This is a genomic window from Methylobacterium currus, assembly GCF_003058325.1.
Lineage (GTDB): Bacteria > Pseudomonadota > Alphaproteobacteria > Rhizobiales > Beijerinckiaceae > Methylobacterium > Methylobacterium currus.
Genome location: NZ_CP028843.1, coordinates 2,604,894 through 2,715,386, shown reverse-complemented (window position 1 = coordinate 2,715,386; position 110,493 = coordinate 2,604,894). Strand labels below are relative to the sequence as shown.

Annotated in this window: 108 protein-coding genes and 1 pseudogene (2 of these 109 running past the window's edge); 47 read left to right on the top strand and 62 right to left on the bottom strand. The window is 71.1% G+C overall.

Annotated features, from left to right (window positions below):
* The 3 genes from DA075_RS12895 to DA075_RS12885 form a co-directional block, all read right to left on the bottom strand.
* Positions 1 to 1,405 carry the 5' portion of a cation:proton antiporter gene (locus tag DA075_RS12895; RefSeq protein ID WP_099953577.1) on the bottom strand. 146 nt of this gene lie to the left of the window's left edge, so the window shows 1,405 of its 1,551 coding nt (coding positions 1–1,405); the start codon lies at positions 1,403 to 1,405; its stop codon lies off the left edge, out of view.
* 92 nt (positions 1,406 to 1,497) lie between these two features.
* Complete coding sequence (locus DA075_RS12890; protein WP_099953576.1) at positions 1,498 to 1,737, bottom strand: hypothetical protein; 240 nt, start codon at positions 1,735 to 1,737, stop codon at positions 1,498 to 1,500.
* Between the two features lie 84 nt (positions 1,738 to 1,821).
* Positions 1,822 to 2,226: a flagellar biosynthesis repressor FlbT gene (locus tag DA075_RS12885; RefSeq protein ID WP_099953575.1), complete on the bottom strand. Its 405-nt coding sequence runs from the start codon at positions 2,224 to 2,226 to the stop codon at positions 1,822 to 1,824.
* 464 nt (positions 2,227 to 2,690) lie between these two features.
* On the opposite strand from DA075_RS12885, the gene DA075_RS12880 reads away from it, so the two are divergent.
* Both DA075_RS12880 and DA075_RS12875 read left to right on the top strand, forming a co-directional pair.
* Positions 2,691 to 4,937 carry a flagellin N-terminal helical domain-containing protein gene (locus tag DA075_RS12880; protein WP_099953574.1) on the top strand — a complete coding sequence of 749 codons (2,247 nt, stop codon included), beginning with the start codon at positions 2,691 to 2,693 and terminating at the stop codon, positions 4,935 to 4,937.
* 1,180 nt (positions 4,938 to 6,117) lie between these two features.
* A complete protein-coding gene (locus tag DA075_RS12875) occupies positions 6,118 to 8,328 on the top strand; it encodes a flagellin N-terminal helical domain-containing protein (RefSeq protein WP_099953573.1) in 2,211 nt (736 codons plus the stop codon).
* A gap of 158 nt (positions 8,329 to 8,486) precedes the next feature.
* On the opposite strand, the gene DA075_RS12870 is transcribed toward DA075_RS12875, so the two are convergent.
* Genes DA075_RS12870 through DA075_RS12860 form a run of 3 tightly spaced genes read right to left on the bottom strand, consistent with a single transcriptional unit; the run spans position 8,487 to position 10,538 of the window.
* Positions 8,487 to 8,807 carry a cupin domain-containing protein gene (locus DA075_RS12870; RefSeq protein WP_099953572.1) on the bottom strand — a complete coding sequence of 107 codons (321 nt, stop codon included), beginning with the start codon at positions 8,805 to 8,807 and terminating at the stop codon, positions 8,487 to 8,489.
* A 10-nt stretch (positions 8,808 to 8,817) separates the two neighbouring features.
* Positions 8,818 to 9,846, bottom strand: coding sequence for a histone deacetylase family protein (locus tag DA075_RS12865; RefSeq protein WP_099953571.1), 1,029 nt, complete (start codon positions 9,844 to 9,846; stop codon positions 8,818 to 8,820).
* Positions 9,843 to 10,538: a GntR family transcriptional regulator gene (locus DA075_RS12860; protein ID WP_232388415.1), complete on the bottom strand. Its 696-nt coding sequence runs from the start codon at positions 10,536 to 10,538 to the stop codon at positions 9,843 to 9,845. The genes DA075_RS12865 and DA075_RS12860 overlap by 4 nt, the downstream gene beginning before the upstream one ends.
* A gap of 234 nt (positions 10,539 to 10,772) precedes the next feature.
* On the opposite strand from DA075_RS12860, the gene DA075_RS12855 reads away from it, so the two are divergent.
* The 10 genes from DA075_RS12855 to DA075_RS12810 all read left to right on the top strand — a co-directional run bounded on the left by DA075_RS12855 (position 10,773) and on the right by DA075_RS12810 (position 20,788).
* Positions 10,773 to 11,543: a class II aldolase/adducin family protein gene (locus DA075_RS12855; protein WP_099953569.1), complete on the top strand. Its 771-nt coding sequence runs from the start codon at positions 10,773 to 10,775 to the stop codon at positions 11,541 to 11,543.
* Positions 11,544 to 11,656: 113 nt separating this feature from the next.
* On the top strand, positions 11,657 to 13,210 hold the full coding sequence (locus DA075_RS12850) for an ABC transporter substrate-binding protein (RefSeq protein WP_099953568.1): 1,554 nt from the start codon (positions 11,657 to 11,659) through the stop codon (positions 13,208 to 13,210).
* A 33-nt stretch (positions 13,211 to 13,243) separates the two neighbouring features.
* Positions 13,244 to 14,212: an ABC transporter permease gene (locus DA075_RS12845; RefSeq protein ID WP_099953567.1), complete on the top strand. Its 969-nt coding sequence runs from the start codon at positions 13,244 to 13,246 to the stop codon at positions 14,210 to 14,212.
* Entirely contained in the window at positions 14,212 to 15,090 is an 879-nt protein-coding gene (locus DA075_RS12840) for an ABC transporter permease (protein WP_232388418.1), read from the top strand. Before DA075_RS12845 ends, DA075_RS12840 begins: the two co-directional genes overlap by 1 nt.
* Before the next feature lie 2 nt (positions 15,091 to 15,092).
* Positions 15,093 to 16,712: an ABC transporter ATP-binding protein gene (locus DA075_RS12835; RefSeq protein ID WP_099953566.1), complete on the top strand. Its 1,620-nt coding sequence runs from the start codon at positions 15,093 to 15,095 to the stop codon at positions 16,710 to 16,712.
* Position 16,713: 1 nt separating this feature from the next.
* Positions 16,714 to 17,655, top strand: coding sequence for a 2-hydroxyacid dehydrogenase (locus tag DA075_RS12830; RefSeq protein WP_099953565.1), 942 nt, complete (start codon positions 16,714 to 16,716; stop codon positions 17,653 to 17,655).
* A gap of 364 nt (positions 17,656 to 18,019) precedes the next feature.
* Positions 18,020 to 19,237, top strand: coding sequence for an RNA ligase RtcB family protein (locus tag DA075_RS12825; protein ID WP_099953564.1), 1,218 nt, complete (start codon positions 18,020 to 18,022; stop codon positions 19,235 to 19,237).
* 2 nt (positions 19,238 to 19,239) lie between these two features.
* Positions 19,240 to 19,884 (top strand): peptide chain release factor H, encoded by a 645-nt coding sequence (gene prfH / locus DA075_RS12820; protein WP_164712314.1) that lies wholly within the window; start codon positions 19,240 to 19,242, stop codon positions 19,882 to 19,884.
* Positions 19,885 to 20,052: 168 nt separating this feature from the next.
* Positions 20,053 to 20,286 carry a hypothetical protein gene (locus tag DA075_RS12815; RefSeq protein WP_099956569.1) on the top strand — a complete coding sequence of 78 codons (234 nt, stop codon included), beginning with the start codon at positions 20,053 to 20,055 and terminating at the stop codon, positions 20,284 to 20,286.
* A gap of 268 nt (positions 20,287 to 20,554) precedes the next feature.
* Complete coding sequence (locus tag DA075_RS12810) at positions 20,555 to 20,788, top strand: hypothetical protein (protein ID WP_048451744.1); 234 nt, start codon at positions 20,555 to 20,557, stop codon at positions 20,786 to 20,788.
* A gap of 53 nt (positions 20,789 to 20,841) precedes the next feature.
* Here DA075_RS12810 and DA075_RS12805 read toward each other — a convergent pair whose 3' ends face one another.
* The 7 genes from DA075_RS12805 to DA075_RS12775 form a co-directional block, all read right to left on the bottom strand.
* The gene (locus tag DA075_RS12805) at positions 20,842 to 21,063 is read right to left on the bottom strand and encodes a hypothetical protein (protein WP_123834275.1); all 222 of its coding nucleotides are present in this window, start codon (positions 21,061 to 21,063) and stop codon (positions 20,842 to 20,844) included.
* Between the two features lie 81 nt (positions 21,064 to 21,144).
* Positions 21,145 to 21,924: an FkbM family methyltransferase gene (locus DA075_RS12800; RefSeq protein ID WP_244936569.1), complete on the bottom strand. Its 780-nt coding sequence runs from the start codon at positions 21,922 to 21,924 to the stop codon at positions 21,145 to 21,147.
* 33 nt (positions 21,925 to 21,957) lie between these two features.
* Positions 21,958 to 23,754: an L-arabinonate dehydratase gene (gene araD / locus DA075_RS12795; protein WP_099953561.1), complete on the bottom strand. Its 1,797-nt coding sequence runs from the start codon at positions 23,752 to 23,754 to the stop codon at positions 21,958 to 21,960.
* A gap of 40 nt (positions 23,755 to 23,794) precedes the next feature.
* Positions 23,795 to 24,817: an ABC transporter substrate-binding protein gene (locus DA075_RS12790; RefSeq protein WP_099953560.1), complete on the bottom strand. Its 1,023-nt coding sequence runs from the start codon at positions 24,815 to 24,817 to the stop codon at positions 23,795 to 23,797.
* Positions 24,818 to 24,839: 22 nt separating this feature from the next.
* Positions 24,840 to 25,691 (bottom strand): ABC transporter permease, encoded by an 852-nt coding sequence (locus DA075_RS12785; protein ID WP_099956567.1) that lies wholly within the window; start codon positions 25,689 to 25,691, stop codon positions 24,840 to 24,842.
* A 34-nt stretch (positions 25,692 to 25,725) separates the two neighbouring features.
* A complete protein-coding gene (locus DA075_RS12780) occupies positions 25,726 to 26,493 on the bottom strand; it encodes an ABC transporter ATP-binding protein (RefSeq protein ID WP_099953559.1) in 768 nt (255 codons plus the stop codon).
* A 30-nt stretch (positions 26,494 to 26,523) separates the two neighbouring features.
* Positions 26,524 to 27,549: an ABC transporter substrate-binding protein gene (locus DA075_RS12775; RefSeq protein WP_099953558.1), complete on the bottom strand. Its 1,026-nt coding sequence runs from the start codon at positions 27,547 to 27,549 to the stop codon at positions 26,524 to 26,526.
* Positions 27,550 to 27,735: 186 nt separating this feature from the next.
* Here DA075_RS12775 and DA075_RS12770 point away from each other — a divergent pair, with 186 nt between their 5' ends.
* Complete coding sequence (locus tag DA075_RS12770) at positions 27,736 to 28,431, top strand: GntR family transcriptional regulator (RefSeq protein ID WP_099953557.1); 696 nt, start codon at positions 27,736 to 27,738, stop codon at positions 28,429 to 28,431.
* 9 nt (positions 28,432 to 28,440) lie between these two features.
* Here DA075_RS12770 and DA075_RS12765 read toward each other — a convergent pair whose 3' ends face one another.
* The 3 genes from DA075_RS12765 to DA075_RS12755 form a co-directional block, all read right to left on the bottom strand.
* Positions 28,441 to 28,851 carry a helix-turn-helix domain-containing protein gene (locus DA075_RS12765; protein ID WP_210207035.1) on the bottom strand — a complete coding sequence of 137 codons (411 nt, stop codon included), beginning with the start codon at positions 28,849 to 28,851 and terminating at the stop codon, positions 28,441 to 28,443.
* Between the two features lie 2 nt (positions 28,852 to 28,853).
* On the bottom strand, positions 28,854 to 29,135 hold the full coding sequence (locus tag DA075_RS12760; RefSeq protein ID WP_099953555.1) for a type II toxin-antitoxin system HigB family toxin: 282 nt from the start codon (positions 29,133 to 29,135) through the stop codon (positions 28,854 to 28,856).
* A 128-nt stretch (positions 29,136 to 29,263) separates the two neighbouring features.
* Positions 29,264 to 29,713, bottom strand: a complete 450-nt coding sequence (locus DA075_RS12755) for an Lrp/AsnC family transcriptional regulator (protein WP_232388426.1) — start codon at positions 29,711 to 29,713, stop codon at positions 29,264 to 29,266.
* A gap of 170 nt (positions 29,714 to 29,883) precedes the next feature.
* Between DA075_RS12755 and DA075_RS12750 the strand changes: the two genes are divergently transcribed.
* From DA075_RS12750 to DA075_RS12735, 4 genes are all read left to right on the top strand, one after another.
* Entirely contained in the window at positions 29,884 to 31,149 is a 1,266-nt protein-coding gene (locus tag DA075_RS12750; protein WP_099953553.1) for a D-amino acid dehydrogenase, read from the top strand.
* A 166-nt stretch (positions 31,150 to 31,315) separates the two neighbouring features.
* A complete protein-coding gene (locus DA075_RS12745) occupies positions 31,316 to 32,047 on the top strand; it encodes a DUF429 domain-containing protein (RefSeq protein WP_099953552.1) in 732 nt (243 codons plus the stop codon).
* On the top strand, positions 32,044 to 32,568 hold the full coding sequence (locus tag DA075_RS12740; protein WP_099953551.1) for an NUDIX hydrolase: 525 nt from the start codon (positions 32,044 to 32,046) through the stop codon (positions 32,566 to 32,568). The genes DA075_RS12745 and DA075_RS12740 overlap by 4 nt, the downstream gene beginning before the upstream one ends.
* Positions 32,569 to 32,606: 38 nt before the next feature.
* Positions 32,607 to 33,305, top strand: a complete 699-nt coding sequence (locus DA075_RS12735) for a carbonic anhydrase (protein ID WP_099953550.1) — start codon at positions 32,607 to 32,609, stop codon at positions 33,303 to 33,305.
* Between the two features lie 253 nt (positions 33,306 to 33,558).
* Here DA075_RS12735 and DA075_RS12730 read toward each other — a convergent pair whose 3' ends face one another.
* Positions 33,559 to 34,302 (bottom strand): aspartate/glutamate racemase family protein, encoded by a 744-nt coding sequence (locus tag DA075_RS12730; protein WP_099956566.1) that lies wholly within the window; start codon positions 34,300 to 34,302, stop codon positions 33,559 to 33,561.
* Between the two features lie 31 nt (positions 34,303 to 34,333).
* Positions 34,334 to 35,053, bottom strand: coding sequence for a GntR family transcriptional regulator (locus DA075_RS12725; RefSeq protein WP_099956565.1), 720 nt, complete (start codon positions 35,051 to 35,053; stop codon positions 34,334 to 34,336).
* 278 nt (positions 35,054 to 35,331) lie between these two features.
* Here DA075_RS12725 and DA075_RS12720 point away from each other — a divergent pair, with 278 nt between their 5' ends.
* The 4 genes from DA075_RS12720 (at position 35,332) to DA075_RS12705 (ending at position 38,809) form a co-directional block, all read left to right on the top strand.
* Entirely contained in the window at positions 35,332 to 36,342 is a 1,011-nt protein-coding gene (locus tag DA075_RS12720; protein ID WP_099953549.1) for an ABC transporter substrate-binding protein, read from the top strand.
* On the top strand, positions 36,326 to 37,189 hold the full coding sequence (locus tag DA075_RS12715) for an ABC transporter permease (RefSeq protein ID WP_099953548.1): 864 nt from the start codon (positions 36,326 to 36,328) through the stop codon (positions 37,187 to 37,189). The genes DA075_RS12720 and DA075_RS12715 overlap by 17 nt, the downstream gene beginning before the upstream one ends.
* Before the next feature lie 136 nt (positions 37,190 to 37,325).
* Entirely contained in the window at positions 37,326 to 38,096 is a 771-nt protein-coding gene (locus DA075_RS12710) for an ABC transporter ATP-binding protein (RefSeq protein WP_099953547.1), read from the top strand.
* The gene (locus tag DA075_RS12705) at positions 38,096 to 38,809 is read left to right on the top strand and encodes a maleate cis-trans isomerase family protein (RefSeq protein ID WP_099953546.1); all 714 of its coding nucleotides are present in this window, start codon (positions 38,096 to 38,098) and stop codon (positions 38,807 to 38,809) included. The genes DA075_RS12710 and DA075_RS12705 overlap by 1 nt, the downstream gene beginning before the upstream one ends.
* Positions 38,810 to 38,812: 3 nt before the next feature.
* Here the strand turns inward: DA075_RS12705 and DA075_RS12700 are convergent, their stop codons facing one another.
* Positions 38,813 to 39,322, bottom strand: a complete 510-nt coding sequence (locus DA075_RS12700) for a ferritin-like domain-containing protein (RefSeq protein WP_099953545.1) — start codon at positions 39,320 to 39,322, stop codon at positions 38,813 to 38,815.
* A gap of 225 nt (positions 39,323 to 39,547) precedes the next feature.
* Between DA075_RS12700 and DA075_RS12695 the strand changes: the two are divergent.
* The 5 genes and pseudogenes from DA075_RS12695 (at position 39,548) to DA075_RS12670 (ending at position 42,751) form a co-directional block, all read left to right on the top strand.
* Positions 39,548 to 39,732, top strand: a pseudogene (locus DA075_RS12695) (hypothetical protein).
* A gap of 450 nt (positions 39,733 to 40,182) precedes the next feature.
* Positions 40,183 to 41,076 (top strand): class A beta-lactamase, encoded by an 894-nt coding sequence (bla, locus tag DA075_RS12685; RefSeq protein WP_099953544.1) that lies wholly within the window; start codon positions 40,183 to 40,185, stop codon positions 41,074 to 41,076.
* A 28-nt stretch (positions 41,077 to 41,104) separates the two neighbouring features.
* A complete protein-coding gene (ybaK, locus tag DA075_RS12680; RefSeq protein WP_099953543.1) occupies positions 41,105 to 41,575 on the top strand; it encodes a Cys-tRNA(Pro) deacylase in 471 nt (156 codons plus the stop codon).
* Positions 41,576 to 41,641: 66 nt separating this feature from the next.
* A complete protein-coding gene (locus tag DA075_RS12675) occupies positions 41,642 to 41,989 on the top strand; it encodes a hypothetical protein (RefSeq protein WP_099953542.1) in 348 nt (115 codons plus the stop codon).
* Between the two features lie 111 nt (positions 41,990 to 42,100).
* On the top strand, positions 42,101 to 42,751 hold the full coding sequence (locus DA075_RS12670) for an aspartate/glutamate racemase family protein (RefSeq protein WP_099953541.1): 651 nt from the start codon (positions 42,101 to 42,103) through the stop codon (positions 42,749 to 42,751).
* Between the two features lie 17 nt (positions 42,752 to 42,768).
* Here the strand turns inward: DA075_RS12670 and DA075_RS12665 are convergent, their stop codons facing one another.
* The 3 genes from DA075_RS12665 to DA075_RS12655 form a co-directional block, all read right to left on the bottom strand.
* Positions 42,769 to 43,341, bottom strand: a complete 573-nt coding sequence (locus tag DA075_RS12665) for an HD domain-containing protein (RefSeq protein ID WP_099953540.1) — start codon at positions 43,339 to 43,341, stop codon at positions 42,769 to 42,771.
* Complete coding sequence (locus DA075_RS12660) at positions 43,338 to 44,000, bottom strand: HepT-like ribonuclease domain-containing protein (RefSeq protein WP_099953539.1); 663 nt, start codon at positions 43,998 to 44,000, stop codon at positions 43,338 to 43,340. Before DA075_RS12660 ends, DA075_RS12665 begins: the two co-directional genes overlap by 4 nt.
* Positions 44,001 to 44,128: 128 nt before the next feature.
* Complete coding sequence (locus tag DA075_RS12655) at positions 44,129 to 44,431, bottom strand: RusA family crossover junction endodeoxyribonuclease (RefSeq protein ID WP_123834273.1); 303 nt, start codon at positions 44,429 to 44,431, stop codon at positions 44,129 to 44,131.
* Positions 44,432 to 44,637: 206 nt separating this feature from the next.
* Between DA075_RS12655 and panC the strand changes: the two genes are divergently transcribed.
* Complete coding sequence (gene panC, locus DA075_RS12650) at positions 44,638 to 45,501, top strand: pantoate--beta-alanine ligase (RefSeq protein WP_099953537.1); 864 nt, start codon at positions 44,638 to 44,640, stop codon at positions 45,499 to 45,501.
* Positions 45,502 to 45,561: 60 nt separating this feature from the next.
* Here the strand turns inward: panC and dapD are convergent, their stop codons facing one another.
* The 3 genes from dapD to DA075_RS12635 form a co-directional block, all read right to left on the bottom strand.
* Positions 45,562 to 46,407 (bottom strand): 2,3,4,5-tetrahydropyridine-2,6-dicarboxylate N-succinyltransferase, encoded by an 846-nt coding sequence (dapD, locus tag DA075_RS12645; RefSeq protein WP_099956564.1) that lies wholly within the window; start codon positions 46,405 to 46,407, stop codon positions 45,562 to 45,564.
* A gap of 77 nt (positions 46,408 to 46,484) precedes the next feature.
* Positions 46,485 to 46,937 carry a Crp/Fnr family transcriptional regulator gene (locus tag DA075_RS12640; RefSeq protein WP_099953536.1) on the bottom strand — a complete coding sequence of 151 codons (453 nt, stop codon included), beginning with the start codon at positions 46,935 to 46,937 and terminating at the stop codon, positions 46,485 to 46,487.
* A 146-nt stretch (positions 46,938 to 47,083) separates the two neighbouring features.
* Positions 47,084 to 48,604, bottom strand: coding sequence for a GGDEF domain-containing protein (locus tag DA075_RS12635; RefSeq protein ID WP_099953535.1), 1,521 nt, complete (start codon positions 48,602 to 48,604; stop codon positions 47,084 to 47,086).
* A 208-nt stretch (positions 48,605 to 48,812) separates the two neighbouring features.
* On the opposite strand from DA075_RS12635, the gene DA075_RS12630 reads away from it, so the two are divergent.
* On the top strand, positions 48,813 to 49,901 hold the full coding sequence (locus DA075_RS12630; RefSeq protein WP_414468167.1) for an alanine racemase: 1,089 nt from the start codon (positions 48,813 to 48,815) through the stop codon (positions 49,899 to 49,901).
* 33 nt (positions 49,902 to 49,934) lie between these two features.
* Here the strand turns inward: DA075_RS12630 and DA075_RS12625 are convergent, their stop codons facing one another.
* Positions 49,935 to 50,621, bottom strand: coding sequence for a response regulator transcription factor (locus tag DA075_RS12625; RefSeq protein WP_099953533.1), 687 nt, complete (start codon positions 50,619 to 50,621; stop codon positions 49,935 to 49,937).
* A 156-nt stretch (positions 50,622 to 50,777) separates the two neighbouring features.
* A complete protein-coding gene (locus DA075_RS12620) occupies positions 50,778 to 51,440 on the bottom strand; it encodes a 3'-5' exonuclease (RefSeq protein WP_099953532.1) in 663 nt (220 codons plus the stop codon).
* Positions 51,441 to 51,594: 154 nt separating this feature from the next.
* On the opposite strand from DA075_RS12620, the gene DA075_RS12615 reads away from it, so the two are divergent.
* Together DA075_RS12615 and DA075_RS12610 are read left to right on the top strand one after the other, a co-directional pair.
* Positions 51,595 to 52,128 (top strand): L,D-transpeptidase family protein, encoded by a 534-nt coding sequence (locus tag DA075_RS12615; protein ID WP_099953531.1) that lies wholly within the window; start codon positions 51,595 to 51,597, stop codon positions 52,126 to 52,128.
* Between the two features lie 175 nt (positions 52,129 to 52,303).
* Positions 52,304 to 52,504, top strand: coding sequence for a hypothetical protein (locus DA075_RS12610; RefSeq protein ID WP_048434578.1), 201 nt, complete (start codon positions 52,304 to 52,306; stop codon positions 52,502 to 52,504).
* Positions 52,505 to 52,519: 15 nt separating this feature from the next.
* On the opposite strand, the gene DA075_RS12605 is transcribed toward DA075_RS12610, so the two are convergent.
* Entirely contained in the window at positions 52,520 to 53,203 is a 684-nt protein-coding gene (locus DA075_RS12605; protein ID WP_099953530.1) for a YggS family pyridoxal phosphate-dependent enzyme, read from the bottom strand.
* Between the two features lie 166 nt (positions 53,204 to 53,369).
* Between DA075_RS12605 and leuS the strand changes: the two genes are divergently transcribed.
* The 3 genes from leuS (at position 53,370) to holA (ending at position 57,844) form a co-directional block, all read left to right on the top strand.
* Positions 53,370 to 55,961 (top strand): leucine--tRNA ligase, encoded by a 2,592-nt coding sequence (gene leuS / locus DA075_RS12600; RefSeq protein ID WP_099953529.1) that lies wholly within the window; start codon positions 53,370 to 53,372, stop codon positions 55,959 to 55,961.
* 290 nt (positions 55,962 to 56,251) lie between these two features.
* Complete coding sequence (locus DA075_RS12595; protein ID WP_099953528.1) at positions 56,252 to 56,788, top strand: LPS assembly lipoprotein LptE; 537 nt, start codon at positions 56,252 to 56,254, stop codon at positions 56,786 to 56,788.
* Between the two features lie 27 nt (positions 56,789 to 56,815).
* Positions 56,816 to 57,844, top strand: coding sequence for a DNA polymerase III subunit delta (gene holA, locus DA075_RS12590; protein ID WP_099953527.1), 1,029 nt, complete (start codon positions 56,816 to 56,818; stop codon positions 57,842 to 57,844).
* Positions 57,845 to 57,898: 54 nt separating this feature from the next.
* Here holA and DA075_RS12585 read toward each other — a convergent pair whose 3' ends face one another.
* The 9 genes from DA075_RS12585 to DA075_RS12545 all read right to left on the bottom strand — a co-directional run bounded on the left by DA075_RS12585 (position 57,899) and on the right by DA075_RS12545 (position 68,750).
* Positions 57,899 to 58,786 carry a ParB/RepB/Spo0J family partition protein gene (locus DA075_RS12585; protein WP_099953526.1) on the bottom strand — a complete coding sequence of 296 codons (888 nt, stop codon included), beginning with the start codon at positions 58,784 to 58,786 and terminating at the stop codon, positions 57,899 to 57,901.
* An 83-nt stretch (positions 58,787 to 58,869) separates the two neighbouring features.
* The gene (locus DA075_RS12580; protein ID WP_099953525.1) at positions 58,870 to 59,718 is read right to left on the bottom strand and encodes a ParA family protein; all 849 of its coding nucleotides are present in this window, start codon (positions 59,716 to 59,718) and stop codon (positions 58,870 to 58,872) included.
* Positions 59,715 to 60,356 carry a 16S rRNA (guanine(527)-N(7))-methyltransferase RsmG gene (rsmG, locus tag DA075_RS12575; protein WP_099953524.1) on the bottom strand — a complete coding sequence of 214 codons (642 nt, stop codon included), beginning with the start codon at positions 60,354 to 60,356 and terminating at the stop codon, positions 59,715 to 59,717. Before rsmG ends, DA075_RS12580 begins: the two co-directional genes overlap by 4 nt.
* A complete protein-coding gene (mnmG, locus tag DA075_RS12570; RefSeq protein ID WP_099953523.1) occupies positions 60,353 to 62,236 on the bottom strand; it encodes a tRNA uridine-5-carboxymethylaminomethyl(34) synthesis enzyme MnmG in 1,884 nt (627 codons plus the stop codon). The genes rsmG and mnmG overlap by 4 nt, the downstream gene beginning before the upstream one ends.
* 87 nt (positions 62,237 to 62,323) lie before the next feature.
* Positions 62,324 to 63,637 (bottom strand): tRNA uridine-5-carboxymethylaminomethyl(34) synthesis GTPase MnmE, encoded by a 1,314-nt coding sequence (gene mnmE, locus DA075_RS12565; protein ID WP_099953522.1) that lies wholly within the window; start codon positions 63,635 to 63,637, stop codon positions 62,324 to 62,326.
* Positions 63,638 to 64,222: 585 nt separating this feature from the next.
* A complete protein-coding gene (rho, locus tag DA075_RS12560; protein ID WP_099953521.1) occupies positions 64,223 to 65,536 on the bottom strand; it encodes a transcription termination factor Rho in 1,314 nt (437 codons plus the stop codon).
* Between the two features lie 522 nt (positions 65,537 to 66,058).
* Entirely contained in the window at positions 66,059 to 66,655 is a 597-nt protein-coding gene (locus DA075_RS12555; RefSeq protein ID WP_099953520.1) for a Smr/MutS family protein, read from the bottom strand.
* Positions 66,652 to 67,887 (bottom strand): murein transglycosylase A, encoded by a 1,236-nt coding sequence (gene mltA, locus DA075_RS12550; RefSeq protein ID WP_099953519.1) that lies wholly within the window; start codon positions 67,885 to 67,887, stop codon positions 66,652 to 66,654. Before mltA ends, DA075_RS12555 begins: the two co-directional genes overlap by 4 nt.
* Before the next feature lie 143 nt (positions 67,888 to 68,030).
* Complete coding sequence (locus tag DA075_RS12545; protein ID WP_174800165.1) at positions 68,031 to 68,750, bottom strand: Tim44/TimA family putative adaptor protein; 720 nt, start codon at positions 68,748 to 68,750, stop codon at positions 68,031 to 68,033.
* Positions 68,751 to 69,181: 431 nt separating this feature from the next.
* On the opposite strand from DA075_RS12545, the gene secB reads away from it, so the two are divergent.
* The gene (secB, locus tag DA075_RS12540; protein WP_099953518.1) at positions 69,182 to 69,679 is read left to right on the top strand and encodes a protein-export chaperone SecB; all 498 of its coding nucleotides are present in this window, start codon (positions 69,182 to 69,184) and stop codon (positions 69,677 to 69,679) included.
* 101 nt (positions 69,680 to 69,780) lie between these two features.
* Here secB and DA075_RS37125 read toward each other — a convergent pair whose 3' ends face one another.
* Positions 69,781 to 69,921, bottom strand: a complete 141-nt coding sequence (locus tag DA075_RS37125; RefSeq protein WP_210207033.1) for a hypothetical protein — start codon at positions 69,919 to 69,921, stop codon at positions 69,781 to 69,783.
* 72 nt (positions 69,922 to 69,993) lie between these two features.
* Entirely contained in the window at positions 69,994 to 70,359 is a 366-nt protein-coding gene (locus DA075_RS37120; RefSeq protein ID WP_210207032.1) for a LysE family translocator, read from the bottom strand.
* 366 nt (positions 70,360 to 70,725) lie between these two features.
* On the opposite strand from DA075_RS37120, the gene DA075_RS12530 reads away from it, so the two are divergent.
* Both DA075_RS12530 and DA075_RS12525 read left to right on the top strand, forming a co-directional pair.
* Positions 70,726 to 71,139: an EVE domain-containing protein gene (locus DA075_RS12530; protein WP_099953517.1), complete on the top strand. Its 414-nt coding sequence runs from the start codon at positions 70,726 to 70,728 to the stop codon at positions 71,137 to 71,139.
* A gap of 17 nt (positions 71,140 to 71,156) precedes the next feature.
* Positions 71,157 to 71,525 (top strand): hypothetical protein, encoded by a 369-nt coding sequence (locus DA075_RS12525; RefSeq protein WP_244936567.1) that lies wholly within the window; start codon positions 71,157 to 71,159, stop codon positions 71,523 to 71,525.
* A 226-nt stretch (positions 71,526 to 71,751) separates the two neighbouring features.
* On the opposite strand, the gene DA075_RS12520 is transcribed toward DA075_RS12525, so the two are convergent.
* Positions 71,752 to 72,126: a PRC-barrel domain-containing protein gene (locus DA075_RS12520; RefSeq protein ID WP_164712543.1), complete on the bottom strand. Its 375-nt coding sequence runs from the start codon at positions 72,124 to 72,126 to the stop codon at positions 71,752 to 71,754.
* 270 nt (positions 72,127 to 72,396) lie between these two features.
* Here DA075_RS12520 and mepA point away from each other — a divergent pair, with 270 nt between their 5' ends.
* The gene (mepA, locus tag DA075_RS12515; RefSeq protein ID WP_099953515.1) at positions 72,397 to 73,317 is read left to right on the top strand and encodes a penicillin-insensitive murein endopeptidase; all 921 of its coding nucleotides are present in this window, start codon (positions 72,397 to 72,399) and stop codon (positions 73,315 to 73,317) included.
* 57 nt (positions 73,318 to 73,374) lie between these two features.
* Here the strand turns inward: mepA and msrA are convergent, their stop codons facing one another.
* Positions 73,375 to 74,034 (bottom strand): peptide-methionine (S)-S-oxide reductase MsrA, encoded by a 660-nt coding sequence (gene msrA, locus DA075_RS12510; protein WP_099953514.1) that lies wholly within the window; start codon positions 74,032 to 74,034, stop codon positions 73,375 to 73,377.
* A gap of 105 nt (positions 74,035 to 74,139) precedes the next feature.
* Entirely contained in the window at positions 74,140 to 74,409 is a 270-nt protein-coding gene (locus tag DA075_RS12505) for a hypothetical protein (RefSeq protein ID WP_099953513.1), read from the bottom strand.
* A gap of 557 nt (positions 74,410 to 74,966) precedes the next feature.
* On the opposite strand from DA075_RS12505, the gene DA075_RS12500 reads away from it, so the two are divergent.
* Positions 74,967 to 76,043, top strand: coding sequence for a PAS domain-containing protein (locus tag DA075_RS12500; protein WP_099953512.1), 1,077 nt, complete (start codon positions 74,967 to 74,969; stop codon positions 76,041 to 76,043).
* A 108-nt stretch (positions 76,044 to 76,151) separates the two neighbouring features.
* Here DA075_RS12500 and DA075_RS12495 read toward each other — a convergent pair whose 3' ends face one another.
* Genes DA075_RS12495 through DA075_RS12480 form a run of 4 tightly spaced genes read right to left on the bottom strand, consistent with a single transcriptional unit; the run spans position 76,152 to position 79,742 of the window.
* Positions 76,152 to 76,613, bottom strand: a complete 462-nt coding sequence (locus DA075_RS12495) for a DUF3237 domain-containing protein (RefSeq protein WP_099953511.1) — start codon at positions 76,611 to 76,613, stop codon at positions 76,152 to 76,154.
* A complete protein-coding gene (locus tag DA075_RS12490) occupies positions 76,613 to 77,833 on the bottom strand; it encodes an ABC transporter substrate-binding protein (RefSeq protein ID WP_099953510.1) in 1,221 nt (406 codons plus the stop codon). The genes DA075_RS12495 and DA075_RS12490 overlap by 1 nt, the downstream gene beginning before the upstream one ends.
* 11 nt (positions 77,834 to 77,844) lie before the next feature.
* Entirely contained in the window at positions 77,845 to 78,726 is an 882-nt protein-coding gene (locus DA075_RS12485; protein ID WP_099953509.1) for a beta-keto acid cleavage family enzyme, read from the bottom strand.
* Positions 78,727 to 78,758: 32 nt separating this feature from the next.
* The gene (locus tag DA075_RS12480; protein ID WP_099953508.1) at positions 78,759 to 79,742 is read right to left on the bottom strand and encodes a 3-hydroxyacyl-CoA dehydrogenase NAD-binding domain-containing protein; all 984 of its coding nucleotides are present in this window, start codon (positions 79,740 to 79,742) and stop codon (positions 78,759 to 78,761) included.
* Between the two features lie 139 nt (positions 79,743 to 79,881).
* On the opposite strand from DA075_RS12480, the gene DA075_RS12475 reads away from it, so the two are divergent.
* From DA075_RS12475 to DA075_RS12460, 4 genes are all read left to right on the top strand, one after another.
* Complete coding sequence (locus DA075_RS12475; RefSeq protein ID WP_099953507.1) at positions 79,882 to 80,673, top strand: crotonase/enoyl-CoA hydratase family protein; 792 nt, start codon at positions 79,882 to 79,884, stop codon at positions 80,671 to 80,673.
* A 380-nt stretch (positions 80,674 to 81,053) separates the two neighbouring features.
* Complete coding sequence (locus DA075_RS12470; protein ID WP_099953506.1) at positions 81,054 to 82,268, top strand: ABC transporter substrate-binding protein; 1,215 nt, start codon at positions 81,054 to 81,056, stop codon at positions 82,266 to 82,268.
* A gap of 7 nt (positions 82,269 to 82,275) precedes the next feature.
* Positions 82,276 to 84,096, top strand: a complete 1,821-nt coding sequence (locus DA075_RS12465; protein ID WP_099953505.1) for a feruloyl-CoA synthase — start codon at positions 82,276 to 82,278, stop codon at positions 84,094 to 84,096.
* Positions 84,093 to 84,551, top strand: a complete 459-nt coding sequence (locus DA075_RS12460) for an acyl-CoA thioesterase (RefSeq protein WP_099953504.1) — start codon at positions 84,093 to 84,095, stop codon at positions 84,549 to 84,551. Before DA075_RS12465 ends, DA075_RS12460 begins: the two co-directional genes overlap by 4 nt.
* Before the next feature lie 3 nt (positions 84,552 to 84,554).
* Here DA075_RS12460 and DA075_RS36560 read toward each other — a convergent pair whose 3' ends face one another.
* From DA075_RS36560 to DA075_RS12435, 5 genes are all read right to left on the bottom strand, one after another.
* A complete protein-coding gene (locus DA075_RS36560; RefSeq protein WP_164712312.1) occupies positions 84,555 to 85,037 on the bottom strand; it encodes a MarR family winged helix-turn-helix transcriptional regulator in 483 nt (160 codons plus the stop codon).
* A gap of 107 nt (positions 85,038 to 85,144) precedes the next feature.
* A complete protein-coding gene (locus DA075_RS12450) occupies positions 85,145 to 86,728 on the bottom strand; it encodes an FAD-dependent oxidoreductase (protein WP_099953502.1) in 1,584 nt (527 codons plus the stop codon).
* Positions 86,729 to 86,791: 63 nt separating this feature from the next.
* On the bottom strand, positions 86,792 to 88,054 hold the full coding sequence (locus DA075_RS12445) for a cytochrome P450 (RefSeq protein ID WP_099953501.1): 1,263 nt from the start codon (positions 88,052 to 88,054) through the stop codon (positions 86,792 to 86,794).
* Between the two features lie 117 nt (positions 88,055 to 88,171).
* Positions 88,172 to 89,449, bottom strand: coding sequence for an NAD(P)/FAD-dependent oxidoreductase (locus tag DA075_RS12440; RefSeq protein ID WP_099953500.1), 1,278 nt, complete (start codon positions 89,447 to 89,449; stop codon positions 88,172 to 88,174).
* A complete protein-coding gene (locus DA075_RS12435; RefSeq protein ID WP_099953499.1) occupies positions 89,446 to 89,661 on the bottom strand; it encodes a ferredoxin in 216 nt (71 codons plus the stop codon). The genes DA075_RS12440 and DA075_RS12435 overlap by 4 nt, the downstream gene beginning before the upstream one ends.
* A gap of 240 nt (positions 89,662 to 89,901) precedes the next feature.
* Here DA075_RS12435 and DA075_RS12430 point away from each other — a divergent pair, with 240 nt between their 5' ends.
* The gene (locus DA075_RS12430) at positions 89,902 to 90,468 is read left to right on the top strand and encodes a Ros/MucR family transcriptional regulator (RefSeq protein ID WP_099953498.1); all 567 of its coding nucleotides are present in this window, start codon (positions 89,902 to 89,904) and stop codon (positions 90,466 to 90,468) included.
* Positions 90,469 to 90,889: 421 nt separating this feature from the next.
* Here the strand turns inward: DA075_RS12430 and DA075_RS12425 are convergent, their stop codons facing one another.
* Entirely contained in the window at positions 90,890 to 92,521 is a 1,632-nt protein-coding gene (locus DA075_RS12425) for a dihydroxyacetone kinase subunit DhaK (RefSeq protein WP_099953497.1), read from the bottom strand.
* Between the two features lie 330 nt (positions 92,522 to 92,851).
* Here DA075_RS12425 and DA075_RS12420 point away from each other — a divergent pair, with 330 nt between their 5' ends.
* From DA075_RS12420 to DA075_RS12405, 4 genes are all read left to right on the top strand, one after another.
* The gene (locus DA075_RS12420; RefSeq protein ID WP_099953496.1) at positions 92,852 to 94,993 is read left to right on the top strand and encodes a PAS domain-containing hybrid sensor histidine kinase/response regulator; all 2,142 of its coding nucleotides are present in this window, start codon (positions 92,852 to 92,854) and stop codon (positions 94,991 to 94,993) included.
* Positions 94,994 to 95,098: 105 nt separating this feature from the next.
* A complete protein-coding gene (locus DA075_RS12415) occupies positions 95,099 to 97,057 on the top strand; it encodes a methyl-accepting chemotaxis protein (protein ID WP_099953495.1) in 1,959 nt (652 codons plus the stop codon).
* A 153-nt stretch (positions 97,058 to 97,210) separates the two neighbouring features.
* The gene (locus DA075_RS12410; protein ID WP_099953494.1) at positions 97,211 to 98,509 is read left to right on the top strand and encodes an MFS transporter; all 1,299 of its coding nucleotides are present in this window, start codon (positions 97,211 to 97,213) and stop codon (positions 98,507 to 98,509) included.
* The gene (locus DA075_RS12405) at positions 98,502 to 99,368 is read left to right on the top strand and encodes an amidohydrolase family protein (protein ID WP_099953493.1); all 867 of its coding nucleotides are present in this window, start codon (positions 98,502 to 98,504) and stop codon (positions 99,366 to 99,368) included. Before DA075_RS12410 ends, DA075_RS12405 begins: the two co-directional genes overlap by 8 nt.
* 97 nt (positions 99,369 to 99,465) lie before the next feature.
* Here DA075_RS12405 and DA075_RS12400 read toward each other — a convergent pair whose 3' ends face one another.
* From DA075_RS12400 to mdeB, 10 genes are all read right to left on the bottom strand, one after another.
* Positions 99,466 to 100,743, bottom strand: coding sequence for an NAD(P)/FAD-dependent oxidoreductase (locus DA075_RS12400; RefSeq protein ID WP_099953492.1), 1,278 nt, complete (start codon positions 100,741 to 100,743; stop codon positions 99,466 to 99,468).
* Between the two features lie 139 nt (positions 100,744 to 100,882).
* Positions 100,883 to 102,127 carry an allantoate amidohydrolase gene (locus tag DA075_RS12395; RefSeq protein WP_099953491.1) on the bottom strand — a complete coding sequence of 415 codons (1,245 nt, stop codon included), beginning with the start codon at positions 102,125 to 102,127 and terminating at the stop codon, positions 100,883 to 100,885.
* Positions 102,128 to 102,318: 191 nt separating this feature from the next.
* Positions 102,319 to 103,566, bottom strand: a complete 1,248-nt coding sequence (locus DA075_RS12390) for a BatD family protein (RefSeq protein ID WP_099953490.1) — start codon at positions 103,564 to 103,566, stop codon at positions 102,319 to 102,321.
* An 8-nt stretch (positions 103,567 to 103,574) separates the two neighbouring features.
* Positions 103,575 to 104,399 carry a hypothetical protein gene (locus DA075_RS12385; RefSeq protein WP_099953489.1) on the bottom strand — a complete coding sequence of 275 codons (825 nt, stop codon included), beginning with the start codon at positions 104,397 to 104,399 and terminating at the stop codon, positions 103,575 to 103,577.
* Positions 104,399 to 105,334, bottom strand: coding sequence for a vWA domain-containing protein (locus tag DA075_RS12380; RefSeq protein WP_099953488.1), 936 nt, complete (start codon positions 105,332 to 105,334; stop codon positions 104,399 to 104,401). The genes DA075_RS12385 and DA075_RS12380 overlap by 1 nt, the downstream gene beginning before the upstream one ends.
* Positions 105,331 to 106,299, bottom strand: coding sequence for a VWA domain-containing protein (locus tag DA075_RS12375; protein WP_099956561.1), 969 nt, complete (start codon positions 106,297 to 106,299; stop codon positions 105,331 to 105,333). The genes DA075_RS12380 and DA075_RS12375 overlap by 4 nt, the downstream gene beginning before the upstream one ends.
* 5 nt (positions 106,300 to 106,304) lie before the next feature.
* Positions 106,305 to 106,769, bottom strand: coding sequence for a DUF4381 family protein (locus DA075_RS12370; protein WP_099953487.1), 465 nt, complete (start codon positions 106,767 to 106,769; stop codon positions 106,305 to 106,307).
* Positions 106,756 to 107,616, bottom strand: a complete 861-nt coding sequence (locus DA075_RS12365; RefSeq protein WP_099956560.1) for a DUF58 domain-containing protein — start codon at positions 107,614 to 107,616, stop codon at positions 106,756 to 106,758. Before DA075_RS12365 ends, DA075_RS12370 begins: the two co-directional genes overlap by 14 nt.
* Positions 107,617 to 107,699: 83 nt before the next feature.
* Positions 107,700 to 108,728 (bottom strand): AAA family ATPase, encoded by a 1,029-nt coding sequence (locus tag DA075_RS12360; protein ID WP_099953486.1) that lies wholly within the window; start codon positions 108,726 to 108,728, stop codon positions 107,700 to 107,702.
* A gap of 186 nt (positions 108,729 to 108,914) precedes the next feature.
* A protein-coding gene (gene mdeB, locus DA075_RS12355; protein ID WP_099953485.1) for an alpha-ketoglutarate dehydrogenase crosses the window boundary here: on the bottom strand, positions 108,915 to 110,493 show its 3' portion. The gene runs 1,154 nt beyond the window's last position; 1,579 of the gene's 2,733 nt are visible here — the last part of the coding sequence; its start codon lies beyond the right edge, outside the window — the gene reads right to left on this strand; the stop codon is at positions 108,915 to 108,917.

Genomic DNA, 110,493 nt, shown 5'->3' with positions numbered 1-110,493 from the left:
GCAAGGAATCGGCGGGCAGGCTCGCCGGGGCGAGGCCCTCGTCGTGGTCCTCCGCCTCGCGCAAGGCCACGTCGAATTCCCGCCGCAGGGCCTCGGCATGGGGCGAGCGATCGTCGGCCAGGCTGTTGCGGGCCGCCCGGTAGGCCGCGGCGCGTGCCCGGCCGATCTCGTGCCCGACCGGATCGTCGTCGCCGAGCGAGAACCAGGCGAGCAGCGGCCGCAGGGTCAGGCCCTGGATCACCAGCGTGCCGAGCACGACGCAGAACGCCGTCAGCACCACGAGGTCGCGATGCGGGAAATCGCCAGGCAAGGCCAGGGCGAGCGCGATGGTGACGACGCCGCGCATCCCGCACCACGCCACGATCGTGCCCGAGCGCAGGCCGATCGGGGCCGGCCCGATTGGTCCGGCGAGGCGGTGCACGAGCCGGGCGACCGCCCGGGCGCCGAGCACCCAGGCGAGCCGTACCACGACGGTGGTGCCGAACACGGCCGCGGCGACGAGCGCGTAGTGGCTGCGCTCGGCCGGGCTCAGGCCCTCGAGGATCGGCCCGATCTGCAGGCCGATCAGCACGAAGGCGAGCACGTTGAGCACGAACACCGCCGTCTCCCAGACGGTGTTGGAGGTGACCCGCAGGTGGGCCGGCATGGTCTGGGGCGAGAGCCGCGACACGGTGAGGCCGAAGCTCACCACCGTCAGCACGCCCGAGACCTCGACCCGCTCGGCGGCGAGCCAGAGGCCGAAGGTGGCGACGAATTGCAGCACGACGGCGCTCGGCGGATCGGACACCCGGCGCATCAGCCGGACGTAGAGCACGGCCAGGACCGGACCGGCGACGAGCCCGCCGACGACGCCGATCAGGAAGGTCGGGGCGACCTCGGAGACCGAGAACGACCCCGCCGCCACCGCGCCGAGGGCGAGGCGGTAGATCAGCAGCGACGAGGCGTCGTTGAACAGGCTCTCGCCCTTGAGGATGGTGACGAGGCGGTGGGGCAGCCGGACATGCGCCAGCACCGAGAGCGCCGCCACCGCGTCCGGCGGCGCCACGATGGCGCCGAGCACGATGCCGGCGGAAAGCGGCAGGTCGGGCACCAGCCAGCGCGCCACCAGCGCCACCGCCACCGTGGTGACGCCGACCGCCCCGACGACGAGGCCGGCGACCGGCATCCAGTTGCGCTTGAGGTCGCGCAGGCTGGTCTCGTAGGAGGCGTCGAGCAGGACGGGAGCGAGGAAGAGCGCCAGCGCCAGGTCGGGGTCGAGGCGCAGGTTCGGGACCTGCGGCACGAAGGCGAGCGCCGCCCCGCCGATGGCCAGGAAGGCCGGGAACGGCGCCCCGAGGCGCCGCGCCACCCCGGCGAGCAGGACCGCGGCGACGAGCACGCCCGCGATCCATTCGAAGATCAGCATCACCCCTCCGCATCTCAAGGAGGGGCAACGCGCGGAGGGCGCCCAGGGTTTGGTCCGGATGGGTTTGGCCGGGACGGGCGGAGAGCGCTGGCTCAGGAACCGCCGGCGCGAGGCTCGGCCACTTGAAGCTCGGCCACTTGAAGCTCGGCCACTTGGCCCGGGCGGAGGATGCGCCCGTCGGCGAGAATGATCCAGGCGCTCCCGGCCGCGACCGTGCGGGCCGCCGCCACCGCCTCGCGCAGGGTCGTGGTCACCGGCTCGTCGGGGCCGGGGGCCGGCCAGACGACGAGTTGCGCCGGAGTGGTCCAGTCGATCGAATCCGTGTCGCTCATGGGTCCGTACCGCTCATGGGGCGAGACCACCACCCCAATGCGGCCGGGCCGGGGCGGTTTCGTTGCCCCGTGATGTCGCCGCGCTCAGGCGGCGTCGGTCGCGGCGCTGAGGCGCTCCATCAGGCTGCGCTCATAGGCGACCAGCTCGCGGCCCACCTTCAGGGCGCGGTGGTACTGCTTGTTCGCGAGCTCGTCCTGGATCGCCACCAGGTAGGGCGCGCTCGTCGGGATGCTGCGCAGGATCTCGAGCGATTGCCGCACCAGGAGGTCGTCGGCCTCCATCGGATGGTCGGCGAGGTAGATCAGCTGGAGCGTGACGCAGAGGCGCTTGCAGGCGGTGTCGGCGCCGCTCTCCGGGATGATCTCGCTCTCGCGCAGGAACTTGCACGTGTTCTCGATCAGGAGGTTGGTCGAGCGCTCGCCGTTGCGGAGCGCCGCACCGTTGATGATCAGGCGCTCGAACGGCTTGAGGTGGATGCGCAGGGGCATGGGCGTCTGTCCGTATGGGCTCTGGCGAAGGGGGCGCCTTCCGGTTCTGGTTCCATCCTCGGCATCATCCCGACGGGTCGGCGGTGGAGCGTGACGCGAGCAGATTCCACCGTCGCTCACCCCGTTCGTCCCGGGACGCCGTTCCGCGCCGTAGCATCCGGCACGACGGCGCAACCGGAGCCCAAGCCTCCGGAAGGTGCCGTGGCCGGCGGGACGGCGCCCGGTGCGGCGCATCGTGTCGGAACAAGGTGAACATGCGCCCGACGCTAACGCGCGGACGATTAAGAATTCACTCTACCGAAGAGCGAAACAACCGCCCCTCCGTCGACTTTATTGGTCATTAACCATAACGGATCGGAACCTGTCCGCGCCGTCATTAGCCTTAAGGAAGACGAAAGATCCCCTGGGCCATGGTGACGGCGTCGTCAAAAAGACGCGTCCCGCCGATCAAAAAGGTCGTCTCCATGTCGTCCGGCATCACCCTCTCGGCCGCCACCCGCCAGAACCTCCTGTCGCTCCAGGATACGGCCGCGCTGCTCTCCACCACGCAGACGCGCCTCTCGACCGGCAAGAAGGTCAACACCGCCCTCGACGGCCCGGTGAACTACTTCACCGCCCAGGGCCTGACCTCGCGCTCCTCGGCCCTGAACAACCTGCTCGACGGCGTGTCGAACGGCATCCAGACGATCCAGGCCGCCAATACCGGCCTGACCAAGCTGCGCGGCCTGACCGACCAGCTCAAGTCGGTCGCCCAGCAGGCCCTGTCGGCCTCGAACGCCTTCACCGCCAAGGCGGCGATCCCCTCGACCGCCCTGCCCGGCGCCACCGCCAACAACCTCTTGTCGGTCGGCCCGACGACCGCCGTGGGTGAATTGGCGGTCGGTGACGATCTCGCCACCAAGCCCAAGACCGCGACCGGGCCCGCCCAGACGGACATAGCGTCCATGCGGAACACGATCTTTGGGTCGAGCACTCCTGCCGTGGGTGACACGGGCGATCTGGTCATCGACGGCAAGACCATCACTCTCACCGCGGGTACCGACGACACCGACGGGAACTCCCTCGCCACCGCCATCACCGCCAAGCTCGGCACCGCCGGCTCGGACGTGACGGTCGCCTACAACACTACCACCAAGACCTTCACCGCGACCGGCAAGAGCGACGGCACGGCCTTCATGATCGGCACCGACGCGAAAACCAAGGCGATCCTCGGAGACACCCAGCCGGCGGCCTACGGCAAGGCGCAGACTGCGAGCAGCGTGGACGTTACGGACGCCAACGCGATCAAGACGGCGCTCTTCCCGTCCGGCTCGACGGCGACGATTTCGATCGACGGTGTCACGATTAGCCTGACCAAGGAAATCGACGGCACGGACCCCGACACGCTGTCCAAGTCGATCAACAACCAGCTCAAGGCGGCCGGATCGGCCGTAACGACGAAGGTCATGTCGACCGGATCGCCCGCCGTGAAGACGCTCGTCGCCACCGGGACGAGCGACGGCGGCGTCTTCGCCATCGGCAGCGACGCGACCACCAAGGGCCTGTTCTCGGCCGCGCCCGTCGCCGGTACGTTCATCCCCACGGCGACGAGCCTGGCCACCGGCCTCGGCTACGTCGCCGGCGACACCTTCACGGTCAACGGCCAGGTCGTCACGGTCGGCCGCACCGATACGCTGTCGTCCCTCGCCCAGAAGGTCACGGCCGCCACCAACGGCACGGTGAGCGCCACCTACGACGTCACCAACAAGAAGTTCAGCTTCACGGCGGTGGATTCCGCGACCGCGATCGTGCTCGGCGACGGCAGCACTTCGACCGCCAAGGTGTCGAAGCTCGGCTTCGCGGCCATCACCAATTACAGCGCCGGACAGGGCACCACGGTGGCCGACACGTCCGGCCTCGTCCCGGTCCAGAAGTTCACCAAGAGCAAGCTCGACGGCCAGACGATCACCGTCCGGGTCGGCGACGGCAACTTCGTCAGCCTGACCTTCGGCACCGTCGCGGGCCAGATCTCGACCCTCAACCAGCTCAACGCCGCCCTGGCCCCGGCCAACGCAATGGCGACCATCGACAGCACCACCGGCGCGATCAAGGTCAGCACCACCAACGAGGCCGGCGGCGACAACCTGCTGCTGACGGCGAGCAACACCGGCACCGGCAACCCGTTCAGCTCCAGCACCTCGACCGCGATCATCGGCGGTGACGGCGCCAACGCCCGCAACGGGATGGTCAACACCTACAACAACCTGCTCAACCAGATCGACCAGATGGCGGCCGATGCCGGCTTCAACGGCACCAACCTGCTCGCCGGCGACACGATCAACGTCAGCTTCAACGAGCAGGCCACCTCCTCGCTGAAGGTCTCCGGCACCGCCGTGACGGCGGCGGGTCTCTACCTGACGCCCATCGAGTCGGTCGACTTCCAGGACAGCAACTCGATCAACGCCGTCATCAAGAAGATCAACAGCGCCAACAGCGCCCTGCAGAGCCAGGCCTCGACCCTGGGTGCCAACCTGGCGGTGGTGCAGAACCGCCAGGACTTCACCAAGCAGATGATCAACGTGCTCGATACCGGCGCGGCCAACCTGACAAATGCCGACCTGAACGAGGAGGCGGCCAACTCCCAGGCCCTCTCCACCCGCAACTCGCTCGGCATCTCGGCCCTGTCCCTCGCCAACCAGGCCCAGCAGGGCATCCTCCAGCTCCTGCGCTAATCGGCGCGCAGGATCTCGACGGCTGAGCGGCCGGGGCGCGAGCCCCGGCCGCTTCCGTTTGTGAGGCGGCCGGCGTCCCTCAGGCCCGCGACCCTGCTTGCACGCCCCGTCTCCCTCCTGGATGGACGAGGGACTTCCGGGCCCGCTCCGTCCAGGGCTGCCCGGGGAAAGACGGAGCGCTGGTTCTCCCCTCTCCCCGCGGGCGGGGAGAGGGCTGTGTTCCCGTTCAGGGAGCACAGCAAGCGGAGGCGCAGCCGGAGCGAGGGTGAGGGGGTCTCGACGGATGAGACTCCTGCGGCACCACCCCCTCACCCTCTCCCCGCCCGCGGGGAGAGGAGGAACCCGCGCTTGGGTCTTTCACCCGAACAGCATGCGTCCGGGCGGCCCGGGCTACACGGATCGGGCAATTCATCGTCACCCGGCAACGCAGCAATCACCGCCGTTGCCGCCACTCCCGGCAGATGCTCCCAGCCGGCGCAAGCCCCGTCGCAGGCTCCACCGGACCGAGCGGTCGAAACGATCGCTCGGCCGCGTGCGTACCGACCTTGGCGCCTCCGCCTCCTGCGCGATGATCGGCAATCGGGTCGCCCGATCCTCGACCCGGAAGCGCCATCGCGCCTGAGCGCAGCGCCTTCCGGTGCATCGCCACGTCAGCCGCAAAGCTCTCGGAACGTCGCTCCCCCCGCACCGCTCGCGTCATCCAGGCTGCCTGAAGCCGCACCCGGATCGTGCGGGGCCTGGGATGCTTCCATCCTGGCCGGACCGGCGCAGTCGCGCGCCCCTTCCCCATCTGGCCGGCAATGCCGGTGCAGGGCCACTTGGCGGCGAGAAGGCGGCCATGCCCATGGCGCCGGGACCCGGTCCGCCAAGCCAGCCGAAGGGCGGCGCGGGCGCTCACCGACTGCGTTTCCGGCCCCACGCGCTATTCCTGACGAAGCAAGCTGCCGCCCCGCTCCAGACCGTGGATAACTCCCACGCTCGCGCAAACGTGGTAACTTCCCCATTAAGGTAAATTGATCCGCACGTTGCCGCGACTGCATTAATCAATCGCAAGTCATGCCGTCCGGATCCCGGTGAAGCGATGCGTTTTCAGCTTCTCGGTAAGAACCGGGCAAGGGGTCGGGCGCATTCTGATCATGCCTTCAAAACACGAAGGTCTACCGATCAATAGGATCGCCCAATGTCTTCCGGCATCACCCTCTCGGCCGCTACTCGTCAGAACCTCCTGTCGCTCCAGGACACGGCGACCCTGTTGTCGACCACGCAGAGCCGTCTCTCGACGGGCAAGAAGGTCAACACCGCTCTCGATAGCCCGAGCAACTACTTCACCGCCCAGGGCCTGAGCTCGCGCTCCTCGGCTTTGAGCAACCTGCTCGACGGCGTCTCGAACAGCATCCAGACGATCCAGGCCGCCAATACCGGCATCACCAAGCTGCAGGGCCTAACCGACCAGCTCAAGTCGGTCGCCCAGCAGGCCCTGTCCTCCTCGAACGCCTTCACCGCCAAGGCCGGCGTCTCCTCGACGGCCCTGACTGGTGCCACCGCCAACAACCTCCTGTCGGTCGGAGCGACGACGGCGGTAGGCGAGAACAAGGTCGGCGACGTAATCGCCGAGACCGCGACCGGTCCGGCCCAAACCAGCTTGTCGTCGATCCAGGACGCTATCTTCGGCGCGGGTGCGGCTGCCGGTGCTACCGGCACCCTCTCGATCGACGGGCAGACCATCACCCTGACCAAGGGTACCGACGACGGCAGCGAGACCGCCCTCGCCACCGCGATCACCTCGAAGCTCGGCACTGCTGGCTCGGGCGTGACGGTGACGTACGACGCGACCGCCAAGACCTTTACCGCGACCGGCAAGAGCGACGGCACCGCCTTCGCGATCGGCACTGACGCCAAAACCCAGGCGATCCTCGGAACTGCCCAGCCGGCCGCCTATGGCACCGCCCAGACCGCGACTAGCGTCGACGTCTCGACCACTCAAAAGATCGACAATGCGATCTTCGCGAGCGGTTCGACGGCGACGGTTTCGATCGACGGGGTGAACGTCACTCTGACGAAGGGCATCGACGACTCGGACACCGCCACGTTGTCCAAGTCGATCAACAACCAGCTCAAGGCCGCCGGATCGGCCGTGACGACGAAGGTTGTGGGCAATAACCTCGTCGCGACCGGCACGAGCGACGGCGGTGCCTTCACGATCGGCAGTGATGCGACCACCAAGGCGCTGTTCTCGGCAAATCCCGTGGCTGGTAAGTTCAGCCCCACGGCGACGAGCCTGGCCACCGGCCTCGGCTTCGTTGCCGGCGACACCTTCACGGTCAACGGACAGGCCGTCACGGTCGGCCGCACCGACACCCTGTCCTCCCTCGCCCAGAAGGTCAGCACCGCCACCAACGGCACGGTGAGCGCCACCTACGACGCCACCGCCAAGAAGTTCAGCTTCACAGCGGCGGATTCCTCGACCGCGATCGTGCTCGGCGACGGCAGCACCTCGACTGCCAAGGTGTCGAAGCTCGGCTTCGCCGCCATCACCAACTACGGAGCCGGCCAGGGCAACACGGTGGCCGACACCTCCGGCCTCGTCCCGACCCAGAAGTTCACGGCCAGCAAGCTCGACGGTCAGACCATCAGCGTCCAGGTCGCCGGCGGCAACGCGGTCAGCCTGACCTTCGGCACCGCCGCGGGCCAGATCTCGACCCTGAACCAGCTCAACGCCGCCCTGGCCCCGGGCAACGCGATGGCGAGCATCGACAGCACCACCGGCGCGCTGAAGATCACCACCACCAACGAGGCCGGCGGCGACAGCCTGACCGTGTCGGCGAGCGGCACGAACAAGCCGTTCAGCTCCGCCACGTCGAGCGCGATCATCGGCGGCGACGGTGCGAACAGCCGTAACGCACTGGTCAACACCTTCAACAACCTGCTCGGCCAGATCGACCAGATGGCGGCCGATGCCGGCTTCAACGGCACCAACCTGCTCGCCGGCGACACGGTCAACGTGAACTTCAACGACAAGGGCACCTCCTCGCTGAAGATCACCGGCACCACGGTTACCGCCTCGCTGCTCGGCATGAATGCCATCAACCAGGTGGACTTCCAGGACAGCAACTCGATCAACGCCGTCATCAAGACGATCAACAGCGCGTCGAGCCAGCTGAAGAGCCAGGCCTCGACCCTCGGCGCCAACCTGGCGGTGGTGCAGAACCGCCAGGACTTCACCAAGCAGATGATCAACGTGCTCGATACCGGCGCGGCCAACCTGACAAATGCCGACCTGAACGAGGAGGCGGCCAACTCGCAGGCCCTCTCCACCCGCAACTCGCTCGGCATCTCGGCCCTGTCCCTCGCCAATCAGGCTCAGCAGGGCATCCTCCAGCTCCTGCGCTGATCGGGCGCCCGGGGCGCTTCCGCAAGGCCGGTCGCCGGTCTTGCGGCAAGCTCCCGGGACGCGGCGAAAGCTGCGGTGGCGACCCGCCACCGCGGGTCCGGCGCGGATCTGAGACCAAGCAACCGGCCGGGGCGCGAGCCCCGGCCGTTTCTCGTTCGTCAGAGGGAGGCGGCCAGCCCCTCGGGGCGCTTCACCTCGATCTCCACGAAGGCGATCGGGTGGTCGGAGCCGTTCTGGACGTCGTGGCGGATGCCGGCCGGGCGGCGGTAGGACTGGCCGTGGGCGAGGGGCACCTCGGTGACTTGGGCACCGTCGTGGATCCGGAGCGTGCCTTCGGTGATCATCACCACGAAATAGGGCCAGCCATGCTCGTGCCAGCCGGTGACGGCGCCGGGGAGAAAATCCCAGCGGGTGATGCGGACCGTGTCGTCGTCGTGCTGGACGGTCGGGACCGCGGGAATCGTGCAGGCGAAGGCCATCGGGGATCTCCTACCGGGCGGATTCGAAGCCGGCGAGGACCGCCGTAAGGTTCTCGCCCAGCAGGTCCGAGAGGTAGCCGCCCTCCTGCACCAGGACCGTCGGCAGATTCAGGCGTGCGAGCGCCGCGCCGATGCGGCGGAAGCCGTCGGTGGTGATGGCGAGCCCCGCGAGCGGGTCGTGCTCCGAGGCGTCGAGGCCGAGCGCCACCACGAGGGCCGTCGGGGCGAAGGCCTTCACCATGCGGCTCGCCACGCCCTCCAGCACCGCCAGGTAATCGTCGTCGCCGGTGCCGAGCGCCAGCGGCAGGTTGAGGTTGGCGCCGATCCCCTCCCCTTCCCCGCGCTCGTGGGCATAGCCCCAGACGAAGGGGTAGAAGCCGCGCGGATCGGCGTGAAGCGAGACCGTCAGCACGGAGGGATCGCGGTAGAAGATCCCTTGCGTGCCGTTGCCGTGATGCACGTCGACGTCGAGCACCGCGACCCGGGCGTGGCGCTGGCGCAGGTGCGCGGCGGCGACCGCGCTGTTGTTGAAGTAGCAATGGCCCCCGGCCCGGTCGCGATAGGCGTGGTGGCCGGGCGGGCGGCAGAGCGCGTAGGCCGCGTCCTCGCCGTCGAGGACGAGTTGCGCCGCGCTCGCCGCGACATCCGTCGCGGCGCAGGCCGCCGCGTAGGTGCCCGGGCCGATCGGGCAGGCGGTGTCGACACTGTGCCAGCCGAGCCGGCCGACGATATGGGTCGGGTAGGTCGCGGCCTCCCGCACCGGGTGGATGTTGGCGATCATCTCGGGCCCGTGGTCGGGCAGGGCCGCCCAGGCCTCCCAGGCCTCCGCCATGAAGGCGAGGTAATCGGGGCTGTGCACCCGGGCCCGGGCGCCGGCGCCGTGGCCCTGCGGCGCCACCACCGCATGGTTGCCGGCCTTGAGCCCCGCGAGCAGGCGGTCGGCGCGCTCGGGCTGGTCGGCGGCGGGCTTCACCTGGCCGCGGACCAGGAAGAATTTCGGGTCGTGGCTGCGGTTTTCCTCGGAATGGACGGCCTTCATGGGATCTCCGGCGTGGTGGGGGTGAGGCTCTGCACCAGTCGGACGACCTCGCGGCGGGCGACGCCGATATGGTGGTCGACATGGGCGACGATGCGCTCCGGGTGGCCGGCCTCGATGGCCTCCAGCACCGGCTCGTGCGTGCGGGCGATTTCTTCCGGATCGTCGTAGAGCCGGCCGATCAGCCCGATCACGATCCGCAATTCCGAGGCCAGCCCGTCGAACAGGCGCAGGAGCCGGCCGTTGCCGGCGGCCTCGAAGATGAGGCGGTGGAACTGGTAGTCGGCCTCGACGATGGTGGCGGGGTCGTCGCGCCGGGCCAGCTCCCGCATCAGGGCGAGCTGACGGCGAAGGGCGTCCCGGGCCGCAGGCGTCAGGCGGCGGGCCGCCTCGACCGCGGCATGGCGCTCGACGCAGAGACGCAGGTCGTAGAGCTCGTCGACGTCCTGGGCCGAGAGCTCGCGCACGAAGAAGCCGCGCCGCGGCGAGGCCTTGAGCAGCCCCTGGCTCTCGAGGAGGCGCGCCGCCTCCCGCACCGGCGCCCGGCTGATGCCGAGCTCGCGGGCGACCGCCGCCTCCGCCACCTTGGCGCCGGGGGACAGCCGCCCCTGCACGATCGCGTCGGTGAGCCGGCGCGCGACCTGGCGCACGAGATCGCTCTCGGCCAGCACCGGCAATCCGACGGGTTGGGACATCGCGCGCATCGCACCTCCGTGGACGCAGTGTGCAATGTGCAGGCGTCGATTGTCGACACTTTCAGCTTGATCGTCACGCAAGGCCGGGTCAGTCTAGGATCAAGCCGGGCGATGTCGAGCTCCGCCCGGGCCTGCGAATCCGGCCGCCGACGCGAGAGTCTCCGCGCGGCGCCACCCGTACACGCGAAGATGTGGTGGCCTGCCCGCCACCGAACACTTCCGCGAGGAGGTCCGATGTCGTCATCCGCTCATCCGCACGCCGACGAGGCGATGCATCGCATCCGCATCGACCTCGCGGCGGCCTACCGGCTGATCCACCGCCTCGGCCTCGATGACAGCATCTACACCCACATCTCGGCCCGGCTGCCGGGGCCGGAGCACCGTTTCCTGATCAATCCTTACGGGTTGCGGTTCGAGGAGGTGAAGGCCGGCAACCTCGTCACCGTCGACCTCGAAGGCCGGGTGGTGGACGACCCGTGTGGCCTCGGCATCAACCCGGCGGGCTTCACCATCCACAGCGCGGTCCACGCCGCCCGGGAGGATGCGTTGTGCGTGCTCCACACCCATACGGTGGCGGGCGTCGCCGTGTCGTGCCAGGAGGAAGGGCTGCTGCCGCTCAACCAATGGTCGATGCAGTTCCACGGCCGGCTGGCCTATCACGACTATGAGGGCATCGCCCTCGACCTCGACGAGCGCCAGCGCCTGGTGGCCGATCTCGGCGACAAGCCGGTGATGGTCCTGCGCAACCACGGCATGCTGACCTGCGGCCGCTCGGTCGCCGAGGCGTTCAAGCTGATGCACAACCTGGAGCGCTCCTGCCGCGCCCAGCTCGCTCTGCAGGCCACCGGCGCCCCGCTGATCCGCCCCTCGGCGGCGGTCGCGACGAAGACCGCGGGCCAGTACGCCTCGTTCTACGACAAGATGGAGACGGGCACGCTGCCCGACACCGAGTGGGACGCCTTCAAGCGCATGCTGGAGCACAGCGACCCGGATTACAAAGAGTAGTCAAAGCAACCCACGCCCGCTGCCGAGAGGAGCGCGGGATCCCCTCTCCCGCATGGGAGAGGGGAATGGTGCTTGCAGTTTCGACGCCGCGACAGGGACCAAGAGGACAACCGATGCTCAAGACGATTCTGGCCGGCACCGTGCTCTCCCTGGCGCTCGCCGGCACCGCCCTGGCTCAAGCCACGCCGAAGCCCGGCGGCATCGCCAACGCGGTGATCCAGCCCGAGCCGCCCGGCCTGATGCTGGGGATGGTGCAGAACGGCCCGAGCCAGATGGTGGCCGGCAACATCTACGAGGGCCTGCTGCGCTACGATTTCGACCTCAAGCCCCTGCCTGGCCTCGCCGAGAGCTGGAGCATGAGCGACGACGGCAAGACCTACACCTTCAAGCTCGTCAAGAACGCGACCTGGCACGACGGCAAGCCGTTCACCGCCGACGACGTGATCTTCTCGGTCGAACTTTTGCGCCAGACCCATGCCCGCGCCCGCGGCAACCTCGCCCGGGTGGCGAGCGTGACCGCGCCCGATCCCTACACCGTGGTGTTCACCCTCTCGGAGCCGTTCGGGCCGTTCCTCGGCATCTTCGAGGTCGGCTCGCTGCCGATGATCCCGAAGCACGTCTATGCCGGCACCGACTACAAGACCAACCCGGCCAACAACACGCCGATCGGCACCGGCCCCTACATGTTCAAGGAGTGGAAGAAGGGCTCCTATATCCGGCTGGTCAAGAACCCGAACTACCATGTCGCCGGCAAGCCCTATCTCGACGAGATCTACTGGCACGTGATCCCCGACGCCGCCGCCCGGGCGGTGGCGTTCGAGACCGGCAAGGTCGACATCCTGCCCGGCGGCTCGGTCGAGAACTTCGACGTGCCGCGCCTGTCGAAGATCAAGGGCGCCTGCTCGACGACCAAGGGCTGGGAGTTCTTCAGCCCGCATTCCTGGCTCTGGCTCAACAACCGCAAGGGCCCGACCGCCAACAAGGCCTTCCGCCAGGCCGTGTCCTACGCCCTCGACCGCGACTTCGCCCGCGACGTGGTTTGGAACGGGCTGGGCAAGCCGGCCACCGGGCCGTTCTCCTCGACAGTCCGCTACCACGACCCGAAGGCCGCGAAGTATTCCTACGACACCGCCAAGGCCAAGGCGCTCCTCAAGGAATCCGGCTACAAGGGCGAGACGGTGCGCCTCCTGCCGCTCCCCTATGGCGAGACCTGGCAGCGCTGGGCCGAGGCCGTGAAGCAGAACCTCGAGGATGCCGGCATCAAGGTCGAGCTGGTCGCCACCGACGTCGCCGGCTGGAACCAGAAGACCTCCGAGTGGGACTACGACATCGCCTTCACGTATCTCTATCAATATGGTGACCCCGCCCTCGGGGTCGGGCGCAACTACGTCTCGTCGCAGATCGCCAAGGGCTCGCCGTTCAACAACGTCGAGGGCTATTCCAACCCGAGCGTCGACGAGGCCTTCGCGCAAGGCGCGGTCGCGGTCGGCGACGACAAGCGCCGGCCGATCTACGAGGCGGTGCAGAAGACCCTGGTCGAGGACGCGCCGGTGGCCTGGCTCCTGGAACTGCAATTCCCGACCATCACCCGCTGCAAGGTCCACGACCTCGTCACCACCGGCATCGGGGTCAATGACGGCTTCCGGGACGCTTGGATCGACCGCTGAAGGCTCCTGGATCGACCGCTGAGGGATAACGGCATGGTGGGCTTTCTCGCGCAGCGGGTGGCGAAGGGCATCGTGGTGCTCCTCGCCATCGTGGTCCTGAACTTCTTCCTGATCCGCCTCGCCCCCGGCGACCCGGCCCTGGTGATGGCCGGCGAGGCGGGGGCCGGCGACGAGGCCTTCATCGCGCAGCTGCGGGAAAAGTTCGCCCTCGACCAGCCGCTGCCGAGCCAGCTCGGCGCGTATCTCGGCAGCATCGTGCACCTCGATCTCGGCTACTCGGTGCGCCAGCAGATGCCGGTGGCGACGCTGATCGGCGAGCGGCTGCCGGCGACGCTGCTGCTGACCGGCAGCGCCTTCGTGGTCTCGCTCTCGCTCGGGGTGCTGCTGGGCTCGCTCGCCGCGCGGCGGGCCGGCACGCTGGCCGACACCGCGATCACCGGGCTCGCCCTCCTGTTCTACGCCACGCCGTTGTTCTGGGTGTCGCTGATGGCGATCATCCTGTTCTCCGTCCGGCTCGACTGGCTGCCGAGCTTCGGCTTCGAGACCGTCGGCGCCGGCTATACCGGGCTCTCCCGCGCCCTCGACATCGCCCACCACCTCGTCCTGCCGGCCCTCACCCTCGGGCTGTTCTTCATGGCGGTCTACGTGCGGATGACCCGCTCCTCGATGCTCGAGGTCTCGCGGCTCGACTTCGTGAAGACGGCGCGGGCCAAGGGCCTGACCGAGGGGGTGATCCAGCGCCGGCACATCCTGCGCAACGCCCTCCTGCCGGTGGTGACGCTGGCCGGGCTCCAGGCCGGGACGCTGGTCGGCGGCGCGGTGCTCACCGAGACGGTCTTCGCCTGGCCGGGGATCGGGCGGCTGATGTACGAGGCGCTGCTCCAGCGCGACTACAACCTGCTGCTCGGCGTCTTCGTGGTCTCCTCCGCGATGGTGCTGGTCTTCAACCTCGTCACCGACGTGGTCTACCGCGCGGTCGATCCCCGCATCGAGGTGGCGTGATGAGCGGCGCCCTCCCCCTGGCCGCCCCGGCGCCCGCGCGCCGCCGCGGGCCGCTTTCCGCCTTCCTGCGCCATCCGGGCGCGGTGATCGGCCTCGTGATCCTGGCTCTGGTCGTCGCCGCGGCTCTCCTCGCGCCGGTGCTCTACCCGACCTCGCCCTGGCGCATGGTGCAGCGGCCCTTCGTGCCGCCCTTCACCCTGGAGCGGGTGCCGCTCGGCACCGACGCGCTCGGGCGCGACATCGCCGCCGGGCTGATGCACGGGGCCGGCGTCTCGCTGATCGTCGGCCTCGTCTCGACGCTGGCCGCCCTGCTCATCGGCGTGCCGCTCGGGGCGCTCGCCGGCTATCTCGGTGGCCGGGTCGACGATGCGCTGATGCGCTTCACCGAGCTGTTCCAGACCGTGCCGAGCTTCGCCCTCGCCATCGTGCTCGTCGCGATCCTCCAGCCCTCGCTCTCCTCGATGATCCTCGCCATCGCGCTGGTGAGCTGGCCGCCGGTGACCCGGCTGGTGCGGGGCGAGGTGCTGTCGTTGCGCTCGCGCGAATACGTCCAGGCGGCGATCGTGACCGGGCAGACCACCTTCACCATCCTGCGCCGGGAGGTTCTGCCCAACACCCTCTCGCCGATCGTGGTCCTGGCCTCGCTGATGGTGGCGACCGCGATCCTGCTCGAATCCTCGCTCTCGTTCCTCGGCCTCGGCGACCCGAACCGGATGTCCTGGGGCTTCATGGTCGGGGCCGGCCGCACCGTCATCCGGCAGGCTTGGTGGATCACCGCCTTTCCGGGCCTCGTGATCCTGCTCACCGTGCTCGCCCTCAACCTGATCGGCGAGGGTCTGAACGACGCCCTCAACCCGCGCCTGTCCCGGGAGCGCTGACGATGGATGCCGACACGAAGCGGGTCGCCGTCGCGGTCCGGGACTTGAGCCTCGCCCTGCCGGCGGGCGGCGACCGGGCGAAGGCCGTCGACGGCGTGTCCTTCGATCTCGTGGCGGGCGAGATCCTGTGCCTCGTCGGCGAGTCGGGCTCCGGCAAGTCGATGTGCGCCCATGCCCTGATGGGCCTGCTGCCGAAGGCGGTGCGGCCGGTCTCCGGCACGATCCGCCTCGGCGAGACCGACCTGCTCGCGCAAGACGACGCGGCCTGGCGCGACACCCGCGGCCGGCGGATCGCGATGATCTTCCAGGAGCCGATGACGGCCTTGAACCCGCTGATGCGGATCGGCGACCAGATGGCCGAGATGTTCGAGGCCCATGGCCAGCTGACGCGCAAGGAACGCCGCGCCCGCGCGGTGGCGCTTGCCGGCGAGGTCGGGCTGCCGAATCCGGAGCAGATCGTCCGCTCCTATCCGCACCAGCTCTCCGGCGGGCAGCGCCAGCGGGCGATGATCGCGATGGCGCTCGCCCTCGAACCGGCGGTACTGGTGGCCGACGAGCCGACGACGGCGCTCGACGTCACGACCCAGGCGCAGATCCTGAAGCTGATCCGCGACCTGCAGCGGCGCCGCACCATGGCGGTCCTGTTCATCACCCACGATTTCGGCGTCGTGGCGGAGATTGCCGACCGGGTGCTGGTGCTCCGCCACGGCCGGGTGGTGGAGGAAGGCCCGGCCGCCGCGGTGCTCGGCCGGCCGCAGGCGCCCTATACGCGTACGCTGCTTTCCGCGGTGCCGACCATGGACCCGCCGGCCCGCCCTCCCCTCTCGGGGCCGAAGGCGGTCGAGGTGGTGGGCCTGCAAAAAACCTACGTCACCGGCGGCGGGCTGTGGCTGCCTCGGCGCCGTACCGCGGCGGCGCGGGACGTGGCCTTCGCACTCCATCGCGGCGAGACGCTCGGCCTCGTCGGCGAATCGGGCTCGGGCAAGTCCTCGGTCGCGCGCCTCGTCATGCGGCTGATCGAGCCCGATGCCGGCCGCGTGCGACTCGGCGACACCGACCTGACGGGACTCAAGGGCGAAGCCCTGCGCCAGGCCCGCAGCCGCATCCAGATGGTGTTCCAGGACCCCTTCGCCTCGCTCAACCCCCGCCGCAGCGTCGGGCGCATCATCGCCGACGGGCCGGTGGCGCATGGGGTGCCTCTGGCTGAGGCGATGGAGCGGGCCCGCCGCCTCCTCGGACTCGTCGGCCTCGACGAGAAGGCGGTGGAGCGCTTGCCCCATGAATTCTCCGGCGGCCAGCGCCAGCGCATCGGCATCGCCCGGGCGCTGGCCCTCGAACCCGAGGTGCTGGTCGCCGACGAGGCGGTCTCGGCCCTCGACGTCTCGGTCCAGGCCCAGGTGCTGGCCCTGCTCGAGGACCTGAAGACGCGGCTCGGCCTCTCGATGCTGTTCATCACCCACGATCTCCGGGTGGCGGCGCAGATCTGCGACCGGATCGCGGTGATGCGCCAGGGCGAGATCGTCGAGCTCAAGACCGCGAGCGCGCTCTTTGCCAACCCCGAGCACCCCTATACCCGCGCCCTCCTCGACGCGGTGCCGGGCCGGGTGCGGCAGGCAGCCTGAGATGGACCGCCTGCCCTGCGTGCTGCTCAGCACCACCACCGACATCCGCGGGCTATACGGCGACGCGCTCGGCGCGATCGCCGACCGGGTCGAGATCCTGGATCATCCGGCGGAGAATCCCGAGCGGGTGCGCCTGGCACTGGGCTGGCGCCCGCCCGCCGACGCGCTGGCGCGCTACCCCAACCTTGGCGCGCTCTGCTCGATCGCCGCCGGCGTCGACAACCTGCTGGCCTGCCCCGGCCGCCCGCCCGACCTGCCGGTGGTGCGGGTGGTCGATCCCGACCAGGCGCGGACGATGTCGGGCTTCGTGCTCTGGCACGTCATCGGCCACCAGCGCCGCTTCGCCGCTTACGCCGAGAACCAGCGCGACCGGCTGTGGCGCCGCCTCTACCCCCGGGACGCGAGCGCCGTTCCGGTCGGCCTCCTCGGCTACGGCAAGATCGGGCGGCGGGTCGCCAGCGACCTCGCCGCCCTCGGTTTCCCGGTGCGGGCCTGGAGCCGCACGGCGCAAGACGCCGATCCCGGCATCACCCACCATCATGGGCCGGACGGGCTCGAGGCGATGCTCGGCGGGAGCGAGGTTCTGGTGAACCTGCTGCCGCTGACGCCGGAGACACGCGGCATCCTCGATTCACGCCTGCTCTCCCGGCTGCGCCACGGCGGCGCCCTGATTCAGGTCGGCCGCGGCGAGCACCTGGTCGAGGCCGATCTCCTGGCCGCCCTCGACTCAGGTCATCTCGCCAGCGCCGCCCTCGACGTCTTCGCCACCGAGCCGCTGCCGCCCGCCCACCCGTTCTGGGATCATCCGGCGATCCGCGTCACCCCGCACGAGGCCTGCGACGCGAGCCCGCAGGCCGTCGCCCGCACCCTGCTGGCCGCCGCCGAAGCCGTCCGTGAGGGACGTGTGCCGCCGGACACGGTGGATGCGGCGCGGGGCTATTAAGTAGGAAATAGTGATTTCAGGAACCGCCTGAAATCTATGGCGCCTCTCCCCTCTCCCGTGTGGGAGAGGGGAGAGGCGCTTGATCTTTATTCGAACGCATCGAGCGGCAATCGCTTGATCGTTGGCGGCGTTCAGATTGCCACGCTTCTTCCGTTGCGGTAAAAACGGTGCATGGACCGGGATTGGACCCGGCAGGAGGGCGAGCCATGGAATCCATCCATGCCCGCCCCGTCCTCTGACGGGGCAACGACGCGAGGATCCCCGCGAGCGCGGCGGACCGGCGTTCTGACGCAGCGAAGCGGCCTGTCCGCTCGCTGAAGCTCGTCTCAAGGTCGCTGCGGCGACCCCGGAATCCACATCCCTCATGGGCAATCCCATCATCGCCACGCGCGCCCCCGGCGTTCGCGTGGTCGCCTCCGCCTCGACCTGGATCGAGGGCGAGGCCCTGCGCCAGCTCGACGAGACCGGCGCCCTTCCCGGCATGCGCGAGACCGTCGGCATGCCGGACCTCCATCCCGGCAAGAACGGTCCGGTCGGAGCGGCCTTCCTGTCGGAGGGCCTGATCCGGCCGACCCTGGTCGGCTCCGATATCGGCTGCGGCATGGCTCTGTGGCAGACCGACCTGTCCCGGCGCCGGGCCGATCCCGACCGGATCGCCGCCCGGCTCGACGGGCTCGACGCACCGTGGGACGGCGATGTCGCCGGCTGGCTCGGCGAGCGCGGCGTGGCGGCCACGGCCTTCGACGCCTCGCTCGGCACGGTCGGCCACGGCAACCACTTCCTGGAGGTGCAGTCCGTCGCCGAGATCCACGATCCCGACGCGGCGGCGGGGATCGGGCTCGATCCCGCCCGCCTCGCCCTCTTGGTCCATACCGGCAGCCGGGGCCTCGGCGAGTCGATCCTGCGGGCCCATACCGAGCGGCACGGGGCCTCGCCCCTGCGGGCCGACACGCCGGAGGGCGAATCCTACCTCGCCGCCCATGACGGGGCGACAGCCTGGGCCCGGGCCAACCGGGACCTCGTCGCCCATCGGGCGCTCACGGCGCTCGGGGCCGAGGGGCAATGCCTCCTCGATCTCTGCCACAACGGCGTCACGCCGGTGGAGGCGGGCGGCTGCCGCTGCCACCTCCACCGCAAGGGCGCGGCCCCGGCCGATCGCGGGCTGGTGGTCGTGCCGGGCTCGCGGGGCGACGTGAGCGTCCTCGTCGAGCCGGTCCCGGACCGGGCCGATGCCCTGTGGTCGCTGGCCCACGGTGCCGGGCGCAAGCTCGGGCGGCACGAGGCGAAGGCCAAGCTCAAGGGCCGCCTGCGCCGGGAGGACCTGGCCCGCAATCCCTATGGCGGCGTGGTCGTCTGCGGCGACGAGCGATTGCTGTGGGAGGAGGCGGCGCCGGCCTACAAGCCGGCCGCGTCCGTGGTCGGCGACCTGGAGGCGGCCGGCCTCGTGCGGGTGGTCGCGGTGCTGCATCCGCTGGTCACCTTCAAATGCTCGCTCGATCCGGACGGCCCGGCCCGTGCCGGCAAGCAGGCCCGCCTGCGCGAGCGCCGCAGCGCCCGGGCAGCCAAGCATCGGGAGCGCTGAGGATGGTCCTGCTGCAGCTCAGCGCCGGCCGCGGGCCCGGCGAATGCCAGCTCGCGGTCGCGGGCCTCTGCGACGTGCTGGTGCGGGAGGCCGCGGCCGACGGCCTCGCCGCCACAATCCTGGAGACGGTGCCGGGCAGGCCCGGCCTGCTCTCCGCCCTCGTCCGCCTCGGCCGCGAGGATGCCGAGGAGGAGACCATCGCATCCTGGGCCCGGTCCTGGGAGGGCACCATCCGCTGGACCTGCCCGAGCCCGCTGAGGCCCGGGCACGGGCGCAAGAACTGGTTCGTCTCCGTCACCCGGGTGGTGCCGCCCCGGATCGGGGATCTCGGGATCCGGGAGGCCGACCTGCGCTGGGAGACATTCCGCGCCTCCGGCGCCGGCGGCCAGCACGTCAACACGACCGACAGCGCGGTGCGGCTGCACCACCGGCCGAGCGGCCTCGCGATCACCTGCGACAGCGAGCGCAGCCAGCACCGCAACCGGGCGCTGGCCCTCACGCGCCTCAGGCTGACGCTCCGCGCCCGGGCCGAGGCCCAGGCGCAGGCCGGGGCGCAGGAGCGCTGGGCCCTGACCGTCACGGTCACGGGTCGGGGCGGGGGCGCGGTCCGCGCCTATGCGGGACCGGATTTCACGCGGGTGCGGTGAGCGGCGAGCCAGCGCGCACGGCCACGTTACGTATCGTTAACCATTCGGCGCGCAGAGTCGCTACGGCTGGGTTGACACGCCGCAGAGATATTTTCGGGCGGGTGGCTTCGTTTCGTCGTGTTGCGGGGATAAGCTCCGCCGTGGCGTACCAGCCGAAGGGGGATGGACATGCTCGGGACAGTGACGGCCTTCCTGGCAATCCTGATGGTTCTGGCCCTGCGCAACATCGCCAAGGCGGCGTTGATGCCGGTCTACGCCGTGCGCGACATCCACCGCGGGCGCTACGTCCGCGGGCTGGTGCTTCTCTCCTGCTCAGGCCTGGCCGCCTGGTCGATCTGGGCCATGACCCATACGTCCCGGACCAAGCCCGCCCCGGTCGCGGCGGTGATGTATACCGGCTGATCGCCGGACCGCTCCAAGGCGTTCTGCACGGCCTTCCTGACACTGCGGCATCGATGCTGGCGCTTGGCGCTGGCGTTCGGCGGCGTTCGGGCCCATATCCACGCTCGCGTCGCGCGCCTGCCCCTCCGAGGCGGGCCCCGACCGGGCGCCCGAAGGACCGCCATCACCTGATCGATCCTCCCCCTCGCGGCGCGGGCCGCACGCAGCGTGGCTTTTTCAGGCCGCGCTGTCATGCCATGTGCTCCGCCGCCAAGAAGAGTCAACGACCATGCTGCGTTCCAAGCAGAAGCCGAAGGTGCAGGATACGGGCTTCGTCCTGTTCGACGTCTACTACGAGGACGGCTCGCGCCGCTCCAACCGGCGGGTTCCCCGCACTGCCACCCTCGAGCACGACGTCGACACCGCCGTCCGCCAGGTGATCGAGGAGCAGGACCGCGACATCGCGGAAAAGTCCGGCCGGCCGCCGCTCGCCATCACCAAGATCGTGCGCTCGGCCGATTGAGCGGCCCGCTCACGCGAACGGTGCCGGCCATGGGCCGGCATCCGTCCCGCCGCTCATCGTTTCGCGCTCACCCTTGTCGCGGCGGAGGGTTTCGACAGATCGTGGTGGAGCCGCTTCAGGCCCGCATCGTCCCGCGCGCACAGATCGTGGCGCGTCATCACGTCGAGATCATGCTGCATCCGGTCCCGGGTGACGGGTGAACCGGCACAGGCGGCCCCGCCGAGCCACAGCATGCCCAGTACGGTCGCCAAACCGACCCCGATCTGTCCGCTCATGCCGCCCCCCATGGACCACCGCCCTCGAGCGTTGCGCGAAAGGCGTAAACGCTTGCTCAGCGGCTTGGCCGCTGGGGCCGCTCACGCTCGCAGCACCGCGTAGACATCCCCGGAATTCGCAGCCATCGGCAGCCCCATGAGATGCGCCGCCATCTCCTCCTGGCCGACGAACCGCCCGAATCCGAGCGCCTGGCTCTCGCCGAGCGCGACGTCGAACCCGTAGGGGCCGAGGCCTGCGAGCCGGTCGAGGCAACGCAGCGCGCTGTCCCGCGCGATGGTGGTGAACTCGAAGGACAGGGCGGGGAGCGGAGCCGAGAGGCCCGCCAGCACCCTGTCCTCGAACCCCTCGACGTCGATCTTCACGAAGGCCGGGCGACCGTGCCCGGCCACCAAGTGGTCGAGAGTGGTGGCAGGCACCGTGATCCGCCGGTCCCAGACCTGCCCCTCCCAGCCCGGCGCGCCCGCCGCCCCCGCGACGAAATCCGCGGAGGCCGAGGAGACGGTGGGATTGGCCGAGTTGAGGTGCAGCAACACCTCGCCGGGGGCGTCACTCACCGCCGCGGCGACCAGGGTCACGTCCGGGTCGCGGCCATGGAGCAGGCGCAGCGCCCGGGCCGGCCCCGGCTGCGGCTCCAAGGCCACGACCCGGGCGCCGAGACGGCGGAAGGAGGCCACCCGGTCGCCCACATGAGCACCGATATCGAAGACCAGGTCGCCCGGCCGCACGAAGCGGCGATAGAGGGCGTCCATGGCGGCTTTCGGCGCCTCCGCGCCGCGATAGATCCGCAGCGAGCGGCCGATCGCGGCGGCGGTGCCCTTCGGGCGGGTCATGGTCGAGCGGATCATGGTCGAGCGGATCATGGGGGCTCCGGACGAATCTCGTCCGGAGCCGTATCAGTAGATCGCCGGCTCGGGCACCGGGGCGCCGTACTCGGTGCGCAGGAAGTCGAAGTCGCAGCCCTCGTCCGCCTGCTGGATGTGGCGGGAGAACATCACGCCGTAGCCGCGCTCGTAGCGGGGCGCCGGCGGGGTCCAGGCGGCGCGGCGGCGTTCCAGCTCCTCGTCCGACACTTCCATGCGGATCGCGCGCGCCTCGACGTCGATGCTGACGATGTCGCCGGTGCGCAGGAGCGCCAGCGGCCCGCCGACGAAGGATTCGGGCGCGACGTGGAGCACGCAGGCGCCGTAGCTGGTGCCGCTCATCCGCGCATCCGACAAGCGCAGCATGTCGCGGTGGCCCTCTTTCAGCAGCTTCTTCGGCATCGGCAGCATGCCCCATTCGGGCATCCCCGGCCCGCCCTGCGGCCCGGCATTGCGCAGGACCAGCACGTGGTCGGCGGTGACGTCGAGATTCTCGTCGTCGATCGCGCTCTTCAGCGACGGATAATCGTCGAAGACCAGCGCCGGGCCGGAATGCTTGAGGAAGCGCTGGTCCATCGCCGCCGGCTTGATGACGCAGCCGCTCGGCGCGAGGTTGCCCTTCAGCACCGCCAGCGAGCCCTGGCCGTAGACCGGGTTCGACAGCGGCCGGATCACGTCGGCGTTGTAGACCTTGGCGCCTTGGATCGCCTCGCCGAGGGTCTGTCCGCTCACCGTCAGGCAGTCGAGATGCAGGTGCTCGCGGATCTCGTTCATCAGCGCGCGGATGCCGCCGGCGTAGAAGAAATCCTCCATCAGGTAGGCGTTGCCGCTGGGGCGGACATTGCCGATCACCGGCACCTTGCGGCTGTAGCGCTCGAAATCGTCGAGGCCGATGGCGTGGCCGGCCCGGCGCGCCATGGCGATCAGGTGGATGATGGCGTTGGTCGAGCAGCCCATCGCCATCGCGACCGCGATGGCGTTCTCGTAGGCCTCGCGGGTCTGGATCCGCTGCGGCGTCAGGTCCTCCCACACCATGTCGACGATGCGCCGGCCGGATTCCGAGCACAGCCGGATATGGCCGGCATCCGCCGCCGGGATCGACGAGCCGCCGGGCAGCACCATGCCGACGGCCTCCGCGATCGCCGTCATGGTCGAGGCGGTGCCCATGGTCATGCAGGTGCCGTAGGAGCGGGCGATGCCGCCCTCGATCCCGAGCCAGTCCTGGTCGGTGATCTTGCCGGCGCGCAGCTCGTCCCAGTACTTCCAGCTGTCGGAGCCGGAGCCCAGCACCTTGCCCTGCCAGTTGCCGCGCAGCATCGGCCCCGCGGGAATGTAGATCGCCGGCAGGTTCATGCTGGTGGCGCCGAGCAGCAGGCCCGGCGTGGACTTGTCGCAGCCGCCCATCAGCACCGCGCCGTCGACCGGATGCGAGCGCAACAGCTCCTCGGTCTCCATCGCCAGCATGTTGCGGTAGAGCATGGTGGTCGGCTTGACGAAGCTCTCGGAGACCGAGATCGCCGGCAATTCGACCGGGAAGCCCCCCGCCATCAGGATGCCGCGCTTCACGTCGTCGACGCGGTGCTTGAAGTGGGCGTGGCAGGGCTGGAGATCGGACCAGGTGTTGAGGATCGCGATGACCGGCTTGCCGGTCCATTCCTCGGGCGCGTAGCCCATCTGCATCGCCCGCGAGCGGTGCCCGAAGGAGCGCAAATCCGCCGGCCCGAACCAGCGCGCCGAGCGCAACGACGCGGGTTCGCGGCGCACGACCTGCGGGCCGTCCGGAATGCTGCCTGCCTCGAGTTCGGGCGGGGTGAGCGGGTCGCGGGCCATGGTGGAAACTCCTCGTACAGGTCAGGGGCGGCGCGGCGCGTCAATTCCCCGGCAGGTCGTGTGCGACCGGAAGGTAGAAGTCGGTCCAGGCCTTCGGCATCGTCTTGATGGTGCCGATCCGGTGCAGGTGCCGGGCGATCGTCATGGTGCCTTGCGGCGCGGCGATGAAGTCGAGCATGTGGGGCAGCCGCAGCAGGGCGAGAAGCTCGTCGGCCGGCGTCTTGTCCCGGTTGACCTCGCGATAGATCTCGACCGCCGCGGGCGTGTCGGACCGGATGAAGGCGATCGCCTCCTGCGTCGCGGCCTTCAGGGCCTCGACCAAAGCCGGGTTGGCTTGCGCGAAGCGGGTGGTGGTGAAGAACTGCGCCTGAGCGAGCGGCCCACCGACCACGTCGGTGGAGGACAGGATGACCCGGGCACCCGGCACGGTCTTGAGCTCGATCTGGTCGTAGGGCGGGGCGGAGAAGTGCGTCCTCACCTCGTGCTGCGGGTTGGCGAGCGCCACCGCGCCGTCGGGCGGGCTCATCTGCACCGTATAGGGATCGAGCCGTGCCCAGTTCTCCGGCCCGAAGGCCTGGGCCGCCGCCATCTGCAGCACGACCGCGTGCGTCGAGACCCGTACGGTCGGCACCGCGATCTTGTCGCCCGGCCCGAAATCGGCCAGCCCCTTGATCCGGGGATCGCGGGTGACGAGGAGCAGCGGCTGGCCGGCGGTGCCGACGATGCCCTTCACCCCGCCGCGGGTGCGGTCCCACAGCAGCAGCAGGTTGCCGATGCCGCTGTTGACGATGTCGACCCCGCCGGCGAGGAGCGCGTCGGTCTGCGCACCGCCGCCGCCGAAATTGACCCAGTTCACCTTGAGGTCCGGCACCCCGAGCCGTGCCGCATGCGACTCGATCAGGCGGCGCTTCTCGATGACGTGGGTCACCATGTAGATCAGGCCGTAGGCTCGCGAGACCGAGATCTCGCTCTTGCCCTGCGCCCGCCCGAGGGCGGGGCTCAAGAGGGCGGCGGCGAGGCCCGCCGCGACGCTGCGTCTGGACGGTGTCGTGAGCGACGTCATGGGCGTGCCTCCCCCGCCTTCGTCAGTGCTGCAAGCCCCATTTCTGCACCGTCCGCCGCTCCAGCGTGCGGAAGATCAGGTTCTCGACCACGAGGCCGATGATGATGACGGTGAGGAGACCCGCGAAGACGGCCGGGATGTCGAGGAGGTTGCGGTTCTCGAAGATGAACCAGCCGAGGCCCCCGGCCCCCGACGACACGCCGAAGACCAGCTCCGCCGCGATGAGGGTGCGCCAGGCGAAGGCCCAGCCGATCTTGAGACCCGTCAGGATGCTCGGGAACGCCGCCGGGATCAGGATCTTGGTGACGTAGGGGATGCCTTTCAGGCCGTAATTGCGCCCGACCATCCGGAGCGTGTTCGAGACGCCGCGGAAGCCCGAATGAGTGTTGAGCGCCACCGCCCACAGCACCGAGTGGACCAGCACGAAGACCAGGCTGCCATTGCCGAGGCCGAACCAGATCAGCGCCAGCGGCAGGAGCGCGATCGCCGGCAGCGGGTTGAACATCGCCGTCATCGTCTCGAGGAAGTCGGTGCCGATGCGGGTCGAGATCGCCAGCATGGTGAGCGTGGCGGCGAGCAGGATGCCGGCGGCGTAGCCCATCAGCAGCACCTTGATCGACGAGAAGGCGCGGTTCGGGATCGTGCCGTCGAGGGTCTGCTGGTAGAGCGTCGTGACGGTGTCGGAGAAGGTCGGGAACAGCAGCGGGTTGTCGAGGAAGCGGGCGTAGATCTCCCAGATCAGCGCCAGCACGATGATGATCGCGGTCTTGCGGACGAAGCCGCTGTTCCACAGGATCTCGGCGGTGCCGAGCTGGCGCTCGACCGCGCCGTCGGCGGCGGGAGCCGCATCGCTCATGATGATGCGGGCCGGCATGGTGGCGCTCATGGTTGCCTCTCGCGCTCGACGCTCAATGGTGATGGGCGGGCTCGTCGGTGAACAGCAGGTCGTGGATCTGCTGCTCGAGCTGGCCGGCGCTGCCGTCCTGCGCCGAGACCTTGTCGACGTCGCGCACCTCGGCCTTGACCCGGCCCGGATGGGGCGAGAGCAGCAGGATGCGGTTGCCGATCTTGATCGCCTCGGCGATCGAGTGGGTGACGAAGAGCACCGTGAACTTCGTCTCCTCCCAGAGCTGGAGCAGCTCGTCCTGGCAGGTGCGCCGGGTCAGCGCGTCGAGGGCCGCGAAGGGCTCGTCCATCAGCAGGATGTCGGGCTCCATCGCCATGCCGCGGGCGATCGCCACGCGCTGCTTCATGCCGCCCGAGAGGGTGTGGGGGTAGCTGTCGATGGCCCGCGTCAGGCTGACCTTCTCGATATAGGCCTTCGCCCGCTCCTCCGCCTCGCGGCGGGGCATCTTGCGGGCGTTGAGGAGCGGGAACATCACGTTCTCCAGCACCGTCTTCCAGGGCAGGAGCTGGTCGAACTCCTGGAACACCATCATCCGGTCGGCGCCGGGCTCCTTGACCACCCGGTCCTTGATGCGGATCTCGCCCTCGCTCGGGTGCAGGTAGCCGCCCACCGCCTTGAGCAGGGTGGACTTGCCGCAGCCCGAGGGCCCGAGCAGCACGAAGCGGTCGGAGGTATCGACCTTGAAGCTGACGCGCTCGGTCGCGGTGACGAGCACGTTGGGCGTCTTGTAGCGCAAGGTGACGCCGCGGACGTCGAGGAGCGCGGTCATGATGGCGTGTCCCTTCTCGGCGAGGTCGCGTCAGCTGCCGCTCAGGTCGTGGGCGACCGGCAGGTAGTAATCGGTCCAGGCCTTCGGCTTGTTGCGCAGGGTGCCGATCCGGGAAAGATGCTCGGCGAAGCGCATCGTGCCCTGGGGCTGGAGGTTGAACTCCATCATGCCGGGCTCACCCAGGTAGCTCAGCAGGTCCTCGACGCTGGTCTTGTCGCCGGTCACCTCGCGGTAGATCTCGACCGCACGGCGGGTGTCCTGGCGGATGAAGGCTTGCGCCTCCTCCGACGCCGAGCGCACCGCCTGGATGATCTTCGGGTTGGCGTCAGCGAACTTGGTGGTGGTGAAGAACTGGCCTTGCGTCAGCGGTCCGCCGATGATGTCGGGCGAGCGGGCGACGATGTGGGCGCCCGGGACGTTGCGCAGCTCGACATACTGGAACGGCGGCGCGGCGAAGTGGGTCTTGATCTCGTGGGTGGGATTGGCGAGCGCGATCGCCGCGTCGGGATGGCCGAGCTGCACCGTGTTGGCGTCGAACCGGCCGGACTGGTCGGCGCCGTAAGCCTCGCCCGCCGCCATCTGCAGCAGGATCGCCTGCGTCGAGACCTTCACGGTCGGCACCGCGATCTTGTCGCCGGGGGCGATGTCCTTGATCGTCTTGATCTTCGGGTCGCGGCTGATCAGCAGCAGCGGCAGCGCCGAGGTGGCGACGATGCCCTTCACCCCGCCCCGCGTGCGGTCCCAGAGCAGCAGCAGGTTACCGGTGCCGGTATTGACGATGTCGACCCCGCCGGCGAGCAGCGCATCGGTCTGGCTGCCGCCGCCCGAGAAGGTGATCCACTTCGTCTTGACGCCGGCCAGCCCAAGCTTCTCGGCATGCTTCTCGATCAGCCCCTGCTTCTCGATGATATGGGTCGGCAGGTAGATGATGCCGGGCTGGCGCGTGATCGCGATCTCGCTCTTCTGCTGCGCGGAGGCCGGACCGGGTCCGGCCAGGAGCGCGCTGGCAGCGAGAAGGCCCGCCGCGAAGGCGCGGCGCGCGGGCGAGTGGATCATGAGCGTTCTCCCGGAGCCGCGTCGGAGCGGCACGTGCCGGCTCGTTATCGAGCGCCGGTCTGGTCTCCTCACTAAAATGGTAATGCATTAGTATGTCAACCCAGAACGGGCCGTGCTAGGCTGCCCGCGGCACCGCCCCGGCGGGGCCGCGTCGTTGCCAGAGTTTGATCGCCGAGTTCGACCGCCATGAACGCCGTCTTCGCCGGTGCGCAGCGTCTGCGCGACCGCTCGCGCCACGCCGCCCCGCAGGTCTTCGACCTGATCCGGGAAAAGATCGTCTCGCTCGATCTCGCGCCCGGCACGGTGCTGTCGCGTCCCGAATTGCAGGCGAGCTTCGGCTTGAGCGCCACCCCGATCCGCGACGCGCTGCTCCGCCTCCAGGAGGAAGGTCTGGTCGACATCTTCCCGCAATCGGCGACCGTGGTGAGCCGCATCGACCTCACGGCCGCCCGCCAGGCGCAGTTCCTGCGCCGCGCCGTCGAGCAGGAGGTGGTGCGCACCCTGGCGCTCTCGCCCGACCGGGCCCTGATCGCGCGGCTCCAGGCCTTCGTGACCGAGCAGGGGATCTTCGCCGAGCAGGGCGACCTCGCCCGCCTCTCGGCCAGCGACGAGGCCTTCCACCGCGCCCTGTGCGAGGCGGCGGACGTGCCCGACCTCTGGGACCTGATCCGCCGTCGCAGCGGCCATATCGACCGCCTGCGCCGCCTGCACCTGCCGGTGGAGGGCAAGGCGCAGCAGATCGTGGCCGATCACCGGAGGATCGTGGCGGCGCTGGCCGAGGGCACGGCGGAGGCGGCACAGGAGGCCCTGCGCGATCACCTCTCGAAGTCGATCGCGCTCGGAGACGAGATCCGGGCGCAGTGGCCAGCGTATTTCGCGTGACTCGCGTGCTCAGAAGAACGTCGCCGGGCTGACGCCGAAGCGCTCCGACAGGCGGGCGATCTGGTTCCTGTTAAGCTCGCGCTTGCCGCTCAGCAGCTCCGAGACGACGCCCTGACTGCCAATATCGGGCAGGTCGCCCTGCTTGAGGCCGTGCTGCTCCATCAGCAGGCGTATCACCTCGGCCGGCTGTGCATCGGACCGGCGGAACTCGACTTTCTCGTAGTCGGCGATGAACTCGCCCAGGAGGCCGAGGAGCGGGCCTAGGGGATGTGCTTCGTCACCCGCACCGGCGTCGACGAGGCCGTTCATCGCGGCAATCGCCGTCTCGTACTGCGCTTCGTCGCCGATCGGATGCAGCGGGATTCGCTGGGTGATGACCTCGAAATGGTGGGTGAGCGTGGCGACGTCGTCGCGGCTCAACGTCAGGCATCCCATGCATCGTACTCCTTATGCGTGAACACATGCCGCACGAATAATTTTTGTGTGTTGAGATGGATCGACGCAATGATCCTGTACTTATTATCGCCGATGTCAAATATGTAATATGCCCCTACGCGATCAGTGGCGTTGAACACCGCTTTCAAGTCTGCATAATTAGAAAATGCATTCGCCTCGATGATCTTGCGCCATGCCTGGAGTGGCTTTGCAGCTGCCGGATGGATCGCCGCAAAATCCGGAAGGCTCCTGTTCGAGATGACACGCATTGTGCCAGCGACCACCGGTTCGGAGACTTTGCGAACGCGGATCGGCTACTCCGTCTCGCACCGTCGCGCTGGGGAGAGCAAGCCGAGCCGCCACCTCGCAAATATCTCATTTTGAGATTTTGTTAAACCTACCCCCGCCCTACCACCGTCCGGATCGCGAAGCTCGACTGGATCCGCGCCACCCCCGGCAGGCGCGACAGCACCTCCTTGTGCAGGCGCTCGTAATCGCCCGCATCCGACACCTCGATCCGCATCAGGTAATCGGACAGGCCGGTCATCAGGTAGCAGTCGCGCACCTCCGGGCAGCGGCGCACCGCCGCCTCGAAGCGGTTGAGCGATTCCTCCGTCTGCCGCTCCAGGGTGATCTGGGTCAGCACCACCATGTGATGCTCGCGCTCGTCAGCCTCGATCAGGGCGGTGTAGCCGCGGATGGTCCCGTTCGCTTCCAGCAGGCGCAGCCGGCGCAGGCAGGCCGAGGGCGACAGGCCGACCCTGGCGGCGAGATCCGCGTTGCTGATGCGCCCGTCGTCGCGCAGGACGCGCAGGATGCGCGCGTCGATCTCGTCCCGCCCGGCCACTGCGCAATCTCCTGTCGTTCCGTCGCAGATTAGTGCGTGTCGTATCATAGTCTCGCACGTCCTGCGCCGATCCGGCGGGAAATTCGGCGATCCTTGCGCGACACTAAGGGCCTCGATCGGGCGCCGGGTCGGGCATCAGGAGAGGGGCGCGACGAGAAGGTTTTGCGGCGATGCGCGTTCTGATCCTCGGCGGCGGCGTGGTCGGCGTCACCTCGGCCTATTACCTCGCGAAGGCCGGCCACGAGGTCACGGTGCTGGACCGCCAGCCGGGTGCCGGCCTCGAGACCAGCTTCGCCAATGCCGGCCAGGTCTCGCCCGGCTACTCGGCGCCCTGGGCCGCCCCCGGCATCCCCGTCAAGGCGATGAAGTGGCTGATGATGCGCCACCGGCCGCTGGTGCTGTGGCCGAGCCTGGAGCCCAAGCTCTACGGCTGGCTCGCCCGGATGCTGGCGAACTGCACCGAGGACGCCTATCGCCGCAACAAGGGCCGGATGGTGCGGCTCGCCGAGTACAGCCGCGACGTGCTGCGCGACCTGCGCCTTGAGACCGGCATCACCTACGATCACCGCGAGAAGGGCACGCTCCAGCTCTTCCGCACCCAGAAGCAGCTGGACCATGTCGGCGACGATACCGGCGTGCTCGACGAGTACGGCGTGCCCTACGAGGTGCTGGACCCGGCGGGCTGCATCGCGGCCGAGCCGGCGCTCGCCCGGGTCGCCGGCACCTTCGTGGGCGGCCTGCGCCTGCCGGGCGACGAGACCGGCGACGCGCATCTCTTCACGCAGCGTCTAGCGGCGATCTGCGAGCGCATGGGCGTGACGATCCGGTATGGCGCGACCATCACCTCCTTACGCCAGGAAGGCGGCCGGATTGCGGGTGTGGGCCTCGCCGGTGGCGAGGTGCTGACGGCGGACGCCTACGTCGCCGCGATGGGCAGCTACACCCCGGCGATGGTGAAGCCGCTCGGCATCGAGCTGCCGGTCTATCCGGTGAAGGGCTACTCCCTGACCCTGCCGATCACGAAGGCGGAGGCCGCCCCGGTCTCGACCGTGATGGACGAGACCTTCAAGGTGGCGATCACCCGGCTCGGCGACCGCATCCGGGTCGGCGGCACGGCGGAGCTCGCCGGCTTCAGCCAAGCCTTGCGCGGCCCGCGCCGGGCGACGCTGGAGCGCTCGGTCCTCGACCTCTTCCCGGAGGGCGGCGACGTCGCGCAAGCCAAGTTCTGGACGGGCCTGCGCCCGATGACCCCGGACGGCACCCCGATCGTCGGCGCGACCGCCTATCCCAACCTCTACACCAATACTGGCCACGGCACGCTCGGCTGGACCATGGCCTGCGGCTCGGGCCGGCTGCTGGCCGACCTGATCGGCGGCCGGGCGCCGGAGATCGCGCATCAGGATCTCGCCGAGGCGCGCTACGCCAAGGCGGCGTGAGGGCGTCTTCGCCTCTCGCTGACAGTCACTGACACCCCTCCGATCATTCCGGGGCCGCGCGAGCGGAGCCCGGGATGACCCTGTGAGGCGGGAGAGCGCGTGCGGGGTCTGCCCTCGACATTGCCGCTCCCGCCCTAAATCCTCGCTCCGAGCGGGGAAACGGCGCATGACGTGGGTCGCGGGCGTGGACGGGTGCCCGGGCGGCTGGGTCGCGGTCTTCGCCCCGCGCGACGGCGCCTCCGACACCATCCGCGCCCGGGTGCTGCCGAGCCTCGCGGCGATCTGCGACGCGCCGGAGGCCCCCGCAATCGTGGCGGTCGACATCCCGATCGGCCTGCCGGACCGGGTCGGTCCCGGCGGGCGGGCGGCGGAGGTGCTGGTCCGCGCCCTCCTCGGGAAGCGGCGCGCCTCGGTCTTCCCGACCTCGGCCCGCAGCGTGGTCTACGCGGCGGATTACACGGCGGCCATCGCGCTGTCGCGCCGGCCCGAGACCCAGCCCTTCGCCCCGTCCCCACCCGCCAACGCGATCTTTCCGCGCATTCGCGAGGCGGACGGCCTGCTGCGGGCGCGGCCCGACCTGCAGGCCCGGGTCTACGAGGTGCATCCGGAACTCGCCTTCCTGTGCCTCAATGGCGGCGCAGCCCTGCCCGAGCCGAAGCGCAAGCCCGCCGGCGCGGCCCTGCGGCGCGCTCTTCTGGCGAAAGCCGGGCTGCCGGCCGACCTCGCGACCCCGCGCGGCGCCAAGCCCGACGACCTCCTCGATGCGCTGGCGGCGCTCACTGTCGCGCGGGCCATCGCCAACGGGCGCGGGGTGCCCTATCCCGATCCGCCGGAGCGCGACGCCCACGGCCTGCCGGCCGCGATCTGGACGCTTCCCTACAGCGAGGCACCCGCATGACCGAAGCTCCCACTGATCTTGCGACCCGCGACATCGCCCGCGCCCTGGTGCTCGACCCGAAGGGCCGGCTCCTGCTGATCGCCTACGAGGCCTCGCGCGACGTCGATCCGAGCCGGCCGGGGGATCGGACCTTCTGGTTCATGCCCGGCGGCGGCATCGAGCCCGGCGAGACGCCCGAGGAAGCCTGCCGGCGCGAACTGGAGGAGGAGATCGGCGTCAGGGATGCGCCGCTCGGGCCCCAGGTCGCCCGCTGCGACGGGCCGTTCACGCTGTTCAACAAGCCGCGCTTCGCCCGCGAGCGCTACTTCGTGGTGCGGCTGCCCGACGATCGGGTGGACACCAGCCGCCTCGCCGAGACCGAGGACAACCCGGTCTACGGCACCCGCTGGTGGCCGCTCGACGAACTCGCCACGACCCATGAGCGGGTCGAGCCGCAAGGTCTCGTCGATGTGGCGAAGCGCCTCGTCGCCGGCGAGACGCCGGAGGCGGTGACGTTGTCCTGGGGCCCGGGCGCGGCTTAAAGCCTGCCGGAGACCTTTGACCCAAGGAGCGCGAACCCATGGCCGACGCGACCCCCTTTCCCCCGTCGCTGACGGAAGGCTACCGCGCCTTCCTCGACGACCGGTTCGTGCGCGAGCAGGACCGCTATGCCAGCCTCGCCGAGGGGCAGAATCCCGAGATCCTGATCATCAGCTGCTGCGACAGCCGGGTCTCGCCGGAGGTGATCTTCGACGCGCGGCCGGGCGAATTGTTCGTGGTGCGCAACGTCGCCAACCTGGTCCCGCCCTTCGAGACCGGCGGCGAGTATCACGGCACCTCGGCGGCGCTCGAATTCGCCGTGCAGGCGCTCAAGGTGAAGCACATCGTGGTGCTGGGCCATGCCCGCTGCGGCGGCGTGCGCGCCTTCGCGGACGATGCGGCGCCGCTCTCGCCGGGCGACTTCATCGGCCGCTGGGTCTCGCTGATCCGCCCGGCGGCGGAAGCGCTCGGCGACGAGCCGCGCGGGCCCGACTACCTGGAGCAGCTCGAATACGCCACGGTGACGAACAGCCTGCGCAACCTGATGACGTTCCCCTGCGTGCGCATCCTGGTGGAGCGCGGCAAGCTCCAGCTCCACGGCGCGCATTTCGGCATCGCCACCGGGCAATTGCGGATCCGCGACCCCGAGACGGGCGAGTTCCGCCTGGCCGAGCCCGACCGGGCGGCCGGCGCGACGAAGCTGATCCGCTGCCAGGACGAGGCGGGCAGCGGGGGTTGAGCGCGGGTCGGCCGCGACATCGATCGGTCAAGCACGTCCCCCTCTCCCGTGTGGGAGAGGGGTTAGGGGATCGAAGATCCCGCGTGAGGGCGCGCTTCAGTGTAACGCGCAGCATGTCGTGCTGGCGGCCCGGCGGTGACGTTCTATTCTGAATCGTCGCCACCCTGCGCGATCTCCGATCGCCCCTATCCCTCTCCCACACGGGAGAGGGGATCCCGCGACTTCCTAGTCGTGGTGTCACTCACAGAAATACCTACTCCTCATGCCCGAGCCGCGCCGCCAGCGCCGGCGCCAGCCCGGTGCTCGGCTTCGGGTCCGGCCTCCGGAAGGTCCCGGTCGTCGCCTTGCGGGGGCGCTGCGCCGCCACGGCCTCGGCGAGCTTGACCGCCGCCACCACCTGATCGACCACCGGCACGGCTAAGCGGTCGCGCACCCGGGCGCCGAGGCCCGTCAGGGGGGCGCCGGCGAAGATCAGCACGTCGGCGCCGTCCTCCTCGACCGCCGCATGGGCGAGGTCGATCAGCTGGGCCTCCTTCTCCTCCTGGACGCCGGACAGGGTGGAGAAGCGACCCTCCAGCGCCCGCACCCCGGCGCAACGCGGCTGGAGGCCGTGGGCGGCGACGCATTCCTCGTACCAGGGCACCAGGGCGCGGGCGAAGGTGACGAGGCCGAAGCGCCGGCCGAGCAGGCAGGCGGAGAGCATCGCGGCTTCCGCAAGGCCGATCACCGGATAGTCGAACAATTCGCGGGCGCCGAAGAGGCCCGGATCGCCGAAGGCCGCGAGGATCGCGGCATCGACCGGCGGCGCCTCGGCCAGCATCTCGAGGGCGAGGGCGCCGCCGATCTGCGCCTCGGCCCGCGTCGCGATGTAGGGTACGCCGCGGGGCGCCGTCATGGTGAGGATCTCGGTGCCGGGTGCGGCGACCGCGGCGCCGGTGGCGCGCATCAGCTCGGTCACGTCGCGGCTGGTATTGGGGTTGAGGAGCAGCAGGCGCATCGGCGGTCTCTTGTCGGCGGTCATTCTGGGGTCAGGCGGCGTCGGGCCGGGTCAGGCCGGCCAGCAGGGCCGTGCCGGTATGGCCGACATGGTCGGCGAGGAGGCGGCCGGCGCCCGCGGCGTCGCGGGCCTCGAGCGCAGCGAGGATCGCCCGGTGCTCGGCGACCGACTCGTCCCAGCGCGACCGGCTGTCGAGGGCGCGGCGGCGGGCGATCTCGGCCCGGGCGTGCAGCGCCTCGTGCGCTTCCCGCAAGGGGGCGTTGCGGGCGGAAGCCACGATCAGGGCGTGGATCTGCTGGTTGAGGGCGAAGTAGGGGCCGAGATCCCCGGCGGCGTGGTGCGCCTCCATCTCGGACTGGTAGCGGCGCAGCCGTTCCAGCTCCGTCGGGGTGATGCGTGAGGACGCCAGCTCCGCCGCTGCCCGCTCGATGGCGGCGATCGCCTCGAACAGTTCGGTCACGGCGTCCGGTCGCAGCTCCGCCACCCGGGGCGAACGGTTGGGGCGCAGCTCCACCAGACCCTCGACGGCGAGCAGCTTCAGCGCCTCGCGCAACGGCGTGCGGGAGATGCCAAGCGCCGCCGACAGCTCGGTCTCGACCAGAGCGGCGCCGGCCGGCAGCGTGCCGTCGACGATCAGCCCGCGCAGGCGCTCCGCCGCCTGATCGTGCAGGCCGCGCCGGGGCCCGAGGCCGGCGGAGTCCAGCAGCACGGGCTTGCGCGGGCGCCCGCGCGGGCGCCGGACCGGGTCCATCGTGTCCTCTCCATCGTCACGGCCGCTCGCGGCGCCGGTCCGGACCATAGCCGCTCCGACCGGCGGCGGGCGCATCAATTCCAGGCAATTCTGCTGCCTACCTCGGCATTTGGCATCAATTGCATGCAGAGCACGAAAAATGCGTTGCGCCGGGCCCTAGCCCGTCCCACCCTGGTCTCGTGGCGGTGGCGAGCAGCCCCGCCAGCCCCTTCGAGACGTCCGGACAAGCCCGATCGGGCTCCCGGACGGCGCGCCCCTCACGAGCGAGGTCACCGACCATGCGCCGCCACCTCGGCCCCCTGCTGGCCGCCGCCCTCTGGTCCTTCTCGTCCGGGTCCCTCTCGCCCGCTTCGGCGCAGGAGGCACCGGTGAAGGTCGGCTATGCGAAATGCGCCCATTGCCTGCCGGTCGCCCTGCTGCCGGGCTTCGCCAAAGGGGCGACGATCGACGCCACCGGCTTCAATTCCGGCAACGACGTGCTGACGGCGCTGATCGCCAAGAGCCTCGACGTGGCGCAGGTCACCTATCTCCACTACGTCACCGCCCTCGACAAAGGCTTCGACATCGTGGCGGTGGCCGGCGAGGTGAATGGCGGCTCGGAGTGCCTGTCGTCCAAGGCGCTGAACCTGAAGGCCGACGACTGGGCCGGGTTCAAGGCCGCCATCGAGAAGGCGAAGGCGGCGGGCACGCCGCTCAAGGTCGCGGCCTCCCGCGGCAACGCGCAGGACATCCACATGCGCGGCGCCTTCCTCAAGCAGGGCATCAACCCGAACAAGGACGTGCAGTTCGTCAACATCCCGAACCCGTCCGACCACCTAGCGGCGATGCAGCGGGGCGAGATCGACATGGTCTGCTCGGTCGAGCCCTTCGCCTCGCAGATCCGCATGGCGGGCGCCGCCGCGCATTTCGTGCTGCCCTACGACCAGGCCGCCGGCAACCTCACCAACCTCATCGTCACCCGCTCGGACGTGATCGCCCGGAACCGCGCCGCCGTGCAGGCGGTGGTCGATGCCGACGTGGCGCTGGTGGACAAGCTGAAGGCCGACAAGGGCGTCTGGGTCGACGTCATCAACCAGAAGACCGGCCTGTCGAAGGAGGTCGCCGCCGCGGCGATCACCAACGCCGAGCCGGATTACCGGATGCACCGCGCCAAGACCCTGGCGATCGCCGCGATGATGCGGGACCTCAAGTATATCAGCCGCGACGTCTCGGCCGACGTGGAGAAGCACATGGACTTCTCGTTCCTGGAGACCGCCACCAAGAAGACCCGCGATGGCCTCGGTTACTGAGACCGCGCCGCTCACCCCCGCGACGGCGGCTCCCGCCCGCCGGCTCCCCCGGCGCCTCGTCGCCTTCGTCGAGCGGGCGGCCCTGCCGCTCCTCCTCGTCGCCGGCTGGGAGGCCTTCGCCCGCTCCGGCGCCCTGCCGGCGGCCCTGCTGCCGGCCCCGACCGCCGTGCTGCACGCCCTCGGGGACTGGCTGCTCGGCCTCGACGAGAGCACCCAGACCTATTCCGGCCATTGGGTGCCCGACGCGCTGGCGAGCCTGACCCGGGTCGCCGCCGGCTACGCCATCGCGGCCGTCTCGGCCATTCTCCTCGGAATCGCCATCGGCTGGTGGCGGCTGGTGGAACGCACCGTCGAGCCGACCCTGCAGATGCTGCGGCCGATCCCGCCGGTCTCGTGGATCCCGCTCGCCATCATCTGGTTCGGCATCGCCGACAAGCCGGCGATCTTCCTGGTCTTCCTCGGGGCGTTCTTCCCCGTGCTGATGAACACCATCCACGGCGTGCGCGGGGTCGACCGCAACCTGATCCGGGCCGGCGCGATGATGGGCGCCTCCGAGCGCCAGCTCCTCACCGACATCGTGCTGCCGGCCGCCCTGCCGTCGATCTTCTCCGGGCTCCGCATCGCGATCGGCTCGGCCTGGATGCTGACGGTGACCGCCGAGATGGTCGCGGTGAAGAGCGGCCTCGGCTACGTGCTGTGGGATTCCTACTACTTCCTGCGCTACGACATCGTGCTCGCCGCGATGATCTCGATCGGCCTGCTCGGGTATCTGTCCGATCTCGGCCTCAAGGCGCTGATGGCGTCGGTGCTGCACTGGCAGAAGGGAACGACGGTGCAGGGGCGGTGATCCGCCCCTCCCCCTCCCCCGGATTCCCTTCCCCCGGATCTCCTTGCCCCGGATCTCCTTGCCCCGGATCTCCTTGCCCCGGATCTCCTTGCCCCGGATCTCCTTGCCCCGGATCTCCTTGCCCGCGGAAAATCCCATGAGCGCGATCGACCTCGCCGACGTCCAGAAAGTGTTTCGCGACCGCGACGGGCGCGACCTCGTGGCGGTCGACCGCACCCGGGCCACGATCGAGGCGGGCGAGTTCGTCTGCCTGCTCGGCCCCTCGGGCTGCGGCAAGTCCACCCTGCTCAACATGATCGCGGGCTTCGAGGCCCCGAGTGCCGGCGAGGTCCGGGTGGCGGGAAGGCGGGTCGAGCGGCCCGGGGCCGATCGCGGCGTGGTGTTCCAGCAGCCGACGCTGATGCCCTGGCTGACCGTGATCGACAACGTCGCCTTCCACCTCAAGCTCATGGGCGTGGCGAAACGTGAGCGGCACGAGCGGGCCAAGACCTATATCGACCTCGTCGGCCTCACCGGCTTCGAGCGGCACTACCCGGCGGAGCTGTCGGGCGGCATGAGCCAGCGGGTCGGCATCGCCCGGGCGCTGCTGATGAACCCGGCGGTGATCCTGATGGACGAGCCCTTCGCGGCGCTCGACGCCCAGACCAAGATCGAGATGCAGGAGGAGCTGGTCACGATCTGGCAGCGGGTCGGCGCCACGGTGGTGTTCGTCACCCACTCGGTCGACGAGGCCTTGGTGCTCGGCAACCGCATCGCCGTGATGAGCCGTCGTCCGGGCCGCATCCGCGAGTTCATCCCCTTCGATCTGGCCAGGCCGCGGGACGTGACGAGCCCGGACTTCAACGACATGAAGCGCCGGATCCTCGGGCTGATCCGCGAGGAATCGAGCCGGAAGGTCGCGGCGTGATGACCCGGCTCGGGATGCTGACCCCGTCGTCGAACACCCGGCTCGAGCCGGCGACGGCCGACCTGCTGCACGACGTGCCGGAGATCACCGCGCATTTCTCGCGCTTCCGCGTCACCGAGATCACCCTCTCGGCGGCGGGGCTCGGGCAGTTCGACGAGGCGCCGATCCTGAACGCGGCCGCGCTCCTCGCCGACGCCAAGGTGGACGCGATCGCCTGGAACGGCACCTCGGCGGCCTGGCTGGGTTTCGCCCGCGACGAGGCCCTGTGCGCCCGGATCACCGAGACCACCGGCATCCCGGCGGCGACCGCGGTGCTGGGCTTTCGCGAGGCCTTCACCCGCGCAGGGATCCGGCGCGTGGGCCTCGTCACGCCCTATACGGGCGACGTCCAGGCGAAGATCCAGGCGAATTGGGCCGCGGCCGGGTTCGACTGTGGCGCCGAGCGCCATTGCGGGCTGTCCGACAACTTCTCCTTCGCGGAGGTGAAGGAGGAAGAGGTCGCCGCCATGGCCCGGGCGGTCGCCGCGGAGGGCGCGGAGGCGGTGGCGATCGTCTGCACCAACATGGCGGGGGCGGCGATGGCCGTGGACCTCGAGGCCGAGCTCGGCATCCCGGTCTTCGATTCGATCGCCGTCACCCTGTGGGCGTCCTTGCGCGCCGCCGGCACCGATCCCGGCCGGATCGCCGGCCGGGGCGGGTTGTTCAAACTCTGAAGACTATCGGTCGGCCTTGCCGCCGCCGAGGGTCAGTTCGAGGTAGCGGCGCGTCGTCGGGCGCACGAGATCGGCCATCGTCTGGGCCATCGCCAGCTCCTCCTTCAGCGACATCTCGAAGGCCGGCAGCCGGGCACCCTGGCCGGCGGCCTCGGCTAGCGTGATCAACGCGTCGTAGGCTGCCGCCTCGTAATTCTCGAAGGCGCGGTTGGCGAAGGCGTTCTTCAGGATTTCGTCCTGGGCCGGGCTATGGGCGAGCGCCGCCATGTTGCCCATGAAGCCGAGCACGCCCTCCTTGAGGGCCGACGGGCTCTCGGACATCGCCGCCAGGGCCTCGTCGAGCCGGTCGCGCTGGCCGTGCGTCTCGGTGATGTGGCGGCGCAGGGCCGCCTCCATGTCGGGGTAGCGCTCCAGACGCTCGACCTGTCGCTCCATGATCTGGAGCGCCTGCAATTCGAGCGCGTGGGTGTTCTTCAGCGCGGTCACGTACAGCGAACGGGCGTCCTCGGCCATCGGGGGCTCCTTCCTGGCGTGGTGGGCAAGTGTCTGAGCAGGTGTCGGGGGCAGAGATGTGCTGCCCGGGCCAACGCCGCCCGCCACCACCGGTTCGCCTGAAATACTTATACTGTGACAAAGTATCCGAGGCGGCCGGGTCGCGTAGGAACGCCCGGTGCGGCCCGGCGATGTCCGCCCTCTCCGGCGACGACGCCCCTCGCCAGACCGTCCATGGCGATTGCCATGACCGCGTCACCCCCTCCCGTGCCGCCGGCCAGCCGCTCCGACAGGGGCACGGCAGCGCCGAGCGCGCGCCGACCGAGAACGGACAGAAGGGCTCCGGCCGGACCAAGGACCCGGACAAGGTTGGCCAGGCCGGCAACGGGAAGGTCAACACCAGCAATCAGGGCTATCAGCATGACCGGTGATCCGAAGGATCGTCGCGTTCCCGAAACTAGAGCCTCAAGGAGAGAGCAGCGAGGATCGGAAACCCCATGAGCACCTCGGACAAGGCCGACGCCGCCAACCGCCGTCACGGCGGCCCTGGCAGCCGCCGCCGGCGTCCCGACCGGCCCGACCCGACCGCCCATGCCGGTCCGAACCCGGGCGCGGCCACCATCGAACAGCCGCTCCCAGGTCTCGGGCGGCGGCGAGCACGACCGGCACCACACCCATGACCCGGACCGCAAGGGGCCTACGCCGCGCTCGCATTGAGGCCCAGGGGCGCCACGCCCCGCTCCCGGACACACTTTCCGTTAAGAGTGTTTCCCGTGAAACGGCAGGACGGGCGCCCCGATCCCGTCACGGCCTCAGCGCGATATCGCCAAGGTTGGGTCTCACATGGGCACCCTGACGAATTGCGCGCAGGGAGCCCGCTCATGTCTTACCCCGCCCTTCTTCAGCCCGGCCTCACCCGCCGCGCCGCGCTGATCGGTGCGGCGCTCGCCGCCTGCGCCGGTCGGAGCGCGTCGGCGGCAGAGGATGCGGCGGCCCGGCTGGCGCAGCTGGAGCGGCGCGACGGCGGCATGCTCGGCGTCGAGGTGCGCGACACCGCCACCGGCCGCCGCTTCGGTCACCGGGCCGACGAGCGCTTCCCGCTATGCAGCACCTTCAAGGCGGTCGCCGCCGCCGCGGTGCTGGCCCGCGCCGACGAAGGCCAGGACGACCTGAACCGCCGGATCACCTACGGCAGCGACGCCGTCCTCAGCTATGCCCCGGTCACGGGCAAGCATGTCGAGACCGGCATGACCCTCGCCGAGCTCTGCGCCGCCGCCGTGGTGTGGAGCGACAACACCGCCGCCAACCTGATGCTCGACACGCTCGGCGGCCCGGCGGGGATCACCGCCTTCGCGCGCGCCCACGGCGACATGGTCACCCGCCTCGACCGCACCGAGCCGACGCTCAACACCGCGATCCCCGGCGACGTCCGCGACACCACCAGCCCGGCGGCGATGGTCGGCCTCCTGGACAACATCCTCCTCGGCCGGGCCCTGTCGGCGAGATCGCGCGCCCGGCTGATCGGCTGGATGCAGGACAGCCCGACCGGCCTGAAGCGCGTGCGTGCCGGCCTGCCGGAGGGATGGCGGACCGCGGACAAGACCGGCACCGGCGACAACGGCACCGCCAACGTGGTGGCGCTGATTCACCGGCCGGACGGTGCGCCGATCCTCGCGGCGGTGTATCTCACCGGATCACCGGCCGAGCCCGCCGCGCGCGACGCCCTGCATGCCGAGATCGGCCGGCTGATCGCCCGGAGCCTGCCGGGCGCCTGACCGCCCCGAGACATCCGCCTCAAACCCCATGTCGAAGACGACCCGCGCCACTCAAGCCCTCACCCGCGCCGGCATCCCGCACAGTGTCCACGCCTACGAGTATGACCCGGAGGCGACCCGCATCGGCCTCCAGGCGGCGGAGGCGATCGGTGTGCCGCCGGACGAGGTGTTCAAGACCCTGATGGCCGCGGTGGACGGCAAGCCGGTCTGCGTGCTGGTGCCCTCCGATCGGGAGGTGTCGCTGAAGAAGCTCGCCGCCGCCTTCAAGGGCAAGGCCGCCGCGATGATGCGCCCGGCCGATGCCGAGCGGCTGACCGGCTACCATGTCGGCGGCATCAGTCCGCTGGGGCAGAAGCGGGCGGTGCCGACCCTGGTCGACGCGTCCGCCCTCGCCCACCCGGAGATTTTCGTGAATGGCGGCCAGCGCGGGCTGCAGCTGCGCGTGAAGCCCGACGACCTCGTGCGCGTGCTCCAGGCCCGGACCGAGGCCGTGACCTGACGGAAACGTCGCGTTAACCACGATCCGCCAAGGCTCTGCACCGGAGCCAGATGTGGGGGCGGTCGGATGCGGTACGGCGTGGGGCTGGTTGCGGGCCTGATCGCCCTCGGCCTCGCAGGGCCGGCGGGAGCGGCCGACATGCCGGAGCCCGGCTATTGGCCGCAGCCGCGGCCTGCCCCGGTCCTTCCTCCAGCCCTGCGCTACTTCCCCCGAGGCGACAGCGACGCCTCGCAGGCCACACGGGCAGGTCCCGCCTGCCCGCCGGGCCAGGGCTTCGTGCCCACCAATGCGCTCGGCGATCCGACCTATGTCGGCTCGCCCTTCGGCATCGGCAAGCCGAGCTATTACGGCTTCCCGCCCCCGCGCGGCGTCGACGATCCGTATGGGCGCCGGCTGGTCCGGGGATGTTACTAGAGGCCAGGCTCGAACCAGCGCGCTCGGGCCGCGCTCCGCGGCCGATCGATTCAGCCTTGCCGCCCCGGCCCCGACGGATAAACCAGCCTGACCGCCGCTGGATTGCCGCCCATGCCCCGCATCGCCTGCCTTCACACGATCGACAGCAATGCGGCCGTCTTCGACGAGGCCTTGCGGGCGACCGGACTGACCGGCGTCAGCCTGCGCCACACCGTGCGCGCCGACCTGCTCGCCGCCGCCGAGCGCGCGGGGCGGCTCACGCCCGAGATCGCGGCCGAGACCGTCGCGGTCCTGCGCGGCCTGTGCGCCGAGGCCGATGCGGTCCTGCTGACCTGCTCGACCCTGGGACCGGCCGCGGAGCAGGCAGCCCCCGACGCTCCGGTTCCGGTCCTACGGGTCGATGCGGCGCTCGCCGCCGAGGCGGTCAAGGAGGGTGGCCGAGTGGTGGTGCTCTGCGCCGTCGCGACGACGGTCGAGCCGACCCGGCGCCTCTTCGAGGCGGCCGCGCGGGCCACGGGCGCGGAGGTGAGCGTGCAGGTGGTCCCGGGGGCCTGGGAGGCGTTCAAGGCGGGCGACCCGGACCGCTACCGGACGCTGGTCGCCCGCGCCGCCGGCGCCGCGCGGGAAGACGGAGCGACGCAGGTCGCCCTGGCGCAGGCCTCGATGGCCGGTGCGGCCGCCCTGCTTCCCGAGGACATCCGCCCCCTTACCAGCCCGACTGTCGGCCTCGCGGCGGCGGCGACCGCGTCCCGCGCCGGATAGGACGGGCAGGCCTCGCCCTAGTCCACGCGATCGGCCATGCGCGCCCGCGTGCCCTCGTCCAGCACGGCCCGAATCGCCGCCGTCAGCGGGTGGCGGGCGGTGTGCTTGGCGCCGTAGACGAGGTTGAAGGCGTAGTCGAAGCCCGGCGGGTTGCGGCCCTGGTTGTGCTGGAGGATCGTCTCCAGCTTGTCGAAGCCCTTGGCAAGGATCGCTTCCGGCGAGGTGCCGGCCTCGTATTCCTCCCACAAGCTCAGGATCTCGTCCCGGCGCGTCGGGGGCAGCGGCGCGGTGAGGGCCTGGAGATCGCGCCGCTCCTGCGCGGTCTTGTCCGCCGCGCGGGGATCGGTCGCCGGAATGTCGCCGCCGACCGCCTCGCCGAGGTCATGGACGAGGCACATCTTGAACAGCTTGAGCGCGTCGATCCCCTCGACGCCGTCCGCCAGCACCATCACCATCAGGCAGAGCCGCCAGGTATGCTCGGCCGTGCTCTCCTGCCGGCCGGAGGCGGCGTAGCCACTCCGCAGGGTGCTCTTGAGGGCTTCGGCGCGCTGCAGGAAATCGAGCGTGCCGGCGAGATCGTCCGGGGTCACGAGTGGGATGGCTCCTCGCTCAACGCCGCGTCGACCGCCGCGAGGACGAGCGCGACGTCGTCCGACCTGGGATCGGCCGCGAGGTCGCCGTGCACGATGCGGTTCCGCAGCGCAATCAGGGATCTCAAGGCACGCTCCGTCTCCGGCTCGATCACCCCCTTCGTGGCCAGGGCTTGCACGACGGTACCGGGTGAATGGTCACCGTCGGCGTCCTCGCTATACGCCCGCAACGCCGCCTCCAGCAGGGACCAGGCCATGATGAAGGCGGGCTGACGGTGGCCCGCAGCGGAGAGCGCCTGGATCTCCGCGGCGTGTGCGCGGATCCTCGCTGGATCGGCCCGGGGGACCGTGATCGCCCGGAGCGGGTCGCTCGCCACGAAGGCGACGTGGAGACGCCAGTCGGGGTGACCGTCGAACAGCCGGCGGATGGCCGGCAGCGGCGGCTCGGACGGGCCCGGCCCTCGCCTCACATCGATGGCGACGTTCTGTCCGTGCGTCCGGGCCACGGCATCGGACCGATAGCCTCCCATGAAGTCAGGCAGCTGATCGGGCGCCGGCTCGACCTGGACGGCGAAGCCGGCCTGCTCGTAGCGCGTGCGCAAGGTCTCCATGAAGTGCCGCTCGGCGTCACCATCAGGAGATCGCAAGGATGAAGCCATCACGCCTTCCTCCAGCTGGCCGGGTCGTCGTCGATACGGATGTGGACGACAGGCCGGGCGATGCGCAGGGCATGGGCCAGTTGATCGCTCGGCTCGGCGCACTCCCAGTCGATCCCCGGCTCCAGCTTCTACACGACGACGCGCTCGATCGAGCGATCGTCGTTGTAAGCCAGGTGGATCAGCGCATCCATGATGGGCTTCACGATATTGTCGGTGCCACCCATCATGGGCGCGTCGCGAGAAGAGGAGATCGTGAGGCAGAACGGCCCTTCGTCGACGAAACCGAGTTCATACGTCGCATCGATGCGCCCTCGGGCAGCCCCTTTGACGGTCTCCATCCACCGCGCCTTCGAGGCTGCGTTCGCTTGCAGCGAGAGAGGAGTGGCACCGATGAAGAACTCAAGCGGGTAGAGTTTGTCTTGCGCGGGCACGGTCCGGCTCGGCCTCAAGCGAATCATCTCATCTTACGGAAAGGCATGTGCTTTCCGGGAAACGATCGTCCCCAGCGTTGGCCTCTCCGCGGTCGCGACGATCAACGGAGACGGCATGGGTCTTCCGGGCATCTTCGCGCGGTACGACCCTGGCGCCCGATCCGCGCCCCGATTACGGTCGCGCAGGTTCCGACCGGAGACCCGCCATGATCCCCCCCTCCCCTCCCATCCCCGTCCTGCGGCTGAATGACGTGGCAGCCCTGCGGGCGCAGGTGCGGGCCTGGCGGGCGGCCGGCGAGGGCGTGGCCCTGGTGCCGACAATGGGGGCCTTGCACGAGGGGCACCTGTCCCTGGTGCGGCAGGCGCAAGCCGGCTCGCGCCGGGTCGTGGTCAGCATCTTCGTCAACCCGACGCAGTTCGGCCCGAACGAGGATTTTTCGCGCTATCCCCGCGTCCTGGAAGCCGATCTCGCCCTGCTGGCGGAGGTCGGGGCCGATGCCGCCTTCCTGCCCGACGTGACGACCATGTACCCGCCGGGCTTCGCCACCACCGTGACGGTGGCGGGACTGACGGAGGTCCTGTGCGGACCGTTCCGCCCGGGGCACTTCGCCGGCGTCGCCACCGTGGTGACGAAGCTCCTGCTGCAAGGCCTGCCCGACCGGGCGATCTTCGGCGAGAAGGACTTTCAGCAGCTTCAGGTGATCCGGCGCGCGACCCGCGACCTCGACATCCCGGTCGCGATCGAGGGCGCGCCGACCCTGCGCGAGCCCGACGGCCTCGCCCTGTCGTCGCGCAACCGCTACCTCTCGGAGGAGGAGCGGCGGGCGGCCCCTGCGATGTACGCCGCGCTGCAGCGGGTGGCCGAGGCCGTGCGCGGGGGCGCGGAGACGGCGCCCGCCCTGGCGGAGGGCCGGACGGCGCTGGAAGCGGCGGGGTTCGGGCCCGTGCAGTACCTGTCGGTGAACGATGCCGAGTCCCTGGCGCCGCTGGAGCGCGTCGAGGGCCCGGCCCGGGTGCTGGCGGCGGCCTATCTCGGCCGCACGCGCCTCATCGACAACGTCGCGGTCTAGGCGACCGCGAGGCCCGGGATTTTCAGTCCCGCACCGGGACGTCAGTCCCGCACCGGGACGTCAGTCCCGCAGGAGCTCGTTGATGCCGGTCTTGGCCCGGGTGCCGGCATCGACGCGCTTGACGATGACGGCGCAGTAGAGAGACGGGCCGGGGGTGCCGTCCGGCAGGGCCTTGCCGGGTTGCGTGCCCGACACCACCACCGAGTAGGGCGGCACGCGGCCGTAGGTGACCTCGCCGGTGGCCCGGTCGATGATCTTGGTCGAGGCGCCGATATAGACGCCCATCGACAGAACGCTGCCCTCGCCGACGATCACGCCCTCGGCCACCTCGGCGCGGGCGCCGATGAAGCAATTGTCCTCGATGATGACCGGGTTGGCCTGGAGCGGCTCGAGCACGCCGGCGATGCCGGCGCCGCCGGAGATGTGGCAGTTCTTGCCGACCTGGGCGCAGGAGCCGATCGTGGCCCAGGTGTCGACCATCGTGCCCTCGCCCACATAGGCGCCGAGATTGACGAAGGACGGCATCAGCACCGCGCCGGGGGCGATGTGGGCGCCCCGGCGCACCACCGCGCCCGGCACCGCCCGGAAGCCCGCGGCGCGGAAGCGCGCGGCGTCCCAGCCCTCGAACTTCGACGGCACCTTGTCCCACCAGCCGCCGCCGCCCGGCCCGCCCGGGATCAGCGCCATGTCGTTGAGGCGGAAGGAGAGCAGCACCGCCTTCTTGAGCCACTGGTTGACGTGCCAGTCTTGGTTGCCGGCCTTCTCGGCGACCCGCGCCTCGCCGGAATCGAGGAGCGCCAGGGCGGCCTCGACGGCCTCGCGCACCGGCCCGCGCGTGTCGGCGCCGACGCTCGCGCGGTCCTCCCAGGCGGCTTCGATGGTCCGGGCGAGATCGGCGTGCGACATGGCAGCGTGCGACATGGGGGTGCGTCCAGGCGGGAGTGCGTTTCGGCGTCCCCTCTACCAAAGCCCCTGCGGTGCTGTCACGTCGGGTCGGCGGCGCGGCTGTCGGCGAAGGCGCGGGTCAGGGCGGCGAGCTCGTCGGCGAGCGCGTCGTGGATCACCGCGGCCGCGTCCGGGAACACCTCGAGCATCCGGCGCATCACCGCCTGGGTCACGACCATGACCTCGACCGGGGTGCTGCCGGCCCGCGCGGTGGTCGGCCGCTCCAGGGGAGAGAACAGGGCGGCCTGGCCGATCAGCGCGGCAGGCCCGGCCTCGACCGGGGCGCCGCGGGGATTACGGGGCTCCAGCACCACGGTGCCGCGGATCACAACGAAGCCGCCCTCGGCCGTCTCGCCGCGGGTGAACAGCACGGCGCCCGGCTCCAGCCGCCGGCGCTCGGCCGCGAACGAGATCAGCCGCAGGGCGTCCCGGTTCATCAGGCCGAACAGCGGCGCCGCTTCCAGAATCGCGATGTCGTCGTCGAGCGCCAACGGCCTCGCTCTCCCCTCCGGCGCCGGCGCCAGGTGCCCGGGCGGCCCGGTCAAGCTCTAGAGCATTTTCCGGCGCAGTGGACACCGGTTCGTCGCAGAAAATACGGCAAAGGGGGACGCCGTCGCCCGCGATGCGCGCCGCATTCTCACGCGACCCGCGCGCCCTCCCCGCTCCCGCACCGCGCCGCCACGCGGTTGCGCCCCTGTCGCTTGGCCTCGTACAGCGCCGCATCGGCGGCCGAGAAGATCTGCCCGCCGGCCTCGCCCGGGACGCCCTCGGCGACGCCGAGGCTCAGCGTGACGATGCCGCTCTCGTTGGCGACGTGCGGGATGTGCAGGCGGGCCAGCGCCTGGCGGATGCGCTCGGCCCGGGCGACGGCCTCCGGGCCGGTGGAGCCCGGCAGCAGCACGGCGAATTCCTCGCCGCCGATCCGGCAGGCGGTCTCCGGCTCCCGGACCTGGCGCTGCAGCACCCGGGCGATGGCGCGCAGCACCTCGTCCCCGGCGAGGTGGCCGTACGTGTCGTTGTAGCGCTTGAACCGGTCGGCATCGAGGAGGACGAGGGACAGGGGCGTCCCGGTCCCTGCGGCCTCCTCGCGCGCGCGCGCGAAGGCTTCGTCGAAATGGCGCCGGTTCGGCAGGCCGGTGAGCCCGTCGGTATGGGCGAGGCGGGCGAGATCGCGATTGGCCGCGAGCGCCCGCTCCTCGGCGCGGGCCCGCCGCTCGAGCTCGCGCTGGAGCACGAGGGTCAGCCCGATCATGCCGCCGCACAGGAAGGCCACCAGGGCGGCGATCACCATCGCCTTGGGCCGCCACAGCTCGGCGATGGCCTGCGTCGGCACAACCACGGCGGCGATGAGCGGGTGATGGCCGATCCGGCCGTAGCTGAACAAGCCTTCGACCGCCTCGGTGTAGCCGGTCGCGACGAACTGTCCCGAACGGTGCTCCAGGAAATGCGGGAAATGCGGCGCGGCCGTCATATCCTTGCCGATCGCGTCCTCCAGCACCGGGCTGCGGACCAGGAGCTCGCCGCTCTCGCGGAAGAACGCGATGCGCATCCGGGGACCGAGGCTGAGGCGACTGAACAGGGCGTCGAAATAGCCGATGTCGATCGTCCCGACGACCGCACCGGCGAAGGTCCCGTCCGCGTAGGCCAGGCGGCGGCTGAGCGGGATCACCCAGCGCCCGTCCGGCATCGTCTTGATCGGCTTGCCGATATAGAGACCGGCATCCTCCCGGTCCTTGTGGATGCGGAAGAAATCCGCGTCGGGGAAGCGCAGCCGGCGCGGCACCGGGGCGGTCGAATCGGCGAAGGCCTGCCCCTGCGCGTCGAGGGCCAGGATGGCGCCGAGGCCCTTCGCGGTGGCGGCACGGTCGAACAGCACGGCTTGGCGCAGGCCCGGCGCGAGGCCGTCGACCTCCGGGTTCTGCAAGCCCGCGACCACGGCCTGGAGCGACAGGTCGTAGAGCTCGATGTTGCGGTCGACCATGTGCTCGACCGATTCCAGCAGGTTCTGCGACACCCGGCCGATCTGCTCCCAGGCACTGCGGCGCATCTGCATGACGGTCAGGCCGGAGGCGGCGCCGATCACCAGGGTGGCGACGACGATCGATCCCGCCAGCGTGCGGGACGCGGTGGACGGCCGCCTGCGGGATCCGGGATGCATCGACGCTCCGTTGCGCGGTGCCAGCAATCCCCCCTGTCTAGGGATAGAAGTCTAAGATTGGGTTGCCCCTGCGGATGGCAGAACGCCTTCCTGCGGGTGGGCGGCGGGCGCCGTTTGCGGTTACGATCCGGCCGTGAAGCGCCGCAGGAGGGACGACGATGCGTGCCGACACGACTCCGCCTACGACCTGCAGAGGGGCGCCGCGATGCTGAGCCCCGCGTTGCGCGAGGAGATCGCCCGCCGCTACGGCACGCCGGCGGTCGTCATCGACCTCGACCGGGTGGCGCGCAACATCGCCCGGCTCCAGGCCGCCTGCGACGCGGCCGGCCTCGCCAACCGCCCGCACATCAAGACGCACAAGAGCCCGGTCCTCGCCCGGATGCAGATCGAGGCCGGGGCGCGCGGCGTCACCTGCCAGAAGATCGGCGAGGCCGAGGTGATGGCCCGGGCGGGGATCGACGACATCCTGGTGAGCTACAACCTGATCGGCCCGCACGCGATCGGGCGCCTCGGCCGGCTCCTGCGCGAGAGCGCCGCCCGGATCACGGTCGCGGCCGACAACCCGGTGACGGTGGCGGGGCTGCCCGAGGCCGCGCGCGCCGGCGAGCGCCCCCTCGACGTGGTGGTCGAATGCGACACCGGCCGCAAGCGCGCCGGCGTCGAGACCCCGGGCGAGGCGGTGGCGCTCGCCCGCGACATCGCCGGCCGCCCCGGCCTCGCCTTCGCGGGCCTGCTTCTCTATCCGCCGGCCGGCGCCGCGGCGGACGCGCAAGCCTTCCTCGACGCGGCGCGGGCGGGGCTCGCCGAGCACGGCCTCACGCCCCGCATCGTCTCGACCGGCGGCACGCCGAACCTGCCGGAGCTCGGGCAGGTGCGCGGCGCCACCGAGCACCGGGCCGGCACCGTGATCTTCAACGACCGCATGATGATGGCGGCGGGCGTCGCCGGCCTGGAAGATTGCGCGCTGGCGGTGCTCTCCCGGGTGGTGAGCCGGGCCGGGCCTGAGCGCGGCATCCTGGATGCCGGCTCGAAGACGCTCACCAGCGATCCCGGCGGCGGCCTCGACGGGTTCGGGCTGCTGCCCGACCACCCGGGCGCCCGCGTCAGTACCTTCGCGGAGGAGCACGGCTTCCTCGATCTCGCGTCCTGCACCGAGCGGCCCGCCATCGGCACCCTGGTCGAAGTGGTGCCCAACCACGTCTGCGTCGTCGTCAACATGGTCGACGAGCTGGTGGCCGTGCGGGACGGGGCGGTCGTCGGCACGCTTCCCGTGGAGGCGCGGGGAATGATCGCCTGAGGGGGGGGACGCGCCCGATCGCCGATCGGGTCGTTACGGCAGCAGCTTGTACCCCCCACCTTCCGTCACCAGGATCGAGGCGGTCGCCGGATTCGGCTCGATCTTCTGGCGCAGGCGGTAGATGTGGGTCTCGAGGGTGTGGGTGGTGACCTGCGCGTTGTAGCCCCACACCTCGGCGAGCAGCGTGTCGCGCCCCACCACCTGCCGCCCGGCGCGGTACAGGAAGCGCAGGATCGCGGTCTCCTTCTCGGTGAGCTTCAGCTTCGAGCCGCGCTCGCCGACGAGCAGCTTCGCGCCGGGCCGGAACGTGTAGGGGCCGATCTGGAACACCGCGTCCTCGCTCGCCTCGTACTGGCGCAGCTGGGCGCGGATGCGGGCGAGCAGCACCGCGAACTTGAACGGCTTCGTCACGTAGTCGTTGGCGCCGGCATCCAGCCCCTGCACAGTGTCGGAATCCGAGGTCTGGCCGGTCAGCATGATCACCGGGCCGCGAAAGCCGCCCTGGCGCATCTGCCGCACCGCCTCGCGCCCGTCGAGATCGGGCAGGCCGACATCCATCACCACGAGGTCGACGCGCTCGGCGGCGACCCGGTCCATTGCCCCGCGCGCGGTCTCGGCGGTGACCACCTCGAAGGCGTCCGACAGGGCGAGCTGCTCGGTCAGGGTGTCGCGCAGGGTCGGATCGTCGTCGACGACGAGCAGGCGGTGGGCGTTCGACATCGAACCGGCACTCTCGAGGAAGGCGGGCGGGCTTTCGGATCCCGCCGGCCAGGCCACGATCCCGGACGGATCGCAGCCTGGCAGCGTGCGGGGCAGAGTAGCGGAGCGCCAAGCCGCGGCAAGGGCCGGCCCCCTCCCTGTCCACGGCGCCGATCCTCAGGCGCGGGGCGGCAGCGGGCCCTCGGGGCGCGGCGGGACGGGCCGCAGGTTGCTCGGCGCGGCGAGATCCGGGCGCGCCACCGCCACCGGGCAGGCCTGGAGCCAGAGATAGGCCCGGAGCGCCAGCCAGGCATCCTCGAGCGCGCCGTGGCGGGTGCCCACCCGGGCAAGGCCGATGCGCCGGCACAAAGCGTCGAGGGCGGCCCGCCCCTTCTCGCCCCGGCGGCGATAGGCCTCCATGGTGCAGTAGACCCGAGGCCGAATCGGCGGCAGCCCGGCGGCGGCGAGCTCACGGTTGAGGAAGCCGAGATCGAAGGCGGCGTTGTGGGCCACGATCAGGTCGGCCCCGGCGAGGAGGTCCGCCAGGGCGCCGGCATACAGGCCGGCCGGGTCCTGGTGGCGCAGGAGCCAGTCGTCGTAGCCGTGCACCGCCTCGGCCCTCGGATGGCTCGCCCGGCCGGGATCGAAGATCAGGTGGTGGCAGGCGATCTCCGGAGCGCCGGCGGCGAGGGAGGCGGTGGCGAGCGCCATGGCGCCGAAGCTCACCACCCGGTCGGTCTCGGCGAGCCCCGTCGTCTCGACATCGACCGCGACGAGGCGTGGCGGCAGCCAGCCGAGCCAGTCCGGCGCAGGATCGGGAAGCGGGTTCGGCGAAGGCATGTCGTCGGGAATGGCTCGGGGGACGGCTCGGATCGAGGCCGTGCCATTCTCGGTCGGACGGGGCGTCCTGTCACGCTCCCCTCGCGGCTCCCCTCGCAGGTCCCCTCGCAGGTCCCCTCGACGGCGTCTGAGCCGGCGCCGTAAGACGGTCCCCATGAAGCGCATCACCCTCCCGCACCTGCGGGTCCGCTCGAATCCCCTCGACCGACGACGCGGCACCCTGATCGCCGGCCCGGTCCTGATCCCCTGCGCCCTCGGCAAGGGCGGCCAGACGCGCGCCAAGCGCGAGGGCGACGGCGCCTCGCCCCGCGGGACGTTTCGCCTGCGCGGCGGCTTCTACCGGCCGGACCGGCTCGGGGTGCGGCCCGCGACCCCCCTCCCCTTGCGCCGCATCCGCCCGCAGGACGGCTGGTGCGACGAGCCCCGCGACCGGCGCTACAACCGTCCCATCCCCCTTCCTGCCCCCGGCATCAGCGCCGAGAAAATGTGGCGCGACGACGGGCTCTACGACCTCGTGATCGACCTCGACTACAATCGCGGCCCGATCCGTCCCGGCCGCGGCAGCGCCATCTTCCTGCACGTCGCCCGCCCCGGCTTCCGGCCGACCGAGGGCTGCGTGGCCCTGCGCCGCCCCGATCTCGTCCGGCTCCTGCGCCGCCTCGGTCCCGGTACACGCCTCACGATCTGAGAAGGGTTTGCTCCGAATTCGCGAGCAGACAGCGACATCCTTCTTTGAAACCGCGCCGCGCGGAGCAGAACGACATCTTTCAAATTGGTAACGCTGCCATACTCGCTCTGCTCGGCGACATCCTGTACGGTCCTGCTGCCACACAAAAACCATATCGGACGCAGGGAGAAGACGCATGCTCGACGCCTATACCGCGACCGAGATCGTTCGAGCCCGACAGATTCACGCGGCGGAGGGCGCCCGCGGCACCCTCTGGGACAGCTCCGCCCGCTACCGCGACGGGCTGCCGAATTCCCCCGTTCTACTCACGGACGAGGATCGCGTCCGCTTCCTGGAGCAGGCGCGGGAAGAGATCCGCTGCCTGCACGCCAATTGACGTAACGGCTGCGCGTCAGGCTTTCGGCTGACGCGCCCCGAAGATCGCGCTGCCGACCCGCACATGGGTCGCGCCCATCTGGATCGCCGCCGGGTAGTCGGCGCTCATCCCCATCGACAGGATCGGCAGGGCGTGGCGGCGGGCGATCGCCGCCAGCAGGCCGAAATGCGCCGAGGGCGGATCCTCCGCCGGCGGAATGCACATCAGCCCCGAGACCACGAGGCCGTGCGTGTCCCGGCACTCGGCCAGAAAGCCATCGACCGCGCCCGGCGCCACCCCGCCCTTCTGCGGCTCCTCGCCGGTATTGACCTGGACCAGCAGGGTCGGATGCCGGCCGCTGCGCTGGATCTCCTTCGCCAGGGACGCGGCGAGGGAGGTCCGGTCGAGGGTATGGATCACGTCGAACAGCTCTACCGCCTCCCGCGCCTTGTTCGATTGCAGGGGGCCGATCAGGTGCAGCTCGATCTCCGAAAACTCTTCGCGCAGGGCGGGCCACTTCGCCTTCGCCTCCTGCACGTAGTTCTCGCCGAAACGGCGCTGGCCCGCCGCGAGGGCCGGGCGGATGCCGTCCGCCGCAATCGTCTTCGAGACGGCGATGAGCGCGACGCCGGCGGGATCGCGCTCGCTGTCCTCGGCGGCCCGGGCGACGGCCTCCCGCACCTCGGCCAGATTCGACGTGACGGTCTGCGGGTCGATCATGACCGGCTGCCTCTCCGCTTGATTGTTGACCCTCGGGACCAAACCGTGTCCTAGTCCGCCGGCGCCGCGCCGAGCAAGCTCAACCGTTTGCGGCCGTGACGTTTTCCCTTCATCCCTGCCGCCGGTGCTCTCGGCGCCGGCGCCGACCGGTCGCAAAGACGCCGCCATGGCCGAACGTTACAACGCGAAGGATTCCGAGCCCCACTGGCAGCAGGTGTGGGCCGAGCGGGAGATTTTTCGCACCCGCAACGACGATCCGCGCCCGAAATACTATGTGCTCGAGATGTTCCCCTATCCGTCGGGGCGCATCCATATGGGTCACGTGCGCAATTACGCGATGGGCGACGTGGTCGCCCGCTACAAGCGGGCCAAGGGCTTCAACGTCCTGCACCCGATGGGCTGGGATGCGTTCGGCCTGCCGGCCGAGAACGCCGCGATGCAGAACAAGGTCAACCCGCGGGACTGGACCTACGCCAACATCGCGACGATGCGGGCGCAGCTGCAATCGATGGGCCTGTCGCTGGACTGGAGTCGCGAGATCGCGACCTGCGATCCCGAGTATTACAAGCACCAGCAGCGGATGTTCCTGGACTTCCTGCAGGCCGGGCTGGTCTCGCGCCGCACCGCCAAGGTGAACTGGGATCCGGTCGACCATACCGTGCTCGCCAACGAGCAGGTGATCGATGGGCGCGGCTGGCGCTCGGGTGCGCTGGTCGAGCAGCGCGAGCTGACCCAATGGTTCTTCAAGATCACCGACTTCGCCCAGGATCTGGACGACCGGCTCGACACGCTGGAGCGCTGGCCGGAGAAGGTCCGGCTGATGCAGCGCAACTGGATCGGCCGCTCGGAAGGCCTGGAGTTGCGCTTCGCCCTTGAGAGCGTGCCGGGGGGAACGGCGCGCGAGGTCACCGTCTACACGACTCGTCCCGACACCCTGTTCGGCGCCAAGTTCCTGGCGGTCGCCGCCGACCATCCGCTCGCCGCCGCGGTGGCGAAGGACAACCCGGCCCTGCAGGACTTCATCGCCGAGTGTCGGCGCATGGGCACTGCGCAGGCCGCGATCGACACGGCCGAGAAGCTCGGCTTCGACACCGGCCTGAAGGTCCGCCACCCCCTCGACCCGTCCTGGACCCTGCCGGTCTACGTCGCGAATTTCGTGCTGATGGAGTACGGCACCGGTGCGGTGTTCGGCTGCCCGGCCCATGACCAGCGCGACCTCGACTTCGCCAACAAGTACGGCCTCGGCAACACACCGGTCGTGTGCCCGCCGGACCAGGATCCCGCCGCCTTCGTCATCACCGACACCGCCTATGACGGCGACGGCCGAATGATCAACTCGCGCTTCCTCGACGGGATGAGCACCGACGACGCGTTCAAGACCGTCGCCGACCGCCTGGAGGCCGAGACCCTCGACGGAGCCCCCATGGGCGCACGCCGGGTGCAGTTCCGCCTGCGCGACTGGGGCGTCTCGCGCCAGCGCTATTGGGGCTGCCCGATCCCGGTGATCCATTGCGATGCCTGCGGCGTCGTGCCGGTGCCTGTCGAGGACCTGCCGGTGCGCCTGCCGGAGGAGGTTTCGTTCGACGTACCCGGCAACCCGCTGGAGCGCGACGCGGCCTGGCGCAACGTGCCGTGCCCGTCCTGCGGGGCTCAGGCCCGGCGCGAGACCGACACGATGGATACCTTCGTCGACTCGTCCTGGTACTTCGCGCGCTTCACCGCGCCGTGGCTGGAGGACGCGCCGACCGACAAGGCGGTGGCCGACCACTGGCTGCCGGTCGACCAGTATATCGGCGGCATCGAGCACGCGATCCTGCATCTGCTCTATTCCCGCTTCTTCATGCGGGCGATGCGCAAGACCGGCTGGGCCGGGCTGGACGAGCCCTTCGCCGGCCTGTTCACGCAAGGCATGGTCGTCCACGAGACCTACCGGGACGAGGCCGGTGGCTGGGTGCAGCCGGTCGACGTCAAGGTGGTGACCGAGGACGGCGCCAGAAAAGCGTTTCACGTGAAAACCGACGCGCCGATCGCCATCGGGGCGATCGAGAAGATGTCGAAGTCTAAGAAGAACGTCGTCGACCCCGACGACATCATCGCGTCCTACGGCGCCGACACCGCCCGCTGGTTCATGCTCTCGGACTCGCCGCCGGAGCGCGACGTGATCTGGACCGAGGATGGCGTGCAGGGTGCCTCGCGCTTCGTCCAGCGGATTTGGCGCATGGTGAGCGAGGTCGCCGAGGGCGGCGCGGAGCCGCCGAAGGCCGGCAACGAGGCCGTGCTAAAGGCCGCGCATAAGGCGCTGAACGCGGTTGGCGAGGACATCGAGCGCCTGCGCTTCAACCGCTGCGTCGCCCATATCTACGAGCTGGCGAACAGCCTGCAGGAGGCGGTGAATGCCGAGCGCGGCCACGCCCCCTCCCCTGCCCTGCAGGAGGCGACGCTGATCCTGGTCCAGCTCATCGCCCCGATGATGCCGCACCTCGCCGAGACCTGCTGGACCGCTCTCAAGCAAGACGGCCTGGTGGCGGAAGCAGCCTGGCCGGCGATCCGTCACGACCTTCTGATCGAGGACAGCGTGACCCTGCCGGTGCAGATCAACGGTCGCAAGCGCGCCGATGTCACCGTGAAGCGCGACGCCGATCAGGCGAGTGTGCAGGAAGCCGTTATGGCGCTGGAAGCGGTGCAGCGGGCACTGGAAGGCAAGCCGCCCCGCAAGGTGATCGTGGTGCCGCTGCGTATCGTCAATATCGTGGTCTGATCGACCGCCCATTTCGATGAGGTTCTGGGGCCCGGAGATCGAAGGATCGCCGGGCCCTTCCTTTATCCGCAACATCCTCGATTTCCCGTCCTGATCGAACTCGCGCCCTGCTGTCGCCGCAGAGACTCTTTAGGTCCCCTCCCCTATTCTGAGGGCGCGACGAACCTCGATTCGAGGTCCCATGCTTCCTTCGCGAGTCCGGTTCGCCAACCCCCTTGGCAGGGCTTCAGCGTAGCGGTAACGGCGTCAGTGTCGCGGTGACGAGATCAGTGGTGGCAGGACGGACCTTCATGGCAGGCAGCACGGCGAAGACGGCGCGAAACCTCACTCTCGTCGCCACCCTGGCGCTCGGCCTCTCGGCCTGCTTCCGGCCGCTCTACGGACCGACGGCCTCCGGCGCCCCGTTGAGTGCCGTGCTGGCCTCGATCCAGGTCGAGCCGGCCAAGACCGCGCAGGGGCAGGAGCGCCTCGGCCATTACCTGCGCAGCGAGTTGGTCTTCGACCTCGACGGGTCGGGCCAGCCTTCTGAGAAGAAGTACCGCCTGATCCTCGCGGCGAGCGAGACGGTGCAGACGCCGATTGTCAGTTCCATCACGGGTCGCGCCGAATCCGCGACCCTGCTCGGCACCGCGTCCTACAAGGTCCAGACCCTCGCCGGCGACCGCACCCTCACCGAGGGCGTCGCCCAGGGTACTGCCACCTATGACCGCTCGGCCCAGCGCTTCGCCAGCCTGCGCGCCGCGCGCGATGCCGAGATCCGGCTCGCCAAGCTCCTCTCCGAGCAGATCAAGACCCGCGTCGCCGCGATCCTGGCGACTCAGCCTTGAGCCACGCATGACCACCGGAGGCGCTCGATGACCGCCGTCAAGGCCGGAGAGGTCGAGGGACTGCTGCGTCGCGGCCCCGATCCGCGCATCGCCGTGATCCTGGTCTACGGCCCGGATACCGGCCTCGTCACCGAGCGCGCCCGCCTCCTCGCCGAGAAGGCGGTCGACGACCCTTCCGACCCCTTCGCCCTGGTGAAGATCGACGGCGACGTGCTGGCGAGCGATCCCGGCCGCCTGATCGACGAGGCCGGCACGGTCGGGCTGTTCGGCGGCAAACGCGCCATCTGGGTGCGGCCCGGCAGCCGCAACTACGCCCCGGCGGTCGATGCCGTCCTGAAGCAGGACGGTGCCGAGACGCGGATCGTGGTCGAGGCCGGCGACCTCGCCAAATCGGCCCCCTTGCGGGTCGTGTGCGAGCGCTCCGGCCGCGCGCTGGCGATCCCCTGCTACCCTGACGATGCCGGCACGCTCGCCGAGCTGATCGAGCGGACCTTGCGGGCCGACTCCTTGCGCATCACCCGCGAGGCCCGCGACCTCCTCGTCAGCGGCCTTGGCGGCGACCGGCGGGCGAGCCTCGGCGAGATCGAGAAGCTCGCGCTCTATGCGCGGGGTCAGGGCGAGGTCGGGATCGAGGATGTCGAGGCCATCGGCAGCGACGTCTCGGGATCGATGCTCAACGCCCTGATCGACGCGGCTTTCGCCGGACGGGTCACGGAGACCGAGCGGGCCTATCGGCGCTTCCAGATCGAGGGGATGGACGCCTCGGTGATGCTGGGCGGCGCCCTGCGCCACGCGCTCACCCTGCTCGCCACCCGCCTCGACGGCGAGGGCAAGAGCCCGGGCGCGATGGTGGCGGGCTGGCGAGGCCTGCATTTCCGGCGCCAGAGGATCGTCGAGACGCAGCTCGCCCGCTGGAGCCCGGCCTCGTTGCGCCGGGCCGTGTCGCTGCTGCAGGAGGCGGTGCTCGGCGCCCGCCGGGCCGGCGGCGACTTCTCGCACGCCGTCGCGGCCGATCTTTTCCTGCGGCTCGCCAGCGAGGCGGCGCGGCGCGGCTGACGAGCCCCTCCTCTCTTCGAGGCCGGGCGGGGAATGCCCGGCCTTCTGGTCTCGCTACATCTCCAGGCGCCGGCACAGCCCGTCGAGCTGGTCGAGGCTGGTATAGCGCAGGCGCACCTCGCCGCCGGCGCCCTTGACCTCGATCGAGACGCCGACGCCCAGGGCATCCTCCAGGCGCCGTTCGAGGGCGCGGGTATCCGCATCCTTCTCGGCGACGGCCTTGCGCGGCCGGCCGGGGCGTGGACCGGTGCCGGTCTGCTCGCCGGCGGCCAGGGCCTCGACCTCGCGCACCGTCATGCCGTCCTCGATCACCCGGCGGGCGATGGTCTCCGGATCCTTGACGGCGAGGAGCGCCCGCGCATGGCCGGCCGTGAGCGTGCCGGCGATGACGTGGTCCTGAACCCCGGATGGCAGTTGCAGCAGGCGCAGGGTGTTGGCGAGATGGCTGCGGCTCTTGCCGATGATCTCGGCGAGTTCAGTCTGGGTGTAGCGAAACTCGCTCATCAGCCGCTCGTAGCCCGCCGCCTCCTCGATGGCGTTGAGATCGGCGCGCTGGACGTTCTCCAGGATGGCGTATTCGAGCGAGGTGCGGTCGTCGATCTCGACCGTGACCACCGGTACTTCGTGCAGGCCGGCCCGCTGCGCCGCGCGCCAGCGACGCTCCCCGGCAACGATCTCGAACGCGTCCGGTACGTTGGCCAACGCCCGGACCACGATCGGCTGGATCACCCCGCGGGTCCGGATCGAGGCCGATAATTCCTCGAGCTCGGTCTCGGCGAAATGGCGACGCGGGTTGCGCGGGTTCGGCCGCAGGAACTCGATCGGCACACGCCGTTGGCCGGCCTTAGGCTTCTCGGGAGCGGCAGCGGCTTCCTCACCGAAATCGCCGATCAGCGCCGCGAGACCCCGCCCGAGGCGCGGCCGCGCTCCCTCCTCCGCCATACCCTTCATCCTCTCATCAACTCCACTCGACCAACGGCGCAGGGCGCTCGCTCTCAGGCCGGCCCGAGATCGGCGCGGGTTCTTCAGGCGGCGGCCGGCAGGCGGCCTTCGCGCTGGATGATCTCGGAGGCGAGCCGCAGATAGGCTTGCGAGCCGGCACATTTGAGATCGTAGAGCAGCACCGGCTTGCCGTGCGACGGCGCCTCGGAGACGCGCACGTTGCGGGGGATCATGGTCTCGTAGACCTTGTCGCCCATGAACTCGCGCACGTCAGCGACGACCTGTGCCGACAGGTTGTTGCGCGGATCGAACATCGTCAGCACCACGCCCTGGATCGCCAGGCGCGGGTTGAGGGCACCCTTGACCTGCTCAACGGTGCGCAGGAGCTGGCTCAAGCCTTCGAGGGCGAAGAACTCGCATTGCAGCGGCACCAGCACCGCATGCGCCGCCGCGAGGGCATTGAGGGTGAGCAGGTTGAGCGAGGGCGGGCAGTCGATCAGCACATAGGTGAAGCGCTGGTCCTCCGGGGCCTCGCCCCGATCGAGCGGGTCCAGGGCCCGGCGCAGACGCTGCGCCCGGTCCGGCGCGCTCGCCATCGCCATTTCGAGGCCCAGCAGATCCATGGTCGAGGGAACCAGCGACAGGCGCGGTACGGCGGTCGCCTGCACGGCGTCGGCCAAGGACGCCTCGCCGGAGAGCACGTCATAGGTCGAGAGGCGGCGCTGGCGCCGGTCGATGCCGAGGCCGGTCGAGGCATTGCCCTGCGGGTCGAGATCGACGATCAGCACGTGCTCGCCGATCGCCGCGAGTGCCGTGCCGAGATTGATCGCTGTCGTAGTCTTGCCGACGCCGCCCTTCTGGTTGGCGAGCGCGATGATGCGCAGGGGCCGCGGGCTGCCGCCCGCCTGCGACTCAGGAGGTTCCGCGATCATGGGAGAAGGCCGCTCACGCTGGAGACGCGGACGATTCTGGCCTCAGAATCGGTCCGGCTCGGGATCAGATCCGCGGTGAATCTCCACCTTTCCTCGGCCTCGGTCAATTCGGTTAAGACATCACGCCCCTTCGGAAAAAGTCCGATCGCGCCGTTTTTCAACAAGGGTGCCGTCCAGGCGAGGAGCTGCGACAGCGGTGCGAGGGCCCGGGCGGTGATGACCTGCGAATCGGCAAACCCGGCAATCGCGGTCTCGATGCGGGCGACGTGGACTTTGGCCGGCGCGCCGGTGAGCCGCGCCGTCTCTTGCAGGAAGGCGCCCTTGCGGCCGTTGCTCTCGACAAGGTCGACGTGGAAGCCGGGACGGTCGCGGCCAGCGATCGCCAGGATCAGGCCCGGGATGCCGGCGCCGCTGCCGAGATCGAGCCAGCGGGTCGCCTCGGGAGCGAGGGCCAGGAGCTGGAGCGAATCGGCGACGTGGCGGGTCCAGACCTCGGCGAGGGTCGAAGGGCCCACGAGGTTCTTGATCGACTGCCAGCGGGTGAGCTGAGCGACGTAGAGGTCGAGGGACGCGGCTGTTTCACGTGAAACGCCAGCCTCGCGCAGGACGGCGTCGCGGCCGAGGTGAGCACGGGTCATTCGGCCGGAACCTGAGCGGGAGTGCCGCGGCGGGCATGGGCGGCGAGCAGGGTGAGGGCAGCCGGCGTAACGCCCTCGATGCGGGCGGCCTGGCCGAGAGTGAGGGGGCGGACCTTGTCGAGCTTCAGCCGCAATTCGTTCGAGAGGCCGGCGATGCTGCCGTAATCCAGTAGGGCCGGCAGCGCCACGGCCTCGTCGCGCCGGAACGCCGCGATGTCCGCGCGCTGACGGTCGAGATAGACCGCATAGGTCGCGTCGGTGCAAAGGCGATCGGCGAGGGCAGGGGGAGTGCCTCGGAGCTGCGGCCACACCATGGCCAGCCGGTCCCACGTGATCTCGGGATAGGACAGGAGCTGGAAGGCCGAGCGGCGGATGCCGTCCTGGTTGAGGACAATGCCGTGCCGCTGCGCCTCCGTTGGGGTGAGGCTCAGATCGTCCAGCATCTCCCGCGCGCTCCGAAGCGCCTTTCGACGCTTGGCATCGTGTGCGGCCCTGTTCGCTGAGACGCAGCCGAGAGCAATGCCGCGCTCGGTCAGACGCTCGTCCGCATTATCGACCCGCAGGCTGAGCCGATACTCCGACCGCGAGGTGAACATACGATAGGGCTCGCTGACCCCATGGGTCACGAGGTCGTCGATCATCACGCCGATATAGGATTCGGCGCGGTCGAACACGGCGAGATCGGCCGCTCCGGCGAGACGAGCGGCGTTGAGCCCGGCCGCCAAGCCCTGGCCCGCCGCCTCCTCGTAGCCGGTCGTCCCATTGATCTGGCCAGCCAGGAACAGGCCGGCAATGCGGCGAGTCTGCAAGGTCGGATCCAGCTCGCGTGGATCGACGTAGTCGTACTCGATCGCGTAGCCAGGGCGTAGGATCACCGCCCGCTCGCAGCCGGGAAGCAGGCGCACGATGCCGTGCTGCACCTCTTCGGGCAAGGAGGTCGAAATGCCGTTTGGGTAAACGGTCGGATCGTCGAGGCCCTCCGGCTCGAGGAAGATCTGGTGTCCGTCGCGGTCGCCGAACCGCACCACCTTGTCCTCGATCGACGGGCAATAGCGCGGCCCGCGGCTGGTGATGCCGCCGGAATACATGGCCGAGCGGTGCAGGTTGGCGCGGATCAGATCGTGCGCCGCCTGGCCCGTCCGGGTCACGCCGCACTCGACCTGGGGCGTCGTGATCCGCTCGGTCAGGGTCGAGAACGGCACCGGATCGTCATCGGCGGCCTGCTTGTCGATGCCGTGCCAATCGATGGTGCGGCCGTCGAGTCGCGGCGGCGTGCCGGTCTTCAGGCGGCCAAGGGCGAAGCCGTGACGGTTGAGGGTCGCCGAGAGCCCGAGCGCCGGGCCCTCGCCGATCCGACCGGCCGGCGTCGTGACGTCGCCGATATGGATCAGGCCGCGCAGGAAGGTCCCGGTGGTGAGCACCACGGCGCGGCAGGGGAGGGTACGGCCATCGGCGAGCACTGCGCCGCTGACCCGCCCATCGTGAACCGAGAGGTCGGCGACCTCGCTCTCGACGATGGTGAGGTTCGGCGTCTCGCTCAAGAGCGCCTGCATCGCCTGGGCGTAGAGCTTGCGGTCGGCCTGGGTGCGGGGCCCTCGCACGGCAGGCCCCTTGCGGCGGTTGAGAAGCCGGAACTGGATCCCGGCTTGGTCCGCCACCCGGCCCATCAATCCGTCCAGCGCGTCCACCTCGCGCACGAGGTGGCCCTTGCCGAGGCCGCCGATGGCCGGGTTGCAGGACATCGCCCCGAGCGTGTCGCGCCGATGGGTGACCAGGGCGGTGCGGGCGCCATAGCGCGCGGCGGCCGCAGCCGCCTCGGCGCCCGCATGCCCGCCGCCGACGACGATGACGTCGTAGGTGGAAGAATCGTCCGTGTGCATGAGGTGATTAGGCGGCACCCAGCGGCGGCGTCAATCACGCTGTCGCGCCATCCCGCGTTTCACGTGAAAACACCGCCGTCCCACCATTCACTTGCCGATGCAGAAGCTGGCGAAGAGCCGATCGAGCATCTCCTCGACCCCGACCCGACCCGCCACCTCGCCGAGCGCCCGGACAGCGAGGCGCAAATCCTCCGCCACCAACTCTGCCGGATTTGCGGCGCCGTTCACGACGACGCGGTCGAGGTGATGGACACAGCGTTCGAGCGCGAGCCGCTGCCTCTCTCGCGTCACCAGGGCATCACCGCACCCGAGGGACGACCCGGCGATGCGCTCGATCTCAGACAGGAGGCGATCGAGACCGGCACCCGTCCGCGCCGAGATCGGGATCTCGCCGCCCGCGCCCAAGCCCGACAGGTCGGCCTTGGTCGCGACCACGAGCACCGGGGCGGAGAGGGGAGGGGGCACCTCGCCTCCGGGCTCGCGCAGCCACAGGACCAGATCGGCCTGATCGATGCGGCGGCGGCTGCGCGCGACACCTTCCGCCTCGATCGCATCCGTGCTGTCGCGAAGGCCCGCCGTGTCGACCAGCAATACCGGCAGGCCGCCGAGATCGCAGCGCACCTCGATGGCATCCCGGGTCGTCCCCGGGATCTCCGAGACGATCGCCACATCGCGGCGGGCGAGGGCGTTGAGCAGGGTGGACTTGCCGGCATTGGGCGCACCGGCGAGCACGACCGTGAAGCCATCCCGCAAACGCTCGCCCCGGCGGCCATCGGCGAGGGCAATTTCGATCGCGTCGCGCACCCGGGCCGCGGCGGCACGCCCGGACGCGGTCAAGGCCTCGTCGTCGACATCGCCCTCGTCGGAGAAGTCGAGCGCGGCCTCCGTTCCGGCGAGCACATCGAGGAGGGCGACCCGCCACCCCTCAACCGCCCGCCCAAGGGCGCCGTCGAGCTGGCGCACGGCCTGGCGCCGCTGGGCCTCGGTCTCGGCATCGATCAGGTCGGCGAGCCCCTCGACAGCGGTCAGATCCATGCGCCCGTTGAGGAAGGCCCGGCGGGTAAAGGCCCCTGGCTCGGCCGGCGCGAGGCCTGGAAGCCCGCCGAGGCAGCGCAGGACCGCCGCTCGCACGGCCGGACCGCCATGGAGATGCAGCTCCACCATATCCTCGCCGGTGGCGGTACCGGGGCCGGGCAGCCAAGCCACCAGGGCGTGATCCAGCAGCTCTCCGGTCGCCGGCTCGCGCAAGATGCGCAGCGACAGGCGCCGCGCCGGCGGCACGGGCGACCGGATCAGCGACGCCAGGGCCGGACCGGCCTGGGGTCCGCTGATCCGCACGACGGCCACGGCAGTACGGCCGTAACCGGTGGCGGGGGCGAAGATGGAGTCGGAGGAGAGCATCGGCAGGGAGGGGATTGGAGCAATGTTGCGGAAGTCCGGGCTACCACGATCCGGCGGCGGAGCCGACCGGGGCCGATGTCCTCCCTGTGCAGCCCGGGCGGCACGAACTCATGGCCATAGGGTCGCAGAGCACGCCAGTCTCGCGAGGAGGTGTCTCTTGGGCTCTCGCTCCGACCATCAGGGATGTAGCCTCAGTCAGGCGACTCGCGGAGGCGAGCGCAGGCAAGACGGTTGGAGACCGTGCCTGTCCATCGAGGCGGAGGCCGGGACGCCGAAGAGCGGTGAACCCGCCGGTGCCCATGGGCGGCGTTTGTCGGACGCCTTTGCCGCGTGATTTGCAGCGAGAAGGGTTCGCGGCTGCGAAGTCTCGACCCGCCCGCTCCGAACGGCGCGCGTCATGGCCGGTGCTTGATGATCGATATGCAGGCCGCTCCCCGCCGATCCGGAACGATCGCTGCCCATGCCTGCCCCGCGGAGAAGGAACGACCACCGTCAGGAACCCGTCATACCGGGCGCACAAACAGCAACGGCGCCCCTCTCGAGGCGCCGCGCGGAATATCCAGGTGATCGCGACCGGCGGTCGGATCAGGTGTTCATCGAATCGAAGAAGTCGCCGTTGCTCTTGGTCTGGCGCAGCTTGTCGAGCAGGAACTCGATCGCGTCGGTGACGCCCATCGGGTTGAGGATGCGGCGCAGGACGTAGGTCTTCTTGAGCGAGTCCGGCGGGACCAGCAGCTCCTCCTTGCGGGTGCCGGAGCGGGTGATGTCGATGGCCGGGAAGATGCGCTTGTCGGAGACCTTGCGGTCCAGGATGATCTCGGAGTTGCCGGTGCCCTTGAACTCCTCGAAGATCACCTCGTCCATGCGCGAGCCGGTGTCGATCAGCGCGGTCGCGATGATGGTGAGCGAGCCGCCCTCCTCGATGTTGCGGGCGGCACCGAAGAAGCGCTTGGGCCGCTGCAGGGCATTGGCATCGACGCCGCCGGTCAGCACCTTGCCGGAGGACGGCACCACGGTGTTGTAGGCGCGGCCGAGGCGGGTGATCGAGTCAAGCAGGATCACCACGTCGCGGCCATGCTCGACCAGGCGCTTGGCCTTCTCGATCACCATCTCGGCGACCTGGACGTGGCGGGTCGCCGGCTCGTCGAAGGTCGAGGCGATCACCTCGCCCTTCACCGAGCGCTGCATGTCGGTGACCTCCTCGGGCCGCTCGTCGATGAGCAGAACGATGAGGTAGCATTCGGGGTGGTTGAGGGTGATCGACTGGGCGATGTTCTGCATCAGCACCGTCTTGCCGGTGCGCGGCGGCGCCACGATCAGGGCGCGCTGCCCTTTGCCGATCGGCGCGACGATGTCGATGATCCGGGGCGAGAAGTCCTTGCGGGTCGGCTCCGACAGTTCGAGCTTGAAGCGCTGCGTGGGGAACAGCGGCGTCAGGTTGTCGAAGTGGACCTTGTGCTTGATCTTGTCCGGGCTCTCGAAGTTGATCGTGTTGACCTTCAGGAGCGCGAAGTAGCGCTCACCGTCCTTCGGGCCGCGGATCGGCCCCTCGACGGTGTCGCCGGTGCGCAGGCCGAAGCGGCGGATCTGCGTCGGCGAGATGTAGATGTCGTCGGGACCCGGCAGGTAGTTCGAGTCGGAGGAGCGCAGGAAGCCGAAGCCGTCCTGCAGCACCTCGACCGTACCGGCACCGATGATCTCGACGTCCTTGGCAGCCAGCTGCTTCAGGATCGCGAACATCAGCTCCTGCTTGCGCATGGTCGAGGCATTCTCGACCTCGACCTCCTCGGCGAAGGTGAGGAGCTCGGTCGGCGTCTTCGACTTGAGATCCTGCAGCTTCACCTCGCGCATGGCGGGGGCGGCCGGGGTCTCGATCGGGGCGAGGGTGTCTTCGATCATGGGATATCGGGGTGCGGGGGCGAAGCTGGGGGGCGTCATGTCAGGACAGGTCCGGCCGCCGCAGGACGCGGCGTTGAGCGGAAGCAACGGGGTGGCCGAGGCGGGCACCGGTCGCGAAGTCGTCGCCTGATTTGTCCCGGAGGTCGCGTGGAGGAGCCTGGCAGCTCTGGATGCGACGTGACGTGACGATGGAGGAGGGAACGACTTTATGTAACGGGTCCTCGTCGTCGACTCAAGTCCCCGGTGGGGAAAAGTGGGGAGAGGCGCGGTGCGGCGGCACCGCAGGACAGGTCGGCCCCGGCACGGATGCTCCGGCCGCGCCCGAAGCACGGCCAACTATCGGCGCAGTCGTCGCATCGCCGCATTAACATTTGGAAGGTTTAACTCCCAGATTACAACCTTCTATCATTACCATAACCGCCGAGCTCGAGGCATTCCCGGGCAAGCTTCGAGGTATTTTGCCGGTACGGCGCAGTATCCCTGCGAGAGGACGGGGCGGGGATGCGGTCCGCGGCGCAGAGATCAACGGCGACGCAGGCGGATATAGAGGGCTCCACCGCCCCCATGATGGTGCGCGGCCTCCTCGAAGCCGACGACCATGGAGCGCAACTCGGGTAGGCGCAGCCAATGCGGCACGCTGCGACGCAGGACACCGCGCTCGGCATAAGGATCGCCGGCATTCCCCCCCTTGCCGGTGACGACCAGCACCACCGCGTGACCCGCTGCCCGGGAGCGGTGCAGGAAGCCGATCAGGGCTGCGTGAGCCTCGGCCTGGCGCATCCCGTGCAGGTCGATCGATGCGTCGACGCTCCGCGAGCCACGGCGCAGGGCGGTGCGCACCCGTCGCTCGAGGGGCGCCAGCGGCGGCAGGGCCGGCGCCGGAGGAGGCGGGCTCGGCATCGTCTTCGGGATCGGTACCGGCGACTTCGCCGCGGGTCGACGGGGCCGCGCCGTCACGGCGATCGGAGCCGGTGCGGGCTCCGGCGGTGGGGGAGGGGAGGGGGCTGTGGGCGCGGCCCGCCCGCGCAAGGGAGTGACCAGGCGGGAGATCTCGGTCCAGAGCCGGCTCTCCTCGGAGGAGAGGCGGCGTATCCGCCGGGGACGGCGCGGCTCGGTCACGGCGCGGCTCCTGCGGTGCCCTGTTTCGGCAGCAGCACCACGAAACGCGCCGGGTCGCGCAACAGGCCGGCGGTCGCACCGGCCCGGGCGCCGGTGCCGAGATAGAGATCGCCGCGGGCCGGCCCGAGGATCGCCGAGCCGGTATCCTGCGCCACCACGAGGCGGTGGAGAGGGGCGCTGCCGCCCTCCGGATCCGGCAGCGTTCCCTCCAGCCAGAACGGCAGGCCGTAGCGCCACAGGGTGGCGTCGACCGCGAGGCTGCGCCCGGCGGTCAGCGGCACGCCGGCGCCGCCGCGCGGGCCGGTCCCCTCCGGGATGCTCTCGTCGATGCGAAAGAAGACGTAGGAGGCGTTGCGGCGGATCAGGTCGCGGGCGATGTCCGGATGAGCGCGCAGCCAGCCGGTCCAGCGGGCGAGCGTCAGGCCTTCGAGCGGCAGGTGGCCGCCGGTGACGATCAGGCGGGCGACCGAGGTGTAGGGCCGGCCGTTGCGGCCGTCATAGGCGAGGCGCACCGAGCGGCCATCGGGCAGGCGCACCCGGCCGGAGCCCTGGACTTGCAGCACCAAGAGGTCGACGGCGTCGCGCAGCCAGAGCAGCGGGCGGGCGCGGGCCCCGAGCGCCCCGTCCTCGATCGCAGCCCGGTCCGGATAGGGAAGGAAGGCGTCGCCGTCGCGGCGTGCGGCACGAAACGAGGGATCGAGGCCGGGCCGGGTCTCGCCGGGCTCCAGCGAGACGAGATCGTCGGGGCGGCCCAGGGCCGGCACGGTGAAGTCCGGATTCGGCACTGGCGAACCGGCGAGTTCGGGCTCGAAATAGCCGGTGAGGAAGCCGTTGCTGCGCTCCGACAGGGTGTCGCGGCTCGGCCGCAGGACGTGGTAGGCGGAGAAGTTCTGCTCGAAGAACGTTCGTGCCCCTTCCGGCGGCACATCGACCGAGGCGGCGCAGGGCCTGGCGAGATCCTGGCTCGGCGCGCCCGGCGCCGCCTCTGCGAGGACCGGGCCGGCCGGTGCCGCGCAGGTCGCCCGGAAGGCCGCGAGGGCCGCCGCGAGGTCATCGTGGGCGAAGCCCGGCAGGGCACTGAAGGGGACGGGTTCGAGAACCGCCTCGCCGACCCGCAACGGGGCGGCCTTCACCCGACCGCCGCAGGCGAGGAAGGCGGAAACGAGCAGTCCGGCGGCAACGCGTCCGATGACAGGACTGGCAGCGAAACTGAGGCCGAGGGCCGGTGGCATGGGCTTGTCGGGCTCCGGCCCCGGGAAAGCTGTTCAATGGTCGCGCCGCACAAGACAACACGGGAGCTTGGCAGCGGATGATCGTGACGACGGGGGATTGTCGCCGAGGGCCGGCGGCCGATCAAGCCGCCGGCACGGCCCCCTCAATGCCCGGCTTCCGTGGCGACGAGCTGCCAGTTCGGGTCGCGGCTGCCGAGGGTGCGGGCGAAGGTCCAAACGTCGGTCACGTCGACGACCTTCTCGGGGCTGCCGTCGACCACCTGGCCCTGCGGGCCGCGGGTGGCGGTGATCAGCTTCGAGAGATAGCGCACGGTGACCTGCGCCACGCGGTTGCGCACGTCGACCCCAACGATCTCGGCCCGGTCGATCGACACGAAGGTGGTCTCGACGGTCTGGCCGGCGCGCTCGCGGCCCTGGATCGCCCGCTCGAACCCGTCTGCGACCTCGCGCGAGAGCAGGGTCTTGAGAGTCTTGCGGTCGCCCTTGGCGAAGGCCGTCACGATCGTCTCGTAGGCGACCTTGGCGCCGTCGGTGAAGGCGCGTGGGTCGAAGCTCGGCTCCTGCTGGAGGATCAGGTCGAGGCCGCGGGCGGCGGGCGAGTTCGGCTCGACCACGCCCTTCCAGTTGCGCGGCACCGCAGTCGCGACCGGCGCGGCGGCGCCGCGCTCGGGGCCGGCGCCCGGCAGCCGCACGACGTTGTCGCCGTCGCGGGGAGCGGCGGGCGGCTCCTCGCGCCGGGCCAGCGGGTTGAAGGGCGGCCGCTCACTCCCGGTCTTCTGCCCGAGGACCGAGCGCAGCTTCCAGATCACGAAGACCGCAAGCCCGAGGAAGATGAGGGTCGTAAGGTCGAGGGAATCCTGCATCATCGATCCGTTCATCGATCCGTTCTTGGCGGCTTTACGCGGAGCATCCCTGACCGCCCCGGCACAGCTTGCGACCTCTCCGGCGCGTCGACGGCTTTGGCACCGGGACCGGGGCAAGGCAAGCGTCCGGCCGGCGCCGCACCGCGGGCCCTTCGGAAGATATGGGGACAGGGCCTCGCGGTATCCAGGCGCCCGCCCGCGAGGATGCGCGGATCGGGAATGCGTGAATTCCTGCCGCATTTCGGAGGGATGCCGGCCTGCCGCTGCGGCGGGGAGACGGGAGGCCGTGACGCGGAAGAGATGATCGGCGCCTCTGCTTGTTCGCGGCCTGCGGGCATGATAGCGGCAACGCCGCCGGCGTGCGCGCCGTTTTTCGCGCCAGCGCGTGCCGGTTCGTCGTTTACGTCCAGCCCTCGAAGGAACCCTCCGCCATGGCCGACTCCCCGGTCCCGAACGGCAACGGTGGCGCCGCGGCGCAGCCCGACGATTTCACGCCGACCCTCAACGCCCTCGCGCAATACGCCAAGGACCTCTCCTTCGAGAACCCGAATGCGCCGCGCTCGCTGCAGCCGCAGCAGCAGGGTCCGCAGATCAACATCCAGGTCAACGTCAACGCCCGGCAGCTCGCCGAGGAGGATTTCGAGGTCGACCTGCGTCTCGAGGGCGACGCCAAGATCGGCGCCGAGGTGCTGTTCGCCTTCGAGCTGACCTATGCGGGCATCTTCCGCCTGCGCAACATCCCGCAGGACCAGATGCATCCGGCGGTGATGATCGAGTGCCCGCGGCTGCTGTTCCCGTTCGCCCGCCAGATCATCGCCGACGCGGTGCGCAACGGCGGCTTCCCGCCGCTCTACATCGACCCGATCGACTTCGTCGGCCTCTACCGCCAGAAGGCCGCCGAGGCCCAGGCGCAGGGCGGCGTCGCGTAAGGCGGGTTCGCGCGGGCCGGCCCCGGCCCGCGCACCCGCGAAAGTGTTTCACGGGAAACGCGGCTTGTTCCGATACTCCCTCAGGGCCGGCCGCAGGGACATCACCGGCAGCCCGCCATGGCGAGGTTGAACAGCCGCAAGGCCCGTCGCGCCCTCAGCACCCGGGCGGTGCCGACGCCGATCAGCGTCCAGAAGCCCAGGCAGGGCAGGGCGACGAGCCCGAACAGGACCGCCAGGATCATGGTCGCGGCGAACGGCGCATCCTCGGTTTGGGCGGCGTAGGTGGCGAGCGCGCCCGCGGCGATGACCCAGGCCTACGGGTTCCACCCACTGGAACAGGGCCGCCTGCAGGAATCCGAGTGGCGCCCGGACGTGTGCGTGGCGGGGTCGGCCGGCTCGGGGTCGGACCTCGCGCGCTTCCAGGCGAGCCGCAGCAGGGAGGCCGCCCCGCCCCGTTTCAGGACCGCATGGACCCGCGGATCGGTGAGCAGCGGCAGGCCGGCCGTGCCCAGAACGAGCAGCATCACGGCGAAACCCGCCGCGATGCCGAGCATGTGCGGCACCGTGCGGGCGAAGCCGCAGGTCGCCCCGGAGGCCACCGCCATGGTGTTGTTGGGGCCGGGCGGCGCCGACATCGCGACCGCGAACGCGCCCGCCGAGAGAAACCAGGTCCAGTCCACGATCGGGCCGCTCCGCGTCGTCGTCACGCCGTCGACGTGATGATGCGCGGGTTCTCCGTCCGGCTCGTGGCGTCAGCTTTCGAGGGCTCGGCGAGCTCGTGCTATGTTGGAAGTCTTTCGGCCGCGATCGCCGCGGCGGCACGCGCCGCCCCGGCGAACCCTGGGTCAGGTGACCACAGGACGGGCCTGCCCTGCCCCCTGGACTCCCGACCCCGGATCGGGCGATGGGGGCCATGTGCGCCTCGCGCGCGAGAATGCATAGGCGCCTCGTGCGAGAGAGTGCATGCGCGCCTCGCGCGCGAGAGTGCATGGGCGCCTCGCACGCGCGAGACGATGGGCGCATCACGCGAGAGGAAAGACGACGGCATGGCGTACTGGCTCTACAAGTCCGAGCCTTCGGTCTGGTCGTGGGACGACCAGGTCGCCGCCGGCGCGGCGGGGACCTACTGGAACGGGGTGCGCAACCACGTCGCCCGCAAGAACCTCGAAGCGATGCGGCTCGGCGAGCAGGGCTTCTTCTATCACTCGAACGAGGGCAAGGCGGTGGTCGGCATCGTCGAGGTGATCCGCACCTATTATCCCGACCCTACCGACGAGAGCGGCCGCTTCGGCATGGTCGACCTGAAGGCGGTCGCGGCGCTCCCTCTTCCCGTCACCCTGGAGGCGATCAAGGCCGAGCCGGCCCTGCGCGAGATGGTGCTCGTCAACAACTCGCGCCTGTCAGTGCAGCCGGTCAGCGAGGCGGAGTGGGCGCTGGTGCGCCGCATGGGAGGCCTCTGATCGATGAGGGCCGGCGCGTGACGCGCGTCCTCTCCGGATTGCGGGCCGGGTGCTGGCTCGTCCTCGCGTTGCTGGCGGAGCCGGCGAGCGCTCAGAGGGCGAAGGCGCCCGCCAAGCCTGCCGCGCCCGAGAAGGTCCTGACCTGCGGGGCCTTGTCCAACCTGCGCATCATGATGGCGGAGACAGGGGGGAACCCCGCCGCGATCACGTCGCGGCTGGCGGACCCAAAGGCCGATCACCTCGGCTGCTCGCGGGTCGGCCGCGAACGGATCGAGGGCAATGCCGAACGGGTGGTGATCGGCGGCATCGCCTATGATTGCCTGAAGGTGAAGGGGACGAGCCTGTGCCGCTGGACCCTGTCGGGCGTCCCGGCGGAGGCGCCGTGAGGCGGCCCCCGCCGGGACACGTCATGCCGGCGGCCTCGGATACTGACGCATCGACTCGATCCCGGGCAGGCCCGGGATCGACGAGGCCGTTGATCCATCTCGCATTTTGGCTGCCGAGCCCAGAAGTCCGGGACCTTGGGCTTGGCGAGAATCAAGATTGGCGAGAATTGAGCTTGGTGAAAATTCGAGAACGGAACCAATGGTCGTTTTCTTGCGACCGTCGGTATCAGATGCTCCAGTACGGCGTGGCGTTGAAGTAGCTGTGAACGTGCTCCTCCCACTTCCGGTCGAAGGAAGGATCGTTGCCCTCCGCCGAGGCCGGCGGGGCGGCGCGGAGCTGCTCTTCGGTGAGGTCGATCACGTAGGCGTCCAGCTCCGGCGCGAAGCGCAGGGTCGACCACGGGATGGTGTGATAGCCCTCGCCGATGCCGAGGAAGCCGCCGAAGCTCATCACGGCATAGACGACCTTGCCGGTGGCCTTCTCGATCATCAGGCGCTCGATGCGGCCGATGCTGTCGCCGTTCGGGCGGCGCACGGTGGTGCCCTCGACGCGGTCGCTGGCGATCAGCGCGTTGGTCTCGCTGGTGCTGGTGCTGCCCATGTCGGAGCGGTCGCCGACGGTCGGTGCGACGGTGGTCATCGGAACTCTCCAGAATCCTCACTCTTCCCCGGCAACGCTGCTGCAGCGGAGCGTGTTCCGAGGCTCGACCGTGAGGGGCCTGCCGTAACCGCTGCGGCGAATGGCGGAGCAGCGAGGCAGTTCCCCGCGGGCGATCGGGGCGCTAGCCTGCGGCCCATGCTTCCGCGGCCCATGCCTCCGCGGCTCATGCCCCTGCGTTCCATAACCCTGGTCCCATAAAACCCCGGTCCCATGCCGATCTGCCGTGCCGCCGTCCTGACGGTCCTCCTCGCGCTCGCCGCTCCCGCCCTCGCGCAGGATCGCGGCACCCTCAACCCGAAGCCGCTGCCGCCGCTCGCCAATCCGGACGATCCGTCCACGCCGGCGAAAGCCCTGTTCGGCCGTGCGACGACGCCGGCGGCCCTGCCGCCCCAGGCGATCGGCGGCTACGCCCGGGGTTGCGTGGCCGGGGCCGAGTCGCTGCCAATCGACGGCGCCACCTGGCAGGTGATGCGCCTGTCGCGCAACCGGAACTGGGGCCATCCCCGGCTCGTCGCCTTCCTGGAAAAGATTGCGACCGAGGCGCCGCGCAAGGCGGGCTGGCCGGGGCTCCTCGTCGGCGACATGTCCCAGCCCCGGGGCGGGCCGATGCTGACCGGCCATGCCTCGCACCAGCTCGGCCTCGACGCCGATATCTGGCTGAGCCCGATGCCGGACAGGCGCCTGACCCGGGCCGAGCGGGAGGAGATCTCGGCCACCAACGTGGTGCGGTCGGACCGGCGCGACATCGACCCGGAGGTCTGGCGCCCGGAGCACCTGCGGCTGATCAAGATGGTGTCGCGCGAGCCGGAGGTGGCGCGGATCTTCGTCAACCCGGCGATCAAGCGGGCGCTCTGCCGCGAGGCGGGGTCCGACCGGAGCTGGCTCACCAAGGTGCGGCCGATCTACGGCCACAACTACCACTTCCATATCCGGCTCGAATGCCCGGCGGGCGAGGCGGCCTGCCACGACCAGGACCCGCCGCCGGCCGGCGACGGCTGCGGCTCCGAGCTCGATTACTGGTTCACGGACGCGGTGCTGAACCCCAAGCCGCGCCCGCCCGGCAAGCCGCGCCCGCCGATGACCCTGGCGGGCCTGCCGGAGGCCTGCCGCACGGTCCTGAAGGCGCGGTGACGAGAGATCGGGACCGGCACCGGCCGGTCCCGCGTTGGGCAGCTTACTGCGAGCGCCTCACTCGGCCGCGACGCCGACCCCGATCGGGCAGGACACACCGGTTCCCCCTAACCCGCAATAGCCACCGGGATTCTTCGCCAGGTACTGCTGGTGGTAGTCCTCGGCGAAGTAGAACGGGCCGCCGTCGCGGATCTCCGTGGTGATGGGGCCGAAGCCCCGCGCCTTCAGGGCGGCGGCATACGTCTGGCGGGAGGTCTCCGCCTCGGCCCGGCGAGCCTCGTCGGGCAGGTAGATGCCGGAGCGGTACTGCGTGCCGACATCGTTGCCCTGGCACATGCCCTGGGTCGGGTCGTGGCTCTCCCAGAAGGTCTTGAGCAGGGCGGCGAAGGAGATCACGCGCGGGTCGTAGGCGACGAGCACGACCTCGTTGTGGCCGGTCAGCCCCGAGCAGACCTCCTCGTAGGTCGGGTTCGGCGTGGTGCCGGCGGCATACCCGACGGCAGTGACGAAGACGCCATCGCCGAGCTGCCAGAACTTGCGCTCCGCGCCCCAGAAGCAGCCGAGGCCGAACACGGCGATCTCGGTGCCGTCCGGATAGGGCCCCTTGAGCGGATGGCCGTTGACGAAATGCCGCTCCGCCGTCGGCAGGAGAGTAGGCCGCCCCGGCAGGATCTGGTCGGGCGCGGGCATCTCGGCGCGCTTGCGGAAGAACAGCATCGGGTCGCTCCGGTATCGGAACGGAGCCTCGCGGCTCCGGAGGCGATGCGCCTCTGATCGCGACCTGATGTGGGGTGGGGGCCCTGTTTTCTGAAGGGCGTCGCGTCAGCGCAGGATCTGGGCGGATTGCTCCGGCGCTTGCGTCGCGGCGACGCGGGCTGGAGCGTCGGGCCCGAAGGCGGTGCTGGGATCGAAGAAGACGCCGCGGGCCGTGATCAGCCCGGCCGCCAGGACCCAGAACAGCACGGCACCGACGATCCGCCGGGTCCGGACCGGACGGCGGCGCGTCGCCGCGCATCCGGCTTCTTGCTTGAACCCTTGCACGGACCGCAGGTCCAGGCGCTCGCCGAACGGATCGAAGATGGCAGGACGCATGGTCGAATCCGGCTTGACGCACGGCTCCGCGGGGCGAAGCTTCAGGACCGTAGATAGGTCTGGGGCAGGCCTCGCAGCAATAGACACGGTTTTCTATTTTTCCAAGAAGCAGAGAAGATGTTTTCTGCGTAAAAGCTCACAAGGAGAAATTTTGTCTTTGTTCCCCGGCGAACCAGCGTTCCGGTGCTGCCTCGTGACGCATCCGGGTCGTGCCCTGCGTCCCGGATTGTCCTCGGAGGGCGCGAGGCGAGCCGGACGCGGTGCCCGGCCGAGTGGTCGGCGGCGGTAAACCCGCGAGACGGCGCAGCCGTGCCATGCCGCCAACACTCGCGCGGGCTCACGCCTGGTTGATCCGTGGTGATTGCCTGGCATATGATCATATGACTTTGCGGCATGTCAGCTTATTCGGGCCGGGCACGAATGCTGAGCTTAGGAATGTTTACCTTGGAAAGTGGAGCTCGGATGCGCGTCGCGCGAGCGGATCGTGACTGCCGGCAGTGCCTCGCCCCGCGCCAGCGCCCCGCTCCGGGTCGAAGCCGGAGACGGAACGACGCCCGATGACGATGCACCCTCCGGACCATCGCGCGGGCCCACGGCCGGCGGACCTGTCCTCGCACGACTTCATGCGCCTGATCGAGGCGTTCGGCCTGACCGGTGCCTGGCGCTGGGACTTCGTCTCCGGCCGTCAGGTCTGGTCGTCGGGGCTCTACCGCCTGCTCGGACTGCCGGAGAGCGAGACGGCGAGCTACGAGCGGCTGCTCAGCCTCGTCCACCCGGCCGATCGCGACGTGCTCGAGGACGTCGTCCAGATCGTCCAGGCCGGGCTCCTCGGCAGCCACACGGTCCGGCTGATCCGGCCTGACGGGACGGCGCGCACGGTGGTGAGCCGCGGCGAGGTCTTCTTCAGCCCGGAGGGACACCCGGTCGCCGCGACCGGCGTGCTCCTCGACGTGACCGACCGCGAGCGCCTGGTCGAGATGCACCGCCTGGAGCAGCAGCGCCGGGCCAGCCTGGCGCGGGAAGCGCAGGTCTTCATCCATACCGAGCCGCGCCTGCCGCTCACCGAGTACGGGCCCGATTTCCTGGCGCTCGTGGGCCTGCGCCGCGAGGAGGTGCGGGCGGATTGGCTCAGCCCGATCGTGCCGGAGGAGCGGTCGCGCTGGCGCGACGAGCTGCCCCGCCTCGCCGCGGTGGGCCAGCCGTTCAGCATCGCGCCGACCCTGCGTCTCGCCGAGGGCGGGTCGGCGCCGTTCCGCATGACGCTGGTGCCCCTGCGCGACGGGACCCCGGATCCGGTCTGCTGGACCGCCGTGATCACGCCGCTCGGGGCCGAGGCCGCCGCCCGGGACCGCCCGTCGCGCGAAGCCGAGCCGGCGATCGGCGTCGAGCCGGCGATCGGCGTCGAGCGGGCGATCGAGGGCTGCCACCTCCGGGCGGCCCGCGGCCTCCTCGACTGGACCCTGAACGACCTCGCGCGGGAGAGCGGCGTCTCGCTCTCCACCGTGCGGCGCCTGGAGGAGGAGTCCGAGGGGCCATCCTCGCGCTCCCGCCCCCACGTGCTGGCGGCCCTGCGCCGGGCCGGCATCGTCTTCACCCTGATCGAGGGTGCGGTGGCGGTGGCGCGGGCGGAGTAACCCGATCTCCGAACGATCCGTTCGGAGATCGGGGCACGAGCCCGCGCGGCGCTCGAGCGGGGCCGGTTTTCGCATCGCGAAGCGATCCGGCGGACATCATATGCGCCCTCACCCCACCCGGTACACCGAGAGCGCCACGTGGTCCGGCGCCCGGGCCCCGGTGGCGAGGAACAGGCTGGTCTGCATCCAGGCGAGATGCGGGGCCGCGGTCTCGAACCGGGGCGCGGTGCGGAAATAGATCAGGGCCGGATCGACCGGCTCACCCCGGCGCAGGCGTTCCAGGGCCTCCGGCGGTCCGAAGCGCAGGCCGGTATTCTCGACATAGATCAGGGCGCCGCCCTCGGCCTCGATCACGTAGCGGGCGTGGAGCCGGGTGAGCCCGTCGCCCGCGATGGTCTGGTAATCGGCCCCGCCGGCCATGACCCGCCCGGAGAGGGCAGGCCCCGACACGGTGCCGCCCGTGATGGCGATGACCCGGCGGGCACCGGCGACCGTGACGCCGACCTCGACCGGCACCGCGACGTCGATGCGGGCATCGAAGACGTGCTCCAGGGTGGGGACGCCGAGCATCACGGCTTGCCCTTCACCAGCGGGCAGTCGCTCTCCGCGAGGGGCCGGAAGGCGTCGTCGCCCGACAGCGTCGCGACCCGCTCCATCACGTCCCACTCCCCCTTCGACTCCTCCGGGCGCTTGACCCGGAACAGCGACACGTCGCGGATCACCCGCCCGTCCGGCCGCAGCCGGCCGCCCCTCGTCATGACGTCGTCGATCGGGATCTCGCGCATCTTCGCCATCACGGCCTCGGCCGCGTCGGTGCCGGCGGCCTTCACGGCTTTCAGGTAGTGCGTCACCGCCGAGTAGACGCCGGCCTGGTAGCTGTTCGGCATCGCCCGCTGCCGGTCGTGGAACCGCTTGGCGAAGGCCCGGGTGGCGTCGTCCTGGTCCCAGTAGAACGCTTCCGCGAGGTAGAGCCCGCCCGCGACCTGCAAGCCCAGCGCGTGGACGTCGACCGCCGTCATGTAGAACCCGGCGAGCTTCTGCTTGCCGCCGAGGACCCCGAACTCGGAGGCCTGCTTGACCGCGTTGATCGCGTCGCCGCCGACGTTGAACAGCGCGATCACCCCGGCGCCGGAGGCTTGGGCCTGGAGGATCTGCGACGAGAGATCAGGCGAGAGCAGGGGGTGGAAGACCTGGCCCACCACCTTGCCGCCGCCCTTCGTCACCACCGGCGTCACGTCGGCAACGAAGGATTTGCCGAGCGTGATGTCGGCGACGATATTGAACCAGGTCTTCTCGCCCGATTCGACCAGCGGCTTGGCGATGGCGCGGGAGAGCGCGTAGGTGTCGATGACCCAGAGCGCGCCGTTGGGCGAGCATTGCGCCCCGGTGATCACCGTCGAGCCGGATCCCGTGATGAGGGCGAGGCGGCCCTTCTCACGCGCGAGAGCCTGGACGCCGAGCGCGATCGCCGAGTTGTCGAGGTCGGTGATCATGTCGACCCCCTCGACGTCGTACCAGCGCCGGGCGAGCGAGCTCGCCACGTCCGGCTTGCTCTGGTGGTCGGCGGCGACGATCTCGATCGGCTTGCCGAGCACCGTCGTGCCGAAATCCTCGACCGCCAGGCGCGCGGCGGTGACGCTGCCGGTGCCGTAATTGTCGGCCATCGCCGTCGACATGTCGGCGAGGACGCCGATCTTCACCACATCGCCGGAGACGGCGCCCTCCGCCCGGGCCGTGGCGGGGGCGAAGGCGATCAGGCCCGCGAGGAGGGCGGAGCGGAGGGCGCGCATCCTGTCCTCCGTCAGACGGCCTTGAGGCCGAGGATCTCCCGGGCCTCGGCCGGGCTCGCCGGCTCGTGGTTGAGCTCCGTGATGATCCGCACCGTGCGGGCGACGAGCTGCTCGTTGGTGGCGAGCTGGCCGCGGGAATAGTAGTTGTTGTCCTCCAGCCCGACCCGGACGTGGCCGCCGAGCAGGATGGCCTGGGTGGTCGCCGGCAGCTGCGCCGGGCCGATGCCGGAGACGCAGAAGATCGATTGCGGCGGCAGCATCCGGATCATCGCCGCCAGGATGTCGTGCGAGTAGGGCATCGCGCCCTGGAAGCCCTTGTCGGCGCCGAGCACCATGTTGATGTAGTAGGGCGGCTTGTCGTAGCCCTTCTCGATCAGCCGGGTCACGTCCTGCAGGATGTGCTGGGGCCCGAACACCTCCCATTCCGGCTTGATGCCGCGCTCCTGCATGCGCTTGGCCAGGGCCTCGCAGCGGCTTGGCGTCGTCACGACCAGGATCTCGCGGCCGCCATGCACGTCCGCGAAGGTCATGCCGTCGAAGGTCGCCATCTCGGCCCCGGCCTCGCAGCCCTTCAGCCGCTCCTCGAAGCTCGATTCGAACAGCCCGTCGGGGCGCGGCACCAGCATGTCGCCGCTCGATCCACCGCCGGTCGAGTTGTTCAGGATGATGTCGCAGCGCTCGCGGATGCGCCGGTTGATGTCGCGATAGATCTCGTCGTTGCAGGTCGCCTCGTCGTCGGGCCGGCGGGCGTGGAGCGCCGCGATCGCCGCGCCCTCCTTCCAGGACTTGTGCACCGACTCGGCGATCTCGCCGGGCTGGGTCGGCAGGTTGGGGTTCTGCGCCTTCGAGGCCATGCCGCCCGTCGGCGCCACCGTCACGATCACCTTGGCCATGGTGTCCTCCCTTGGTTTGCGTTGAACGATGATTACGGCAGTTCCCGCGTCCCGCGCTTCTGCCGCACGAGGTCGACGAGCAACCGGTCGCGCTCGGCCACCATCGCGTCGCGGTCGTGCCCCGCCAGCGCCTCGTCGAGGCCGCGGACCAGGATCGCCTTGAGTTCGGGCGTCAGGCGCGGGTCGCCGAGATCGGCCCACATCGCCTCCATCAGCGGCCCGAGATGGTCGAGGGTGTGGGCGAGCCCCCCGGGGCCGCCCGAGAGGTGATTGAGCAGGCACGGCCCCATCAGGGCCCAGCGCAGTCCCGGACCATGGGCGATCGCCGCGTCGATGTCGGCCACCGTGGCGGCGCCCGTGCCGACGAGGTGGAACGCCTCGCGCCAGAGCGCCGCCTGGAGCCGGTTGGCGACGTGGCCGACGAGCTCGCGCCGCAGGCGGATCGGCCGCTTGCCGATCGTCTCGTAGAAGCTCATCGCGGCCGCGACCGCGCCCTCGTCGGTCTGGTCGCCGCCCAAGACCTCGACCAGCGGCACCAGGTGGGGCGGGTTGAAGGGATGGCCGAGCACCACCCGGCCCGGATACCGGCAGGCATCCTGGATCGCGCTCGGCGCGATGCCCGAGGAGCTGGTCGCCAGCACCACGTCGGGCGACGCCGCGGCGTCGAGGCGCCGATAGGTCTCGCGCTTGATCTCCAGGCGCTCGGGCCCGTTCTCCTGGACGAAATCGGCGTCGGCTACCGCCGCCTCCGGCTCGGCCACGAAGGTCAGGCGCTCCGGCGAGGCGCCGGGCGCGAGGCCGATCTGTGCGAGGATCGGCCAGTGCCGGGCGACCGTCTCCCGCAAGCGCGCCTCGGCGCCGGGGGCCGGGTCGGTGGCGGTCACGTCGAGGCCGTGAGCGAGAAATTGCGACACCCACGACGCCCCGATGACGCCGGTGCCGATCACCGCCACCCGTCCGATGGCCGTTCGGTAGCCTGAGGCCGGTTCGCTCGCCGGTCCGCTCGCGTCATCCATCGCGGCGCCCTCCCTGATCGGGTCGGTTGTCAGGGCTTATCGCCCGATTGACCCGTTGAGATAGTTATATCACATTACAAATCAGGTTTGGCAATCCGGCGCGAACAGGCCGGAGCCAGAATCGGAGAGGAGCGCCGATATGGCAGAGGACCTGTCGGGCCTCGGCACCGAGTCCCTGATCGTCACGCGGCGGGACACGGTGGCGATCGTGACCCTGAACCGCCCGCACAAGCGCAACGCCCTCGACGACGGCATGGTGCTGGGGCTGGAGCGCATCGCCCGCAACCTGCCCGACGACGTGCGGGCGCTGGTGATCGCGGCGGAGGGCCCGCATTTCTGCGCCGGGCTCGACCTCGCGGAATTGACCGAGCGCGACGCGCCGGCCGGGATGCTGCATTCGCGGATGTGGCACCGGGCCTTCCACGAGATCGAGTTCGGCCGGGTGCCGGTGGTGGCCGCGCTGAAAGGCGCGGTGATCGGCGGCGGGCTGGAACTGGCACTCTCGGCGCACCTGCGGGTGGCCGAGCAATCGGCCTTCTTCGCCCTGCCGGAGGGCCAGCGTGGCATCTTCGTCGGCGGCGGCGCCTCGGTGCGGCTGCCCCGGCTGATCGGCGTCTCGCGGATGCGCGACATGATGCTGACCGGCCGCGTCCACGACGCCGAGAGCGGCGAGCGGCTCGGCCTGTCACACTACGTGACGCCGCCGGGCGAGGGGTTGGAGCGGGCGATCGCGCTCGCCGCCCGGGCGGCCGAGAATGCGCCGCTGACCAACTACGCCCTGATCCACGCCCTGCCGCGCATCGCCGAGGCCGACCCCGCGACCGGCTACCTCACCGAGGCCCTGATGACCGCGGTGGCCCAGAGCGACGCCGAGGCCAAGCGCCGGCTGGCGGAGTTTCTGGAGGGGCGGGCGAAGAAGGTGCGGGAATAGGGGAGGCGGCCGAGACACGCCGTCCGCCGCCTCTTCTCGCCACGCCGTTACCACCCTCCGCGTCATCCCGGGGCCGCTCAAGCGGACCCCGGAATCCGGAAACGCGAGACGTCCAGAATTGAGCGGGACGCGCTCCGCTTCGAGTTTCACCCATCCGCGGTTCTGGATCCCGGGCTCCGCTTTCGCGGCCTCATAATGACCGTGAGAAGTGGAATCACACAGAGTAACAACTCAAGCACTGTTTCCCTCTCCCACATGGGAGAGGGGATTCCGCGCCTTTATTTACTTTGGCCTGCCAAGGACAAAGCGCTCCGACGACGCAAGACGATCCCCAAGGAACCCGGCACCAAGACCGGCCACCGCCACCCCCGGAGGAAACCATGCCCCGTCGCCCCGTCCGCCGGCTCGCCCCGGCCCTCGCCGCCCTCCTGCCTCTCTTCACCCACGCCGCCGCCGCCGAGCGGCCGGTGAAGATCGGCGTCCTCAACGACATGTCGGGCCCCTATGCCGACTATCAGGGCCAGGGCTCGGTCATCGCCGCCCAGCTCGCCATCGAGGACTTTGCGAAACAGGCCGGGCGGCCGGTCGAGCTGGTCTCGGCCGACCACCAGAACAAGACCGATATCGGCGCGTCGATCGCCCGGCGCTGGTTCGACCAGGACGGCGTCGACCTGATCCTCGACGTGCCGAACTCCGCCGTCGCGCTCGCCGTGGCGAACCTGGCGCGGGAGAAGAACAAGGTCTTCATCGGCTCGGGCGCCGGCACCGCCGAGCTGACCGGCAAGCAATGCTCGCCCAACACCGTGCACTGGACCTACGACACCTGGTCGCTCGGCCACGCGCTGGCCAAGGCGCTGGTGCAGCAGGGCGGGAAATCCTGGTACTTCCTCACCGCCGACTACACCTTCGGCAAGGACCTCGAAGGCTCGGCCGCCGAGGAGGTCAAGGCCGATGGCGGCAGCGTGAAGGGCTCGGCACGCCACCCGCTGGGGACATCCGACTTCTCGTCCTTCCTGCTCCAGGCGCAAGGATCGGGCGCCGACGTGATCGGGCTGGCGAATGCCGGCGACGACACCTCGAACGCCCTGAAGCAGGCGGCGGAGTTCGGCATCGCCCCGGGCCAGCGCCTCGCCGGGCTGATCCTCAACATCACCAACATGCCGGCGCTCGGCCTCAAGGCGACGCAGGGCGTCTACATCGTCACGCCCTACTACTGGGACCTCAACGACGGCACCCGGGCCTTCGCGGCGCGCTATGCCGCGCGCCACCCGCGCCACGCCATGCCGAACGACATGCAGGCCGGCATCTACTCGGCGGTGGAGCACTACCTGAAGGCGCTCGCCACCGTGAAGGAGGCCGGCGACGGCCGCGCGGTGGTGGCGGCCATGAAGGCGATGCCGACCGACGATCCGATCTTCGGCAAGGGCCGCATCCGCGAGGACGGGCGCAAGCTGCACCCGATGTACCTGCTCGAGACCAAGACCCCGGCCGAGAGCAAGGGCGGCTGGGACTATTTCAAGCCGGTGCGCACCGTGCCGGCCGAGGAGGCGTGGCGCCCGCTCTCCGAGGGCGGCTGCCCGCTGGTGAAGGGCTAAAGCGACGATGACCTCGCATCGCTTCCTCGAGCGGGACGACGGCAGCCTCGTCGTCACCGCGAAGGCGGCCCTGCCGCCTTACCCTGAGCGCCTGACCGCGCACCTCACCCGCCACGCCGCCGAGGCGCCGGACCGGCCGTTCCTGGTGCGCCGGGCTAAGGACGGGGCGTTCGAGCCCCTGACCTATGGGGCGGCGCTCCAGGCCGTCGAGCGCATCGCCGCGGCGCTCCTCACCCGGAACCTGTCGGCCGAGCGGCCGGTGATGATCCTGTCGGGCAACAGCTTCGAGCACGCACTCCTCTCCCTCGCCGCCCTCCATGTCGGCATCGCGGTGGCGCCGGTCTCGCCGGCCTATTCCACGGTGTCGCAGGACCATGCCCGCCTGCGGGCGATCGTCGAACTCCTCACCCCCGGCCTCGTCTTCGCGGCCGAGGGCGCCACTTACGCGCCCGCCATCGCGGCGGCGATCCCGGCGGGCACGGAGGTGGTGATCGCCGATGGCGCCGAGATCGGCCGGCCGGTCACGAAGGTCGACGACCTGATGCGGGGCGAGGACCCCGCCGCCGTCGCGGCGGCGCATCAGGCGGTCGAGCCGGGGACGGTGGCGAAGCTCCTGTTCACCTCCGGCTCCACCGGCGTGCCGAAGGCGGTGGTGAACACCCACCGGATGCTCGGCTCCAACCAGGCGATGCTGCAGGCGCGCTTCCCCGGCCTCACGGCCGAGCCGCCCGTGATGGTGGACTGGTTGCCCTGGCACCACACCTTCGGAGGCAACCACAACTTCAACCTGGTGCTGGCGAATGGCGGCACCCTGTACATCGACGAGGGCCGCCCGACCCCCGGCGGCATCCGGGAGACCGTACGCACCTTGCGCGAGGTCGCCCCCACCCTCTACCTCACCGTGCCGAAGGGCTTCGAGGCGCTGGTGCCGCACCTGCGCGACGACGAGGCCTTGCGAAAGAACTTCTTCAGCCGGCTCCAGGTCACCTTCTTCGCCGCCGCCGGCCTGCCGCAGCCGGTCTGGGACGCGATCGACGACCTCGCGCAGGCGACGATCGGCCGGACGGTGCCGATGGTGACGGGATTAGGCGCCACCGAGACTGCCCCGATGGCCCTCGTCACCGACGACCGCCCGGCGAAGGCCGGCCAGGTCGGCCTGCCGGCGCCGGGGGTCGAGCTGAAGGTGGCGCCTGTCGGCACCAAGCGCGAGGCGCGGGTGCGCGGGCCGAACGTCACTCCCGGCTACTGGCGCCGGCCGGACCTGACGGCGGCAGCGTTCGACGAGGAGGGGTTCTACCGCCTCGGCGACGCGCTCGTGCCGGTCGATCCCAATGACCTCCAGCGCGGCTACACCTTCGACGGCCGCCTCAACGAGGATTTCAAGCTCACGACCGGGGTCTGGGTCAGCGTCGGCCCGTTGCGCGCCGCCTTCCTCGACGCGTTCCAGCCGCTGGTGCGCGACGTCGCCATCGCGGGCGAAGCCCGCGACGAGGTCACGGCCCTGGTCTTCCCCGATCTCGCCGCCTGCCGGGCCCTCTGCAAGGAAAACGGCGGAGAATCGGGCGACGACGACGCGATCCTCGCCCATCCGACGGTGCGGCGGGCTTTCGCCCGGCGCCTCGCGGCCTTCGCGCAGAGATCGACCGGCTCGTCGAACCGCGTCGCCCGGCTCCTGCTGCTCGCCGAGCCGCCCGCCCTGGACCGGGACGAGGTGACCGACAAGGGCTCGATCAACCAGCGCGGCGTGCTGCGCAACCGGGCGGACGCCGTCGCCCGCCTCTACGCCGCGCCCTACGCCCCCGCCATCATCACGCCGGAGACCGCATGAGCGCGCCCGAGACCCAAACCGTCGACCACGAGGGCTTCACCCATGCCCGCAGCCTGACGGTGGAATGGGGCCATTGCGACCCGGCCGGCATCGTGTTCAACCCGCGCTTCTTCGACTTCTTCGACTGGTCGACCGCGATGCTGTGCGAGGCCGCGACCGGGCTGCCGAAGGCCGCGATGCTCGCCCGCTACGACCTCGTCGGCATCCCGCTGGTCGAGACCGGGGCGCGGTTCCTGAAACCCTCGCGCTACGGCGACCGGGTCGAGATCGTCTCGACGGTGGTGGATCTCGGCCGCTCCAGCTTCGCCGTGCGCCACCGCCTGTTCAATGCCGGCGAGCTCGCGGTCGAGGGCCGCGAGCGCCGGGTCTGGGCCGGCCGCCACCCCGACGACCCGGCCCGGATGAAGGCGGCGCCGATCCCGGAGGAGCTGGTCCGGCGGTTCCGGGGCGAGTGAGGGTCAGTCGGTCTCCTCCGTCCCCTCGTCCCCCGCCACGTCCCGCGCCCCCTGCTCGAGGCGGCGCAGTAGGCCGAGGAGCGCGCTCCGCTCCTCCGGGTTCAGGAAGGCGGCGATGCGCTCCTCGTGGGCGGCCTCGCGGCGGTGCAGCTCGGCCATCAGCGCCTCGCCGGCGGCCGTGAGGAAGAGGGATTGCGAGCGGCGGTCCGTCGGGTCGGGCTCGCGCCGCACGAGGCCACGGGCCTCCAGCTCGTCGAGGAGCGGGCCGATATTGGCCCGCTTGATGCCGATCGCCGCGCCGACCTGGCTCGGCCGCGCCCCCGGGCTGCCCTCGATCACGGTGAGCACGCCGAGCTGGCTCTGGCGCACGTCGAGATCGGCGAACAGCTCGACGAAGCTGCGGGAGACCGCGACCTGCGCCCGCCGCAGGGTGTAGCCGATCAGGCCTTCGAGGCGGGCGAGGCCCGGGGTATCATCGCTCGGCAACGGTGGACGGGCCCCTGTCTCGGCCGTGGAACCTGATCCCGCCACGTGCCCGCGATCCGGCCGGCGCGCAAGTCGCCGGCATGCGTCGCGGGCGACGATCGCGCCGATCAGCCCGCAGCCGCCCGGGCCTCGCGGTCCCACGCGGCCTCGACCTCGAGCGACGGCTTGTCCCGCTTGCAGGTGGCGAGCGCGGCGTCGCGCCCGTCCTCCCGGTACGTGACCGCGAAGTCGCCCCGGCTCACCTCGCCCTCGATGCGGGCATCCTCCGCCGACGCGGCATGGCCGACATAGCGCAGGCTGGTGCCGTAATGGCCGCTCCAGAAGAACGGGGTCTCGGCAAAGGGCGCCGTCCCGCCCAAAGTCGCCCCTGCCAAGAGCGCGCGGGCGACGTGCTGGCCCTGGCGCTGGGCGTGGACCCAATGCTCGACCCGCAGGCGCCGCCCGCTGCGCGGATCCGGATAGGACGCGACGTCGCCGATCGCGTAGATCCCGGGGGCGGAGGCGCGCAAGCTTCCATCGACCGCGATGCCGCCGCCCTCGTCCTTGCCCGCGAGCGCCAGGCCGGCGGCCTCCGCCAAGTCGGTCCGGGGCGCGACGCCGGTGCCGAGCACCACGAGATCGGCCTCGATCCGGCCGCCGTCATCGAGGGTCAGGGCCGTCCCGTCGAAGCCCGTCACCTGGCGGCCGAGGCGGAAGGTCACGCCCTTCGCCTCGTGCAGGCCCTGGACGAAGCGGCCGACCGCCTCTCCGAGGACCTTCTTGAGCGGCACCGCATCCGGCGCCACCACCGTGACGGTCCTCTCGCGGGCCACCATCGCGGCGGCGACTTCGAGGCCGATGAAGCTCGCGCCCACCACCGCGACGCTGCGGGCGCTCTCCGCCGCCGCGATCAGCGCATCGGCGTCGGACAGGCTGCGCAGGGTATGGACGGTGGGGCGATCGAAGCCCGGCAGGTCCGGCCGCTGGGGCGCGGCGCCCGTCGCGATCACCAGGGCGTCGTAGGGCAGCCGCTCGCCGCCGGCGGTCACGATCTCCTCGGCGCCGAGATCGAGCGAGACCACCCGGTCGCGCAGGAGACGGGGCCCGTCTCCGCCGTAGAAGCCCTCGGGGGCCAGCAGCGTCGCCTCGCGCTTCGCCTTGCCGGAGAGGTACTGCTTCGAGCAGAAGGTGCGGTCGTAGGGCGGATCGGGATCGTCGCTCACCAGGGTGACGGCGCCGCCATGGCCGGCCCGGGCCAGCCACTCGGCGCAGGCATGCCCGCCGGCCCCGCCGCCGATGACGACCACCCTGCCGGGCGCCGTCGTCGCGGAGGCCTCGTCGGACGATCGGGGCGCCGCCGCGCGCCGACCGGTCACGGTGACGCGGCCGTCGCGCTCCTCGACGCGGTAGCACGGCAGCGGATCGAAGGCCGGGGCACCGACCGCCTCGCCGGTCTCCAGGCTGAAGCGGGCATGGTGCCAGGGGCAGCGCACCTCCCCCTCCACCACGATGCCCTTGGCGAGCGGTGCGCCGAGATGGGTGCAGCGGGCGCCGATCGCCCGGACCCGGCCGTCGCGACGCAGGAGCAGCACCTTGTCCTCACCGAGGGTGCCCTCGATCATCGCGCCCTCGGGCAAATCGCCCGACGGGATCCCGCGGGCGAAATCCGGCTTCTCCTCGGCAGTGTTCGTCCCGGAACCCGTCTCGGCCATGGCCTGCCCCTTCGTCAGTCGACGCCTCGTCGGCAGGCAACGCGCGTGTGGCCCAACGGTGCCTCACCCGATCCCGTCGATCTGCAGCAGCAGGCGCTTCGGGCCGCGCAAGGAAGCGCCGGGCCGGTAGGGCGGCGGGTCCTCGGCGAGGCGGGGGGCGCTCAGCCGGGCGGCGAGCGCGGTCAGGGCGGCCTCGGCCTCGATGCGGGCGAGCGGCGCGCCGACGCAGTAATGCAGGGCGCCGCCGAAGCCGAAATGCTGGTTGTCCTCCCGGTCCGGGTCGAAGCGGTCGGGATCGGGGAAGCGTGCCGGATCGCGGTTGCCGGCGGCGAACAGCAGCACCAGGGGCACGCCTGCGGGGATCACCGTGCCGGCGACCGGGATCGGCGCCCGCGTGAGCCGCGTGCGGAAATGCACCGGCGGCTCGTAGCGCAGGAGTTCCTCGATCACCAGGGGCGCCCGCTCGGGATCGGCGCGCAGGCGCGCGAGTTCGGCCGGATGGCGCAGCAGCGTCAGCATCCCGTTGGTGATCAGGTTCACGGTGGTCTCGTGCCCGGCGATCAGCAGCAGGATCGCGGTGGCGACGAGGTCGGGGCCGCTCATCCGCCCGACCTGCGGGTCCTTCGCGGTCGCGAGCCCCGAGAGCAGGTCGTCCGCGGGCGCCCGGCGCTTCTCGCGGATCAGGTCGCGCATATACGACGCGATGGCGTCGAAGGTCTCGGTGTTGCGGGCGCGCAAGGCCTCGTCGTGGCGGCTCTCGGGCTCCAGGGCCGTGGCGAGCTGGGTCGCCCAGGCATGGAAGCGCGGCTCGTCCTCCCGCGGCACGCCGAGCAGCTCGCAGATCACCGTGACGGGCAGCGGATAGGCGAGGTCGTCGACGAGGTCGAAGCGACGGCAGCCGGCGCATCGGTCCAGGCACTGCGCCACCAGGGCCTCCGTCCGCCGCTTCATGCCGCGCACCCGTGCAATGGTGAGCTGGCTCATCACCTGGCGGCGCAAGGCGCCGTGGTCGGGCGGATCGCGGAAGATGAAGGGGCGGTGGCGGTCGGTGATCCAGTCCTTCAGCGGGTTGACGATCCAGTCCTTGACCGGGTTGCCGGTGGGCGGATGCTCTGCCGGCGGCAGGTCCTCCGAGCTGACCCGCGGGTCGTGAAGGAGCGCGCGGATCGCCGCGTAGCCGCTCGCCACCCAGGTGCCGTCGTCGCTGCCGTCGTCCTGGCGCGCCACCGGTTGCGCCCGCAGGCGGGCGTAGAGCGGGTAGGGGTCGGCGCGGTTCGCCGGATCTCGGATCTGCGTGAACAGGGTGCCGTCGGGAGCGTCGGTCATGAGGGGCCTTCTCAGCAGATCTCGCAAACGTGGTCGCCGGTTTTGCGACAAGGATCTGCAGCAAAACAAAACCTCAACAGACTTGCGTCGGCTTGCCGACGCGAGTCTGTTGAGGGATCAGGCGACCTTCGGGGCCGGCAGGCCCGGCGGCACCGACTCCGGCCTCGGCTGGTCGGCCCCGCCGGTGATCGGCGGAAAGGGTGCGCCGTCCCGGATCGGGCCCTCGTAAGCCGGCAGCCAGCGCCCGGCATTGACCGAGACCGCCGCGACCGTCCGCCCGGCCCGGCCATAGGCCGCGAGGAACCGGCCGGCCCGCGGGCTGCCCTGCACGATCGCCACCGCGTCGGCCCCCTCGGTGAGGCCCAGCGACTTGATGGTGAGCCCGAACTGGTTCGACCAGAAGGCCGGCACCTCGGCGTAGGGCCCGACGGAATCCGGCCCGTCCAGCATCGCCCGGGCGGCGTGCGCGGCCTGCGCGACCGCGTTGCCCCAATGCTCCAGGGCGACCGGACGGTTGCCAAGGAGCGGGTGGGGGAACCGCGCCACGTCGCCGGCAGCGAAGATGTCCGGGACGGGATGGCCCTCCCCGTCGAGGGCGCGGCAGGCGCCGTCGCAGGACAGGCCGCCCTCGTCGGCATCGAGGCCGGCGCCGGCGAGCCAGCCGGTGTTGCGCACAGCCCCCAACGCCACCACGACGAGGTCGGCCTCGACCGTCCCGCCATCCTCGAGCCGGGCGCGTCGGACCGCGCGGTCGCCCTCCAGGCGCGTCACCCGCATGCCCAGACGGAGATCGACCCCCGCGGCCACCATCCGCCCGGCGACGAAGCCGCCGATGACGCGGCCGAGCGCCTGGGCGAGGGGCGCCGGCGCCGGATCGACGACCGTGACCGGCAGCCCGAGGGAGCGGATGCTGGAGGCGACTTCGCAGCCGATGAAGCCGGCCCCCAGGATCAGCACCCGCCGCGGCCGCGCCGCGAGGCCCGCCGCCAGGGCCGCCGCGTCGTCCCGGCTCCGCAGCGTGTGGACGCCCGACAAGCGCGCCTCCTCGGGGGCCGGCCAGGCCCGGGCGCGGGCCCCGGTGGCGATCAGCAGACGGTCGAAGGGGACGCGCCCGCCATCCGCCAGGAGGAGCGCCCGGCCGGCCCGGTCGAGGCCGGCGGCCGGGGTGCCGAGGCGCCACTCGGCCCGAAGGGTGCCGACGCCCGGCAGGGTCGTGGCGCCGGGCGGGATCTCGCCGGTGAGGACGTGCTTGGACAGGGGAGGGCGGTCGTAGGGACGATGGGGCTCGTCGCCGACGAGGATCAGGCGGCCGGAAAATCCGTTCGTCCGCAGGGCCTCCGCCCCGCGCAGACCCGCCAGCGAGGCGCCGGCGACCACGATGGTCCCGTCCCTCACGCCGGGCGCTCCGCCGGCGCATCCTCGTGCTCGACCCGGATGGCCCGGACCGGGCAGGCCTGCACCGCCCGGTCGACCGCCGCGCGGTCCGAAGCGGGCGGCGCCGGGTCGTAGACCAGGATCTCGTCGCCCCGCAGCACGAAGCGGTCCGGCGCGGCGTAACAGCACTGGGCATAGGCTTGGCAGCGGTTCAGATCGACGACGACGCGCATCAAGCTTCTCCCGCACCGCTCCCCGGTATCCGGTGGGAGAACCGTGGCCTCGCGGCCGGGTTCCGGCCACGCAACCGCCCGACCGGGCAGCATGGCGGTCGCTTCCGCGTGCGCTTGTTATGTCAATCGATCGAATCCACCGGGATTGGGATTTTTATCACGAGATAATCCTTGCATTTTCGGGTGTGGCGAACTTAAGGAGAGAGCACCGAGTTTCATTGATTCTCCGAGCGTGCCGGGATGGATGCAACCGCTAACACTCACGACCAGATTGTCACTCTGACGGCTGATATTATCTCTGCCTACGTCAGCAGCAATCACCTGCAGAGCGCCGAGTTGCCGAAGCTGATATCGGATGTCTATGGTGCGCTGAACGAGATGGCGCGGGGCAGCAAAACTCCCCCCGAGCCGGCCCACCCCAAGGCGACGCCGAGCGAGATCCGCCGTTCGATCACCCATGACTTCCTGATCAGCTTCGAGGACGGCAAGTCATATAAGACCCTGCGCCGCCATCTCACCTTGCGGGGTCTAACACCTGAAGCCTACCGGCAGAAATGGGGCCTGCCCCACGACTACCCGATGACCTCGGCGAGCTATTCGGAGCAGCGCTCCGAGCTGGCCCGCTCGCTCGGCCTCGGCCAGCAGCGGCGCCGCTCGGTGCGGAACGAGGAGGGAGACGACGCCGTCGAGGCGGTCGGGACGCCCGCCCCCGACACGACGCCCGCCCCCGACGCGACGCTCGAAGCGACCGAAGCACCCGAGACCCCGGGCGAGGGCAAACCCCGCCGCGGCCGTCGCGGCCCGTGATACCGACGGTCGCAAGAAAACGACCTTTGGTTCCGTTCTCGAATTTTCGCCCAGCCCAAGGTTCCGGACCTCCGGGCCTGCCATCGAAAATTCGAGATGGATCAACGACCTCGTCAATTCCGGGCCTGCCCGGGAACGAATTGATGCGTAAGCACCTTAGGCCGTTGGTGTAAGGGCCGTCACGACCCTGCACGTCGGCCGGCGGACGCGCAGGGGATGATCCGGGGAAAGGACGTCACGTGGGCCCGCCTCCCCGTATGGGAGAGGGGATCCCGTCCTTGATTCTCAAAGCGATCTTCCCCGAAGAGCCCTGCGCCCGCGGGCTGGGCAGAAATCCCGCGCCAATTCTTCTTCCGATCCCGTCCGCCCGTCCCGGCGCCACGCGCACGCGGCTGGATGCAGCGGTCGGTCGCCTGGCGTCTCAGCCGCTCAGCGCCGCGAAAGCCCGTGCCACCGCGACGGCGCCCGGATCCTCCACACCGTCGAGGTCTCCGGCGGCGAGATAGCTCGACCGACCGGTCCCGGCCCGGATCATCCGGGCGGTGGCGGTAGCCCCCGCTTCCGCCGCCCGCGCCGCCGCAGCGAGACCACCTTCGGGCAGGGCCGCGAGGGCCGGCACCAGGGCGTCGAGCAGGGTGCGGTCGCCGGGGCGCGCGCCGCCATGGGCCTGGAGACGCGCCGCGCCGCGATCGAGGGATCCGGGCCAGCCCAACCCGTCCGCGAGGCCGGATCCGGTGGCCGCAAAGAAGATCGACATCAGCACCCCGCTCGAACCGCCGGCCACCCGGGCGAGGCGGTCGGAGAGCGCGCCGCACAGGGCGGCGGGCTCGGCCTGCGGCAGCCGGTCGAGATCGGCGAGCACGGCACGGGCCGCCGCCGCGAAGGTGGTGCCGGTGTCGCCGTCCCCGACCCGCGCGTCGAGGGCGTTCAGCGCCGCTTCCGCCCCGATCAGGGCCGTGCAGATCGCGGTGATCGCCCGCGCCACGGCGGGATCGTACGACGGGGAGGGGACCGGGCGCTGCTGCGCGAGACCGTCCGGCAGGGGGCGCGTCGCCGGGGCCACGACCGGCACCGCGGGCGGCCAGGCCGGCACCTCGGTCGCGGCGGTGAGCGCGGCCTCCGTCGCGGCGTCGAGCGGCATCAGCGAGAGCGAGGCGCCATGCATGTCGAGGGCCGTCATCGCGGCGGCGGGCCCGAGGAGCAGGCGCACCCGGCTGCCGAGCGCCGTCGCCAGCACCGCGCGGGTCAGCACCTGCATCTCGAGCGCCGTGGTGCCGCCGAGATCGTTGACGAGGAGGGCGAGCGGCCCGTCGCCCGGGAGCGCCTCGGCGAGGCGCGCCGTCATCAGGCCGGCGAGGTCGGCGGCCGGCGGCAGATCGATGCGCTCGATGCCGGGCTCGCCGTGGATGCCGAGGCCGAGCTCCGCCTGGCCCGGCGCGAGGCGCGACTCCGCGACCCCGCCCGGCATCGTGCAGCCCGAGACCGCGATGCCGAGGGACTTGACCCCGGCGGCGGCGGCCCGCGCGGCCGCGGCGACCTCGGCCAGGGATCGGCCGTCTTCCGCCGCGTGGCCCGCCACCTTGTGCACCAGGAGGGTGCCGGCGATGCCCCGGGGCTGCGCCGCGCCCGGAATCGCGACGTCGTCGGCGACCGTGACGGTCTCGATAGGCAGGCCGAGCGCGCGGGCGCGCTCGGCGGCGAGGCCGAAATTCAGCCGGTCGCCGGCATAGTTCTTGATGATGACGAGACAGCCGGCCGGCCCGGTCACCGCCAGGATCCCCGCCAGCACCGCGTCGACGGAGGGCGAGGCGAAGACGTCGCCGCAGATGGCCGCGGTCAGGAGGCCGCGCCCGACGAAGCCCGCATGGGCCGGCTCGTGGCCCGAGCCGCCCCCCGAGACGACCGCGACGCGGTCCGCATTCCAGTCGGCCCGCAGCACGACCCGGATCGCCGGATCGCCGTCGAGGCGGGCGAGCCGCCCGCCGCTGCCCGCGACGAGGCCGTCCACCGCCTCCGCCACCAGGGCGGCACGGTCGTTGATGAAGTGGGCCATCCGGTCGGTCCTCCCCTGGCGCTCGGCCGAGGATGCGTGCGCGAATCTTCGGGCTGCGAATCACCGGTCGCGATTCGGCGGCGCTGTCGCGGATCCTGCCAAAAGCGCGGCCGGCCCGCCATGGCGGGGACGCCGCCCGCGCCCGGCGCCGAACGGCTTTGCCGAAACGGCCGCTTCGGGCCATAAGGGACGGGTCCTCCGGCCGGTGCTTCCCCTGCGCCACGGGGTGCCGAACGGCGCCCGGACCCCAACCGATTTTCGAGGCCGGGCCCCTGTCGCAGCGGCGCGAGCCCGACCCGACCCTCCTCAGGTGAACCCGCCGCTACGTCGATGAGTGACACCCTTCCGTTCCTGGCCGGCGGCGGCCGCGCGGCCGCGATGATCCGCGCGCGCGACTGGGCCGGCCACCCGCTCGGGCCCCCGGAGACCTGGCCGGAGTCCCTGCGCACGGCACTCAGCCTGGTGCTGAACTCGCCCGAGAGCATGATCCTGGCCTGGGGGCCGGACCTGCATTTCTTCTTCAACGAGACCTATTTCCCGCTGCTCGGCCCCCGCCTCGACTGGGCGATGGGCGAGCGCTTCGACAGGGTCTGGGCCGATGGCTGGGAGCAGGCCAAGCCCATCATCGACGACGCGCTGGCGGGCCGCAGCCGGCGCTTCGTCGACCTGCCGTGGAAGCTCGGCACCGATCGGGGCGAGGCCGAGACCTGGTGGACCTTCTCCTACTCGCGGGTCCTCGACGGCGAGGGGGGCATCGCCGGCCTGTTCATCCTCACCAACGAGACCACCGCCCAGGTGATCGCGACGCGGCGTCTGCGGGAGAGCGAGGCGATCGCCCGCGAGAACATCGAGCGGGTGCAGCTCGCCCTCTCGGCGGGCGCGATCATCGGCACCTGGTTCTGGGACCTGCCGAACGACCGCTTCACCGTCGACGAAGCCTTCGCCCGCAGCTTCGGCCTCGATCCGGCCCTCGGCCGCGAGGGGTTGAGCCTGGAGCAGGTGATCGAGACGGTGCATCCCGACGACCGGGCCAGCCTGATCGCGGCGATCGACGCGGTGGTGATCCGCGGCGGCGCCTATGCCCACCAGTACCGCACCCGGCGCGCCGACGGCCAGTATTACTGGCTCGAGGCGAACGGGCGGGTCGACCACGCGCCCGACGGCACGCCGCTGAGCTTCCCGGGCGTCCTCATCGACGTGAACGAGCGCCGCGCCGTCGAGGCGGAGCGCGACCGCGCCACCACGATGCTGCGGGCGCTGACCGAGACCCTGGAGCAGCAGGTGGCCGAGCGCACCGCCGAGCTGATGCGGGCCGAGGAGGCCCTGCGCCAGTCGCAGAAGATGGAGGCGGTGGGCCAGCTCACCGGAGGGCTGGCCCACGACTTCAACAACCTGCTCGCCGGCATCTCGGGCTCGCTGGAGCTGATGCAGACCCGCATCGGCCAGGGCCGGCTCAAGGATGTCGACCGCTACATGGCGGCGGCGCAGGGCGCCGCGAAGCGCGCCGCCGCGCTCACCCACCGGCTGCTCGCCTTCTCCCGCCGCCAGACGCTCGATCCGCGGCCCACCGACGTCAGCCACCTGGTGGCCGGGATGGAGGAGCTGATCCGGCGCACCGTCGGGCCGGCGATCGAGATCGCGGTCACCGGCGCCCCCGATCTCTGGACCGTCCTCGTCGACCCGCCGCAGCTCGAGAACGCGCTCCTCAACCTCTGCCTCAACGCCCGCGACGCGATGCCGGAGGGCGGGCGCATCGCCATCGACACGACGAACCTGCGCCTCGACGCGGCGGCGGCGCGCGGGCACGAGATTCCGCCCGGCGACTACCTGTCGCTCTGCGTGACCGATACCGGCACCGGCATGAGCCCCGACGTGATCGCCCGGGTGTTCGAGCCGTTCTTCACCACGAAGCCGATCGGCCAGGGCACGGGCCTCGGCCTCTCGATGATCTACGGCTTCGCCCAGCAATCGGGCGGGCAGGTGCGGATCGCCTCGGAGGTCGGACGCGGCACAAGCGTGTGCATCGTCCTGCCGCGCCACCACGGCGCCAGCGAGACGGAGGCCGCGCCCGCGACCCTGGCCGAGGCGCCCCGGGCGGAACAGGGCGAGACCGTGCTCGTGGTCGACGACGAGCCGACCGTGCGCATGCTGGTGACCGAGGTGCTGGAGGATCTCGGCTACACGGCGATCGAGGCGGCCGACGGCGCGGCCGGCCTCAAGGTGCTGCAATCGGACGTCCGCATCGACCTCGTCGTCACCGATGTCGGCCTGCCCGGCGGCATGAACGGCCGCCAGATGGCGGATGCCGGCCGCGCGCGGCGGCCGGGCCTGAAGGTGCTGTTCATCACCGGCTACGCCGAGCATGCGGCGCTCGGCATCGGGCAGTTCGAGCCCGGCATGCAGGTGCTGACCAAGCCCTTCGTGGTCGAGGCCTTGGCCTTGCGCATCCGCGAGATGCTTGCCCTAACGTAAGAAATCCGGATCGTGCGGCACCCCGACGCGGGATGACGTTACGTGAGACGGCGTTAACGGCATCGTGCTTCAAGGGGAAAAGCCCACGATCGTCTGGGATACGATATGTTCGCCTTCGCGCGCCACTCCAGCAAAGCCGCCAAGCTCGACGCCATCGAGCGCTCGCAGGCCACCGCGACGTTCGGACTCGACGGGACGCTGATCGAGGCGAACGAGAATTTTCTCCGCCTGATGGGCTACCGCCTCGACGAGGTGCGCGGGCGCCATCACCGCCTGTTCGTCGATCCCGCCGAGGCGGCGGATCCGGCCTACGAGGCGTTCTGGGCCTCCCTGCGCCGGGGGGAGTTCGAAAGCGCCGAGTACCGACGCCTGGCCAAGGGCGGGCGCGAGGTCTGGATCCGCGCCAGCTACAACCCCGTGCTCGATGCGGCCGGCCGGCCGGTCCGGATCGTCAAGTTCGCCCTCGACGTCACCGCCGAGAAGCAGGCGGCGATCGACGCCGCCGGGCAGATCGCCGCCATCGACCGCTCGCAGGCCGTGATCCACTTCGCCCCCGACGGCACGATCCTCGAGGCCAACCCGCACTTCCTCACGGCGATGGGCTACCGCGCCGACGAGGTGCGCGGGCGTCACCACCGCCTGTTCGTCACCGACGAGCAGGCTGCCGCGCCGGACTACCGTGCCTTCTGGGACCGGCTCGCCCGCGGCAAGTACCAGGCCGGCGAGTTCAAGCGCCGGGGCAAGGACGGGGCCGAGGTCTGGATCCAGGCGACCTACAACCCGATCCTCGACGCGACCGGGCGCACGCTCAAGATCGTCAAGTACGCCACCGACATCACCGCCGCCAAGCAGCACGCCGCCGACACCGCCGGCAAGATCGAGGCGGCCCTGCGTTCCCAGGCGGTGATCGAGTTCGACATGGACGGCCTCGTCCTCGATGCCAACGGCCATTTCCTGAAGGCGATGGGCTATGCCCTCGACGAGATCGTCGGCCGGCACCACCGCCTGTTCGTCGCCCCCGACTACGCCGCGAGCCGCAGCTACGGCGAGTTCTGGGAGTCCTTGCGCGCCGGGCGCTACGCCTCCGCAGTCTACCAGCGCCTCGGCAAGGGCGGCCGCGAAGTGTGGATCCAGGCCACCTATACGCCCGTCCTCGACCTCGACGGGATTCCCTGCAAGGTCATCAAGTTCGCCACCGACGTCACCCACAGCATGAGCGTGCGGGCCCGCGCGACCGCGGCGGCCGAGAAGACCCTGACCCGGGTCCAGGCGGTGGCGGAGGCCTCCGCGGAGATGCACCGGACCTCCGCCTCGATCGCGGCCCGGATGGGCCAGTCGCGACAGGCGGTCGACGAGATCCAGAACCGCATGGGGGAGGCCGGCGCCGCCACCGTGCGGCTCGATGCGGCTGCCCAGGCGATGAACGGCGTGGTCGAGGCGATCACGGTGATCGCCGAGCAGATCAACCTCCTGGCGCTCAACGCGACGATCGAGGCGGCCCGGGCGGGAGCGGCGGGCCGCGGCTTCGCGGTCGTGGCCGCCGAGGTGAAGATCCTCGCCGGCCAGGCGCACGCCGCGACGGGCCGGATCTCCGGCGAAATCGGCGCCATGCAGACGGTGTCGCGGGAGGTCGCCGAGGCGCTCGGCTCGATCCGCGGCGCGGTCGACGCGGTCCAGGGCTTCATCGCCGAGACCGCGGCGGCGAGCGAGCACCAGCGCACCATCACCGGCGAGGTCAGCGCCAATGTGCAGACCACGGCCGCAGGGGTCGCCGAGATCGCCGGCAGCCTCGACGAGTGGCTGCGCGGCATCGAGGAGCGGCGGCTCGAGGAACGGGTGAGGACCTCGATTCCGGCCCGGATCACGCTGCCGGACGGATCCGGGCCGGCCGAGGCGATGCCCTGCCTCGTGCTCAACCTCTCCGCGTCCGGCGCCAAGCTCTCCCTCGAACGTCCGGTCCGGCTGCCGGACCGCGTCGTGCTGCAGGTCGAGGGCAGCGCCCCGCGGCCCTGCGAGGTGGTGCGCCAGCACGGCGGCGAGATCGGCCTGCGCTTCGCCGCCTGACACGATGTTTTCCGTAGGAAAATGATTCGATAGACGGCTCCCGTTCGATCGGATCCCGCTGGCGCAGTGGCAGGAGGCGCGATTTCGTGCCTTGCTCCCGCTCGGCCCTGCACGGGCCGGTAAGATCTAACAACAGAGTCCAGGGAGCACCCGATGCCCACGCCCGCCCACGACGCGGTGCCAGATGCCGTGGCGGTGGAGGATGCCAGCCTCACCGCCTTCTACCGCGACATGACCCCTCCCGAGCGCCACACCTTCTGGGCCTGCGCCGCCGGCTGGGCCCTCGACGGCATGGACTTCATGATCTACCCGCTGGTGATCGGCACGATCATCAAGCTCTGGAGCGTGGACGCCGGCACCGCGGGCCTCGCCGCCACCGTGACGCTGCTGGCCTCCGCTCTCGGCGGGTGGCTCGCCGGCTACCTCGCCGACCGGATCGGCCGGGTGCTGACGCTGCAGATCACCATCCTGTGGTTCTCGGTCTTCTCGCTGGTCTGCGCCTTCGCGCAGGACTTTTCCCAGTTGCTCATCGCCCGGGCGCTGCTGGGCTTGGGCTTCGGCGGCGAATGGGCGGCGGGCGCCGTGCTGATGGGCGAGACCATCCGGGCGCAGTATCGCGGCCGGGCCGTCGGCTCGGTGCAGTCGGGCTGGGCGATCGGCTGGGGCATGGCGGTGCTGGCCCAGGCCGTGCTGTTCTCGATCCTGCCGCCGGAGACCGCCTGGCGCTGGATGTTCGTGATCGGCGCGGCGCCCGCCCTCCTCGTGTTCTACCTGCGCCGCTACGTCGAGGAGCCGAAGGTCGCCGCCGAGACCCGGGCCCGCGCCAGGGCCGCCGGCGACAGCCCGGCCATCTGGGAGATCTTTTCCGGCCCGCTCCTGCGCACCACGCTGCTGGCCTCGCTGATGTCGGCCGGCTGCCAGGGCGGCTACTACGCCATCACCACCTGGCTGCCGCGCTTCCTCACCACCGAGCGCGGCCTGTCGGTCGTCTCCTCGACCGGCTACCTCGCCGCCCTGATCATCGGGTCATTTGCCGGCTATCTGGCGGGGGCCTGGCTCGCCGACCGTCTCGGCCGGCGGCCCCTGTTCCTGATCTTCTCCCTCGGCGCCATCGCGGTGATCCTGGTCTACACGCAGCTCCCGCTCTCGAACGCGGTCCTGTGGGTGCTGGGCTTCCCCCTCGGCTTCTTCGCCTCGGGCTACTTCTCCGGCATGGGCGCCTTCCTGACCGAGCTCTACCCGACGCGCCTGCGCGGCTCGGGCCAGGGCTTCTGCTATAATTTCGGCCGCGGCATCGGCGCCCTGTTCCCGGCCCTCGTCGGCTATCTCTCGGCCGGCATGAGCCTGGCGAGCGCCATCGCGATCTTCGCCGCCATCGCCTACGGGGTGTTCTTCCTCACGGCCTATGCCCTGCCTGAGACCCGCGGAAAGGTGCTGCACGCCGATGCCTGAGATCCGCGACTGTCCCGGGCCCGCCCCGCACCCGCGCGGGCCCACCCGCTTCACCGTGCCGGCCGGCGCGGTCGACACCCACGCCCACGTGATCGGGCTGCCCCCGGCCCATGCCTTCGTGGCGACGCGCAGCTACACGCCGCCGGAGGCGACGCCGGAGGCCTATCTCGGCATGCTCGACGCCACCGGCATGACCCACGGCGTGCTGATCCAGGTCAGCGTCCACGGCACCGACAACCGGCTGATGCTGGAGACGCTGCGGGCGCATCCGCGGCGCCTGCGCGGCATCGCGGTCATTCCCCTGGGGCTGCCCGAGGCGGAGCTGGCGGCGCTGAAGGAGGCCGGCGTGGTGGGCCTGCGGCTCAACGTGCTCTATGGCGGCGGGGTCGGCTTCGAGGCGGTGGAGGCCTACGGCGCCCTCTGCCGCGAGATGGGCTGGCACCTGCAATTCCTGATCGACGCCCGCGCCCTGCCGCCGCTGGCCGGCCGCCTGAGCCGGCTGCCGGTGCCGTTCTGCATCGACCATATGGGCCATTTCCCGACCTCCTGCGGGGTCGGGGACGAGGGTTTCCACACCCTGGTCTCGCTCGTGCGCGACGGCGCCTGGGTCAAGCTCTCGGGCGCCTACCGCAACTCCGTCGCCGGCCCGCCCTACGCGGACACGGTGCCGTTCGCCCGCGCCATCCACGCCGCGGCCCCGGAGCGCTGCGTCTGGGGCTCGGACTGGCCGCACGTGGCGCATTGGGGGCCCATGATGAATGTCGGCGACCTCCTCGACCTCCTGGCCGAGTGGGTGCCGGACGAGGCCGACAGACACCGGGTGCTGGTGGAGAATCCGGCGCGGTTGTACGGGTTCTGAGGGAGCAGGGCCGTCGGCGCCTCGCGTGGGCGGCCCGCATCTGAAATCCGCTTTCCCCGTTCCGGGCCCGGAACGGGGGAGGAGCCTGAACGATCGCCTACAGCCGCGGCCACCCGAGCAGCCTTCCTGGCGCGAACGGCGCCACCGGCACCGCCGGCGTGCGGCCGGTGGCGAGGTCGGCGACGAGCTGGCCGGTGATCGGGCCGGTGGAGAGGCCGATATGGCCGTGGCCGAAGGCGAAGATCAGGCCGGGATGGCGTGGCGCGAGGCCGATCACCGGCAGGCCGTCCGGGGTCGAGGGGCGCGAGCCGAGCCAGGGCCGGTTGTCGAGGGGCTGGCCGAGGCGCACGGTGCCGGCGGCCTCCCGCGCCGCCGCCTCGATCTGCCGCTCATCCGGCTCGGCGTGACGGTCCGCGACCTCGACGCCGGAGAGCACCCGCACCCGGCCCTCGCCCATCGGCGACAGGATCGAGGCGGCGCCGGTGTCATAGATCGGGCGGGTGAGGGCCGGGCTGTCGGGCTGCAGGGCGTAATGGCGGTGATAGCCGCGCTCGGCCGCGAAGGCGAAGCGGTAGCCGAGCGGGCGCGACAGCTCGTGCGCCGCCGCCCCCGTCGCCAGCACCACTTGGCGCGCCCGCACCGCGCCGCCCGGATGGACGACGCGCCAGCCATCGGGCCGAGGCTCCAGGCGGCTCACGGTGGTGCGCAAGGTCCGTCCGCCGAGGCCGGCAAACAGCCGCTCGGCGGCCTCGACGAGACCGCCGGGATCGCCGACGGCGCCGGTCTCCGGCAGCAGCATCGCCCGGGCGAAGGGGCGGATCAGCGCCGGCTCCAGCGCCTGGATCTCCGGTCCGTCCAGGATCTCGAACGGCACGCCGTGATGGCTCAGGATCTCGCGCTCGAGGCCCGCCCCCGCGAAGGCGGCCTCCGTGCGGTAGAGCTTCACCCAGCCGCATTCGCGCAGGAGGTGGGGTACGCCGGCCCGGTCGGCGAGGCGCCGGTGCTCCGGATAGGCGGCGTTGGTGAGCGGCGCCAGCGCATCGGCGGCCCGGCGCCACGCGGAGGTGCGGGCGCTCGCCAGGAAGTGCACCGCCCAGGGCATCACCCGCAGGAGGTGGCGGTGGCGCAAGCGAAGGCCCGGATCGGCGTTGCGCAGGTAGGCCGGCAGCTTGCCCCACAGGGCCGGGCCCGACATGGGCAGGATCGAGCCGCGGCTGACCACGCCGGCATTGCCGTAGGAGGTGCGCGCCCGGGCCTCGCCGGGGTCGCAGAGCACCACGTCCTGCCCGCGATCCTTCAGGGCGATGGCGGAGGACAGCCCGACCATGCCGCCGCCGACCACCACGATGTCGGCTGTCATCTCATCCTGCTGCATCAATGGTGTCTCGTTTCGATCCGTGCAGGTTTGTCGGGGGGGAAGACGAGGCGCCGGATCTCTCCTGTCCCCGTCCGCGGGGAGAGGAGAGGACCCGCGCCTTTTCCTGCTCCGTCAATTTCTCCAGCCGGACCTACGATCACGGCGTCGCCCCCGCCAGGTCGAGCACCGTGCCCAGCAGCACCCGCGTCGCCGCGTCGGCATCCTCCAGGGTGATCGACTCGGCCGGGTTGTGGCTGATGCCGCCGCGGCAGCGCACGAACAGCATCGCGGAGGGACCGAGCGCCGCCATCGCCACCGCGTCGTGGGTGGCGCCGGAGGGCAGCCGCAGGGGCGCAAAGCCGAGGCGCCGCGCCGCCCGGTCGAGCGCGGCCTGGAACCCCGGATCGAGGGCGACCGCCGCGTTGTCCATGTGGGTCTCGGACGTGAACCCCACCGCGCGCCGCCGCGCGATCGCCCGGCACTCCGCCTCGATCGCCTGAAACAGGCTCAGGCGGTCGGCATCCTCCGGCGCGCGCAGGTCGAGGCTGAACTCGACCCGGCCCGGGATCACGTTGACGGCTCCCGGCACCACCGTGAGCGCCCCGACCGTCGCGACCGCCCCCGGCACCGCCTCGCCCAGGCGCTCGACCGCGAGCGTCATCTCGGCGGCGGCGGCGAGCGCGTCCCGGCGCAGGCCCATCGGCACGGTGCCGGCGTGGTTCGCCTCGCCGGTCACGGTGCAGCGCGCCCGGGTGAGCCCGACGATGCCGGAGACCACGCCGACCGGCTGCGCCGCGGCTTCCAGCGCCGGTCCCTGCTCGATGTGGACCTCGAGATAGCCGGCGATCGCCGCGGGCGTCCGGGCCAGGGCCGGGATGCCGTCCGGGTCGCCGCCGAACGCCACCAGCGCCTCGCGCAAGGTCGTGCCGGCAGCGTCGCGGCCCTCCAGCCACTCGGATTTGTACTGCCCGGCCCAGGCCTTCGAGGTCGAGAGCGAGGTCGGGAAGCGCACGTTCTCCTCGTCGCCGAAGGCCACGACCTCGAGGGCGAAGGGGAGGGCGAGGCTGCGGGCGCGAATCTCTTCGGCGACGACGAGGCCCGCCGCCACGCCGAGCGGGCCGTCGTAGCGCCCGGCATCGACCACGCTGTCGATGTGGGAGCCGAGCACCAGGGCCGGCAGCCCCGGCTCGCGCCCCTCCATCCGGCCGACCACGCTGCCGGCGGCGTCGATCCGCGAAGCGAGCCCCGCCTCCCGCATCAGGCCGAGCGCCGCCTCGGCCGTCGCCCGGTGGGCCGGCGAGAGGTAGAGCCGGGTCAGCCGTCCGGGCTCGTCGGTGTGGCGGGCGAGGTCGTCGATCAGCGCCATCACGCGGGCGCCGAGGCGGGGGGTGGTCTCGGTCATGACGGTCGCGACCCTGCTAAGCAGATTTCCCAAAAGTGGTTGCCGGTTTTGCGACGAAAATCTGCGACAAAACAAGAACCTAAGCGGACGAAGCGTCGGCCCGCCAACGCGAGTCTGCTTGGTGTCGAGCGGACGGTATGCAGGGTCGATGCCGGTCGAGGCAACCGGGTGCGGCGCATGCCGGCGAGCCGTCAGCGCCTCGCCGGGCTCGGGCCGTCGAGGGGGGCGAGGCCGTCCGGCGTCGCGGCGGGCGGCCGGATTCGCCCGAGGTCCCGGGCGAGGCCGGCGAGGTCCGGCACCGGGGCATCGCGGCGGCCAAACAATGCCGCATCGAGGGCGGCGAGGCGCGGGGCGAGGCCGGGATCGGCGCGCCAGGCAGCGGCGAGGGCGGGATCGCGGCGGGCGGCATGGCTGAGGGCGGCGTGGAACCCGCGCGCGTCGCGCCGCCGGGCGGCCCGGGCGAGCGCCCGCAGGGCCGGGGCGGCCAGCGCCTCGCGGTGGCGGGAGAATCCCCAGGCGCTCAAGCCCAGCCCGAAGGCGGCGAGCCCCGCGACGAGCGCCCGCCAGGGGGAGGCCGGGGGAGGGGGCGCCACCTCCGTGCTCTTCGCGGCGCGGGCACCGACGATGCGGGCCGGGATCTCGGCCTCGCGCATCACCCGCGCCCTCGTGTCGAACCACGGGATGGCGATCGCCGACAGGGTGATCGGCTCCGGCACGCCGGGGCGCACGTCCCAGCGATAGGTCACCCGGGCCACCGGGCCCGCCGGGGTGATGCGGGTCTGGCGCTCGACCGGCCCGGCGAAGGTGAGGATGCCGCGGGTGCGCAGCACCGGCCGCGGCGGCAGGGCGTCGGCGGTGAGGCCGCGCGCCTCCAGCGTCACGGTGCGGCGGGCCGGCTCGCCGAGCTTCAGGGTCTCGGGCTCGGGCTCCCAGACGTCGGTCACCGTCAGGCCTTCGGCCGGCAGCCACCAGGGCTCGGGCGCGTCCGGCCCGCCCGGGCCCTGCCAGGCCGCGACCTCGATCGGCAGCGGGTTCGAGCGCACCTCGATCAGCCGGCGCTCGCCGCCATCGACGAGGGTCAGGCGGTGCACGAAGGGGTCGACGACGAAGCGGCCGGCGCCTTGCGGAAACACCGCGACGGTGCGCTCGAAGCCGCGCGCCTCCTGGCCCTGGATCGTGGTGCGGAACCAGCGGTCGCGGCCGAGCTGGGTCCAGCCGAAATGCGGCAGGCTCGGCTGGCGCAGATCCTCCAGCGCGATCTGCGCCCGGTAGGTGCCGCGGATGCGCAGCAGGACCATCTCGCGCGGATAGGGCACGGCGCCGCCCGGCACCTCGGCCGTGACCGAGAGCGCGAGGTCGCCCTCCTCCAGGGCCAAAGCCGGCGAGGCGGCGAGGAGGCCGGCGAGGAGGAACCATCCCGCCAGGGGGTGCCTTGCCATGGATCGCCTCACCACGGGTTGCTTCCGGGCTGCACGGCGGTGCCGGCCTCGCGCCGGCGGGTCTGCTCGGCGAGGATGCGCAGGGAGACGAAGCGGCCCGGATCGTCGGTCAGGGTCGCGAGCCAGTGCCGGTCGGGGCGGATTTCTCGCGATTCGAAGCTCTTCGAGACCCGGCGCACCTCGCGCTCCACCACCTCGGACACGCTGGCATTGCCGCCGCCCCGGCGCCCGCCGCCCTCCGCGTCGCTGGCCGATCCCCGCGCCTGGCCGCGGCCGGGATCGACCGCCCGCTGCTCGGCCCGGCCGGTCCGCGCGGCCTTCGAGTTGCCCGGCGAGTCGGCGGCCGAAGAGGCCTCGCGGTGGCCGGCGAGGCCGTCGCCGGTGGAGGCAGTGCCGGGGTCGTCGGCGTCGGATTCGGTCTTGGTGGCGTAGCGGGTGGCAGCGTCGGCCTGGGCGTTCGCCTGGCCGGCGGTGCGGCCGCCGGGAGCATCCGGCGTGTCGAGGAGGCGCGCCACCACTTCGCGGTTGGCCTTGGCATCCTCGTCCGCCGGGTCGCGGGCGAGCGCCGCGTCGTAGGCGGCAAGCGCGCCCTTGAGGTCGCCGGCCAGCGCCAGCGCGTTGCCCCGGTTGTAGGGCGATCCCGCGAAGGCCGCGGCGGCCTCCGCGTAGCGGCCTGCGGCGTAGAGGGCGGTGCCCCGCCAGGCCGGGTCGTCGCTGACCTGCGCCGCCAGCCCCGGCAGGCCGGCCCCGAGGAGGAGGCGGGCGAGGGCGGCGGGCTCGACGATCAGCCCGGCCAGGGCGAGGCCCCCGGCGGCGAGGAAGAGGGTCCGCATCAGGCGCTCCGCCGGAAGAGCAGCAGGACCGGCACCAGCGCGAGGCCGGCGAGCCAGCGGCCGAGATCCTGCCAGGCCAGCACCGTGTAGCCGCCCTCGGCCAGATGGCGGGCGACCGTCTCGGACACAGCTGCCAGGACCGGACCCGGCGCATCGAGGCTGCCCGCCGCGCCGCCGCCGAGGGAGGCGAGGCGGGACAGGCCGGAACCGTCCGGCCGCGGCGCTTCGGGCGGCAGGGCGGGGCCCGGCACCAGCACGGTGTGCAGCCGGTGGCCCTCCTCCCGGAGCGCCGCCGCCTCGCGCGAAGTCGCCTCGCGGGAATTGGCCTCGTCGAGGCCGCCGCCGTCGCTCACCAGCACCACGTCGCCGGTCACCACCGCGCCCTCGGCGAGCGTCCGGCGGGCGAGCGCCAGGGCGCGCGCCGGGTGGCTGCCGCGGTCCGGCACGGTGGCGCCGTCGAGGGCGAACAGGATCGTGCTCAAGGAGTCGCGATCGGTGGTCGGCGTCGCCACGAGGTAGGCGTCGCCCGCATAGGCAATGACCGCGACGGACTTGGTACCGGCGGCCTCGGCCAGTCCTTGCGCCAGCGCCCGCGCCTCGCCGAGACGCCCGCCCTCGGCGACCGAGCGCGACAGGTCGAGGGCAATGATCGCGGCGTCGAGGTTGCGGAACCCTGCCACGTCGCGGCGCTCCCGGGCCGGGCCGGCGAGGCCGAGGGCGACGAGGATGGCCGCCAGCACCAGCAGCGCCTGCCCGGAGCGGCGCCCGGGCCGCACCGCGCCGCGAGCCTGGAGCGCCGCCATCAGGTGCGGCTCCACCGCCCGCATCCAGTCGCCGAGCGGCGCGGCACGGTGGGCGGCGCGCCAGGCCAGGAGCCCGAGGAGCGGCAGGGCGAGGAGCCACCAGGGACGCAGGAGGGTGAAGGCCTCGGTCACGCCGCCCTCCGCGTCAGCAGCAGGGCGAGGCCTGAGAGGAGCGCCACCGCGCCGGGCCACGGCCAGAGGTCGCGGCGCAAGGGAACCGGCGGGGCCCGGTCGCGCCCGCCCTCCAGGGCGTCGATGCTGTCGGCCACGCCCGCAAGATCCTCGGTGGTGCGCACGCGGAAGAAGCGGCCGCCGCTCGTCGCCGCGACGTCGCGCAGCGCCTCCGAATCGACCACGTCCTGCTCGCCGTCGGCATCGGCGAGGTCGCGGGGGCCGAGGGCGATGGTGTGGACCCGGATGCCGAGGTCGCGGGCAAGCACGGCCACGTCCCGCGGCGTGGTCTGGCCGGCATTGTTGGCGCCGTCGGAGAGCAGCACCACCACCTTCGCCGGGCCCGGAAGGGCGTCGAGGCGCTTCAAGGCGAGGCCGAGACCGTCGCCGATCCCGGTCGAGCGTCCGACGAGGCCGATCTGCGCCTCCTCCAGCGCCCGGGCGACGGCCCGCGTGTCGAAGGAGGGGGCTGCGGCGACATCGGCCTGGTCGGCGAAGATCACGAGGCCGACCCGGTCGCCGGCCCGGCGGCGGATGAACTCGGCCCCGACGCGCTTGACCGCCGCGAGCCGCGAGGTGGTGCGCCCGTCGAGGGCGAAATCGATCCGCTCCATGCTGCCCGAGAGATCGAGGGCGAGCACGATGTCCCGGCCCGAAGCCGGGAGGGCGGCCCCCGGGAGCACCAGCCGCGGGCCGGCGAGGGCCGCGACGAGGCAGGCCCAGAGCAGCCAGGTCAGGGCTGCGCGCCCCCGGGCGCCGACGGTGAGCGGCCCGCCGCGATCGAGCCCTGCGATAAGGGAGGGCGGCACCGCGAGCGCCCCGCTGCCGCCGGAGCGCGGCGGCAGGAGCCGCGCGGCGAGAAGCGGCAGCGGCAGGAGCAGGCCGGCGAGCGGCGCCGCGAAATCGAGGGAGGCGAGGCCGACCATCGTCTTCAAGCCCGCAGGCGCGCGAGGAGCCGGGCGAGGCCGGCTTCCGCCGCGGCGAGATCGGGCGCGGGGGCCGGGGCGTAGAGGTTGTCGGTCAGCGCCCGGCCGGGGCCGCTTCCGAAGAAGTCGGTGCGAAGGGCAGCGTCGAGCCCCGCCGGTCCCTCGACCCCGAGGCTGCGGGCGAGCCGCCGGCTCAACCGCGCCAGGGCGACACGGCGCTCAAGGATCGGCAGGGCGCGGGCGGCGGCGAGCTCGGCCAAAGCCGCCCGGCGGATCGGGCGGGCGCGCCAGCGCGGCCGGAGCCAGGCGGCGAGGCCGGCGAGCGCCAGGCCGAGGGCGACCGCGACCAGGATCTCGGGCCGGACCAGCCCCGGATCGGGCGGAGCATGCAGGCCGCGAAGGCCGGCGAGTCCCCCTTGGAATCCGCCTTGGATGGCCTGCGCCGCCTGTCCTGCCTCACAGCACGGCATCGAGCCGCTCCATCAAGGGGGCGAACCCGTCCGGGCCCAGCTCGGTGTCGAGACGCAGGGAGGCGAGGCCGAGACGGGCATAGGCCGCGAGCCGGTCCTCCGGCACCGGCCGCGCCCGGCCGATCCGGACGGTGCCGCGGCGGCCATCCGGTGTGGCGTAGGGATAGAGGCCGGGCGGGGCGGCGCGCTCGAAAGCGTCGCTCACCAGGATCAGGCTGACGGAAATGCGCTCGGCCAAGACGGCGAGGCTGTCCGAGAAACCCTCGCCCGGAGCATCGAGGGCGCTCGCCAGCACCAGGTGCCCGCCCGCCGGCAGCAGCGCCCGCGCCCGCTCCAGCACCGGGCCCAGAGGCGCGTCGGCGTGGAGCGGGTCGGCGTGGAGCGGGGCCGCGAGGGCGCTCGCATGCGCCCGGGCGAGGCCCTGGCACAGGGCCGCCATGCCGCGCCCGCCACCGCGCGGAGGGAGGGCCACCGGCTCCGCTCCCGCGACGCAGAGCCCGACCCGGCCACCATCGCCGGCGATGCGCCAGCCGAGCAGCACCAGCGCCTCCGCGGCCGCGACCGAGCGCAGGGCGCGGCGGGTGCCGAACAGCATCGAGGGCCGGAAATCCGCCAGCAGCACCACGGCGCGGTCGCGCTCCTCGTGGTGGGTGCGCACGTGCAGCGTGCCGGTGCGGGCGGTGGCGTTGCGGTCGATGTGGCGCACGTCGTCCCCCTCGGCCCACGGGCGCACGTCGTCGGGCTCGGTGCCGCGCCCGCGCCGCCGCGTGACGATGCCGCCGGGCAGCCCCGAGCGCCCCTGGCGCGTCGCCCCGGCGCCGCGGCGGGCGAGATGGCGCAGGCCCATCAGGGCGCCGGCCTCGAGGACGATGCCGGGTTGGGCGAACGGATCGGATTCGGGCAGCGGCCGCGCCACGGTGGCAAAAGTCCTCAGAGGGGATGCACCCGGTCGAGCAGGCCGGCCACCAGGGCGCGGGCGGTCTGCCCGTCCGCCGAGGCGCGCCAGGTCAGGGCGAGGCGGTGCGCCAGCGCGTCGCCGGCGAGCGCCATGACGTCGTCCGGCACGACGTGGTCGCGCCCATGCAGGTACGCCCGGGCCTTGCCGGCGAGCATGAGCGCCAGGGTGCCGCGGGGCGAGACCGGATGCTCGATGGCGCCGCGCAGGTCCGGTGCCGCCGGCCCGCCGCGGGTGGCGGCGACGAGGCGGACCAGGAAATCCTTGAGCGCCGGGGAGACATGGGTCTTGAGCGCCGCCATGCGGGCGGTGCGCAGCTCCTCCGCCGTGAGGCGCACCGGCATCGGCGCGACCTCCTCGGTCATCTCGCCCTCGACGAGGTCGAGGATGCGGCGCTCGGACGCCTCGTCGGGCATCTCGACCACGACGTGGAGCAGGAACCGGTCGAGCTGCGCCTCCGGCAGCGGGAAGGTGCCGGCATGCTCGATCGGGTTCTGGGTCGCCACCACCATGAAGGGGTCGGGCAGCGGATGGGTGGTGCCCGCCACCGTGATCTGCTGCTCGGCCATCGCTTCGAGCAGGGCCGACTGCACCTTGGGCGGCGCTCGGTTGACTTCGTCGACCAGCACCAGGGAGTGGAACAGGGGACCCGCCAGGAACTCGAACCGGCCGCCATCGGGCCGCCAGACATTGGTGCCGGTGAGGTCGGCGGGCATCAGGTCGGGGGTGCACTGGATGCGGGCGAAGCCCGTATCAAGACCGTCGGCGAGGCGCTTGACCGCCCGGGTCTTGGCAAGGCCCGGCGCCCCCTCGATCAGCAGGTGACCGCCGGTGAGGAGCCCGATCAGGAGCCGCTCGACGAGGCCGGACGCGCCGATCAGGCCCGCTTCCAGGCCGGTCCGCAAGGCGTGGAGCCGCGCACGCACGGGATCGTCGGGCGCGGCTTCGTCGAGGCCGATCCTCGTGACGCTCCGCGCCACGGCCTGCTCAGCGCCTCGCGCCATCCCGTGCGTCTCCCCTGGAGGCCGGTGCTTCGCGTACCGGCATTGAGGGGATCAGGCCGCGTCTTCTCGGGGGCGTCAATCCCGTGGGGCGGGCGGGAGAGCTGTTCTTAAGTCCGCGGCGGAGAGCACGGATGCACGGGCAGGGCGCTCCCGAGGAGCGCCCTGCCATGGTCTCGGTCGCGTCCGTCACACCGTCCAGGGCGCCGGCCGGTTCGACGAGATGCCGTAGCGGGCCACCGCCTCCGCCACCTTGGCCCGGTCGAGAGTGCCCTCGTCGGCGAGCGCGGCGAGTGCCGCCACCGCGACATGGTGCCGGTCGACCTCGAAGAAGGCGCGGAGCGCGCTGCGGGTGTCGCTGCGGCCGAAGCCGTCGGTGCCGAGCGTGACGTAGCGGGCCTGGATCGCGGTCGCGATCAGCTGCGGGTAGGCGCGCACGTAGTCGGTGGCGGCGACGACCGGCGCGGAGCCGGACAGCGATTCTTCCACCAGGCTGCGCTTCGGCGGAAGGCCCGGGTTCAGCCGGTTCGAGCGCTCGACCTCGCGGGCCTCGCGGGCGAGTTCGCTGAAGCTCGTCACGCTGTGGACCTCGGCCGCGATGCCCCATTCCTCGGCGAGCAGCTTCGCCGCGGCGATGACCTCGGGCAGGATCGCCCCCGAGCCGAGGAGTCGAATAGCCGGCTCACCATCTCCGTAGCCGGCGAAACGGTACATCCCGCGGATGATCCCGTCGCGCACGCCCTCCGGCATCGACGGCTGGGCGTAGTTCTCGTTCATCGCCGTGACGTAGTAGAACGCGTCGACGTCGCGCTCCATCATGTCGCGGGCGCCGTGGTCGAGGATCACCGCCATCTCGTAGGCGAAGGCCGGGTCGTAGGCGCGGCAATTCGGGATCGTCGCCGCGACGAGGTGGCTCGACCCGTCCTGGTGCTGCAAGCCCTCGCCGCCAAGCGTCGTGCGGCCCGCCGTGGCGCCGATGAGGAAGCCGCGGGCGCGCTGGTCGGCCGCCGCCCAGATCAGGTCGCCGACGCGCTGGAAGCCGAACATCGAGTAGTAGATGTAGAACGGCAGCATCGCGAGGCCGTGGACGCTGTAGGAGGTCGCGGCCGCGGCCCAGGACGAGATCGCCCCGGCCTCGGTGATGCCTTCCTCGAGGAGCTGCCCGTCGCGCGACTCCTTGTAATAGAGCATCGAGCCGGCATCCTCCGGCTCGTAGAGCTGGCCGAGCGGCGAGTAGATGCCGACCTGGCGGAAGAGGTTGGCCATGCCGAAGGTGCGCGCCTCGTCGGCGACGATCGGCACGACGCGCGGACCCAGCTCCTTGTGCTTGATCAGGCTGCTGAACAGCCGCACCGCCGCGGTGGTGGTCGACATCTCCTTGCCGTCGGCCTCGAGCGCGAAGCCCGCGTAAGTGCTGAGGTCCGGCACCGTGACGTGGGCGGCGGTGCGCCGGCGCTTGGGCAGGAAGCCGCCGAGCGTCTCGCGCCGTTCGCGCAGGTAGCGCAGCTCGCGGCTGTTCTCGTCCGGCTTGTAGAATTCCAGCCCCTCGACCTGCGCGTCGGTGAGCGGCAGGGCGAAGCGATCGCGGAACGCCTTGAGGGCGTCGGTGTCGAGCTTCTTCGCCTGGTGGGCGGTCATGCGCGACTCGCCTGCGCCGCCCATGCCGTAGCCCTTCTTGGTCTTGGCCAGGATCACGGTCGGGCGGCCCTTAGCGGCCTTGGCCGCCGCGAACGCCGCGTAGAGCTTGCGGAAATCGTGCCCGCCGCGC

Excerpts from the sequence above, each read along its gene's own strand:
- DA075_RS12890 (WP_099953576.1), bottom strand. The coding sequence starts at position 1,737 with ATGAGCGACACGGATTCGATCGACTGGACCACTCCGGCGCAACTCGTC.
- DA075_RS12885 (WP_099953575.1), bottom strand. The coding sequence starts at position 2,226 with ATGCCCCTGCGCATCCACCTCAAGCCGTTCGAGCGCCTGATCATCAAC.
- DA075_RS12880 (WP_099953574.1), top strand. The coding sequence starts at position 2,691 with ATGTCGTCCGGCATCACCCTCTCGGCCGCCACCCGCCAGAACCTCCTG.
- DA075_RS12875 (WP_099953573.1), top strand. The coding sequence starts at position 6,118 with ATGTCTTCCGGCATCACCCTCTCGGCCGCTACTCGTCAGAACCTCCTG.
- DA075_RS12870 (WP_099953572.1), bottom strand. The coding sequence starts at position 8,807 with ATGGCCTTCGCCTGCACGATTCCCGCGGTCCCGACCGTCCAGCACGAC.
- DA075_RS12865 (WP_099953571.1), bottom strand. The coding sequence starts at position 9,846 with ATGAAGGCCGTCCATTCCGAGGAAAACCGCAGCCACGACCCGAAATTC.
- DA075_RS12860 (WP_232388415.1), bottom strand. The coding sequence starts at position 10,538 with ATGTCCCAACCCGTCGGATTGCCGGTGCTGGCCGAGAGCGATCTCGTG.
- DA075_RS12855 (WP_099953569.1), top strand. The coding sequence starts at position 10,773 with ATGTCGTCATCCGCTCATCCGCACGCCGACGAGGCGATGCATCGCATC.
- DA075_RS12850 (WP_099953568.1), top strand. The coding sequence starts at position 11,657 with ATGCTCAAGACGATTCTGGCCGGCACCGTGCTCTCCCTGGCGCTCGCC.
- DA075_RS12845 (WP_099953567.1), top strand. The coding sequence starts at position 13,244 with ATGGTGGGCTTTCTCGCGCAGCGGGTGGCGAAGGGCATCGTGGTGCTC.
- DA075_RS12840 (WP_232388418.1), top strand. The coding sequence starts at position 14,212 with ATGAGCGGCGCCCTCCCCCTGGCCGCCCCGGCGCCCGCGCGCCGCCGC.
- DA075_RS12835 (WP_099953566.1), top strand. The coding sequence starts at position 15,093 with ATGGATGCCGACACGAAGCGGGTCGCCGTCGCGGTCCGGGACTTGAGC.
- DA075_RS12830 (WP_099953565.1), top strand. The coding sequence starts at position 16,714 with ATGGACCGCCTGCCCTGCGTGCTGCTCAGCACCACCACCGACATCCGC.
- DA075_RS12825 (WP_099953564.1), top strand. The coding sequence starts at position 18,020 with ATGGGCAATCCCATCATCGCCACGCGCGCCCCCGGCGTTCGCGTGGTC.
- prfH (WP_164712314.1), top strand. The coding sequence starts at position 19,240 with ATGGTCCTGCTGCAGCTCAGCGCCGGCCGCGGGCCCGGCGAATGCCAG.
- DA075_RS12815 (WP_099956569.1), top strand. The coding sequence starts at position 20,053 with ATGCTCGGGACAGTGACGGCCTTCCTGGCAATCCTGATGGTTCTGGCC.
- DA075_RS12810 (WP_048451744.1), top strand. The coding sequence starts at position 20,555 with ATGCTGCGTTCCAAGCAGAAGCCGAAGGTGCAGGATACGGGCTTCGTC.
- DA075_RS12805 (WP_123834275.1), bottom strand. The coding sequence starts at position 21,063 with ATGAGCGGACAGATCGGGGTCGGTTTGGCGACCGTACTGGGCATGCTG.
- DA075_RS12800 (WP_244936569.1), bottom strand. The coding sequence starts at position 21,924 with ATGATCCGCTCGACCATGATCCGCTCGACCATGACCCGCCCGAAGGGC.
- araD (WP_099953561.1), bottom strand. The coding sequence starts at position 23,754 with ATGGCCCGCGACCCGCTCACCCCGCCCGAACTCGAGGCAGGCAGCATT.
- DA075_RS12790 (WP_099953560.1), bottom strand. The coding sequence starts at position 24,817 with ATGACGTCGCTCACGACACCGTCCAGACGCAGCGTCGCGGCGGGCCTC.
- DA075_RS12785 (WP_099956567.1), bottom strand. The coding sequence starts at position 25,691 with ATGCCGGCCCGCATCATCATGAGCGATGCGGCTCCCGCCGCCGACGGC.
- DA075_RS12780 (WP_099953559.1), bottom strand. The coding sequence starts at position 26,493 with ATGACCGCGCTCCTCGACGTCCGCGGCGTCACCTTGCGCTACAAGACG.
- DA075_RS12775 (WP_099953558.1), bottom strand. The coding sequence starts at position 27,549 with ATGATCCACTCGCCCGCGCGCCGCGCCTTCGCGGCGGGCCTTCTCGCT.
- DA075_RS12770 (WP_099953557.1), top strand. The coding sequence starts at position 27,736 with ATGAACGCCGTCTTCGCCGGTGCGCAGCGTCTGCGCGACCGCTCGCGC.
- DA075_RS12760 (WP_099953555.1), bottom strand. The coding sequence starts at position 29,135 with ATGCGTGTCATCTCGAACAGGAGCCTTCCGGATTTTGCGGCGATCCAT.
- DA075_RS12750 (WP_099953553.1), top strand. The coding sequence starts at position 29,884 with ATGCGCGTTCTGATCCTCGGCGGCGGCGTGGTCGGCGTCACCTCGGCC.
- DA075_RS12745 (WP_099953552.1), top strand. The coding sequence starts at position 31,316 with ATGACGTGGGTCGCGGGCGTGGACGGGTGCCCGGGCGGCTGGGTCGCG.
- DA075_RS12740 (WP_099953551.1), top strand. The coding sequence starts at position 32,044 with ATGACCGAAGCTCCCACTGATCTTGCGACCCGCGACATCGCCCGCGCC.
- DA075_RS12735 (WP_099953550.1), top strand. The coding sequence starts at position 32,607 with ATGGCCGACGCGACCCCCTTTCCCCCGTCGCTGACGGAAGGCTACCGC.
- DA075_RS12730 (WP_099956566.1), bottom strand. The coding sequence starts at position 34,302 with ATGCGCCTGCTGCTCCTCAACCCCAATACCAGCCGCGACGTGACCGAG.
- DA075_RS12725 (WP_099956565.1), bottom strand. The coding sequence starts at position 35,053 with ATGGACCCGGTCCGGCGCCCGCGCGGGCGCCCGCGCAAGCCCGTGCTG.
- DA075_RS12720 (WP_099953549.1), top strand. The coding sequence starts at position 35,332 with ATGCGCCGCCACCTCGGCCCCCTGCTGGCCGCCGCCCTCTGGTCCTTC.
- DA075_RS12715 (WP_099953548.1), top strand. The coding sequence starts at position 36,326 with ATGGCCTCGGTTACTGAGACCGCGCCGCTCACCCCCGCGACGGCGGCT.
- DA075_RS12710 (WP_099953547.1), top strand. The coding sequence starts at position 37,326 with ATGAGCGCGATCGACCTCGCCGACGTCCAGAAAGTGTTTCGCGACCGC.
- DA075_RS12705 (WP_099953546.1), top strand. The coding sequence starts at position 38,096 with ATGACCCGGCTCGGGATGCTGACCCCGTCGTCGAACACCCGGCTCGAG.
- DA075_RS12700 (WP_099953545.1), bottom strand. The coding sequence starts at position 39,322 with ATGGCCGAGGACGCCCGTTCGCTGTACGTGACCGCGCTGAAGAACACC.
- bla (WP_099953544.1), top strand. The coding sequence starts at position 40,183 with ATGTCTTACCCCGCCCTTCTTCAGCCCGGCCTCACCCGCCGCGCCGCG.
- ybaK (WP_099953543.1), top strand. The coding sequence starts at position 41,105 with ATGTCGAAGACGACCCGCGCCACTCAAGCCCTCACCCGCGCCGGCATC.
- DA075_RS12675 (WP_099953542.1), top strand. The coding sequence starts at position 41,642 with ATGCGGTACGGCGTGGGGCTGGTTGCGGGCCTGATCGCCCTCGGCCTC.
- DA075_RS12670 (WP_099953541.1), top strand. The coding sequence starts at position 42,101 with ATGCCCCGCATCGCCTGCCTTCACACGATCGACAGCAATGCGGCCGTC.
- DA075_RS12660 (WP_099953539.1), bottom strand. The coding sequence starts at position 44,000 with ATGGCTTCATCCTTGCGATCTCCTGATGGTGACGCCGAGCGGCACTTC.
- panC (WP_099953537.1), top strand. The coding sequence starts at position 44,638 with ATGATCCCCCCCTCCCCTCCCATCCCCGTCCTGCGGCTGAATGACGTG.
- dapD (WP_099956564.1), bottom strand. The coding sequence starts at position 46,407 with ATGTCGCACGCCGATCTCGCCCGGACCATCGAAGCCGCCTGGGAGGAC.
- DA075_RS12635 (WP_099953535.1), bottom strand. The coding sequence starts at position 48,604 with ATGCATCCCGGATCCCGCAGGCGGCCGTCCACCGCGTCCCGCACGCTG.
- DA075_RS12625 (WP_099953533.1), bottom strand. The coding sequence starts at position 50,621 with ATGTCGAACGCCCACCGCCTGCTCGTCGTCGACGACGATCCGACCCTG.
- DA075_RS12620 (WP_099953532.1), bottom strand. The coding sequence starts at position 51,440 with ATGCCTTCGCCGAACCCGCTTCCCGATCCTGCGCCGGACTGGCTCGGC.
- DA075_RS12615 (WP_099953531.1), top strand. The coding sequence starts at position 51,595 with ATGAAGCGCATCACCCTCCCGCACCTGCGGGTCCGCTCGAATCCCCTC.
- DA075_RS12610 (WP_048434578.1), top strand. The coding sequence starts at position 52,304 with ATGCTCGACGCCTATACCGCGACCGAGATCGTTCGAGCCCGACAGATT.
- DA075_RS12605 (WP_099953530.1), bottom strand. The coding sequence starts at position 53,203 with ATGATCGACCCGCAGACCGTCACGTCGAATCTGGCCGAGGTGCGGGAG.
- leuS (WP_099953529.1), top strand. The coding sequence starts at position 53,370 with ATGGCCGAACGTTACAACGCGAAGGATTCCGAGCCCCACTGGCAGCAG.
- DA075_RS12595 (WP_099953528.1), top strand. The coding sequence starts at position 56,252 with ATGGCAGGCAGCACGGCGAAGACGGCGCGAAACCTCACTCTCGTCGCC.
- holA (WP_099953527.1), top strand. The coding sequence starts at position 56,816 with ATGACCGCCGTCAAGGCCGGAGAGGTCGAGGGACTGCTGCGTCGCGGC.
- DA075_RS12585 (WP_099953526.1), bottom strand. The coding sequence starts at position 58,786 with ATGGCGGAGGAGGGAGCGCGGCCGCGCCTCGGGCGGGGTCTCGCGGCG.
- DA075_RS12580 (WP_099953525.1), bottom strand. The coding sequence starts at position 59,718 with ATGATCGCGGAACCTCCTGAGTCGCAGGCGGGCGGCAGCCCGCGGCCC.
- rsmG (WP_099953524.1), bottom strand. The coding sequence starts at position 60,356 with ATGACCCGTGCTCACCTCGGCCGCGACGCCGTCCTGCGCGAGGCTGGC.
- mnmG (WP_099953523.1), bottom strand. The coding sequence starts at position 62,236 with ATGCACACGGACGATTCTTCCACCTACGACGTCATCGTCGTCGGCGGC.
- mnmE (WP_099953522.1), bottom strand. The coding sequence starts at position 63,637 with ATGCTCTCCTCCGACTCCATCTTCGCCCCCGCCACCGGTTACGGCCGT.
- rho (WP_099953521.1), bottom strand. The coding sequence starts at position 65,536 with ATGATCGAAGACACCCTCGCCCCGATCGAGACCCCGGCCGCCCCCGCC.
- mltA (WP_099953519.1), bottom strand. The coding sequence starts at position 67,887 with ATGCCACCGGCCCTCGGCCTCAGTTTCGCTGCCAGTCCTGTCATCGGA.
- DA075_RS12545 (WP_174800165.1), bottom strand. The coding sequence starts at position 68,750 with ATGCAGGATTCCCTCGACCTTACGACCCTCATCTTCCTCGGGCTTGCG.
- secB (WP_099953518.1), top strand. The coding sequence starts at position 69,182 with ATGGCCGACTCCCCGGTCCCGAACGGCAACGGTGGCGCCGCGGCGCAG.
- DA075_RS37125 (WP_210207033.1), bottom strand. The coding sequence starts at position 69,921 with ATGATCCTGGCGGTCCTGTTCGGGCTCGTCGCCCTGCCCTGCCTGGGC.
- DA075_RS12530 (WP_099953517.1), top strand. The coding sequence starts at position 70,726 with ATGGCGTACTGGCTCTACAAGTCCGAGCCTTCGGTCTGGTCGTGGGAC.
- DA075_RS12520 (WP_164712543.1), bottom strand. The coding sequence starts at position 72,126 with ATGGGCAGCACCAGCACCAGCGAGACCAACGCGCTGATCGCCAGCGAC.
- mepA (WP_099953515.1), top strand. The coding sequence starts at position 72,397 with ATGCCGATCTGCCGTGCCGCCGTCCTGACGGTCCTCCTCGCGCTCGCC.
- msrA (WP_099953514.1), bottom strand. The coding sequence starts at position 74,034 with ATGCTGTTCTTCCGCAAGCGCGCCGAGATGCCCGCGCCCGACCAGATC.
- DA075_RS12505 (WP_099953513.1), bottom strand. The coding sequence starts at position 74,409 with ATGCGTCCTGCCATCTTCGATCCGTTCGGCGAGCGCCTGGACCTGCGG.
- DA075_RS12500 (WP_099953512.1), top strand. The coding sequence starts at position 74,967 with ATGACGATGCACCCTCCGGACCATCGCGCGGGCCCACGGCCGGCGGAC.
- DA075_RS12495 (WP_099953511.1), bottom strand. The coding sequence starts at position 76,613 with ATGCTCGGCGTCCCCACCCTGGAGCACGTCTTCGATGCCCGCATCGAC.
- DA075_RS12490 (WP_099953510.1), bottom strand. The coding sequence starts at position 77,833 with ATGCGCGCCCTCCGCTCCGCCCTCCTCGCGGGCCTGATCGCCTTCGCC.
- DA075_RS12485 (WP_099953509.1), bottom strand. The coding sequence starts at position 78,726 with ATGGCCAAGGTGATCGTGACGGTGGCGCCGACGGGCGGCATGGCCTCG.
- DA075_RS12480 (WP_099953508.1), bottom strand. The coding sequence starts at position 79,742 with ATGGATGACGCGAGCGGACCGGCGAGCGAACCGGCCTCAGGCTACCGA.
- DA075_RS12475 (WP_099953507.1), top strand. The coding sequence starts at position 79,882 with ATGGCAGAGGACCTGTCGGGCCTCGGCACCGAGTCCCTGATCGTCACG.
- DA075_RS12470 (WP_099953506.1), top strand. The coding sequence starts at position 81,054 with ATGCCCCGTCGCCCCGTCCGCCGGCTCGCCCCGGCCCTCGCCGCCCTC.
- DA075_RS12465 (WP_099953505.1), top strand. The coding sequence starts at position 82,276 with ATGACCTCGCATCGCTTCCTCGAGCGGGACGACGGCAGCCTCGTCGTC.
- DA075_RS12460 (WP_099953504.1), top strand. The coding sequence starts at position 84,093 with ATGAGCGCGCCCGAGACCCAAACCGTCGACCACGAGGGCTTCACCCAT.
- DA075_RS12450 (WP_099953502.1), bottom strand. The coding sequence starts at position 86,728 with ATGGCCGAGACGGGTTCCGGGACGAACACTGCCGAGGAGAAGCCGGAT.
- DA075_RS12445 (WP_099953501.1), bottom strand. The coding sequence starts at position 88,054 with ATGACCGACGCTCCCGACGGCACCCTGTTCACGCAGATCCGAGATCCG.
- DA075_RS12435 (WP_099953499.1), bottom strand. The coding sequence starts at position 89,661 with ATGCGCGTCGTCGTCGATCTGAACCGCTGCCAAGCCTATGCCCAGTGC.
- DA075_RS12430 (WP_099953498.1), top strand. The coding sequence starts at position 89,902 with ATGGATGCAACCGCTAACACTCACGACCAGATTGTCACTCTGACGGCT.
- DA075_RS12425 (WP_099953497.1), bottom strand. The coding sequence starts at position 92,521 with ATGGCCCACTTCATCAACGACCGTGCCGCCCTGGTGGCGGAGGCGGTG.
- DA075_RS12420 (WP_099953496.1), top strand. The coding sequence starts at position 92,852 with ATGAGTGACACCCTTCCGTTCCTGGCCGGCGGCGGCCGCGCGGCCGCG.
- DA075_RS12415 (WP_099953495.1), top strand. The coding sequence starts at position 95,099 with ATGTTCGCCTTCGCGCGCCACTCCAGCAAAGCCGCCAAGCTCGACGCC.
- DA075_RS12410 (WP_099953494.1), top strand. The coding sequence starts at position 97,211 with ATGCCCACGCCCGCCCACGACGCGGTGCCAGATGCCGTGGCGGTGGAG.
- DA075_RS12405 (WP_099953493.1), top strand. The coding sequence starts at position 98,502 with ATGCCTGAGATCCGCGACTGTCCCGGGCCCGCCCCGCACCCGCGCGGG.
- DA075_RS12400 (WP_099953492.1), bottom strand. The coding sequence starts at position 100,743 with ATGCAGCAGGATGAGATGACAGCCGACATCGTGGTGGTCGGCGGCGGC.
- DA075_RS12395 (WP_099953491.1), bottom strand. The coding sequence starts at position 102,127 with ATGACCGAGACCACCCCCCGCCTCGGCGCCCGCGTGATGGCGCTGATC.
- DA075_RS12390 (WP_099953490.1), bottom strand. The coding sequence starts at position 103,566 with ATGGCAAGGCACCCCCTGGCGGGATGGTTCCTCCTCGCCGGCCTCCTC.
- DA075_RS12385 (WP_099953489.1), bottom strand. The coding sequence starts at position 104,399 with ATGCGGACCCTCTTCCTCGCCGCCGGGGGCCTCGCCCTGGCCGGGCTG.
- DA075_RS12375 (WP_099956561.1), bottom strand. The coding sequence starts at position 106,299 with ATGGTCGGCCTCGCCTCCCTCGATTTCGCGGCGCCGCTCGCCGGCCTG.
- DA075_RS12370 (WP_099953487.1), bottom strand. The coding sequence starts at position 106,769 with ATGCCGTGCTGTGAGGCAGGACAGGCGGCGCAGGCCATCCAAGGCGGA.
- DA075_RS12365 (WP_099956560.1), bottom strand. The coding sequence starts at position 107,616 with ATGGGCCTGCGCCATCTCGCCCGCCGCGGCGCCGGGGCGACGCGCCAG.
- DA075_RS12360 (WP_099953486.1), bottom strand. The coding sequence starts at position 108,728 with ATGGCGCGAGGCGCTGAGCAGGCCGTGGCGCGGAGCGTCACGAGGATC.